This is a genomic window from Shimia aestuarii, from assembly GCF_900114635.1.
GTDB lineage: Bacteria > Pseudomonadota > Alphaproteobacteria > Rhodobacterales > Rhodobacteraceae > Shimia > Shimia aestuarii.
Genome location: NZ_FOTQ01000001.1, coordinates 1,280,514 through 1,393,433, shown reverse-complemented (window position 1 = coordinate 1,393,433; position 112,920 = coordinate 1,280,514). Strand labels below are relative to the sequence as shown.

The window sequence follows — 112,920 nt, the reverse complement described above, 5'->3', positions numbered from 1 at the left end:
CTGATGATCAACATGTTCGGCGGGGATTGCTGCAGCCCCAAAGCTTGCCTGAGGATGGACAAAACAGTCACGATGAAGGGGAAACACGTGACCATGATGGCGATGCCCGGAGCCAGGCTGAGCACCGTGATGAGCAGGAAAATCTGTATGCTGCGTGCCGTCAGAGAACCAGAATCGCCCAAGGCCACGGTCACATCCTGCGCAAGCGCGAGATCAGGAAGGACGCCGACGCCCAAACCCGCAACAAAGCAGATGCCAATCTGGGTCCGGGTCATCCCAATCCGGTCCCGATCTCTGCGAGTTCCGTCAATCTGACTGCAAGCAGACCTTTCTGTGCACCTTCGAGCTCCTCAAGTTCACCTCGCGCGATCAGGCGGTCCCCGATGTAGAGTTCGACAGGGTCTTCGACGCGTTTGTCGAGTGGCAGAACCGCGTTTTCCGAAAGATCCAGAAGATCGCCGATCAAAGGCCGAGCTTTACCGACCGAAACGATGACTTCGACCGGCACGGATTTGAAAAGGCTTTTCTTCTCTGGGTCAGCCATGAGTGATCTCCTTCTTGGATTGATGAGTGAAACCGGCAAAGGCACGCGATACGATTGAGAGCACCTCGTCCATGTCGATCTGCCGCTCGCTTTGACCGAACTGAAACCGCACCTGGCCTTCGCTCAATCCGGCGTCGCGCACGACATCGACGGGAAAGTCCACCTTGTCCGGCAACAGCTCGGAAACAGCTTCGTAGTTTTCCGGGGACGTGGTGATCAACACCGGCACGCCGCTGTGATCGCGCGTAATCGCGTTCAGTTGCTCCAGCACCTGGAGGCCGATCGCCTGTCGCGACATGTCCGGCAATACCGACATCACCGCCTGCTCCACCACCGGCGCTAGCTCGGCAACGACGGCTTCGCGCGCCTCGTGATAGGTGAAGCCGAGATCCTGCAGATTGCGTGCGAAGTCGGCGGAAATGCCGGCGCGTTCCTCGGATTTGGCGCGAATGGCATCTTCCCACCCGGCCTTGTATCCCTGTTCGAAACTGTCGAGCAGGTCGGCATCATTGGCAGGTACCGATTGTCCAGATGGCATGCCGGAGGAAGTCACGACGCCAAAGTCTTCCAGGAGATGAGCAATCGACATCACGCGCGCTCCTCTTTGTCTTCGAGCCAATTTCTCAGGATTTCAACGGTTTCCGCCTGTCGGTCGCTGATCAGGGCGCGCAGCCGCTCCACCGCGTCAGTCTGGCTCGTTTCGGCCCCCGGCAGCGAAAGCGACTTATCGGCACCGAGAGCATCTCCTCCCAACGGTTCGTCAATTTCACCTGTGAGCACCTGAGCGTCTGTCGGCATTTCACCGGGGCGTGCCTCGACAAGACGCGCGGGCGGCATGGGTGCCGGTAGCTCCCCGGTCGACCGCGTCAGGATCGGACGTACGACAAACATGCCCAGCACAATCGCTACAACGGCAAGGATGGCCATCTGCAGCAACGACATGGCATCAAGGGTCAAACCGCCAATCAGAGAGGTACTTGCGGCGGAACCCATCGGTTCGATTGGTTGAAACAGCATGGATTTGAGCGTGATGACGTCGCCCCGGGCTTCATCGAATCCGACGGCGGATGCGACCAGCTCTTTCAACGCGCCCAGCTCTTCGTCGGACCGGGGCGACAGGGCGGTTTCGCCGTTTTCCTGCGCCACAGCGCTCCCGTTAACAAGAACGGCAACGGTCAGGCGACGGATGGCGCCGGGTTCACGCGTGACCTCTCGTTGGGTTTCGGACACCTCATAGTTCACGCGCTCACGCGTTTCACTGTTCTTGTTGGACGAGCCGGGATTCTGGGCTGCATCCCCGTCTGGCAGGTTCGACGCCACCGTGACCTGACCTGACGTAGCGTTCGTAGAATCGGTATTGCGTTCCTCGGTGTCTGTACTGATGGCAACCCGGCCCGTTGGATCAAAGATGCGTTCCTTGATCGATTCACTTTCATTGACTGTTTCCACGCTCACTTCGACCACGGCATTTCCCATACCTACGCGCGCCTCCAAAAGACGTTGCACGGACTGCCGCAAGTTTTCCGCGCGATTATCCTGGGCATGGGGGGCGGCGTCATCCGTGGCACCGACCAGACCGTTTGCACCGTCGATGACGGCGACATCATCCGGAGAAAGACCCGCAACGGCCGATGCCACCAGAAACTTCAATGCTTGAGCCTGACGAGGGGGCAGGCCACCGCCGGTCGACGTGATGGTTACGGATGCTGTGGGTTGCAGCCGTCTTTGAAACGGGTTGGACCCGGCATGGGCGATGTGAACCCGTGCCGAGCTGATCAAGGGGCTTCCAACGATCGTGCGGGCCAACTCACCTTCTTTTGCACGCCAATAGGCGGCGTCGAACATCTGGGACGTGGTGCCAAACCCGGACAACGAATCGAGCAGCTCATAGCCCTGTGTTGTATTGGCGGGCAAACCTTCGCTGGCCAGCGTCATGCGAAGCTCGTCACGGGCGGACGATTCGACATAAATGGCGCCACCGCGCACGTCGAAAACGGCGCCTCTTTGCTCCAGCGAACGCACGACCTCGCCCGCGGCACCGCTTTCCAGGCCGCTATACAAAAGAGACATGCCGGGGCGAGTCGCCATGCGCCCGAGCGCGAGAACGGTTGCAAACATGGCAAGGGTCGCCACGATCACAATGGCTTTGCGGCGCGTGTCCATCGCGGACCAGATGCTCAGAAGCTGTTGCAAGACATTCCTCCGTCACGCCAGACGTTCTGCCTGGCTGCATGGGCATCTTTCTCCGATCAGCCTTAACAATCGGTTAGTTTCTGTGGGGTTATAGAAAAGGGGACCAAGAAACCGGACCCTGAGATGACCGACACGACTGAAATCGAGGAACCGCCTGCGGCAAAGTCTTCGCGACTGCCCATGATCATCGGGCTTGTACTTGCACTTGCCGGCGGCGGCGGCGGGTTCTACGCGGCGCAATCCGGATTGCTGTTCGGAGCTGCTTCTCACCCCCAAGAAGAGATGCATCAAACCGCATCCGAAGAACCCTTGCCCGACGTCGTCTTTGTGCCACTCGACCCGATCGTGGTGTCACTTGTTGATGGGGGAAGCAGCCACCTGCGGTTTCGAGCGCAACTGGAAGTGCCGGGTGAATACGCAAGCGATGTCGAACACATTCTGCCCCGCATCGTTGATGTCTTGAACAGTTATCTGCGCGCGTTGTCACCTGCGGACATTGAGGCTCCTGACGCGCTGGTTCGTTTGCGGGCACAGATGCTCCGCAGGGCGCAGATCGTGACCGGTCAGGGCAGGGTGCGCGATCTCTTGATCATGGAATTTGTGCTGAACTGAGAGGATGTGAGATGGATTTGATTGCGGATATCCTGCTGGTGGCCGGCGCATTGGGGGCAGGCCTTTATTGCTTTGTTCTTGCCCGGCGTCTGTCTCGGTTCAATGACCTTGAGACCGGGGTCGGTGGGGCCGTGGCGGTGCTGTCTGCACAGGTCGACGATCTGACCCGCACGTTGCAGGCGGCGCAGAAAACGGCGGGCGAATCGACGGAAACTCTCGATGATCTGACCGGGCGCGCCGAGGATGTTGCGAAACGTCTCGAACTGTTGGTCGCGTCGATGCACGATCTGCCGGAATCGCCGCCCGCGCAAGAACCGGTGGAGCCGGTTTTCCGACGCCACCCCGCTGAACAGAGCGCTGCATCATGAGCGGTGGTCGAAGCCGAAAACGTCCCGCAAAGGGAAGTCTAATGTTGATCGCCGGCTTCCTGATCGGCTCGGCCGTACTGCGTATCGGCAGCGAGGCCGGGCAAGCCTTTGCGAAGGTCGATCCAGGTACGAAATCGCATTCGATCATCGAAACCACGCCCCTGGCGCCCGAGCAGGTGTGCGAACCGCCCGAAGACTTGCGTCGTCTGATGGAGGCGTTCGATGCGCGTGAAGAACGGATTGCCCGGCAGGAGTCTGATATTCGCAACAGGATGCAGGCGCTCGCTGTCGCCGATGATCAGGTGTCGCAAAAGCTTGATGCACTTGTGCAGGCAGAGGAGCGGCTAAGGGCAACGATTGCTTTGGCTGAAACCGCATCCGAAGACGATCTGACTCGTCTCACAACTGTGTACGAAACGATGAAGCCCAAAGATGCTGCGGCCTTGTTCGAGGAAATGGATCCGGAATTTGCAGCCGGTTTCATTGGGCGCATGCGCCCGGAAATCGCGGCCGGCGTGATGACGGGCATGAGCCCGTCTGCAGCCTATACGATCAGCGTCATTATTGCCGGGCGGAATGCGGAAGTCCCCCGGGAGTGAGGGCTTTCTTTACCACTTGCGGGTCAGACTGGACCAAAGCTGAGTCAGGAGTTGCACCGTGATCGGAATCATCGGAATCGCCATCATTTTCGTCATGGTTTTTGGCGGCTACATTGCGGCGGGCGGCAAGCTTGCGATCATTCTCAAGGCTCTGCCGTTCGAGTTGGCCATGATTGGAGGGGCTGCCGTGGGAGCGTTCCTTCTGAGCAATGACATGTCGGCGGTCAAACACACGATGAAGGATATCGGAAAGGTTTTTAAAGGCCCCAAGTGGAAACCCGAGGATTACCGTGATCTGTTGTGTCTGCTCTATGAACTTATCCGTCTTGCGCGGCAGAACCCGGTTGCCATCGAAGAGCACATCGAGGCACCCGCGGACTCGGCAATCTTTTCCCGATATCCGCGTATTCAGGCCGACAAGGAAGCCGTCGAACTGATCGCGGACACAATGCGCTCGGCGTCGATGAATTATGATGACCCGCATCAGGTGGAGGAAGTTCTCGAAAAGCGGATGGAGGCGAATTTTCACCACGCCATGCATTCCAGTCACGCACTTCAGACAGTTGCGGACGGCCTTCCCGCCCTTGGGATCGTTGCTGCCGTGCTCGGGGTGATCAAGACCATGGGTTCGATTGATCAGCCGCCCGAAATCCTCGGAAAAATGATTGGCGGGGCCTTGGTTGGCACCTTTCTGGGCGTTTTTTTGGCTTATGGTCTGGTGGGCCCCTTCGCATCCAAGGTCAAGGCCGTGATTGAAGAGGACAGCCATTTCTATCAACTGATCCGTGAGGTTCTGGTCGCCAATCTTCACAATCATTCGGCCAATATCTGCATCGAGGTTGGCCGCCAGAACACACCTGCCCATTGCCGCCCGGATTTTGCGGATCTGGAAGAGGCGCTGAAATCCGTCAAGAAAGAAGCGGCATGAGGTGGCTTTCGACTCTTTTCCTCTATGTCCTGTCTGCCGTCGTCGCGTGGGCTGGGCAAGTTTCCTTTCAGTCCGGGGAACACGACGGATTCACACGCCTTGTGATGACCCTGCCCGATGCTACGACGGAATGGGCATTGTCCGGGACAGGAGAAACCTATCTTGTCACCGTGGCGGACCCGGCGCTGAAAGTTGATGCTGGGTCTGTGTTCGGCCGTATTCGCCGTGACAGGTTGAAGGAGATCGTCGCCGATGAAGCCAAGGGTCAGATTCGACTGGTTCTGAATTGCAGATGCCAGATCAAAACCCGCATTCTAAAAGACCGCTACGTCGTTTTCGACATTCGTGATCGTGTCGCGAAAACCAACATCAGGCCAGACCGCTTTGTCTTTGAACTGGATCCGATTGAAATGGAGGTTACCCGCAGGTTCCGCTTTGCGGAAACTGGCGGTGGCATGCCCACTTATCCTTCGAAAGTAGAAGCGAAAGAGCGAATATCCGATATCGTGGAGGCTGCGACGGCTCCGGAAAGTGCCGTTGACAAGCAGAAAGCGCTCGCAACTGCACAATCCGAACTGTTTGAACAGATCGGGCGCGCGGCGACGCAATCGCTGTTGGAGCCGGTGCAGGTTTTGCCACAGAGGGCTTCGCAGAAGCCCGAGTCGGCTTCTTTTCTTCAGGAAACAACTGAACGGAATCCCGACAGGACTGGCGGAAAGGGCAACATGGCGGCCCACAATGCCATGGACGAGTTCCTTACTCTGCAAGAGGGTTTGTCCAGGGCGCTGGTGCCGGGTAGCAGATGTCTCCCGGAAGACGCTTTGGACATCGGAGCATGGGCCGACGACCGTACTATTGACGCGCAGGTCGCAGCGCTGCGGGGCAAACTTTACGGAGAATTTGACGCGATCAACCTTTCCGCCGCCCAAGAGCTGGCGCGTTTGTACGTCCATTTCACGTTCGGTGTGGAGGCCCGGCAAATCCTGAACATGGCGGCAGTTGATGATGCCTTGGTATTGCTGGAAATGTCCTATCTGGTTGAAGGATTGCCGCCGCAGACCAAGGTTTTTCAAGAGCAGGCTGAGTGCGCCGGGCCTTCCGCCTTGTGGGCGCTTTTGTCTGGCGCGCGCCTCAGCGAGGAACATGTCGTGACCAGTGTCGTGAACACTTTCAACAACATGCCTCGGCATCTGCGCGAACACCTTGGCGGGCGTCTGAGTGCCGCGCTTAATCGACAGGGACATATCGAAGCGGCAGAACTTGTTCTCAATGCTGTTGAACGTCTCAACGGCCCCAAGCCACCTGATTTTGGTGTTGCACAGGCGAAATTGGCGAGTGCCAAAGGCGATCACGACACAGCCAACGAAAAATTGAGGGAGGTTGTTGATAACAACTCGGAAATGTCATTGGACGCAATTGTTGATTTGATAGACCTCCACGTTAGGCAAGATCTGGCGCCGACCAGTGATACCATTGCCCTCGTTGGCGCGTTCGCTGTTGAGCACAAGCATACGCCCTATGGTCCAAAGCTGAGGCGCGCGCATTATCTGGCACGGTTGCAAGCGCGGGAACACGGCTCGGCATTGGATCTGCTGGAAGAAATTGAGAAACTGGATGATGCAAATACCGTTTCTGATTTGCGTGATATGTTGGGCCGGAGCCTGGTAGCACATGCGGATGACTTTGAATTTCTAGAACTGAGTGTTGGTCGTGGGCTGGTTGCGCCGGGTATGTTCTCCGAGCCGGTCGCGGTTTTGGTCGCGGAAAGACTGGTGGATCGCGGGTTCCTGCGGGAGGCTCGGCAACAGCTGCAAGCCGCTTTGCCAGGCATGAAATCTGATCGCCGGCGCCTGATAATGGCACGTATTGCCTTGGACGAAGGTTTGCCGCGCCGGGCCGAGGCAGAAATCCTCGGACTCAGCGGTCGGGACGCTGATGAACTTCGCGCGGCGGCGCGGGCCGCGGCGGGAGATCATTCCAAAGCGGCTGCCTTGCTCCAGGCGATTGGTGACATTCCTGCCGCAACGGAACAGGCGTGGCTTGGAGGCGATTGGCAGGCGCTGGCAGAGACAGAGTCTTATCAAAAACTGGCGCTCTTGAATGGTGAACCGATCGAGCCAGTCGTTTCGCATGACGGCGTCGAGCCATTGACAAATGGAATTCTTTCAAGAAATCGCGCTCTGCTTGACGAAAGTGTCGATGTCCGAAGCGTGATTGGAGAGCTGCTGGAAATGCACCCCGCTTCTCAGGCCGAAGGCAGCTGACGCTTACCGAATCTCAAGACATTCCCACTAGCCTTTCCATTGATATGCAAAAGGCGATCATGAAATTGGCAGGAAGAATGTGTCGGTCCACCCGTTCCATAGTTGGAACCAGAATCCGGTTGTTGGCATACTTCTGGATCTTTTTGGGTAGCTTTTGGTCCATGGAAGCCGCTGCACAAGAGGCATCAGACTCTGCTTTGTGTGACCGGGCCGCGCGCCTTGCTGCCATGGAAATGGGTGTTCCAGAGAACGTGATGCTCGCGATTACCCGTACGGAAACGGGGCGCAAAAGTGATGGCCGACTTTCGCCCTGGCCGTGGACCGTCAACATGGAAGGTAAGGGTATTTGGTTCGACACCCGCCAAAAGGCGCGCGCATATGCCGAACTGCGTTTTGAGCAGGGTGCTCGCAGCTTTGACATCGGTTGTTTCCAGATCAACCACCGTTGGCATGGCGAACACTTCACTTCGATCACCGCCATGTTCGACCCGATTGAGAATGCACGTTACGCCGCTGGATTCCTGTCCCGCCTCCACCTTGAAACGGGCGATTGGTCCAAGGCAGCTGCGGCTTATCACTCCCGCACGCCGGAATATGCGACGAAGTATGAAACGCGGTTCAATCGCATTTTTGCCGGACTCTCTGAAGGCGGAGCCGGTGAACAGCATGCGCTGCGATCAAAGGCCAATCTGCCGAAGACGACTTCAAGCGAAAATCATTTTCCGTTTCTGGTAAAGGGCAACAACCGCACCACGCCAGGGTCGCTTGTGCCTTTGAGGCAAGCCAGCACACGTCCGTTCATCCAGAGAGGCGGATAACATGAGTCGTGAAAACCTGCGCCTTCTGTTCAGTCCAACCATTTTGCTGGCCCTGGCATTGATGGCAATCATCGTGATGATGATCTTGCCCGTGCCGGCCTGGGTGCTTGACGTTGGTCTTGCCGGGTCCTTTGCCTTGGCAATTCTCATTTTCACGGTGACGCTTTTCATCGAGCGACCCTTGGATTTCTCGGCTTTCCCAACGGTGCTACTGGCCTCATTGATGCTGCGCCTGTCGCTTAATGTGTCGTCAACAAAGCTGATTATCGGTCAGGGTCATACCGGAACGCGCGCTGCAGGTGACGTGATCGAAGGGTTTGCAAACTTCGTCATGGGGGGAAGCGTCTTTCTCGGACTGGTGGTCTTCGGGGTGTTGCTGATCGTCAATTTCATGGTGATCACCAAGGGTGCGGCCCGAATGGCCGAAGTTGGGGCAAGGTTTGCCTTGGACGGCATGCCGGGCAAACAGCTGGCGATTGACAGTGACATGTCGGCGGGGGCCATCGACCATGGAGAAGCCAAGGCCAGGCGAGAACGCGAGCAACAGGAAACCACGTTTTTCGGTTCGCTTGATGGTGCCTCGAAATTCGTCAAAGGCGATGCCATTGCCGGTCTTCTGATCACCATGATGAATTTGGTAATGGGGCTTATCATGGGTGTCGCGGTGCATGGCATGCCAATGGGCCAGGCATTTGAAACATATGCAATTTTGACGGTTGGCGACGGGCTCGTCACACAGATTCCTGCCGTGATCATTTCGATCGCGTCTGCATTGCTTTTGGCCCGGGGCGGGGCCACTGGATCGACCGACCTGACTCTTGTGCGCCAACTGGGCAATTATCCCCCGGCACTGGTCGCGGTTTCCGTTTTGATGGTGTTGTTCGCCCTTGTTCCCGGGCTGCCGTTCTTGCCATTCATCTTCGGGGCGGCGATCCTGGGAGGAGCGGCATTCTATCTGCACCGCAACAAGACGTCTGACGACACAAGCGACAACGTCCCCTCACTGCCCGAAGGTCCACGGGAAAAGCCCATTGGGGATATTCTTGATCTTGATGACATTCACGTCGAATTCTCCCCTGATCTTGTCAACCTTGTTCTGGATACAGGAACGGGGCTCGACGCCCGCATCGCGAATATGCGGACCCACATTGCTGCGACCTATGGGCTGATAATGCCCGAAATTCGTTTGACCGACGCGCCTTCTTTGCCTCCGGGAACCTACGTTATTCGGGTGCAGGGTGTCGTCCAGGCCCGGGCGGAGCTTAAACCGGCCAAGGCCTTGGTTCTGATTTCGGAAGCGCCGGATGAATTGCCGGACGGACAGGATGTTAGCGAGCCGGTCTATGGCGCGCCTGCACGATGGATCGATTTGCGGGATCAGGAAAAGGCGGCCCTGTCCGGTGCGACGATCGTGGCCCCAGGAGAAGTGCTGGCAACGCATCTTCTCGAGACAACCAAGGATAATCTAAACCGGCTTCTGACCCTGAAATCTCTGCGGCGTATCCTGGATGAGATGGTTAATCTGAGCGATCCTGCACGTGCCGAAGCAAACCGGAAGATGTTGGATCAACTCATTCCGGAGAAGGTGCCGCTGGATTTGCTGCACCGGGTATTGCGCTTGCTTCTGGAAGAACAGGTATCCATCCGCAACATGCCCCTGATTCTGGAGGCCGTGGCCGAGGCGCGGCAGGTGCATGTTCTACCCGAGGCGATTTGCGAACACGTGCGGCAAAGGCTAGGTTTTCAGTTGGTTTCCGAGATGAAACGTGAAGACGGCACGATCCCGCTCGTTCAACTGGCTCCGGAATGGGAAGACACGTTCGCAAATTACCAGATCGACCGTGAAGGCGGCGGGTTGGACGTGGCGTTGCCCCCCGACATCTTCAACAAGCTGGCGCAGTCCATTTCCGACCGCATCACGGATGCAGGGGAACAGGGTCTGATTCCCGCCGTTGTTACCTCAACGCGCCGACGACGGTTCCTGCGAACCGTGTTGTTCGCAAAAGGTATTAGAAACCCGGTTCTGTCTTTTGAGGAAATTGGCCTTGAGGCACGGCCATCCCTGGTTGGGTTGGTTGCCGCATGATTGGGCAGGCACAGGCGTTTCTGAACCTCTCTCAGGACCTAGCCATTCACGGCTTTCTCGTGTTCTTGAGACTGGCAGCAGCGGTTTCCATTTTGCCTGCTTTTGGAGAAATGTCTGTGCCGGCGCGCGTGAAACTGGGCATCTCCGTCGCGTTCACCGGGATCGTGGCGCCGACCGTGCCAATCAGCGTCGAGTTCCTCGATTTGTCCGCTTTGATTGTGCTGATTGTGGCGGAAACCCTGAACGGGCTGTTGCTCGGCGTTGCAGTACGCATGTTTGTTTTTGTTCTGCAGACAGCGGGCGCCATTGCCGCCCAGTCCACTTCTTTGTCGCAGCTGCTCGGCAACACTGGAGGGGAGCCATTGCCGGCGATTGGACATGTCTTGGTGGTGTCCGGCCTGGCGCTGGCTGTCACGACGGGACTGCACGTACGGATTGCCGCCTATTTTGTAGCGTCCTATGACGTGTTGGCATTCGGGAAAATGCCGCCTGCGACGGTCCTGTCTCAGTGGGGGCTAGCGCAGGTGTCCAGCGCCTTCGCTATGGCGTTTCGTCTCGCGGCTCCATTCGTGATTGTCTCGGTTCTCTACAACATCACGTTGGGCGTCATAAACCGGGCCATGCCCCAACTGATGGTGGCGTTCATCGGGGCGCCCGCGATCACGGCGGGTGGCCTGGCGTTGCTGGCCCTTTTGTCGCCGGTTCTCCTGTCCGTGTGGCTGGCGGCGCTCGAAGACTTTCTTGCCACTCCGGGGATGGCGCCATGAGCGGACAGGACGACGACAGCGAAAAGTCTTTTGAACCGACGCCGCGCAAGCTTGAGGAGGCCCGCAGGAAGGGCGAGATCGCCAAATCTGCTGATTTTTCCGTGGCTGCAGGATATGCGGGCATGTTTTTCACCCTGTCAGTCCTTGGTGTTGCCGCAGTCGCACATACGGGCGAGGCTTTGACCGTGCTTTTGGATCAGGCTCACAATATTGCGCCGCTTGTCTTCGAAGGCCACCCCGCGACGGTCTTTGGCGGGATCCTGAAGAATCTGCTCTGGTCGCTTTCGCCGCTGTTCGTTTTGCCTGCAACTGCTGTTTTGCTCAGCCTGTTCGCGCAGCGCGCTATTCTTTTCACCCCGTCAAAACTCGCCATGAAACCAAACCGCATCAGTCTTGTGCAGAACGCACGGAACAAATTTGGCAGGGGCGGACTCTTCGAGTTCGCAAAAGGGTTTGCCAAGCTTCTGATTTATTCGATTTGCCTTGGTTTTTTCCTGCGTGCCAACCTCGACAAGATGGCGAGCACGGTTCTGGCCGACCCGGCAATGGCGGCAGCGATGCTGGCAGAGTTGCTGATAAGCCTTCTTCTGGTGGTTACGCTGGTGGCGTCCGTTTTGGGCGTGATCGATTATCTCTGGCAACGCCAGGAGCACATCCGCAAGAACATGATGACGCGCAAGGAAATGATGGACGAAAGCAAGGAGGCTGAGGGGGATCCCTACATCAAACAGAGCCGTCGGCAGAAGGCACAGGCAATCGCAAGCAACCAGATGTTGGCAGATGTCCCGAGTGCGGACGTGGTGATCGTGAACCCGACCCACTACGCTGTGGCGCTGAAATGGAGTCGAAAACCCGGCGAAGCGCCAATTTGCGTGGCCAAGGGAACCGATGAAATCGCGCGCCGTATCCGTGACGCAGCACAGGCGGCGGCCGTTCCGATCAGAAGCGATCCCCCGACAGCGCGCGCCCTTTTTGCCACGGTGGATATTGGTCAGGAAATTCCGGGTGAACTCTATCGGCCGGTGGCCACGGCGATCCGGTTTGCCGAAGCGATGCGCATGAAGATGAGGTCGCAGCTATGAAGGAAGAACAACTCGCGCAACTGCATGAAGTGGCTCAGGCGAAGTACGACGCTTCACAGGCAAAACTGGCGGCGATCACGGCCGAAGAAAGGCGCCTGCGGGACCTGCTCGCCAATTTGACGCGCGATCAGGAAATCGGGCGTGGCGCATTGATCGCCGACAGCGCGTTCAGGGCGGTTCGCGGCGATCAGGCTTGGAATAGCTGGGTTGGGAATAGACGGGCGGTGCTCAATCTTCAATTGGCGCGGCTACTCGTGGTCAGAGAAACCGCCATGACAGAGGTGCAGGGGGCCTTTGGCAAGGCGGACGTTTTGGGGAAACTCTTGTCAGAACAGAGACTGTCACGGCGCAAAAGCCGAGAGGCCGCCGCATTGGAGGCAGCCATGCAGGTGAGGTTACTCGGCTGAGGTTTGGTCACACATCCTGGCGCGCTATATCAACAATCAACACGCTGGACACACGGTTGCCCGAGACGGACCGGGCGACATCGCTGAGCGTGTTGCGCAGAATGTCAAGCTTGCTCGAATTGGTGAAAGCCCCCTTGAACCCGCCCGCGTTGGCGTGATCGAACATGACCTGCAAAAGCGCGTCTCGCAGTTTTGGCTCCTGCGCGAAAATCGCCTCGCGGTCGCCCGCGCCGACCTCCAATGACAGGGAAACAAGAACAAGCGACGTAACCATTTCGTCGACAACCACCGGCACGACGAACTGGTTGGTCAGTTTGACATATTCCCTTGTCGACGCCTCGACCGGTTCGGGAACGCTCTCGGTGGTCACGGGTGTCGCATGATCGGCAACGCATGGCACAGCGGCCTCTTCGGTGGCAGGTTCGGGGCGCAGGAAAAGGCCGGCGCCAATCCCGGCGCCAATCCCGATAAGTGCCAGCAGCACAGGAAGGAGCTTTTTCATTCGCGCCTCCTCAGAACGGCATGATCACGTCAAGAATCTGTTGGCCGTACCGCGGTTGTTGCACGTCCGTGATCTGACCTCTTCCACCATAGGACACACGCGCCGAGGCGATCTTGTCATAGGTGATTTCGTTCTGTCTCGAGATATCCTCGGGCCGCACGAAACCGGAAACCAGCAGTTCCCGAAGTTCGAAATTCACGCGCAGTTCCTGGCTGCCCTCGATCGCCAAAATCCCGTTTGGCAGAACATCCACCACCGTGGCCGCGACCCGTAAGGTGAGCTCCTCGCTCCGGCGCACGGACCCGTCGCCGGTGCTGTTGCTGGTCGAATCCAGCGAAACGGCGGGGTTGGTTGAGGCGCCGGCAGGGAGTTCCGGCGTTAGCCTTTGAGGTAATCCAAGCAGGTGCGGTACACCAAGGTGTTCTGACCCGCTTCTGCTGCGAGAGGTTTCGTTGTTGATTTTGGCCTCTTCGTCGATCTCGATGACGACCGTCATGATGTCCCCGCGGCGCATGGCGCGACGGTCTCCGAGCAGGGATTGCCGGTTCCGGCTCCAAAGTGACGCTTCTTCGGTTCGCCGCTTCTGCAAAAGCGTTGGCGGAAGCGGTGGGTTCATCATCGCATAGTGTTCCTGGTTGTTGACGGTCGGTGTGAAACTCGGAGCCTTGCCGACATGATCAAGGCGGGCACATGCGGCAAGCGTGAGGCCGGCCACGAGCGTCAGATAAATCTGGGCTTTCATGAAGTTTCCTTTCAATTTGAAACGCTTACCGAGCCATCTGGCATCACTGTGCCGCTCACAGTATTTCGCGAAGATAGGTTCATGACGCGGGCGCGTTCGCCTACGCCCGCACGAGACAGCGACCGCCCCTCGGCCCGGATGGTCAGGCCGTGCGTGACGAAAGTCACCACGACGATCTGGTTGCGTTCGATCAGGGCGGGTGTTCCCACATCTGCCAGACGCACAGGGCGCCCGGCATAGATGGTCGTTCGGGCTTCGAAGCCGATGACTTCGGAAAGGTTTGAGTGCACGCCCGGTGTTGTTCCATCCCTGAGGGCAACTGCTTTGGCCGGGATGATCGACGTGGCGCGGATGGTTTGCGTGGCCACAACCATGTCCGCTTGCGCCATTTGAGCCAACAGCAACGCCAGTGTCATGCAGAGAAAACGCATCACCGCACCTGGGTTGTGGCAGCCATCATCTGATCCGCGGCGGAAATGACCTTGGCGTTGAGTTCGTATCCACGCTGGGCTTCGATCAGCTCGGTGACTTCCCGCACGGCATCAACCGAGCTGTCCTCAAGATACCCCTGGCGCAGAACGCCGAGTCCATCCTCGCCCGGGTTGCCCAGAATTGGCGCGCCAGAGGCCTCAGTTTCAAGAAACATGTTGCTTCCAATCGCTTCGAGTCCCTTGGCGTTGGCGAAACTGGTCAGGGTGAATTGACCGAGAAGCTGTGCTTCGGCGGATTCGTCGAAATAGGCATAGACCTCTCCGTCGGGATTGATCGAGATGCTGCGCGCGTCGGCAGGGATGGTGATTTCCGGCGAAACGCCGAAGCCATCGGATGTGACGATCAACCCGTCGGCACTTCGCTTGAGCGCCCCGTCACGTGTATAGCCCGATTGTCCGGATGGCAGCTCAACCTCAAGATACCCGAGTCCTTCGATCGCAAGATCAAGATCGCCGCCCGTTTGCGACAGCGACCCTTGGGAAAGATGGACATTGATGGCGGCGGGGCGGACACCCAGCCCGACCTGAACCCCGGTCGGCAAAACCGAACCGTCCGACGCGCTGATCGCACCTGCCCGCGACACCTGTTGATAGTGCAGGTCAGCGAATTCCGCGCGCCGCGCGTTGTATCCGGTGGTCGACATGTTGGCGAGGTTGTTCGAGATGGTTTCGACCCGCAATTGCTGGGCGCTCATACCGGTGGCGGCGATTTTCAGGGCACGCATCGGCGTTCTCCTTGATGTTAGCGAATGAAAGTTTTGAGAGCCGAGCGAATGCGTTCGTTCTCTGCGTCAAGAAAGCTCTGACCCATTTCATAGGCGCGCTGCACTTCGATCATGCGGGACAGCTGACCAATGGTGTCCACGTTCGAGCTTTCCAGAAAACCCTGCACGACACGGCTGGTTTCAACGGGCTCGACGTCCCCAGAGGCGTCAAACATCACGCCGCCCACGCGCTTGAGTGAAAGCGGGTCAACAGGCGAAAACACCCCGATCTGGGCGATTGGCTGACCGCCGACCGACAGGGTACCGTCGGAGGCCATGTCAATTCCCTTGGCATCGGGTGGGATGAAAATCGGGGTTTCGCCGGAATCCAGCACCTTGAAGCCATCCGGCGTCACGAGATCCCCATCGCCATTTGCGGCGAAACTCCCGGCCCTCGTAAGCCGTTCTCCATCAGGCGTTTCCACCATGAAAAACCCGTCACCTTCGATTGCGAAATCAAACGTGCCGCTGGTGCGGGTCAATGTGCCCTGTGCCATCGACATGCTGGGCAGGTTGGCGACCGCCATCGACAGGCTTTCGGTGTTTGGCGCGGTCTTGATGTATTCGGTGAACGTCACGCCAGCCTGACGAAACCCGGTTGTGGAGGCATTGGCGATGTTGTTGGCTAGAACGGACATCTCGCGTGTCAGCCCGGCCTGGCGTGTCAGCGTGGTATAAACGGCATTGTCCATTGTCAGCCTCCTATGATCAGGGGGATCAGGTGATCCTGAAAGAATGAGACGAGGGTCTGGCTCATGAACCCCATCGACGCCCAGAACACGATCACGATGGCCAGCAGCTTGGGCACGAAGGTGAGGGTCATTTCCTGGATCGACGTCAGCGCCTGCAACAGGCCGACCGTCACACCGGCCAGAAGCGCCACGGCGAGGATAGGGACCGAGATGATCACCGCGATCCACAGCCCTTGCCGCAGGGTGTCAAAGAAAAGGGCTTCGTCCAGCATCAGACCGGCATTCGCAGGATTTCCTGGTAGGCTTCGACAACCTTGTTGCGCACTGTTATCGCCGTTTCGACGGCCAGTTCGGTCTGCGCCAGCGCTTGGACGAGCGCGTGCGGGTCAGCGTCCCCTGTCATGGATTGCATGGCAACTTGCTCGCCTTCCCGCAGCGTCGCGGCAAAATCTTTCCCAAGGCTTGCAAGCGTCCCCCCGCCTTCTCCGGGGCGTGGTTCCGTGGCAGGTTTGGAGGCCGTGTATTTCTGGGCGGCCGTGACGGATCGGATATCCATTCTGGTTCTCCTTTATCTGCGCAAAAGATCCATCAGAGAGGCGGACATCTGCCGCGTCTGATCGAACATTTTCAGGTTGGCTTCATAGCTGCGCTGCGCCTCTCGGGCGTCTGCAATCTCGAGGATCAGGTCCACGTTGGACCCCTGGTAATGGCCGCTTTCGTCGGCCATCGGGTGCGCGGGATCAAAGATGCGCTTGGGATCTTTCTGATCCAGCTGAACCCGCCCGACGCTGACACCGGGCGCGTTCGGGTTGATTTCGAAGGCTACGGTCTTGCGACGGTAGCCCGGCGTGTCGGCATTTGCGATATTTTCCGAAACGTGCCGCAAGCGCGCGGCCTGGGCGCGGAGCCCGCTGCTGGTCACAGAGAGTGCGGATGAAAAATCACTCATGGGTCAACCTTTCTGGTTCAGATCACTGGCGGCCAAGCGACGTGCGCAGGACCTTCAGCGACGACTTGTAGATCGCCAGCGCGCGGTCATGCTGCCGTTTGACGTTCACGGCCTTGATCATCTCTTCTTCTAGGGAAACACCGTTGCCATTCGGAGAGGTATGCCCTTTTGCATCCTCAGGGCGTATGGCGGCTGGTTCCAGCGTGCTGCCGAAATGCCCGGGCCGCGTGGTGTGCATGCGGGCAGTGGATCGATGGTGCCCGACGATGTCCTCGAATTCGGGCAGGACGCGCGCGGCATAACCGGGGGTGTCGGCATTGGCGATATTGCGGGCCACGACGGCCTGCTGCCTGGCGGCATGTGACGCCATGGCATGTGAGATCTTGAAAACCTCAAGCGATTTGAACATCGGGGCTTCTCCCTCGAACAGCTTAAATCAAGGCTTAACCCTGATTCCTTTAGAAATTGTTTTCAGGAATGAATTGGAGGACCGCATGACTGCTTTGGATATCGCCTCGCTCGGAGCAGAGCTTCGTTTTGCGCGCCCAGTGCGGGAGATCGGTCGGGTTTGTGCGGTTGAGGGCAACTTGTTGCGCGTTCGTGGCCTTGGCGCGACGTGCAGCATCGGAGATGTTCTGCGTGTCTGGCTGCGAGATGGCACTCTGCTCACCGGTGAAGTCATCCAGCTTCACGGGGAAGAATTGACCGTTCTGCCCAATGCCGCACCGGACGGGGTTTCGATCGGCGATCGGGTTGCTTTGCGCCACCAAACCGGAATCGCGCCAACTGATGCGTGGATCGGGCGCATTGTAGATCCCTATGGCGTGCCCCTGGATGGTGCGCCTCTCTTGCGCGGGCCGGATCCCCGCCCGCTCAAGGCCAGCCCGCCGCCGCCGGCGGCGCGGCGGGCCATGGGCAGGCGACTTGAAACCGGAATGGCGGTGTTCAACACGCTTCTTCCCATCGTGCAGGGACAACGGCTGGGGCTTTTTGCCGGTTCGGGGGTTGGAAAATCCAGCCTGATGGGGCGGTTTGCACAACAGATGCAGGCCGACGTCGTGGTGATCGCCCTGATTGGGGAACGCGGGCGCGAATTGCGCGATTTTGTCGAAAATGTCCTTGGCAAAGAGGGGCTGGCCCATTCTGTCGTGATCGCCGCGACCTCGGATCAGTCTCCGCTTGTGCGGCGGCGCTGTGCATGGGCGGCCATGGCGGTGGCGGAACATTTTCGAGATCAGGGGCGACACGTGCTTTTTTTGGCGGACTCGATCACCCGTTTTGCCGAAGCCCACCGCGAGGTTGCCGTTGCTGCGGGCGAGATGCCGGCATTGCGGGGGTACCCACCTTCCACCTCGCACCTGATCATGTCCTTATGTGAACGCGCCGGCCCCGGACAGATGGGGCAGGGGGATATCACCGGTATCTTCAGCGTTCTGGTCGCCGGGTCGGATATGGAAGAGCCGATTGCCGACATTCTCCGGGGTGTTCTGGACGGGCATGTGGTACTCGACCGAAAGATTGCCGAACGCGGGCGTTTCCCGGCGATCGATCTTCTGCGCTCTGTCTCAAGAAGCCTGCCTGCTGCAGCGACGGAAAAAGAAAATGATCTGATCTCCGGAGCGCGGAGACTTCTGGGGGCCTACGATCAATCGGCGACCATGATTCGCGCAGGGCTCTACAGCGAAGGTACTGATCCATTGTTAGACAACGCCATTCGGGCCTGGCCAGAGCTGGACGCCTTTCTCGGCGAAAAGCGGGGCATGACCACGACAGATTCTTTTGCAAAATTGGGTCTGATCATACGGCGTGCCGGGGCGGGAATGCCGCAAGGCACCTGATGTCTAGAACTGCAGCAGGGTCAGAGCAATCTGCCCGCCATTCATGCTCTGCCCGGTGTCCAGCTGTGACATGACCAGATACCGTTCCACGAGTTTTTCCCTTGCGGCTTCCGATGTGAACTGGCTTATCTCACCGTCCCCGAAGGCGCTGTTCAACCGGTCCCGGAATTCCTCCTTCTGCTTGTCGAGGTCCAGCTGCGCGAAGGAGGCTGGAAGACCAAGCGCGGTTTCCATAACCTTGCGCAGCGGGGGCGAGCCCATGACCGAATACCACTTGGCATCGTCGCTGCGTCCTGTTGAAGAAACCTCCTCGAGTTCGCGGATCGCGTTCATGGCGAGGCGCATCGTGTCCTCTTGGTTTCCAACCGCGATTTCGAATTGGCGCGCACGATAGGCCGAGACGATTTTCTCCCCGAAATCGGAGATCTTGGTCGAAGGTGTCGCGAAATCGCCGAAGCCGAACGCCTTGGAAAGCTTGGAGTAACGCGAGTCGGCAAGCTTGTTGGCCAGCGCATCACTCTTGAGGGTGCCTTCCTCCAGGATCTTCTGAATGAAAAACCGGTTGTCGATATCTGCATCCAGACCAAAGGCGCCAAGCGCAACCCGCAGCAACCGCCGGTCCGCGACCAACTGTTCTGCGCTCTCGATTTTTCTAATGTTTTCAGAAAAATACGCCGTGTCGCGCTGAAGCATTGGCGATGTGTTGAACGTATCGGTCTGGGCCGGCAGAGTTCGCTTCAGAAACGCCCACCCCGCCAAACCGCTCCCCGCGACAACCGGCTGAAAACTCATGACCTGCGCGCGGCGGCAAGCAGCCGCTCCTCTCTTGGCAGCAGTGCCCGCAAGGCTTTCAGGCCCTGATAATGTTGCCCCTCAAGAATGGCCGTGGTGGTCAGCGTCAGTTGCTGACGGCTGTCGATATCCGTCAGGACCTGGCTCAGTTCCTCGATACGCCGCAGCAGGTTGAGCTCGACCTCCTTGGGATCGGAATCGCCTGACAGAACCAGTTGCAGTGCATAACAGGCGCGCTTCACGGGGGTATCTGCTTCATAGGGGTGGATGGCGTCACGCAACCGCAGGATATGGGCGTTTGGCGTCATAATGGACAACCGGCTGCGTCGATCACCGTTCTCGATAACGGCGCCGTTCACGAGAACCCGCTCTTTCGGGCTGAGTTTGAGGACAAGACCGCTCATGCCGCTTTCTCCCCGCTGCGAAGGCCGCGCAAGATGGCGGTGTTGATTTCGAGCAATGGCCGTACCGAGGCGCGCCCAGCAAGCACTTTGCCACTATGATGATTGGTGAATTCCGCAAGATAAAACAACTGCGCGCGCAAGGATTCTGGCAGCCCATTGTCTGAATCCGCCACGTCGGTGGCCAGCAGCGTCCAGAGTTGCCGGTTTTCATGCACCGCCTCGGCAAGAGCGGCAAAGCCGGGTTTCCCCTTCTGAGCGGCGGATTTGAGGCGGTGGGTGATCCTTGCGATCACGTCATATTCAAGTTTGCGGGGTGTTCTTGTCGGCGCGGAAGCGCGGGAATAGCCCCGCTGCGCAAGCGTATTCGGAGTCACATTCTGTCCTTCCTGTGGTCACACGGGTTCAGCGTGTCATGGAGCGCGCGATGGCGCGCTCCATGGTTCCCTTAGCGGAACAGGGACAGGATCGACTGTGGAGCCTGGTTGGCAATCGACAGGGACTGCGTTGCCAGCTGCTGCTGGACCTGCAGCGCCTGCAGACGCGCAGAGGTCTCTTCCATATTGGCGTCGACCATCGACCCGATGCCGGATTTCAGCGAGTCGGTCAGCTTGGATACAAAATCCATTTGGGTATCCACCCGGCCTTGCGCCGAACCGAATGTCGCGGCGGCGTCAATGGCCGTGTCGATCAGCGTTTCGACCGTTCCCAGTGCGGTTGCCGCGCCGCCCGACGTGCTCACGTCGATCGAGGCCAGTGCACCAAGACCGCCCGAACCTGCATTGCTGAACTGGCCGCTCACGGACAGGTCGATCGAGCCATTGTTGGTAAAGACGAGTTCGCCGGAGTTGCCCGGATCGTAGTCGACTTCCAATCCGCTTATTCCCAATGCGTCGATCGAGTTCTTCATGCCAACGGCGATCATGTCCACTGTCGTGGTCCCGCCAAGGAGATCGTTTGCCGTTACGGTATAGGACGCAGTTTGCTCACCAATTCGCATGGTGATCTTGTCCCCGGCAGCCCAAGCGGTGGTACCGTCGGCAATGGCGATGTCATCCGAACCACCGCCCTGGTCGAGCGACAGGACAAAGGTATCGGCATCCGTCGAAACCGTAGCGTTACCGACCGTGCCGCCGGCCGCGAACACGTCATTCGCGGCATATGCGCCAGTCGACAGGTCCTGTGCTGTCACGGTGATCGACGAGGCGGTCACATTGCCCGCGTTGTCCCGGTCAAGCGAGGCGAGGATGTCGGCGCTCGCGGTGGAGCCGTCCACCAGGTTCAACCCATTGAACTGGGCCGCGCCGACCACAGAGGCGATCTGATCCTTGAGCGCGGTCACGTCGGTGTTCAGCTTGGCCCGGTCGACGTTGTCTTCCTGGGCGGCGACGATCTTGCCCTTCATCTGGGTCAGCAGATCGGTCACGGTTTCGGCGGCCTGGCGGGCCACTGCAACCGTCGACTGGCCCAGAGACAGGCTCTCCGAGATCGCCTTGAAGCCCTTGACGTCGGATTCCATGACCTTGGAGATCGCCCAGATCGCCGAATTGTCACGCGCGCTGTCCACGCGTTTGCCGGTCGAGATCTGCGACTGCGTGGACGCGAGATTCTTGTTGACCGATTGCAGAGTTTGCAGCGCAACCATTGCACTGTTGTTTGTCAGAATGCTGGACATGGCATTTCCCTTGAAGTGTTCGGCGCTTTGCGCCGGTTGCTAGAGTGCGCCCCGAAGGGCGCTCACGACCCGTCTTTCTGACGAATACCGTCCCGAGCCGGGATCGGTGCCACCCTTTCGGATGCGGGACTACCATGTCGTTCGATGTGCTAACGGAGTGCTAAGCCCGCCAATTCGTTTTCCGGGCATTTGAAACAAATCCGTTTCTAGGCCCTTTTCTCGATCTTGCTGCGGACTGTCGAAACAGACAGGCGCCGCCCGTTTTCATCGTAGGTATCCAGCGACTGCCGGACCCGTCCGAGTTTCTGGATGCGATCCGCGACCGACCTGATACCGGCAAGCGCCGCGTCCAGCAGCGCCTGGTTCCGCAACGTCTTTTCCCGCAGCGCTGCCAGTTCGGATTCCGGCTTGCCGTCCAACTTGGACAACTTGTCGAACAAAAGCTCCTTGCGCTTTACCAGATGCTGCAGTGCTTCAAGGTTTCCTTCGATCAGGGCGGTGCGCTCTTCTTCCAGAAGCGCATCCAGGGTCTCAAAGATCTTCCGTGTTGCCGACATGCTCATCTGCCCTCTCCACCAGTGCCTGATAAAACGATTCGGTGAGGCCGATGCCCCCGGCTTGAACCATTGCGCGCGCGTGTTCCCTGCGCAGGAAAGAGGCGAACTGGTCTTCACCAGCGCCGCCGCCAAAGCTTTCCCGTGGTTTGCCAAACCCGGCAGATTTCAACATTTCTGCAAGGAAAGAGACCTCCAGTTCCTGTGCGGCCTGCCGCAATGCACCTTCATTTGTACCGGTCGGGTGCGGGGGAGGGCTGTGTGAAAAAGCCGTGATCATGATTGACTCCATATTGATCTGAATTTTCCAGATCAGATCGTAAAGCGGTAAAGAATTGGTAAGGAAAGCAAGGGCATGATGCGGTTCCCAGAGGAAGAAATCCCGGAGAGTCCATGCAGACGCCGCCCGTCTTATTACTGCAATCAAGTGTTGGAACCGGGAGAGGAGACTGTGTCCGGATCGAACCGGGTCCCGGTTCCGGTCAATTCATGGCCATCTTTGATGAGATGGCATCGGAAGTGTTGCCTGCCGATTCAGAAGCGGACCTGACCACTGCGGAGACCTCTGAAACTGATGAGGCTGCGTCCGAGCTGCAACCGCACACCCCGGAATCGACACACAAAATAATTGCGGGCGAGTCCGCAGATGACCGTGAAGAGGGTTTCATTGCAGGCGTTCTGTCCAAGCCGGTCAAAGATGTCGCGACGCTCCCTGATGATTTGAGGGAGGGCGGCGCCATAGGCCCGGAGACCTCCGGTCGTACGAAACCCGCGCCATTTGTGGCACAGCAGAACACCTCTGATGGCGTCGAATTATCTCCGCAGGAGACACCTCTCCCCATCCGCGTGGCCGCAACAGATCGGAAAGGTCTGGGGGGGACTCCCCGCCCCGAATCTACAACTTCGGTGGCCGGAGCGGGCATGCCGCCCCGTGTACCTTCGCAACTCGTCGATTTCCGGTCCGCAGAAACTGCGCTGATATCGACGCCCGAGCCGGGTGAGATGGTGCCAGATCCGCAAACGACAAAAGCGCAGCGCCACGATCAGGTGGCGCAGGGCGGCCAAGACATCAAGCGACGGGATGCTGGCACGCGCCCTGAGGAGTACGCCGCTCCGACAGAAGGGAACAAGGATATCGAAGTTCGCGCAGAGCCACACATGCCGAGTGGAGCCGCCAAGAGCCGGGGCGATGTTCCGGCAGGGTCGCAAACCGTCGCCGCGCCGCAGCTTTTGACCTCGACCATGTCGGCGCTTGGCGATAGCGGGGCGTCGACAAAAATGACCCGTTTTGAGACCATATCGCCCTCTGCCACGGCCCATACTGTGATTTCTGCGACCATTCCAAGCGAACAAGCAGCAGCGCCAGGCGTTGTCACACGCACTGAATTGCCCCCCTTGCGCCAAGCCCTTGTCCGATCGACAGGGCCGTCTGAGGCGCATTCGCTTGCGATTGCTTTCGGATCAGAAGAGGCACCGCCCCCTCTCGCACAGTCTGTGTCGGCACTCGCGCCTGAGACCGTGGCCCAGTCCCAGTTTCGCGCCTCGGGCGTGGCTCTGCCAACGCCGCAGGTGATCGTGCGCCAGGTACTAGAGGCGCTCGGTTCGTCCGGGCGGGACTTGATAGAAATCACGCTCGATCCGCCCGAGCTTGGTCGGATCAGGATGGCGATGGCGGAAACCGCCGGGTCGATTTCTGTGACCATTCAAGCCGACGCATCCGCCACATCCGATTTGCTGCGGCGTCATCAGGACATGCTGCGGCAGGATTTGTTGGCGCAGGGGTACAAGGATGTTTCCTTCACCTTTGAACAGAATGCATTCGGCGGGCAGGGACAGGATTCTCCAGAAATAAACGACGCCCCGACCGGCGAGGCTCCCGAGATGCGGACCGTTTCGGAAACCCGTCTCACCCTCTCATCAGCGGGCGTCGACATTCGCCTTTAGGAGGTTTTCATGACCATTTCACCCGTCGCCACGTCTCAGCCGTCCGGTGCGCCGACCGCGGCCCAATCGGCACAGACCCAATCGGCCCAAGGCGCATCGGCGCTCAGTTCGGATTTCGAAACCTTCCTGCACATGTTGTCGGTCCAGATGCGCAACCAGGACCCGCTCAACCCCACGGATTCGAGCGAATATGCCGTGCAGCTGGCGACTTTCTCATCGGTTGAGCAGCAGGTGTTCACCAACGATCTCCTCACGCTCATGTCCTCGCAAATGGGTGCTATGGGCATGAGCAGCCTGGCCAGTTGGATCGGGATGGAAGCGCGCATTACTGGCCCGGCCAGTTTCACCGGAAACCCTGTCGAGGTGGTACCCTACGTTGAATCCCTGGCGGATGAAGCACACCTGATTGTACGTGATGCCGACGGGGCCGAGGTTCAGAGATACGCGATCGACACGACCGGCGATCCCCTGCATTGGAAGGGTGTTGATGACACTGGCAAGCCGTTCGATCCCGGCCTCTACCGGTTCGAGGTCGAAAGCCGATCAAATGGCAAGGTCCTGCAAACCCATCCGGCCGATGTCTATACCCGCATTTCCGAGGCGCGTGGTGGCCTCTACGGCACGACTCTGATCGCTTCGGGCGGGGTCGAGTTCCTGTCTTCGGACGTGATCTCCCTGCGCGAACCGCGCTGACGCTTGCCTCGCGGTTTGGACTGGACTAGCGTGCGCGGCGCTTTTACTCGGGAGCGTCATGACCGCCAGTTTTCCCCAATCGCCGCCGTCCGACCTGTGCCGCGCATTGCCCACGCTCCTGTCGGGCGAAACCCCTGTTCGGTGGGAAAAGCTGTCGGGCGGGCGTACGAACGCGGCGTGGCGCGGCCACCTGCAGGATCGCGACATCGTGCTCAAACTATACCGGGACCGATCGCAAAACCCGCTGTTTCCCAACCTCCCCGAAGCCGAGGCCAACCTTCTGGAATATCTCCGGGGGACCGGACTGGCGCCCGCGTTGCTCGGAACGCTGAACACGCCGGACGCGCGGTGCAATGTGTATTCCCATATCCCCGGAACCGTCTGGCGGCAGGGAACAGGTGATGTGGCCCGGATGATGCGGCGCCTGCACGGTTTGGCTGTTCCGGCTGGGTTGCGCGCCTGTGCGAACGGCAGCCGCGCGCTTCTGCAACAGGCCGAGGCGATTCTCGACGCCTGTAACCACACCCCTTTGCCCGCGTCCCTGCGGCCCGCCTGCGACATTGCTCCAATCGGGGACACCGTGCTTCTGCATGGGGATATCGTTCCTGGAAACCTGATTTCCAACGACAACGGGTTGCACCTGATCGACTGGCAATGCCCGGCTATCGGCGACCCGTGCGAGGATATCGCGATCTTCCTGTCACCGGCCATGCAGCAGGTCTATCGCGGGGGGCCGCTCACCGGGCAGGAAATCGACACATTCCTGGCGGCCTATGGCGCGCCGGAAATCACTGCCCGCTATCGCGCCCTTGCCCCGGTTTATCATTGGCGCATGGCGGCCTATTGCCAGTGGAAGATGGAACACGGATCCCCCGAATATGCCAGGGGGCTCGAACTCGAACGTGCCGCATTATACGACGCGACATGAAAAAGCCCCGCGCAACGCCATTGCGCGGGGCTTCTCCGGGATACGTCAGATCAGGTGCCCGATTTGACCTTGGTCCACATCCGGGTCACGACCCGTTGGGTCTTCGGCGGATAAGGCGTGGTGGTGTAGAGGTTGTTCAAAGTGGCCTCATCCGGATAGATCGCCGGGTCGCCGATCACATCTTCTTCCAGCATCGGCTGCGATGCCTTGTTGCCGTTGGCATAGTAGACATAGTTCGAAGCCGCCGCCATGTTGCCGGCATCCATGATGAAATTCAGGAACTTGTGCGCCGCGTCCGGGTTCGGTGCGTCGACCGGAATGGCCATCTGGTCAAACCACATCAGGGCGCCTTCGCTGGGTGCGTTATAGGCGATCTCGACGCCGTTTTCTGCTTCCCATGCGCGGTCACGCGCCTGCAGGATGTCACCCGACCAGCCCATGGCCACGCAGATATCGCCATTGGCCAGCGCGTTGATGTATTCCGAGCTGTGGAATTTCTGGATATAGGGGCGCACGGCTTCCAGCACCGGTTCCGCCTTGGCGATCACGTCCTTGTCGTGGCTGTTGGGGTCTTCGCCCAGATAGGCCAGCGCCGCCGGGATCATCTCGTCCGGGGCATCCAGGAAATGCACGCCGCACGAAGCCAGTTTTTCCATGTTGGCCGGGTCGAACACCAAGGCCAGCGAGCCGATCGGGGCGTCTTCGCCCAGCACTTCCTGAACCTTGCCGACATTCACGCCAAGTCCGGTGGTGCCCCACATGTAGTTGATCGAGTATTCATTGTTGGGGTCGTACTTGGCCGTGCGGTCCAAGATGACGTCCCACATGTTCCCCATGTTGCTCAGCTTCGACTTGTCCAGTTTCTGGAATGCGCCCGCCTGGATCTGGCGTTGTAGGAAGGTGCCCGAGGGAACCACAACATCATAGCCCGACTTGCCCGCCAGCATTTTCGTCTCGAGAACGTCGTTGCTGTCGAACACGTCATAGATCAGCTTGATGCCGGTTTCTTCTTCGAACTTGGTCAGCAGTTCTTCGTCGATATAGTCCGACCAGTTGTAGACGTGAACTTCTTCCGCATGCGCGGCCATGGCCCCCAGCGCCACGGTGGCCGTGAGTGTGATCAGGGTCTTCTTCATTTGGGTCTCCCGTTGGTGGGTCGGCCTGAAACCGACCATTCTGTTGTGGGATTAATTTGATCAAGTTTTTGCAATATGGCAATATGGTAATGCAAACTGACACCCGATATGATGTGCGGGCGATCAGATCAGGAGGTACGGACGCACAAATGGAAGGCAGTTTTTCTTCGGGGCCAAAAACCTCCTATGGCGATGAAAACGCACAGCGTATTCCGGTTCACCAGCAAGTCTACCAGCAACTGCGCGAGGCCGTTCTGTTCGGAGAGCTGGCGCCGGGCGAAGCGGTGACAATTCAGGGCCTGATCGAACGGACAGGCGCGGGAATGACGCCGATCCGCGAGGCGATTCGCCGTTTGACAAGTGAAGGCGCGCTCGAATTTCGCGGCAACCGGCGGGTCTGTGTCCCGATGCCGACCGTTGAAGGCATTGATGAACTTATCTTTTTGCGCGAGATGCTCGAACCCCAGCTGGCGGCGCGTGCCGCTGCTCGCGCGAGCGAGGCCGATATCAACGCGCTCGAAGCCATTGATGACGGGCTGGATGATGCCATTGCCCAGGGCGATGTCGGTGCCTACCTGCGACGCAATTATGCCTTTCATGACAAGCTCTACTCCATCGCGGCGGCACCGATCCTGACAGAAGTGGCGGTTGGTCTGTGGTTGCGGTTTGGCCCCTCCATGCGCGTGGTGTGTGGGCGGATGGGCACCCAGAATCTGCCGGACAATCACAAGAAGGCGCTGGATGCGCTGCGGGCCGGCGATACCGATGCGACGGCGGACGCCATTCGCGAGGACGTGCTTCAGGGGATGGAGCAAATGCGCGCCGCTTTGGAAAGTTCGGGTCTGGATGGCGAACTGATTGACAGATAAAAATTTGATCATATTCTGAGTCGCAACGGTCTGCCCCTGTTCGGGCGGCCCTGATTCCGGCTTTATGAGGTTCGCCATGAACATGATCACCAACCATCTGCCCACCGCAGAACTCCAGGCGCTGGATGCCGCGCATCACATGCATCCCTTTTCCAACCAGAAGGAACTGGCTGATCGCGGGGCCCGTGTCATCACGCGCGCCAGCGGCGTGACCCTGACCGACAGCGAGGGCAACGAGATCCTCGATGCCATGGCGGGCCTGTGGTGCGTGAATATCGGCTACGGGCGCGACGAACTCGCCGACGTGGCCGCGCGCCAGATGCGCGAGCTGCCCTATTACAACACCTTCTTCATGACCACCCATGCACCGGTGATCGCGCTGTCGGCCAAGCTGGCGGAACTGGCACCGGGCGATCTGAACCACGTGTTTTATGCCGGGTCGGGGTCCGAGGCGAACGACACCAATATCCGCATGGTGCGCCACTACTGGTCGGCCAAGGGCAAGCCGGAAAAGAAGATCATCATCTCGCGCCAGAACGCCTATCACGGCTCGACCCTTGGCGGAGCGAGCCTCGGTGGCATGATTCCCATGCATCAGCAGGGCGGCCTGCCGATTCCGGATGTTCATCACATCCCCCAGCCCAACTGGTGGGCTGAAGGCGGCGACATGTCCCCCGAGGAATTCGGGCTCGCCCGCGCGCAAGAGCTTGAAAAAGCCATCGAGGAGCTGGGCGAAGACCGTGTAGCGGCCTTTATCGCCGAGCCGATCCAGGGGGCAGGCGGCGTGATCGTCCCGCCCGAGACCTACTTCCCGGAAATCCAACGTATTTGTGACAAGTACGACATCCTGCTGATCGCGGACGAGGTGATCTGTGGCTTCGGGCGCACGGGCAACTGGTTCGGTTCGCAGACCGTCGGGTGGAAGCCGCACATCATGACCATCGCCAAGGGGCTCAGCTCGGGCTATGCGCCGATTGGGGGGTCGATCGTATGCGACGAAGTGGCCGAGGTCGTGGGCGCGACCGAGTTCAACCATGGCTACACCTACTCGGGCCATCCCGTTGCGGCGGCTGTCGCGCTTGAAAACCTGCGTATCCTGGAAGAGGAAAACATCATCGGCCATGTCCGCGACGTCGCCGCGCCGTACCTCAAGAAGAAATGGGAATCGCTGACCGATCATCCGCTTGTGGGCGAAGCCAAGATCGTGGGCATGATGGGGTCGATTGCCCTCACCCCGAACAAGGAGGCGCGTGCGCCCTTTGCCGCTGATGCGGGCACTGTGGGCCTGATCTGTCGCGAGAACTGTTTTGCCAACAACCTGGTGATGCGCCACGTCGGGGACCGCATGATCATTTCGCCGCCGCTGGTCATGCAGCCGGACGAGATCGACACGCTGATCGAACGCGCCACACGCGCGCTGGATCAGACTTACGAGCGCATCAAATCCGAGGGACTCTACAAGTAAGACTGGCTTTCCAGCGTCAGAAACACCTTTGCGGCCCGCTGGAATGCCCGGCGGGTCTGCTCATTTTCAGGGCGAATTTTCAGCAGTTATTGCCCCAAAACCCTTGCCTCGACGCCAACCTGCCAATTCCGGGCGGTGTCCTCAGAGCTTTCAGAAATTCAATGGTTTCAATGGATTATGGTGAGTGCTTTGAGAGGGATGCCCATTGGCGTCGAGCGTTCAGCGACGCTTCGGGCAAAAAAGTGTCGTTTCTGACGCCTTGTGTCGTTTCCGTAGGGTTAACATCTCTTTTTAACCGATTGGTTGCACACCAACACCCGAGTGTGGTTACATTTGGGTAATAGCGCGGGGTAAATCCGCCAGTTAAAAACGGGGAGCCGGTTTTGGCCGATGCTGACACATCCAACGCGTTCGTAGAGTTCGAACGTGTCCAGAAGAGCTATGATGGCGAGACTCTCGTTGTCAAAGACCTCAATCTCACCATGCCGAAAGGCGAGTTTCTGACCATGCTTGGCCCGTCCGGGTCTGGCAAGACGACCTGCCTGATGATGTTGGCCGGGTTTGAAACAGCCACACATGGCGACATTCGCCTTGGCGGGACGTCGATCAACAATATTCCGCCGCACAAACGCGGGATCGGAATGGTGTTCCAGAACTACGCCCTGTTTCCGCACATGACGATTGCCGAGAACCTCAGCTTCCCGCTCGAAGTGCGCAAGCTGGGCAAGTCGGAACGCGAGGCAAAGGTGAAGCGCGCGCTCGACATGGTCGAAATGGGTGCCTTTGGTGGCCGTCGTCCGGCCCAGCTTTCCGGCGGTCAACAGCAGCGGGTCGCCCTGGCCCGCGCATTGGTGTTTGAACCCGAACTGGTTCTTATGGACGAACCGCTCGGCGCGCTCGACAAACAGCTGCGCGAAAAAATGCAGTTCGAGATCACCAATCTGGCGCATGAACTGGGCATCACAACCGTCTACGTGACCCACGATCAGACCGAGGCGCTCACGATGTCGGACCGCGTCGCCGTGTTCGACGATGGCCGCATTCAGCAGCTCGATCCGCCCGACACACTCTATGAAGAGCCGAAAAACAGCTTCGTCGCGCAGTTCATCGGCGAAAACAACACGCTGGAAGGCGTGGTGAAAGAGATCAACAATGGTCTGGCGCTGGTTCAGCTCGACGATGGCGAATTGATCGATTGCCAGCCGGTACACGAGTCGGTGAAACCCGGCGCGCGCACCCGTGTGTCGATCCGCCCCGAGCGGGTTGAATACAACAAGGACCGCTTGAAAGAAGGCGTCCACACGCTGAAGGCGGAAGTGAAAGAGTTCATCTACATGGGCGACATCTTCCGCACACGGCTCAACGTGGCTGGCAATGATGAGTTCATCATCAAGACCCGGAACGCGCCGGACGTGGATCGCCTGCAACCCGGACAGCAGATCGAAATCGGTTGGCTGCCCGAAGACTGTCGCGCGCTCGACGCCTGAACACCGTCGGCGCGCCGGTCCGCGCCATCGCGCGGATCAAATTAATAAGTTCAACAAGGAGAGTACCCAAATGAAAGCCAAACTCACAGCATTTGCCGTGACGACAGCTTTGGTGGCCCCGGCCGCCATAGCCGAAGAGATGACCATCGTGTCTTGGGGTGGCGCCTACTCCAAGTCACAGCAGCTGGCCTATCACGAGCCCTACACTGCCAAAACCGGCATCACCATCATCAACGATGACAGCTCGGCCGAAGCCGTGGCCAAGATCCGCGCGATGAATGAAGCCGGCAACGTGACCTGGGATGTGGTCGACGTGGTGGCATCGGACGCGATGCGTCTGTGCGACGAAGGTCTGGCCGAAGAGCTTGACCATGATGCCGTTCTGGCCGCAGCGCCTGACGGCACCCCGGCCTCGGAAGACTTCGGTGACCTGATCGTCAGCGACTGCTTCGTGCCGCAGATCGTCTACTCGACCACCTTCGGCTACCGCACCGACATGGTGGGTGACACGCCGCCGACCAGCGTTTGCGACATCTTTGACCTCGAGAAATATCCGGGCAAGCGTTCGCTGCAGAAGCGTCCGATCGACAACATGGAGTGGGCTCTGTACTGCGACGGCGTTGCCAAGGAAGACATCTATGATGTTCTGGGCACCCCCGAGGGCGTAGAGCGCGGCCTGGCCAAGCTCGACACCATCAAGGACAGCGTTGTCTGGTGGACTGCCGGCGCAGAAACCCCGCAGCTTCTGGCAGACGGCGAAGTCGTCATGGGCTCGACCTTCAACGGTCGTCTGTTCTCGGCCATTGCCGAACAGAACCAGCCGATCGGTATGCTCTGGGACATGCAGTCCTTTGACCTTGATGGCTGGATCATCCCCGCCGGTCTGAGCGAAGAGCGCAAGCAGCGCGCGCTGGACTATCTCTACTTCGCAACCGACACGCAGCGTCTCGCAGACCAGGCCAAGTACATCTCGTACGGTCCGGCCCGCAAATCGTCGGCTCCCCTGGTGGGCAAGCACGCCTCTCTCGGTATCGACATGGCGCCGCACATGCCGACCGACCCGGCCAACGCTGGCAACGTGCACATCTATGACTACGAATGGTGGGCCGACAACCGCGATGATCTGGACGCAAAATTCCAGGCATGGCTGGCCAAGTAATTCCATAAACGACACCCAGAGAGGCGGCCTCCGCCTCTCTGACTTCCCGCAATAATGCCATCCAAAATGGCACAACGGGACCACTGCAACGGGGACTGCAATGAGCGACACAACCCAATCCGGCCCGGTTTTGGCCGCCGATGGCACGCCGCTGAAACGAAGCTTGCACCGTGCTTTGCGGATACAGAAGCTTCGCGCATTGATGCTGATTGCGCCTTTGTTGGCCTTCGTGCTGCTGACATTCATTGTCCCGATCGGTCAGATGCTGTTCCGTTCGGTTGAAAATGACATCGTCGCCAACACATTGCCCAAAACCGTCATCGCCCTTCAGGATTGGGATGCGGCTTCGGGACAAGCACCTGACGAGGCTGTTTTTGCCGCCTTGGCAGCCGATTTGTACGTCGCCTCGAACGAAAAGACCCACACGCGGGTTGGCAGCCGTTTGAACTATGAAACGCCAGGGATCAGTTCCCTGTTCCGCAAGGCGGGCCGCAAGGCCAAGAAGTGGGACGTCGAGAATGACGGTCCGTTCAAGGAACAGTTCATCAAGATCGACGACGGTTGGGCCGATCCCGACGTGTGGCGTACGATTCAGACCTACAGCCCGAAATATACAAACGGCTACTTCCTGAACGCCGCCGACATGCAGAAAGGCGCCGACGGGGCCGAAATCCGCCCTGAATCCGAGCGCATCTACATCACTCTTTTCAAACGCACATTGATCATGTCGCTGATCATCACGGGGGCCTGTATCGTGCTGGCCTATCCCGTGGCATGGATCCTGGCCAACCTGCCGTCGGCCAAGGCGAACCTTTTGATGATTCTCGTGCTCCTGCCGTTCTGGACCTCGCTTCTGGTGCGGACCTCTGCCTGGAAGGTCATGTTGCAACAGCAGGGCGTGATCAACGATACGCTCGTCTGGCTGGGCCTTGTGGCCGATGATGCGCGGCTTGTGATGATCAACAACCAGCTGGGTACGATCATCGCCATGACGCATATCCTGCTGCCCTTCATGATCCTGCCGATGTATTCGGTGATGCAGACGATCAACCCGTCCTATCTGCGCGCTGCGAAATCCATGGGCGCGACCAACTGGACCGCCTTCTGGCGGGTCTATTTCCCGCTTTCGGTGCCGGGCATTGGCGCGGGCTCGATCCTCGTCTTCATTCTCGCCATCGGCTACTACATCACGCCGGAACTGGTCGGCGGCACCAAGGGTGTCTTCATCTCGAACCGGATTGCCTTCCACATCTCGACATCGCTCAACTGGGGCCTCGCGGCCGCGCTGGGGACGATCCTGCTGGCGGTCGTGCTGATCCTCTACTGGGCCTATGACAAGATCGTGGGCATCGACAACGTGAAACTGGGGTAAGGAACAATGGCTGCACTCACACCCATCTCCCGCAAGCCCCTCTCGCTCGTCATTCCCTGCATCGCAGGGGCGGGCGGCCTGTTGGGCCTGTTCGTCGGCACCGCCAATGGCTCGGGTTTGCTCGGCATCGTCATCGGCGCGGCACTGGTCTCGCTCATGGGGTTGTTCTTCATCTTCGTGTTGAAAAACGAAACCACGGCCAAGTGGATATCCATCCTCTTCGTGGCCGGGCTCGGCTTCCTGTTTGGCGGCGTTCCGGGGGTCATCCTCGGCGCGATCTTTGGCTGGCTGTTTCACTGGTTCATCTACTGGACCTACGAAGGCCGCTACCGCGCGCGCCTGCTGCCCTATCTCACACCGGGACAGGTGCTCTGGCACTACACGTTCCTGTTCATCTGTGGTGCGATCTTCGTCTTTCTGATCACGCCCATCCTTGTCGTGATGCCGCTGTCCTTCAATGCGCAGGACTTTTTCACCTTCACGCCGGAAATGCTGCGCCTTGACCCCGAGGGCTATTCGCTCAAGCATTACCGCGACTTCTTCACCAACAACGAATGGCAGCGCAGTTTCAAGAACTCGCTGATCATCGCGCCCATCGCGACCATTATCTCGGTGAGCCTTGGCACACTGGCCGCCATCGGCCTGAGCCAGAGCCACGTACCGGGGCGCCGCGCGATCATGGCGATCCTGATCTCGCCGATGATCGTGCCGCTGATCATCTCGGCCACCGGCATGTTTTTCTTCTACAGCCAAATCGGCAACTGGCTCGAAGGCACGCTCGGCTTTAACAAGACGTTCGTTGGCTATGTCAAAGTTGTTCTGGCCCACGCCGTTCTGGGGATTCCCTTCGTGATCATCACCGTGACGGCCACGCTCGTGGGCTTTGACCGCTCACTGACCCGCGCTGCGGCCAACATGGGGGCCAACCCGGTCACGACCTTCTTCCGGGTTCAGATGCCACTAATCCTGCCCGGTGTGATCTCGGGCGGCCTCTTTGCCTTCATCACCTCGTTTGACGAAGTGGTTGTCGTGCTCTTTGTCGGCTCGGCCAGCCAGAAGACCCTGCCCTGGCAGATGTTCACCGGCCTGCGCGAGCAGATCAGCCCGACCATCCTCGCTGTTGCGACGATCCTTGTGGTGATCTCGATTGGCCTGCTGACGGTCGTGGAAATGCTGCGCCGTCGCTCTGAACGTCTGCGTGGCATGTCGCCGAGCTGACGTCAGGGATAACCGAATGAAAAAAGGGGCGCCCCGAAACGGGCGCCCCTTTTGTTTTACGAGATACCGTTGGCACGCTGAACTTCGCGGATATACGAGATGATCGCTGCGACATCCCCCCGCGTCAGTCCCTCGACCGGCGCCATGTCCCCGAACGACCAGTGATGGGACCGCACGCCAAGCTGAACGGCGCGCTGGAACGCCTCGTCGCCGTGGTGCGACGGCTCATAAATCTTGTGAATGAGCGGCGGCCCCGCGCCATCCACCCCCACGGCATTAACCCCGTGACAGTCGCTGCACTTGGCGGTGAAGATCTGTTCACCGATCTTTCCCATGTCGCTCAGGCTTGCGGGTAGTGTCACCCGCGCAAGCGCGTCGCTTGACCCCGCGGCGGCTGGCGCCTCGGTCTCGCGATCGCTCATAACCGCAAGCGAAATGGCCCCGGCAACGCCGACAACTCCGGCAATGGCCAATATCTTCCAGTTCATGTGATCCCCATGTTTTCTTTCCAACTCCGCCCTACAGGCTTCCAGTGGGGTAGGGTCAACGGCCATTCCAGTCACGAACTGGTGAGGACAATGGTGTGCACTCTTTGCAGAATACCATTGCTCATGGCATGCTGAATCCAGAGCAGGAGAGACCTTCATGAAACGACGTACATTCCTCACCGCCGCAACCGCCGCACTGGCCACGCCGCAGATTCTGCGTGCGTCTGCCGGAGTGCCCTTCGAGCTGATGGAACACCTGCGCCCCCGCGAAGTGCGCGTGCAAAAAAAGTACGGGTTCGAACCGGGCCAGCTCGTGGTGACGCTCCAGGCGCATTACCTCTACCACATGCATGATGAGCGCACCGCGACACGCTATGGCGTGGCAACGGGTAAAGAGGGTCTGAATTTCCGTGGCAATGCCGTGATCGGCCGCAAGGTCGAATGGCCAAGCTGGCGCCCGACGCAAGAGATGATCGAACGTAATCCCGGCTATGCGCGCTACGCCAACGGCATGCCCGGCGGCCCCAACAACCCCCTCGGTTCGCGCGCGCTCTACCTCTATCAGGACGGTCGCGATACCTTGTTCCGCATCCACGGCACCAATACGCCCCAGTCGATTGGCACGCCGTCTTCAAACGGTTGCATCCGTATGCTGAATGAGCACGTGGAGCACCTGTACACGCGCATCCCGCTTGGGACCAAAGTCACGGTGATGTAACGCCTCGCTCGGCCCCTAGCGCAGCTTCTTGAGGATATGCAGCGAGGCATAGCCATCCGGCTTCATGCCATTCGCTTTCTGAAACTGCCGCACCGCCTCGATGGTCAGCGGTCCGATCTTGCCGTCGATCTTCTTCGTGTCAAAGCCTTGGCCAGTCAGCCGCTCCTGCAGCTCGATCCGCTCGTCATAGGTCAGCGCCCGATCCTCGCGCGGCCATTCGCCCCGGATCTTCGCACCCCCAAGGATGCGATCCCCAAGATGCCCGACACCAATTACATAGGCATCGGCGGTATTATAGCTTTCCAGCACTTCGAAATTGTCAAAGATCAGAAATGCTGCACCATCGGCCCCCGCAGGCAGCAACACCGACGCCTTGCCGTGATTGGGCACCGCACGACCATCCATGTCCAGAACCCCGAGCCGCGCCCATTCGCTCGGCATCTTCATGTTGTCGCGGTTGGCCTCGGCGTAATCGAACCCCTTGGGCAATTGCACCTCGACCCCCCAGGGCTGCCCCTTGGTCCAGCCATTCGCCTTGAGATAGGCCGCCGTTGACGCCAGCGCGTCGCGTGGATCATCGCTCCAGATGTCACGTTTGCCGTCGCCGGTGAAATCGACCGCATGCTGCAGGAACGAGGTCGGCATGAACTGGGTATGCCCCATCGCCCCGGCCCAGCTGCCTTTCATCTGTGCCGCCGTCACGTCCCCGCTCTGAAGAATTCTGAGCGCCGCTGCAAGCTGTTCTTCAAAGAACGCGCCGCGCCGTCCGTCATGGGCCAGCGTCGCCATGGCCTCAATGATCGGGATCGACCCGCGAAACGTGCCATAGGCGCTTTCCAGCCCCCAGATCGCCACCACGATCTGCTTGTCCACGCCGTACTTGGCCTCGATCTCCTCCAGCACGCCCCGCTGCGCAGCAAGCGCGGCCTGCCCGTTCTTGACCCGCAAGTCCGACGTGGCGCTGTCAAGATACTCCCACACCGTCTTGGTGAATTCCGACTGGTTGCGATCCTTCTGGATCACGCTTGTGTTGTAACGCAAATCGGCCATGGCCCGGTCGAATACGTCCGCGCGTATCCCGGCGGCCAATGCGCGGTCCCGGTAGCCCTCGATCCACCGGTGAAACGCCGCGTTTCCGCTTTCGCTCACCTGCAAAGCCACCGGCCTGATCGTCGGGCGCAGCGATTTGCCCGGCGCATTTGCCTCTGCAACGCCCACGCCCACTATCACCCCAAGGGTGGCCGCCATCAAAGCTGAACCAGGATACCGCATATGTGCCTCATGCTCTTTTGTACCAGAGACTAGCGCGATTGCGCGCCCCGTCAAAGCGAGTCGACGTGGCACACGCAGGGATTTGCCGATCAACGGCCTACTGTCGCCGTCGCGACACCTTGCGTTTGATCTTGTCCGCCTTGCGCTTGGCCTTGGTCGCTTTGCGCCGGACCGGGCGGCCTTTGCCACGCCCCCCCGAGCCGCGTTTGACCACCTCGCCTTCCAGCGAAATCAGTTCCAGCGCAACACCGCCCGTCACTGGGGCGGCTTCGGCCAATCGCACGGTCACGCGTTGCCCCAGCCCGATCACCAACCCGGTGTCCGCCCCGACCAAGGTGTTGGTATCACGGTCAAAATGGAAATATTCACGCCCCAGTTCGCGCATCGGGACAAGCCCGTCCGCCCCGGTTTCATCCAGCTTCACAAAGACGCCAAACCGGGCAATTCCGCTGATCCGGCCTCCGAATTCCTCCCCGATCCGTTCGGACAGATAGGACGCCAGATAACGATCTGTCGTGTCCCGTTCGGCCAGCATCGACCGCCGTTCCGTTTCGGAAATATGGGTGGCCGTGTTTTCAAGGAGCTCCACACCCTCGGGTGACAAACCATCATCGCCCCATCGATGCGCCGAGATCAGCGCCCGATGCACGATCAGGTCGGCATAACGCCGGATCGGTGAGGTGAAATGGGCATAGGCCTGAAGGGCAAGGCCGAAATGCCCGAAATTCGACGGGCTGTAATAGGCCTGCGTCATCGACCGCAGGGTCGACAGGTTGATCAACTCGGCCTCGTCCGTGCCTGCGGCGGCATCCAGAAGCGCGTTCAGGTGCCGCGTCTGCAACACCTGCCCCTTGGCCAGCGTAAATCCCGAGGCCGCGGCGGTTTCCCGCAGCGCGTCGAGTTTTTCGGGGCTGGGTTCTTCATGCACCCGGAACAACAGCGGCGACTTTGCCGCGATCAGGGTCTCGGCGGCACAGACATTGGCCAGCACCATGAATTCCTCGATCAGCTTGTGCGCATCGAACCGGTCGCGGAAGGCCACGGACTCTACCTCGCCGGCATCGCTCAGCACGATTTTGCGTTCCGGCAGATCGAGGTGCAGTGGCTGACGCGCCGCCCGCGCCTTGGTCAGCGCGTCATAGGCGGCATAAAGCGGGGTGATCACCTCGTCCATCAACGGCGCGCAGATCTCGTTGGGGGCGCCATCGCGGGCTTGCTGCACTTCGGCATAATTCAGCGAGGCCACCGACCGGATCATGGCACGGGTAAAGCGGTGGCCGATTTTGCGGCCCTTGGCATCCACCTGGATGCGCAGCGCCAGCGTGGCGCGCGGCACCCCTTCGTGCAACGAGCACAGGTCGCCCGAAAGGCGATCCGGCAGCATCGGCACCACCCGGTCAGGGAAGTAGCTCGAATTGCCCCGCTTGCGCGCCTCGCGGTCAAGCGCCGTTCCGGGGCGCACGTATTGCGCCACGTCGGCAATCGCGACCCAGATCACATGCCCGCCTTCATTCTTGGGGTCGTCATCCTCATGCGCCCAGCAGGCATCGTCATGATCCCGCGCATCCGCCGGGTCGATGGTAACAAAAGGTAGGTCGCGCAGGTCTTCGCGGTCTCCCAAAGGCGCGGGCTTGGCGGCGTCGGCTTCCTTGATCACGTCATCGGGGAAGGTGTCGGGAATGCCGTGCTGGTGTATCGCGATCAGCGACACCGCCTTGGGCGCGCTCGGGTCGCCCAGCCGCGACACCACCTTCGCGCGCGGCAGGCCCAGCCGCCCCTTGGGGCCGGTCTGTTCGGCCTCGACCAGTTCGCCGTCCTTGGCGCCGCCAACGTGGTCGCTCAGAACCATCCATTCCTTGCCATCGCCTTTGTCGACCGGAACGATGCGCCCGCCTTCGTCGGTCTTGCGGAACACGCCCAGAACCCGGCGCGGGTTGGTGCCGATGCGCCGGATCAGGCGCGCCTCATAGGCATGCTCTTCGCCGGTGATCTCGGTCAGCCGTCCAAGGATGCGGTCGCCTTCGCCCAACGCGGGATCGCTGGCGCGCGGGATCACGAGGATACGCGGTTCTTCGGCCTCGCCATGCCACTCCAGGGGGCGCGCGAACAGGTCGCCGTCGCTATCTGTGCCCGTGATTTGCAGGACAGACACAGGCGGCAGCTTGTCCGGATCGCGATAGGTTTTGTGGCGCTTTTGCAAGTGTCCCTCGGCCTCAAGCTCCTTGAGAATCCGCTTGAGATCAATCCGGGCCGCGCCCTTGATGCCAAAGGCCTTGGCGATGTCGCGTTTCGAGGTGAGGGTCGGGTTCTCGGAAATCCATTCAAGGATTTCCTCTTTTGTGGGTATGCGCATGGAAATGGCCTAGCACGGGTCGCGCGTGGCGTCACGCGGGATTAGGGGGCGCTGCCCCCTCGTTCGAAAATCGAAAGATTTTCGAACTTCACCCCCGGGGTATTTCCGGAAAAAGAAAGAAGCAGGTCGGCGGCCGTGTCGATGTCGCGCAGGGTCGCCACGGTTGCAATGCGGTGATGGGGCAGGGTGGCGATGCTATCGGCCAGTGCATGTTCGCTTGACCAGCGCACGCCCTGAAACAGGGTGGCAGGCGCGCGCGCGTGTTTCAGGCCAACCAGCCAGTAACCGCCGTCCATGGCCGGGCCGAACACGGCATCATGGTCGCCGAGCGCGCGGAACGCCTCTGCGATGTGGTGTTTGCGGATGCAGGGAATATCGGCCCCGATGACCAGCGTCGGCCCCGGCAGCCCATGACATAACTGGCGTTTCATCCGCGCGCCCAGATCGCCCCGGCCTTGTGGTGCACGTCTGAACTCTGCCGGCCAGACGCGCGAGGCCATTCCTTCCCGATCCGGTGCAACTGCGAGGATGATCTCCCAGCGTGGATCATGCAGGCGGTGCAGAAGCGACAGGCTTTGCTGGCGGAACCAATGCGCTGCCGCCCCCATGCCGATATCGCGCCCAAGACGGGTTTTGACGCGGCCTGGGCGCGGTTCCTTGGCCATGACCACGAGCCGTTGACGCCAGCGATATTCAGCCGAAATAGTCACGCAATATCCGCGAATAGATCGCTTTGAGCTGATGGATCTGGTCGACAGGTACGTTCTCGTCGACCTTGTGCATGGTCTTGCCCACCAGCCCGAATTCCACCACCGGGCAGTGATGCTGAACGAACCGCGCATCCGAGGTGCCCCCCGACGTGCTCAGCTCCGGGTCGCGCCCGGTTTCGGCCTTGACGCTGGCCGCCACCAGATCCGAAAGCGGCCCCGGCGGCGTGATGAAGCTTTCACCGGAAATCTTGACCTGCATGTTGATTTCGACCCCGGTGTCAGCGCCAACCGCGTCCACCAAACCTTGCATCCAGTTGGTCAGTGATGCGCCCGAATGGGCATCGTTGAAGCGGATATTGACCGTGGCGCGGCACTCTGCCGGAATCACGTTGGTTGCGGGATTCCCTGTATCCATTGTCACCACCGCCAGCGTCGAAGCATCGAAATGCGCGGTGCCTTCGTCAAGCACATGCGACGCCATCCGGTCCATCAGTCGCGCCATGGCAGGCAGCGGGTTCTTGGCACGATGCGGATAGGCGGAATGGCCCTGCACCCCGGTAAAGGTGAAATAGGCGGTCAGCGATCCGCGCCGCCCGATCTTCATCATGTCGCCCATTTCGTTGGGGCAGGTGGGTTCCCCGACAAGGCAGACCGACATCTTTTCCTGTTCGCGGTCCATGTAGTCGAGAAGTGCCGTGGTGCCGTCGATCGCGTCGCCTTCCTCGTCCCCGGTGATGGTCAGGATCACGGCGCCGTCCGGTGGCGTATCGGTCACGAAATCCACCGCCGCGGCGGCAAAGGCGGCGACACCCGATTTCATGTCCGTGGCCCCGCGTCCAAACATGATCCCGTCCCGGATTTCCGCGCCGAACGGGTCGACTGTCCAAGCCGCCGCGTCGCCCACGGGCACCACGTCGGTATGGCCGTTGAAGCCGAATGTGCGCGGGTGCCCCTTGTCGCCCCAACGCGCGAACAGGTTGGACACGCCACCCCGATCCACGCGCTTGCAGGCAAAGCCGGCATCGCTCAGGACATTTTCGAGCAACACGAGCGCGCCGCCCTCTTCCGGCGTAACAGAGGGGCAGCGGATCAATTGCGCGGTCAACAGGGCGGCGTCGGTATCGGGCATTGCGGGGTCCTTCTTTTGCTGGCGTTCTGGACTTGGGGCAGTTGTCGCACAGCCCGCCATTGCCGGAAAGCCACAAAACACCCCGGCTCCCGTCACATTCTCGGCCAAGCCCCTTAACAGGCGTCCTTTTTTCGTGTTTAGATAGAGCCAATAACAAGACCGAGGCAGGTCACACGAGCAGTCAGGCCAACAAAAAGGCCCTTCGCGGCATCCCGGCGTTTCTGACGCCGGTTTGATTGTTGCATACACCCGACCGGGATAACCCCGGCGCTGCTGGTGGAATCCGCTTAGGTGCGATGGGCGCAGGCAGCAGGCCGTTTGTGATAGAGGCTTTCAACGCCAACGCGTCCGACATGGCAAGGGACCAAAAGCATGAGCTGGATCGCATTATGTGATACCACCCGCGCGCATTTCCGCGCCGATGGTCTCGCGCGACATGCTCAGCCCTTGCCCAAGAACGGTCCCGATCTGCACCGGCCAATGGTCTCAGGCAGCTTTGTTCTTGAAACACAGGTTTCGCCCTATGACCGCCCCCAGCTCCTGATCGGCTACCGATCGCCTCGCCAGGCAAGCACCGCCCTGACGCTTCAGGCCGTGCCGGGTGGTGGCATCGTGCTTGTCATGACCCGGGGGGCAGAGACATTCCATGCCGCCGTCAACCTGGATACCGGGGGCCGCACCGACATTCTGCGTGTCACCTATAGCTGGGATCTGCGTGCCCGCCGGGGGCGCCTGACGGTCGAGCGTCCGGGCCGCGCGCGCATCGCCATGCGCGAGCTCACCGACCCGATGCCGCTCAGCCGGGCCGATCTGCGTGATATGGTCATGAAGCGCGAACTCTGTGTGCTGTCGTCCGACATCAGCTATGTCGCGGCCTCGGACCGGATCGAGCCCGTCGGACCGATGCCGTCGCTTTGCCCCAACACGCCGGTCATGACCGGGTCCGGTTATCGCCCGGCGTCAGATATCCGCCGCGGCGATGTCGTGCAGACTCTTGAAGGCAGCCTCGTGCCCGTTCTGGCCACATTCCGCCGGACTGTTCCCGCAGCGGGTCTGTTCGCTCCAGTGCGGCTGCGCTCCCCGTATTTCGGCCTGACTCAGGACATCACCGTTTCCCCGTCCCAGCAGCTTGTCATCGGTGGGTCGCGGGTCGAATACCTGTTCGGTTCCGAGCACGTGCTTGTGCCCTCCGGGCCGCTGACACACGGCAAGGCCGCATCGAAACGAAAGGGGGATCTTCTGATCACCTATTGCCAGTTGATGCTGCCGGATCACGAAGCAGTCCTCTGTGCCGGAACCTATCTTGAAACCCTCAACATCGGGCGCATCCGGCGCAAGCGCGACGCCCTGCGCGCCAGCCTGCTTTGCACCCAGCCGCGCAGCAGCCTGCCCGAACATTCCCGGACGGTGTTCCCGGTGCTGGGTGAGTTCGAGGCCCTGACACTCGCCGCACAACGCGCCGCCGCCTGACGGCGCCCGGCGCTCCGCCTCAGTTCATCGGCGCGTCACTGCTTTCGCTTTCCTCGCCATAGAAGAACGGCGTCAACTGCGCCACCACGACCGAGTTCTCGTCCAGAGCCCGTTGCATAAGCGCGCGTTCGTCCTCGGCAATGTCATGCCCCTGCGCCTCGCGCTCCTCGACAGTGCCATAGCCGGTCACATCCAGCGGATTGAGATCCGCCTGCTTGAGGATGGCCACGGTTTCGCGCACGGCCTCGGCTTCGTCCACGCCGCTGGCATAGATCATCAGCGCGCCCCCGGTGGCCTTGTCGGGAAGCCCGTCGCCCTCCTTGCGCCCAACCTGGACAAGAAGCGTATAGACCTGCTGGCGGGATTTTTTCTTGGGCTTTTCCATGGCGCTGGCCTTATCGCGGGACCGGCTGGCCCGTCAACCTGTGGATGCGGCGTTCCTTTGCTTTCGACTACAATTCGCGTCGATTGCGAGACAGATTGTCCCTTGGCGTAATCCAATTGGCAATGCTCTTGCCCTAGCTCTGAAAACATGGGCTCGCGACCGAGGCAGGTGTTCGCCCCCCGTTTTCAACGCGTCTCGCAAGCATGCGGAACGTCTCCTTTGCACAGGCTCCCGGGCGGCGCAAAGGGGGAATGGGCGTGGCGTTTTCTCCTGATAATTCGGTGCCGATTCCCAAGATAAGAAGGGGCGCCCACACATACGTGCCTTGTGAGTGAAGACGGTTATCAGAAGGGGGAATGGCGATGCCGACGGCTTCGGAACTGCCAATTGACACATCTGCCAGCGCCATGGACATGGCAGAGTCCATGTTCGGTTCGGGAATAGAAATCACGTCGGCCACCTATACCGGCGCCAGCGCTGCGTCGGGCATCTACAGCGATGGCGACACCGTCGCGCCGAATGTCACGCCATCGGATACCGGCGTCATCCTGTCCACCGGCAACGCCAGCGCAATCACCAACAGCTCGGGCGACGCCAACACCTCGGCTGGCACTTCGGGCAATATGCAGACCGCAGGCGATGCCGACCTCAACGCCATCGCCGGGGTCCAGACATACGATGCCGCCATTTTCGAAGCGACCTTCGTGCCCGATGGCAGCACGCTGACCATGCAGGTGGTGTTCTCGTCCGAGGAATATCTCGAATATGTCGGATCGGGTTTCAATGATGCGGTGGGCATCTGGGTCAACGGGGTCAAGGCCGAACTGACTGTCGGGGATGGCGACATCACCATCAACAACATCAACGATGCTTCGAATTCCAACCTTTACGTCGACAACCCGGCCAATGCCGAGGTCGCCAACACAGAGATGGACGGGTTCACCGTCACGCTGACCCTCAAGGCGCCGGTCAATCCGGGCGAGGAGAACACCATCAAGATCGGGATCGCCGATGGTGGCGACCGCAGTTATGATTCCAACCTTCTGATCGCGGGGGACTCGGTCCAATGCGCGCTCGTCGCCGGAGATGATGACATCGCCGTGGGGGCCGAAGGCGAAGACACGTTCGACATCCTTGCCAATGACAGCACCAGCGCGTCGGGCACGCTGACCATTACCCATATCAACGGTCAGTCGGTGACGGCGGGGGATACGATCACCCTTCCGACCGGTGAAATGATCACGCTGAACGCGGATGGAACGATCACCGTCGAAATGGACGAGGATATTGGCACCAACGTCTTCACCTACACGGTCGAGGACGCGGACGGGAACACCGATGTCGGCTTCGTCAATCTTGAAACCACCGAGGCGACCACGCCCTGTTTCGTCGCCGGGACCGAGATTCTGACCCAGACCGGCCTTGTCCCGGTCGAGGCGCTCGAACCCGGCCACATGATCCTGACCCGCGACAATGGCTTTCAGCCGCTGCGCTGGATCGGCAGGACAACCAGGCTTGCCCTTGGCCATGACGCCCCCATCAGTTTTGCGGCAGGGGCGCTGGGCAATCACGAGGCCGTGTCGTTTTCACCCAATCACCGGATCCTGCTCAACTCGCCCAAGGCGGCGCTGCTGTTTGGCGAATCCGAGGTGCTGGTCAAGGCGCGCGATCTGGTCAACGGCACCACCGTCACGGTTCAGGAAACCGGCAGGCCCGTCACCTACGTGCATCTTCTATTTGACCGCCACGAAATCGTGCGTGGCAACGGTATGGACAGCGAAAGCTATCATCCGGGCCGTGAGACCATGGACAGTTTCGATGCCGAAACACGCGAAGAAATCCTGCGCCTGATGCCGAACATGGATGCAATGATGGGCTATGGCTATGGCCCAGCCGCCCGCGTTGCCCTGCGCCGCTACGAAGCCGAGGCGCTGCTCAAGGTCGCCTGACAACGAAAAAGGCGCGCTCGAACCAAGCGCGCCTTCACCATTTCTCGCGATCCGTCGTGGGTCAGGCCCGCAACGGGATCAATCCCGCAGCAGCTCGTTGATCGAGGTTTTCGAGCGGGTCTGTGCATCCACACGTTTCACAATCACGGCACAGTACAGGTTCACACCGTTCTTCGACGGCATCGACCCGGCCACGACAACCGACCCGGCGGGCACTTCGCCATACATCACTTCGCCGGTTTCGCGGTCCACGATCTTGGTCGACTGGCCGATGAACACACCCATGCCCAGAACCGAGCCTTCGCGCACGATACAGCCTTCGACCACTTCCGAGCGCGCGCCGATGAAACAGTTGTCTTCAATGATGGTCGGGCCGGCCTGCATCGGCTCCAGAACGCCGCCAATGCCGACGCCGCCCGACAGGTGCACGTTCTTGCCGATCTGCGCACAAGAGCCAACGGTGGCCCAGGTGTCGACCATGGTGCCTTCGTCGACATAGGCGCCAAGGTTCACGAAGGACGGCATCAGCACCACGCCCGGCGCGACATAGGCCGATTTGCGCACGATACAGTTCGGCACGGCGCGGAACCCGGCTTGGGTCCATTCCGCATCGCCCCAGCCCTTGAACTTGCTGTCGACCTTGTCCCACCAGTGGCCGCCTTGCGGGCCGCCATCCTGCTGTTCCATGTCTTTCAGGCGAAAGCCCAGAAGCACGGCCTTCTTGGCCCACTGGTTCACGTGCCAGTCACCGCTCTCCATCTTCTCGGCAACACGCAGCTTGCCTGAATCCAGCGCATTGAGTGTGGCTTCGATGGCTTCGCGGGTTTCGCCGCCGGTCGACGGGGTGATGGTGTCGCGGGCTTCCCACGCGGCTTCGATGGCTTGTTCCAGTTGGGCGTTCGACATGTCTTTATGGCTCCGATGAAAGAGGATTCGGGCTTTCATAACGGCATCGCGCCTCGACGTCACCCTCGCAATCGCGTGACTGGCCCTACGGCGCCAAACACAGTACCCCTGAAAGGGAAATGCGCATTCAAGGAAATCCAATACATGCCCGAAGATCGTTTGCACCCTCTATCCGATGCCCACAGCGACCGCGACGCCGCAAGCCATGTGCCCGACACGCCGCAAACCCGTTCCAAGGCCTACCGGCTGGCTTTCGCGGATGATGATTTCCTGTGCCGCGAAGAACTGCGCCCGGTCCGCCTTCAACTCGAACTGCTGAAACCTCAGCTGATCCTCGACGAACACGGTATCGAAAGCACCATCGTGCTCTTTGGCGGGGCGCGTATCCCGGAGCCGTCCAAAAAGGACACGGCGCGCACAGCAACCCTCGCGGGGCTGTCAGAGTATTACGAAGAGGCGCGCAAATTCGCCCATCTCATGACCGAGCGCAGCAACGGGCGCGAGAATGTGATCGTTTCAGGGGGCGGTCCCGGTGTGATGGAGGCCGCGAACCGTGGTGCGGTGGATGCCGGGGGGAAATCAATCGGGCTCAACATCGTGCTACCGCATGAACAGGCGCCCAATGAATACGTGACGCCTGAGCTGTGCTTCAATTTCCACTATTTCGCGATTCGCAAGATGCACTTCCTGATGCGTGCCCGCGCGATTTGCGTCTTTCCCGGTGGATTCGGGACCATGGATGAAATGTTCGAATCGCTGACCTTGATCCAGACCGGCCGCATGGAATGCGTGCCGTTCCTGCTGTTCGGGCGCGACTTCTGGGAAAAAATCATCAACTGGGATGCGCTGGCGGATGCCGGCACGATCTCGGCCGAAGATCTGGAGCTGTTCCGCTTTGTCGAAACCGCCGAAGAGGCGATCGACGTGATCGACAATTGGGGCGATTGCGGGCGGCGGGGCGAAATCCCCGGACGTTAAAGCATCCACCGGGCGGGGAGGGCGGCGATAAAACGCCTTGCCCGCTTACTGGATATGGCCCGGCAAAACGCCCAGCTCGGTGCCTTGTGGCAGCTTGGTCACGACCTGTGCGCCCGCAACGTCCTTGATCGCATAGCCATACCCGGCGAGGCGGAATTTCCACTCCCGCACGCTCAGCGCCTTGCTGCGCTCGCGCTTCAGAATGTCCAGTACAGGCGCATCAATGATTGCGCCGCCAATATCTGCATGTGCCATCTGTCAGTCCCTTCCGTGATTGTTCACATTGAAGAAACTGTCTGTTGATCGGGGCTGAATTGGCGCCCAATTGTGGAAAGTTTATGGCGCAGAAACAGATTGTTTACGATTTCGGGACTTTCAGCGAGGGAAACAGGAACTTCGGCACCAGAATTCCGGCAATCAGCGCTCCCAGCCAGACCAGCAATGTCGCCGCCAAAAGATTGGCCGTCCCCCCGATCGTAAAGCCATCCACGAAAGGCTGCGTGATCAGCAGGCCAAGGAAAATCGTGATCAGGGACAATCCCCCCAACAGCGACGGCATGTTTTTTTCCGACAATTTGCGGATGATCGGCGTGATCACCATCAGCACCACGGTAAAGATCACCGTCACGATGATCAGGGCAAGGAACCCAATCGAAAACCCATCAAGCAGGATCGATGCCAGCAATAGGCCGGCAGCATTGGCAATCAGATGTGCCGCAGCGGAAATGACAAATCGGGGCATGCGCGCGTCCCTCCTCAGGAAAACCTGCGCCACAGCCTAAACGGTTTTCGCGATCTGTAAACGCGCGATCTCAGGCGCCGCCCAGCCCGGCTTCGGCCTCGATCTCCTTGCGCGACTTGCGCGCCCGCTCGGTGGCCGACTTCAACTGACCACAGGCGGCCATGATGTCTTCGCCGCGCGGGGTACGGATCGGAGAGGCATAGCCCGCCTTGTAGATGATGTCCGCGAAGGCCTCTATCCGGTCCCAGTCCGAGCGCTGATAAGGCGAACCGGGCCATTCGTTGAACGGGATCAGGTTGATCTTGGCCGGAATGCCGCTGATCAGCTTGACGAGGCGCCGTGCATCCGCGTCGCTGTCATTCACATCCTTCAGCATCACGTATTCAAAGGTGATCCGCTCGGAATTGGACAGGCTCGGATAGGCGCGCAGCGCCGCCAGAAGCTCTTCGATATTCCACCGTTTGTTGATCGGCACCAGCTTGTCGCGCACCTCGTCCGTGGTCGCGTGGAACGACACCGCCAGCATACAGCCGATCTCCTCGGCGGTCTTGGCAATCTCCGGCACCACGCCGCTAGTCGACAACGTGATCCGGCGGCGCGAAAGGGAAATCCCCTCGCCATCCATCGCGATCTTCATCGCGTCACGCACGTTATCGAAATTGTAAAGCGGCTCGCCCATGCCCATCAGCACGATATTCGACACCAGCCTTGGTCCCGCATCGCCCGTGCCGACGCCCGGCTGCGGCCATTCATCCAGATCGTCGCGTGCCATCATGATCTGCCCGACGATTTCCCCAGCGGTCAGGTTGCGCACCAGCTTCTGTGTGCCCGTATGGCAGAAGGAACAGGTCAGCGTGCAGCCCACCTGAGAACTCACACACAGCGTGCCACGGTCGGTCTCAGGGATGTAAACCACCTCAACCTCGTGCCCGCCCGCGATCCGCACAAGGTACTTGCGCGTTCCGTCCGCGCTGATCTGACGGCTCACCATCTCGGGGATCTCGATGCAGAACGTTTCGTCCAGCTGCGCGCGATACGCCTTGGCAAGGTTGGTCATGGCGTGGAAATCCCGCACACCCCACTGGTAAATCCACTGCCAGATCTGGTTCACCCGCATCTTGGCCTGCTTTTCCGGCGTGCCATTCTCGATCAGAACGCTGCGCAGCCCGTCCCGCGTCAACCCGACAAGGTTGATCTTGCCGCCCTCGGGCAGCTTGCGGGGAATGGTCATTACGTCCTGCGTGACGGGGGCGCTGGCGGTCATGGCTTTGGTGTCCGGGCTAGGAAATCAGACGGGTGCATTACACCATTTGGCCGCAAAAGCAAACAAAACAAGGGGCAGAGGGCCGGGTAGGGTGCGTCAGGCCACCCAGGCCGACCGCACCGCCACCTGCGCCTCGTGCGATTTCAAACAGCGCCGCGCCGTTTCGCCATAGGCTGCCAGCTCGATCAGCTCGGGGAACAGGCGCAACAATTCGTCCCGCGCCTCGTGCTCGAACTGGTCAAAGGTCAGTTCTCCGGGGTGGAAACTCTCGGTCTGCATCCCGTCGGAAATGATGATCTGATGCTTGTCGAACAGGATGTGGAAATATTCCGGCGTCGGCACATAGGACACCTGCTTGATACCCTTCCACCCGACAAGCTGCTTGGCCGGGATCAGAACCTCACGTTCCTCGAACAGCATTTCAAAGCTCGGGTCGCGCATCCAGATCCGGTGATTGGGCGAAACATAAAGGTCCCGCGCCGGCACGCCGCGCCCCATCGCCCCGCGCGGAATGCAGATCGGCGCGCATTTCTCATGCCCCGCGCCGCGCGCGTCGGCAACATAGGACCCGATCCAGCGGATCGGCGCAAAGCCGCCATCGCGCACCACGACCATGTCACCGGGGCGCAGGTTTTCCACAGCAACCTCGCCCCGCCGTGTGGCGATCTTGGTCCCGACAAGGAAACACGGGATCGTGCCTTCGTTAATGGCTCCCGTCGTCCAGTTGCCATTCTGATCAAGCTGAACCGATTCATTCTGGTTGTTGCCGGTTGATCCGATCTGGGTCGATGACATCCCCGCCGCCGGACCGCTTGTCGGGGTCACGATATTGTCAAACGACACGAAACTCACCACGACACCGTCCACCACCAGCGCGACGGCCCCGTCCTTGTGCACGGCCGCATCCAGCGAATAGACATCCTGCCCGAACATCGTGTCGTCGTAGTCGCCGATCCCGTTGATTGACCGCACGTTGCCATTGGGATGGTATACGACGATCTGGATGGTCGACACATCCATCCCGGCGGGCACAGAGGTTTCTATGAAATCCTGACTACCTGGCCCGCGATACTTGATCTCGGTAAATTTCGGCTCCGCCATGTCCTGCCTCCACGTTCCGTTCGTCCGACCGGTTGTCCCGATCGGCTTCCCCCGTGTGGCGATGTGGCAGTGTCCGGCCCTGGCAGAGGCCCCGTCCCGCCGCGAAAGGCGGGTGTTACATTACTTGCAGCGTTTCTCGGCGTCTTCCACTGCGGCGGTGAACCCGAGCAGCGAAAACGAATCCTCGGTCTTGGTCCCACGCGAGGACCGCGCCGTCAGCGTGGCCTTGCTGCCCCGCTTCATGGCCGCGATGATCTTGGCATCGTCCCCGGACGACGCAGGCCAAGCCCATTCGCCCTCGGTGATCATCACGAATGAGTTGCCATCTACGGTGACCTCGACATTCGATCCGCTGGCAAAGGGATAGCCGCCGGTAAACCCGACCTGTCCTTCGACCTTCATATGCGGCAGGTAGCTTACCATCAGAAGGATGTCGCTGCGGCGCACGGCGACAACGCGCCCTTCGCGCGTGTTGACGCTCTCCTTGGCGGTGCTGACCGCCCAGCATTCCTTCTTGCCGCTGTCGCTATGTTCGAAAACACTCCAGTCGGTCATGGCCGCGACCTGGTTTTCGCTGACCTGCTGCGCCTGCGCCCCAACGGCCAAAAGCGACAGACCCGCTGCCGCAACCAACGCGCTCACGAAACGTGATCCCATAATCCACAGCCTCCAAGCTGTTCATTTGCCTCAATTGTCCCGGCCCCGGCTTGATGCCTTGTTTTGTTGGGCTGGACATTTCTATCCCGATGGCCACAGTTTAGCCTGATTTATTTACCGGGTGAAAGACCCGTTGGCACAAAATTGCCGGTGAAAAAGCGAGGATTCATGGTTCAACCTGTCCCAATGGTGGAAATCTGGCGTGGTGATTTCCTTGAAAACACCCATCACGGCCATGCCGTGGTCTGCGACCCAAGTGGCGCGATCGTCGAAAGCTGGGGCGATCCAAACGCCGTGATCCTGCCGCGCAGCTCCTCCAAGATGCTCCAGGCATTGCCGCTGATCGAAAGCGGTGCCGCCGATGCGCATGGGCTGACGGACCAGCACCTCGCCCTTGCTTGCGCCTCCCATAACGGCGCCGATATCCACACATCCATGGTGCGTGACTGGCTTTCCGCACTTGGCCTTGGCGAAGACGATCTGCGCTGCGGCCCCCAGGAACCTGCCGACATCCCGGCCCGCAATGCCCTGATCCGCTGCGGTGATCCGGCCTGCCAGGTCCATAACAACTGCTCGGGTAAACACAGTGGTTTCCTGACCCTCTCACGCCATCTCGGCGCCGGCCCGGAATACATCGACCCGGACCACCCTGTGCAAAAAGCCGTGCGCGACGCGGTCGAGGAGACGACAAACGAAACCAGCCCCGGCTATGCCATCGACGGCTGTTCTGCCCCCAACTTTGCCAGCACCATGCACGGCATGGCCCGTGCCATGGCCTTCTTTGCCGCCGCGCGCGAAGGGCAGGGCACTCGCGCCACCGCCGCTGCCCGCCTGCGCGACGCCATGGCCAAACACCCCGAATATGTCGCCGGAGAAGGCCGCGCCTGCACCCGGCTCATGCGCGCCATGGATCACAAGGTCGCCATCAAAACCGGGGCCGAGGCCTATTTCATCGCCATCCTGCCCGAACAGGAACTGGGCATCGCGCTCAAGATCACCGACGGCACCACCCGCGCCGCCGAAGCCGCGATTGCCTCGCTTCTCGTACGCCACGGCGCGCTGGATCCGGACCATCCGACGGCCAAGGACTATATCGACGCCCCGATCACCAACCGGCGCGACATTCTCTGTGGTGTCATGAAACCCGCAGCCGGGTTTCCCTGACCCTGAAAAGCGAAGGGGCCGCAAATACGCGCGGCCCCTCTCTTCATTTTGCCAAAAATACTCCCGCCGGAGGCATCCTTCCGCCCGTCTCGCGCTGCCGGTGCAGATAGACCGCCTACATCTCCATCGCTTCTGCGACTTCCACGGTGCCGCCGACTCCGTCCAGGATCGGACAGCCCTTGGCGATCGCGATGGCTGCATCCATGTCGGCGGCATTGACCAGCGTGTAACCCGACACCGGGTTCGCCCCGCCATTGTCCTCGACACCCGACGCGGTCACGGTCTTGGACATCCCCGCCGGGTTGCCCCCGTCAATCAAGCCCGCGCCGATCCCTTCCATCCACGCGCCCCAGGCTGCCATGACCTTTTCGCCTTCTTCCGGCGTCTCGGGGCGTCCGCCGCCGTGGTAGATGAACATGAATTTGGGCATATCTTTTCTCCTCCTGTTGAAACCCTAGCTGAACAACGCGTCCAGCTTGTTGAGAGAGGATCCCCAACCCATCTCGTGATTCTGTGCGGCCTCGGCATCGGACAAGTCCCGATGGTCGAGGATCAGCGTCGCGCCGCCCTCCGAGGCCGCGACTGTAAACGTCACATGGCTCTCTGCCCCGCGCACATCTGCATCGTCATGCCAGGCCCATGTAAACCCGACCGAGCGCGGCGGATCATAGCTCGTCACCTGCCCCGAGACCTTGAACCGCTGCCCCTCGCCATTGACCATGACCGAAAGCCACGGCCCCAGCCGCGACAGGTCCAGCGCATGTTCGGGTACGTGCAGCCCTTCCGGTCCCCACCATTGCAACAGGTCCGCCTGCTGTGTGACAGCCGCAAAAAGCCGCTCCGGCGAGACCGGATAACTCCGCTCCAGTCGCAAATCGCTCATTCCTTGTCCTCCGCCAAAAGCGCGCCGAGCCGGTCCAACCCCGCCTCCCAGAACGCGCGATGATCCATGGTCCAGTTCGAAATCGCCCTGAGCGCTTCGGGCCGCACGGAATAAAGCCGCCGCGTGCCCTCCGCCCGCTGTCGGATCACCCCCGCCTCGCGCAACACCTTGAGATGCCGCGAAACCGCCGGTCCGCTGATCTCGGCATTCGCAACCAACACACCGGCGGGCAATTCCCCCTCGGCCATCAGCCGCTCCACGAGCGCAAGCCGCGTCTCATCGGACAGCGCGGCAAAAGTGTCTGTAAGCTGTGCCATGACCTTATTTAACATATCCGTTAAATAAAAAGCCAATGCTTTGTCGTCACGGTTTCGTGAGCGTGCAGAAAACCTGCCCCGGACTTGATCCGGGGGCGTGCTCTACGGCTGAAAGGATGAAGGTCCGGCTCAGCCGGGAACCCAGGTTCTTAAGCGGCAAACTCCGCCTTGGCATAGCCCTGAATGTAAAGCAGCGCGCTCAGGTCGCCGAAGTTGATGCGGATATCGCATTCCGCGGCTACCGACGGTTTCGCATGAAGCGCCACCCCGGCCCCGGCCAGCCCCAGCATCCCAAGGTCATTGGCCCCGTCGCCCACGGCCATCACGTCGTCATGGGTCAGCCCAAGGCGCTCAGAAATCTCTTTCAACGCCTGCACCTTGGCCTCGCGCCCAAGGATCGGCCGCCCCACATCGCCAGTCAGAACGCCGTCTTCGACCAACAGCATATTGGCCCGGTTCTCGTCAAACCCAAGCTCGGCAGCAACCTTGGCGGTAAACGCCGTGAACCCGCCCGATACCAGCGCGGCATAGGCGCCGTTCGCCTTCATCGTCGCCAAGAGAGCCTTCCCCCCCGGCATCAGCGTGATCCGTTCGGCCAACACCTTGCCAATCACGCCCTCGTTCAACCCCTTGAGCAACCCAACTCGTTCAGTGAGCGCGCCTTCAAAGTCCAGCTCGCCATTCATCGCCCGTGCCGTGATGTCCTTGACCCGCTCACCCACGCCGGCCTCGTCGGCCAGCTCATCAATGCATTCCTGCTGGATCATGGTGCTGTCCATATCGGCCAAGAGCATCTTCTTGCGGCGCCTCGCGGCGGGCAGGATCACGAGGTCGACACCCATCTTCTGCAAGTCCGCCCAAACGTCCCAGCGATTGTCCGGCATCATCTCCAGTGTGAACTCGGCGGCCTCATCCACGGCGAGCCAATTGGCGTCCCCACCCCCCCAGGCATTGCGCAGCGATTCGACCAGCGCAGGGTCAAGCGAAGGAGAGGAGGGGGCCGTAAGCATAATGGCGACGAACATGAGGTTTCTCCGATATTGGGCTGCCTAATTCTGCAGTGCGGCTATCATCTGAGCGCGCGCCCTGTCCAGCCTCGCCACGAAACGAGGGTTGTCCTCCCGAAATCGCTGCGCGAAATCATCGCTTTTTTGACCACCCAGTTTTTGATGTCGGTTCTGAGCTGTCACATCGACGCCCAGTTCAACACCGACATGCAAGGCGACTTGCCTGATCAGCGCAGTTTCATCCATCGCAATGGTCCGTTCATAGCTGAGCCGCAAGGGCTGCAGACCATTTCGAGAAAAGAGGCGTTCGGTGCGCTGTTCCATCCATCTGATGCGCCAGATGGCAAGCCTGATGGTCATGGCATCATACCGGAACGCCGCATCATCCGTGTCACCGCTCGCACTCTCGCGCCCAATGGCGTGCGCCTGCCGGGTCTGTAACATACGCAGTACCGAAACCGCCTGCGCGACGATATCTTCGCGTACCAACCACAGGCAGGCCTTAGGTTGCAACGCCTTGAGAAACCGAGCGCCGGTCCCAAACGCGCGCATGATGTGCAGAAAGGTGACCTCGCATCCAAAGACGCCGCCCAATTGATGTCCGCGCAACAAGAGTGGCGTGTAAGTCCGCATGCTCGTAGCCCCATAGAACTGCGCGATGGCTGGCATGAAGGCGGGATTGAAAACCTCATCGGGCTTGCCCAGCGCCCCGGTATGCGTCAACAGATCGGTCAGCCTCGACGATCCGCTGCGTGGCGTGAAGAAAATGACATAACGCGGATCGGCCAACGCCATTTCCTGCACTTGCTCGGCGCGTGCCGGATTGGCTTCTACCTCCCGAAACGGGTTTTGGAGAAACCCCAGACCTCTTGCGATCAGGTTCTTTTTTGCATCAGCCATTTTGTGACACCTGTTCACATCTCAAGTCATCCACCTTTGCCAAGTTTCCTATCATGAACAATCGAGACGCAAAATTGGTGCAATTGGTCGCTTTGGGGTCATTTATCAGGTTGCCGACCGAAGATTCGCCGACTATGTCCGTCCGTGGGACACCCCTCCCCAACGAGGGGCGCTTATCTGGAAGGGTAGCATTGATGGCTATTTCACAACCGGCAACGCGGCCGGCCAACCCGCGTTTTTCCTCTGGCCCCTGCGCCAAACCCCCCACATTCGATGTCACCAAACTCGCCGACGCCGCTCTGGGCCGTTCGCACCGTGCCGCCATTGGCAAGGACAAGCTGAAGGCCGCGATCGAAGGTACGCGCGAAGTTCTGGGCATCCCCGCTGATTACAAGATCGGCATCGTTCCCGCATCGGACACCGGCGCGGTCGAAATGGCCCTGTGGTCGCTTCTGGGCGCACGCAAGGTCGAGATGCTGGCATGGGAGAGCTTCGGCTCCGGCTGGGTCACCGACGTGGTGAAACAGCTCAAGATCGACGCCGAAGTGAAAACCGCCGACTACGGCCAGATCGTCGATCTCGCCTCGGTCGATTGCAACAACGACGTTGTCTTCACATGGAACGGCACCACCGCCGGTGTGCGCGTTCCCAATGCCGACTGGATCGCGGATGACCGCGAGGGCCTCACAATCTGCGACGCCACCTCGGCGGCCTTCGCGATGGACCTGCCCTGGGACAAGCTCGATGTGACCACCTTCTCCTGGCAGAAAGTGCTGGGTGGCGAAGCCGCGCATGGCATGCTGATCCTCAGCCCCCGCGCCGTTGAACGTCTGGAAAGCTACACCCCCGCATGGCCCCTGCCGAAAATCTTCCGCCTGACCAAAGGCGGCAAGCTGATCGACGGCATCTTCACCGGCGCCACCATCAACACGCCCTCGATGCTGGCCGTCGAAGACTATCTCTTTGCACTGGACTGGGCGCGCTCGGTGGGTGGCCTCAAGGGCCTGATCGCCCGCGCCGATGCCAACGCACAGGCCGTGTTCGATTTCTGCGACGCAAATGACTGGATCGCCAACCTCGCCGAAGATGACGCGACCCGTTCGAACACCAGCGTTTGCCTGAAGTTCACCGACGACCGCATCAAGGACGGCGCCGCCTTTGCCAAGGCCGTGGCCAAGCGCCTTGAGAACGAGAACATCGCTCTAGATATCGGTGCCTACCGCGACGCCCCTGCCGGTCTTCGCATCTGGTGCGGCGGCACGGTGGAAACCTCGGATATCGAGGCCATGCTGCCCTGGCTCGCATGGGCCTTTGAAGCCGAAATCGAAGCACAAGCTTAAGTTCCGGGCGCGGGGGAAACCCCGCCCCTTTCTCCCTGACATTCATCTTTGAAGGAGCGCCACCATGGCCCCCAAAGTTCTCGTATCCGACAAACTGTCCGAAACCGCCGTGCAGATCTTCCGCGATCGCGGCATTGACGTCGACTTCATGCCCGACCTTGGCAAGGACAAGGACAAGCTTGCCGAAGTGATCGGCCAGTATGACGGCCTCGCCATCCGCTCGGCAACCAAGGTCACCCCGACCATCCTCGAAGCAGCCACCAACCTCAAAGTGGTTGGTCGCGCCGGCATCGGCACCGACAACGTCGACAAGGAAGCCGCATCGAAAAAGGGTGTGATCGTCATGAACACGCCCTTCGGCAACATGATCACCACCGCCGAACACGCCATCGCGATGATGTTCGCCGTCGCCCGCCAGATCCCCGAGGCCTCCGCCTCGACCCACGCGGGCAAATGGGAAAAATCCAAGTTCATGGGTGTCGAACTCACCAACAAGACCCTCGGCGTCATCGGTGCCGGCAACATCGGCGGCATCGTCTGCGACCGTGCCCGTGGCCTCAAGATGAAGGTCATCGCCTATGACCCCTTCCTCTCGGAAGAGAAGGCCAACAAGATGGGCGTCGAAAAGGTCGAACTCGACGATCTCCTCGCCCGCGCCGATTTCATCACCCTGCACGTGCCCTTCACCCCGGCAACCGCCAACATCCTGTCGGCGGAAAACCTCGCCAAGACCAAGAAAGGCGTGCGCATCATCAACTGTGCCCGCGGTGGTCTGGTGGACGAAGAAGCCCTCGCAGAGCTGCTGAAATCCGGCCACGTGGCTGGTGCGGCCTTTGACGTGTTCTCCGAAGAACCCGCCAAGGAAAACCCGCTCTTCAACCTGCCCAACGTGGTCTGCACCCCGCACCTCGGCGCGGCAACCACTGAAGCCCAGGAAAACGTCGCCCTGCAGGTTGCCGATCAGATGGCGAACTACCTGCTGACCGGCGCTGTCGAAAACGCGCTCAACATGCCGTCCGTGACTGCCGAAGAAGCCAAGATCATGGGCCCGTGGATCAAGCTCGCCGATCACCTTGGCGCCTTCGCAGGTCAGCTCACCGACGAGCCGATCAAGGCGATCAACATCCTTTACGACGGTGTCGCCGCCGACATGAACCTCGAGGCCCTGAACTGCTCGGTCATCGCAGGTATCATGAAGCGCGTGAACCCCGACGTGAACATGGTCTCGGCCCCGGTTGTGGCCAAGGAACGTGGCATCAAGATCTCGACCACCAATCAGGACAAGGCAGGCGCCTTTGACGGTTATGTCAAGGTCACCGTCGTCACCGACGCACGCGAACGCTCGGTTGCGGGCACGGTATTCTCGGATGGCAAGCCGCGCTTCATCCAGATCAAGGGCATCAACATCGACGCCGAGGTCGGCGCCAACATGCTCTACACCACCAACGAAGACGTGCCGGGCATCATCGGTATGCTGGGTCAGACCATGGGCGAAAACGGCGTCAACATCGCCAACTTTACCCTTGGCCGCGCTGACGTCGGTGGCGAAGCCATCGCTCTGCTCTACGTCGATGATCAAGTCCCTGCACCGATCATCGAGAAACTGTGCAAGACCGGCATGTTCCGTCAGGTGAAACCGCTCGCCTTTGACGTGGCGTGATCCTGAAACGCACTGCAAAATCGACGCCGTCCCACACCGGGGCGGCGTTTTGCTTTTCCCGCGCGGCCTCCCGGTCTACAAAGCTCCTGCAGACGCAGGAGACACCCCATGACCGCCCCCATCTATGCTGTCGGAGACATTCACGGACACCTCGACAAGCTTGACGCGGCGCTTGAGCGGATCACGCGAGACGGCGGTGCGGATGCCAAGGTGGTGTTCCTAGGCGATCTCGTGGACCGTGGCCCCGACAGCCGGGGTGTGATCGACCGGCTTATGACCGGAGTCCAAGAGGGCCGGGACTGGACCGTCCTGCGTGGCAACCATGACCGGATGATGTCCTACTGGCTCTCCGAGGACATCAAGCCTGATCCCCAGCTTCTGCTTGGCTATCACTGGCTCGACGACCGAATCGGCGGGCTGGATACCCTCGCGTCCTACGGCGTGACCGTGCCGGACGGCGCGCGCTACTACCAGGTCCATCCCGAGGCACAGCAGGCCGTTCCAACGGCCCACCGCGATTTCCTCGACGGGTTGCCCTACCACCATCTCCATGGCGATTTGCTCTTCGTGCATGCAGGGGTCCGCCCCGGCCTGGCTTTGGCGGACCAGTCCAATGACGATCTGTGCTGGATTCGCCGCGAGTTCCTCGATTATTCCGACCCGCACCCGTGGCTTGTCGTGCATGGCCACACACACCGCCCGGCACCGGAGCATCGCGGCAACCGTGTCAATCTCGACAGCGGAGCAGGCCATGGCCGCGCCCTGACGGCTGCGGTGTTCGAAGGCCGCGATTGCTGGGTGCTGGACGAAGACGGGCGCCGGGTGCTGCAGCCCTGAGGCGACGGGGCCAACCCTTACGCAAAGGTAAAGGCCGCTGCGGTAACACACGCCGATTTCGGGCGCGACTCACATCAATACCGACGCAATACCGACGTGTTACCGACGCGATACCGATCACCAAACCCTTGTAAAACAGGGCCATTAACCATTTGCTGTTGCGTAAGCCCGGATCAGGCCCACAAATCGGTGCTGAGATATTTCAATCCACTGTCGCAGATCACGATCCCGACCACACCGCCACGCTCCGGTCCGGCCAGCAAATCCAGCGCCGCCGCCGCATTGGCCCCGGCTGAAAACCCGCCAAAAATACCTTCCTCCCGCGCCAGGGCCCGCGCCGTTTCCCGCGCGGCCTCCCCGGTGACAGACAGGTAGCCATCCACCTGACAGCCCTGAAGGAATTCCAGATCGGCCATCGCATAGCCACCGCCTTGAATCGGATGATCCGGACGTGTCACCACACCCCCGGCAAGAGCCTCGGCGCCCTCGGGTTCCACGACATAGCCGCGCAGGCCCGGGTTGCAATCCTTCAGCGCGCGGATGGTCCCGGCAAAGGTACCCCCAGACCCGGCGAAATCCACAAAGGCGGTCAGGCTGCCATCACTATCGGCCCACATCTCCGGCCCCGTGGTCTCAAAATGCGCCCGCGCATTCCCGGCGTGATGAAACTGATCCGCCCTAAAGGCCTGTCGTTTTTCAACAATTTCCCGCGTTACCCGATCCACCTCGGCAAGATCGCCGCCTGAAACCTGCCCCGGCACCGAACCCGGCAGCTGGTCCACCAACACCACCTCGGCCCCCAAAGCCGCCATCATCCGCGCCCGCTCAACCGAATTCCCTCGGCTCATCACCGCCACGAACGGATAGCCCTTCAGCCCGCAGACAATCGCCAACCCGGTCCCCATATTGCCGCTGGTCAGCTCGACCACCGTCTGCCCGGGACGCAACGCGCCACTGGCTTCCGCCATCTCGATAATGCCCTTGGCGGCCCTGTCTTTCTTGGAAAATCCGGGGTTCAGGTAATCCAGCTTGGCAAGCATACGCCCCTCCAGCCCCCGCGCCTGCACCAGCCGGTCCAGCCACACCGAAGGCGTCCCGCCAATCACGTCCATAAGGGAATTCGCGGCCATGCCCTCTTCCTTTTGCCCAAAATATCCTGGGGTGAATGGGCCAGCGGCCCAGAGGGGCAACGCCCCTTACCGCCAGTTCAATACCACTTTCCCAGAAGTTCCTGACTTCATTGCCAAAAATCCATCGCGAAACTCATCCACACCAAATTGGTGCGTGATCACGCGGCTCACATCAAGCCCGTTCTGCAACATGGCGATCATCTTGTACCAGGTCTCGAACATCTCGCGCCCATAGACGCCCTTGATCGTGATCGCCTTGAACACGATCCGGCTCCAGTCCACCGGCGACTTGCCTGGCGGTATTCCCAAAAGCGCGATCTTGCCCCCCATCACCAGCGCCTCGACCATCTGGTCCAGCGCCGCCTGGCTGCCGGACATCTCGAGCCCCACGTCAAAGCCCTGTTTCATCTTCAATTCGGCAATCACGTCCTGCAAATCTTCGCGCGCCACATCCACCGTGCGCACTGTCGGCACCACATGTTCAGCAAGTTTTAACCTGTCCGGATTAATATCCGTGATCACCACGTTACGCGCCCCTGCATGACGCGCCACCGCAGCCGCCATGATCCCGATCGGTCCGGCGCCAGTGATCAGCACGTCTTCGCCCAATAAATCAAAGCTCAAAGCCGTGTGCACGGCATTGCCCAACGGGTCGAGAATGGCCCCGATCTCATCCGGAATATCGTCCGGCAAAGGGACCACATTGAATGCTGGCAGGCGCAGATATTGTGCAAACGCGCCCTGTTCATTCACCCCGATCCCGCGCGTGCCCGGATCAAGGTGGAACTTCCCTGCGCGGCTCTGGCGGCTTTCCGTGCCGATCAGATGTCCTTCGCCCGACACCCGCTGACCGATCTCCAGCCCAGTCACATCCCGACCCAGTTCAACGATTTCACCAGCAAACTCATGCCCGGTGATCAGCGGCACCGGCACCGTATGTGCGGCCCACTCATCCCAATTCCAGATATGGATATCCGTGCCACAGATCCCGGTCTTGTTTACTCGGATTAGAACGTCATCCGGTCCGATCTCGGGCACGGGCGCCTGCACCATCCAAAGGCCTTCGCGCGGTTCGGATTTTTCCAGTGCTTTCATTGTGTTGGGCCGGGTCATTGGATCACCCCCAGGTCGCGCCCGACCTTGCCAAATGCGGCCAGAGCCCGATCCAGTTCGTCTTTTGTCAGGGCCGCGTTCATTTGCGTACGAATGCGCGCCTGGCCGCGCGGCACCACCGGGAAAAAGAACCCGCTCACATAGACGCCTTCCTCGAACAGACGTGCGGCCATGTCCTGCGCCAACTGCGCCTCGCCCAGCATCACGGGAATGATCGGGTGCTCGCCCGGCAGAATGTCAAATCCCAGCTTTTCAAGACCCGCACGCCAATAGGCGGCGTTTTCGAACAACCGTGCGCGCATGTCGGCGCCTTCTTCGACCAGTCGGATCGCCTCGATCCCGGCGGCCACGATGCTGGGCGGCAGCGAGTTGGAAAACAGATAGGGCCGCGCGCGCTGCCGCAAGAGATCAATCACTGGCTGCGGCCCCGCGATATAACCGCCGATGGCCCCCCCAAGTGCTTTGCCCAGCGTCCCCGTGAGGATGTCCACATCCACCCCAAAATGATCCGGCGTGCCCGCCCCGTTCGGCCCCATGAACCCGGTCGCGTGACAATCATCCACCATCACCAGCGCCTCGTATTCGCGCGCCAAACGGGTGATCTCGGGCAGGTTGGCAAGGTAGCCATCCATCGAGAAAACGCCATCCGTGGCAATCATGATATGCCGCGCGCCTTCTTCGCGGGCATGTTTCAGCATCGCCTCGAGATCGGCCATATCGTTATTCATGTAGCGATACCGTTTCGCCTTGCAGAGCCGCACCCCGTCAATGATCGACGCGTGGTTGAGACTGTCGGAAATGATGGCATCCTCGGGGCCCAGCAGCGGTTCGAACAGGCCCCCATTGGCATCGAAACAGGCAGCAAAAAGGATGGCGTCATCCTTGTTCAGGAACGCCGCCAGCTTTTGCTCCAACTCTCGGTGGATATCTTGCGTTCCGCAAATGAATCGCACCGACGCCATACCGAAACCGCGTGGCTCCATCGCATCCTGCGCCGCCTTGATGAGCGCGGGGTGATCGGCCAGCCCGAGATAGTTGTTGGCACACAGATTGATGACCTCGCGTTCCCCCACCATGATCTCGCCGCCCTGGGGCGAGGTGATCATGCGTTCACGCTTCATGAGCCCCTCGGCCTCAATGGTGTTCAGCGTTTCGCGAATGTGGGTCAGGAATGCTTCGGACATTGGTTCCTCCATGATTCTGGAAGGCAATCTATCATAGCGGATGCGCCTCCGAAATAGAAGAATTTCACTATTTAGGAAAAAATCCAAAATAACGGAATCAGGCGACGCAACGCATCGCCCGCCAAACTTGAGTGCAAAAAAGAAGAGGGGACTCAGGCGTCCCGTACCACCAGGAACACGCGTGCTGGGCCGCCGACCGCGCGGATGCAGTGCGTCACGTCTGCGGCGTAGCGGGCCGTATCTCCGGCGCCAAGCCGTTGTGTCGCCTCGCCAGAGGTGATGTCCACGCAGCCGTCGATCACGCTCAACTGTTCACGGGCACCGCGCGTGTGGGGGTTGCTGTCCAACTCACCGTCAGGGGCAAAATGGATGTCGTAGATCTCGTGCTTCCCGGCATCTTCGGGAGGCGACAGGATACGGATCGAGCAACCTTCGCCGCGATTCTCGATCGTCGGCACCTGTCCGTCCCGCAGCACTTCGATCCGGTCCGCCGTTGTGCTTTCCTCCAGCAGCCCGGCGAAATCCACCTGCAGCGCCTTGGTCAGGTTCCACAGCGTCGCGATGGTCGGACTCGATTCGCCCCTTTCGATCTGGCTCACCATCGAACGGGACACGCCCGACAGTTTGGCGACCGCATCAAGCGACAATCCCTGTTGGCGCCGGGCCTCTTTCAGACGGCTCGGCAGCAGGCCGAGGATATGGGAATCGTTGGACATTCTTCCTTCCTGCCCATGACGCGGCGTCGCTGTCAATGCACGCTGCGTCGCAGCGACCATTCGCGCCTTAACAGCAATGGACCAAATCAGTAGGGTACGCGTGCTTGAGAGTAACTATCACCACAAAGGACATCCATATGTCGGATATCGTAATTCTGGGCGGCGCCCGTACCGCCATCGGCACTTTTGGCGGCGCGCTTGCCAACACCACCCCCATTGAACTGGCCAAGATCGCCTCGGAAGCCGCCATGCAGCGCGCCGGTGTCGAGCCGGGCCAGATCGGCAATGTCGTGTTCGGCCACGTCATCAACACCGATCCCCGTGACGCCTACCTGTCGCGCGCGGCAGCAATCGAAGCTGGTGTGACCAACACGACCCCGGCGATGAACGTGAACCGTCTTTGCGGTTCGGGCGCACAGGCGATCGCCTCTGCCACGCAATCGCTGATGCTGGGCGACGCCGATTTCGCCCTGGCGGGCGGCGCCGAAAGCATGAGCCGCGCCCCATATATCGTTCCCTCCCAGCGCTTTGGGGCCAAGATGGGTGACGTCAAGACGCTCGACATGATGCTCGGCGCGCTGACCTGCCCGTTCGGCACCGGCCATATGGGTGTGACCGCCGAAAACGTCGCGGATGAGCACGACGTCACTCGGGAAGACATGGACGCCTTTGCCGTGACCAGCCAGGAACGTGCGCTGGCCGCCATCGAGGCGGGCTATTTCAAGGACCAGATCGTGCCGGTTCCGGTCAAGGTCAAGCGCGACATGGTCGATTTCGTCACCGACGAGCACCCCAAGGCATCGACCATGGAGTCGCTGGCCAAGCTGCGCCCGGTCTTCCGCAAGGACGGTCGTGTGACCGCAGGCAACGCTTCGGGCATCAATGACGGCGCCGCTGCTGTCGTCCTTGCCCGCGCCGATGCTGCCGAAAAAGCGGGCCTGACGCCGAAATTCCGCGTTCTGGGCTATGCGCTGGCAGGTGTCCGCCCCGAAGTGATGGGCATCGGCCCGATCCCGGCGGTTGAGAACCTGATGGCGCGCACCGGCCTGTCGATTGCCGATTTCGACGTGATCGAGTCCAACGAAGCCTTCGCTGCGCAGGCCATTGCCGTGAACAAGGGCCTCGGCCTCGACACCGCCAAGGTCAACCCGAACGGCGGCGCCATTGCGCTGGGCCACCCGGTTGGTGCCACCGGCGCGATCATCACCGTCAAGGCGATGTATGAACTCGAGCGTATCGGCGGCTCCAAGGCGCTGATCACCATGTGCATCGGCGGCGGTCAGGGCATCGCGCTTGCGATCGAGCGCATCTGATAACATGGCCCGGCGCACAATGCGCCGGGCCTTTTTCTATCTCATTCGCGCCCGTGAAACCTGAAAGTGGTTCGCTGCGAAGGGGCGTGGTAGGCGTCCGGGCACCCTTGGTACCGACGTAATACCGACACGATACCGACGTTTTACCGACGCGGTGATTTCGGGACTATTCCAACCAGATTTCCACCCGGTCGGACCGCCCCAGCGCATCAATCACAGTGATGGTCGAGGCCCCGCTTTCCGACAATGGAAGCTGGATATCGCGCCGCCGCACACCCGTCGCCAAGGGCGCCCCATTGGCCAGCACTGAAAACGGTTCTTGACCATTCTTGACCTTAATCGTCAGCCCTGCACCGGTTTTTGACAAACGCGCGCCATTGGGCGGAAAGGCCAGCTTCACGGCATCCTCCGCCGCCGAAAACACCGCGTTCCGACTCCGAAATTTCCGTAAAGGTTCAGGGAGTTGTGCGTTTCCAAGCAGGATGGTTTCAGGCGGCGGAGGCCCCAGCGGCTCCAGCGTTGGTTTCAGCCTTTGGAACATATCAAACAGCACTGGTGCGGCCACCTTGGCGCCGAAGGCGCCGGGAACGGGCGTGCCGTCGGGGCGTCCGATCCAAACCCCGGCCACATGACGCCCGTCATACCCGATCGCCCAGGTATCCCGGTGACCATAGCTTGTGCCGGTTTTGTAGGCGAGCCGGTTGTGCGGGGCTCCGGGGGGCGGCACGATGCCCGACAGGATATGCCCAAGATGCCAGGCCGCTGACCGGCTTATAACTCGCTGACCGGAAAGGGGTTTTTCACCTAAACGCCAAGTCAGTACCCGCGTGATGCCGCCGTTGGCCTGCATCGCGAACAGCTGCACCAACTCTTCCAATGATACGCCGACCCCCCCAAGCGCCATCGCCAATCCTGGCTTTGCTCCCGGAAGTTGCGGATCCAATCCGGCTTTGCGCATCGCGGCCATCAGGTTGGCGGGACCGAGTTCATCCATGAGCAAGATGACAGGGATATTCAGCGAATTTCGCAGAGCTTCTGAAACCTTCAACTCTCCCCGAAAAGTCCCGTCGAAGTTCTGTGGCGCGTATTTGCCAAACCGAACCGGGCGGTCGTTGATCATGGTCTCGGGATGGATCAAACCCTGGTCGAACGCCAGTCCATAAACCAGCGGCTTGAGCGTTGATCCGGGCGATCGGCGCGCGCGGGTCATGTCCACGAAACCCTGTCGATGATCGTTCTGCCCATAGCGGGCCGATCCGACCGATGCGAGAATTTCGCCCGTTTCGTGGTCGGCCACCACCATCGCAATCGAAAGGCGTTCTCCCAAGCCAAGAAGCGCATTCTTTGCAAGGGTTTCAAGAGACAGCTGCAGGGGTTTGGCTATGCTGAGGTGATGAACCCGTGCGTCGCTTTGAGTTTGTGCAGCACGGTCGGAAAGATGGGCCGCAACTGTCGGAAAATCGTGTCGCGAAGCAGGAATAGGTTCGCTCTGAGCCGCTTGAAGATCTCCTTGTGAAAGCACACCAGCGCGAGTCGCGCGCTTCAGAACCCGCGTCCGCGCGGTCTGTGCGGCGCGGCTGTGTCGATCGGGGCGCCTTGCGTTGGGGTTTTGTGGCAAGGCAACCAGAAGCGCGGCCTGTGCAGGCGTGAGGCGCGAAGGTTCCTTGTTGAACCATGCCAATGAAGCCGCACGAATGCCCTCGATATTCCCGCCAAAAGGCGCATGCGTGAGATAAAGAGCAAGGATGTCATCCTTGGACAGTCTCTGTTCCAACGCGAGTGCCACACGAATCTGGCGCAGTTTCCCTGGCCATCTACCTGTACCTGAGTCCTCCATCAGGCGTGCGACCTGCATGGTCAGCGTGGAGCCGCCTGACACGATACGCCCACTAATCAGACCGTGCCACGCCGCCCGCAACGCGGCGCGCGGGTCGACGCCGGAATGCTGAAAGAACCGTTTGTCTTCATAGGTGATCAGCATCCGCAGATAGGTTTGGTCTACCTGTTCCGGACGCGCGCCCAGGCGCCAGATACCGCCATCAACCGTATAGGCGCGCAGCAGATCGCCATGCCTGTCGCGAACCTCAACAGAAGTGTCTGCGAGAAGCGGAGGCAGGTCGGTTTCGTGTACCCACTGGTCAAACCCATCCCGCAGACCTGCTCCCAAAAGAAGCAGGCCCACAAGAACAATGGGTAGAGACCGGCGCATCACTCCTGAACGGTCAACTGGCCGGCGGCGGTGCGGGCGCGGTATTGGGGACGGTACATGTCTTCGACTGAAGCTGCCGGGTGATGGAAGGTGCCGGGTGACACTGCGCGCACGATATAGGCCAGTTGGAACGCGTTGTCCGACCGCCAGTCAACCGCCGCAAGGAAGCGATCCGAGCGGAACTCGCTATGTTCGGCATACGCCGGATCGAGCCAGTCGAGTTCCCGTACATCACCGCTGGACAGAAGGTTTGGATTGTCGATTTCAAACCCGGCCGGCAACGGGTCGTTGACCATCAATCGCGCACCGCCCTTTTCAAACGGATCCACTGTCAGCACAACAACAAAGCGATCCCCCGACCTGACATTGCTCGGGTCCATCGGGGTGCCGTCTGTTGCAAAATACTGGCGGTCAAGCGTGTAGCCATAACCGCCTTTTTCCACCGGGTAACTCGGCACTCCGAGCGTGGTCAGGGTAATGTCCGTGCTCGTGTCGCCATCGTTTCGGATTTGCATCGGGCTGGACAGCATATCCTGTTCCAGCGCACGCAGCAGTGGGCCCTCGATTGGCGCGCCGTTAAGGCTCAGGCTGTTCAGGCTGTCGTCGTCGATCAACGCATGTGCCGCCATCAGGGACCAAACCGATTCCTGTGTCGACAGGGTTCGTCCCGGCGCCGACACGCGGCTGGCAAGCGCCCCCCGATCAAGGGCGGTGCTACCGGATTCCACGGCCAGTGTCAGGACTCCTGCTGCATCACGCAGGCGCGTACCATAGTCCGCCCGCCAAAGCTGTGACGGGGTTTCGGACCAGAGCTGTTCAACCTGTCGCGCCGCCTGACGGAACATGTGATCGGCGCGCGTCTGATCGCCATAATAGGCAAGTGCCGCACCAAGCTGGGCGGCCGCCAGAGGGGTTGAAAAGGCCTCGGCCTTTACATCCGCATAGTAGCGCAGATCTCCCATCGCGGCCGCACCCTCACGCGCCAGAACCAGAAGCGCATAGGCAATGTCTTCCCCGCCTTCATCAAAATCGGGCGCATAGTTGATACGGTTGCGCAGGTTGTCCAGCGCCTGGCGGAAGGCAAGATCGGGCACGTTGTACCCCTTACCACGCGCCCGCGAGAGGAAATCGCTGACATAGGCGTCAAGCCAGAAATCCCCGCTTTCCGCCCGCCAAAGCCCAAAGGCGCCGTTACTTGCCTGACGGGTCAGAACGCGCTCAACCGACTGGTCGATCCGTTCCTGCACCTTGTCGCGACTTGCCAGACCCAGCGCGCTTGTCACCGTGTCGAAGTAGAGCAAGGGCAAGGCGCGCGAGGTGACCTGTTCTGTGCAGCCATACGGATAACGGTCCAATGCCTGCAACAGCCCCGGCGCGTCAAACCGCGCCAGCGCCCCCGAAGAGATCACGGCAGAGCCGGTGCCAGGTCGCAGGTTGGCGAACAGGTTGGCATCCACGGTCATCGTGTCGCCCGCCGCCAACTCAATACGCTGAGTGCTGCTGACCTCGGGGTCATTGGCCCGGACGGGCATGACAAGAGATTTGACCAAATGCTTGCCGTCTGGCGTGGTCAATGCCACGCGAATGCTGTGATCGCCCACGTCCAGCGCCGTGACCGGGATGCTTAGGCGCTCTGTTGCCTGATCGGCAACAGAGATACCCGAAGGAATGCTTGCTGCATCCAGAGCAATACCTTCGGCAACCACATCCAGACCCATGCGCCCTGTTGGACCCTCGGCATGTACGATTTCGAGCAAAAGCCGGCTGGTGTCGCCAGGGGCAAGGAATCGCGGCAGGCTGGCTGTGACAACGACCGGGTTGCGCACGAGCACGTCCGCTTCGGCCTGACCGACTGCAGTCGGACTCCAGGCAACCGCCATCAGGCGCACCGTGCCGTTGAACTCGGGAAGGTCAAACGAGACGGTTGCCTTCCCGTCGGCGCTGACCTCGACCGGGCCAGCGAAATAGGCCACGAGTTCTTCGGTTGGCGGTGGCGAGTCGAATTGTGTGCCCGAAGTGGCATCGCCCCCGGATCGCAAGGCGCCCATGTTGCCGTTCATGCCATCAATCAGGCGGCCATAGATGTCGCGCACTTCCATGCCCAGTCGACGCTGGCCAAAATAGTGCCCCGACGGGTCCGGGCTTTGAAAGCCGGTCAGGTTGAGGATACCAAGGTCAACCGCCGCAAGCGTGACATAGGCTGTTTCTCCGGGGCGGATTCCCGCGACGCTGATACCGACATCCAAAGGTCCGTTCGGTGCGGTTTTCTCGGGTGCCTCCAGCGTGACCGCAAGCTGTTTTGCGCCGGGGTCGATCTTGGCATAGCTCAGTCCCAGCGCGCGCGCCGGATTCTGCCCGGCAGGAACGTCGGCGGCGCGGATCACCGACGCCGTCACATAAGCCCCGGCCCCCCATTCATCGGTGACATCCAGCGGGATCAGGTTTTCCCCTTCGCTCACCTCAACGGCTTTCATCGCGATCAGGCGGTTGGACATGACGGTCACAAGCGCTGTTCCGGCAAAACGGGGCACCACGCGCAAGGTTGCCGTTTCTCCGCTGCGATAACCCGGTTTGTCGAGTGAAAGCTCAAGCGTGTCCGGCGTGTCCGAGGCATCAGCTGGTGCATACCAGCCCGCGTAGAAATCGGTGGAACTGGCCACGAAATCGCCATCGAGCTGTTCAACCACGATTTCGTAGTGGCCCCACTCGACCGGTGCGCTGACGTCGATCGGCTGCCCGGTCATTGCCACCTCGCCGCCCGCCACGCGGGTGCGCGTCGTCGTCGGTTCCCACTCCCAGCTGCCATAGAGTTGATACCACTGGTAGGTGGTGCGCACGCGATTTACGCTCCAGCGCAGTTTCATCGACTGTTGCGACAGGTCCGCGCCCAGAGCGACAAGCCTGAAACCAGCCTCGGTGCCTTCGGCCACGATATTGTCTTCAAACGCGGGCTTAATTCCGATCATGGGGCCGGTGGGGGCCACGGCATGCGAAATCTTCCGCTCTACAGGTCGTCCCGAACCTTCCATGACGCGCACGGTAATATCAGCCTTAAGCGGGCGGCCGTTGGCTTCGACAGTCGGGAAGGGCAGGAACACTTCTGCTGTTCCATCCGCGCCGGTTTCGTCCCCGCCGAAATACTCGGTGCGCCGGTCAAAGCGTTCGTCATGGCGGCCAAAGTGATAGCCCTTGAATCCTTCCACCTCGTCGCGTGCGCTCAGGGTCAGGTTGCCTTCGATCGCCAGCCCCGCGCCGGGCGCACCAAACAGGTAGCGCGCCTCAACCGAGAGGGGGGCCGGGTCTTCCATGTCCAGCGGTGCATCGGGCAAGGTCAGTTCAAAGTCGATCCGTTCGGGCAAGAAGTCTTCGACCAGCACCTTTGTCGCTGCCAAAGGGGCCGCGTCGAGATCGGATTTGAACGCGATCTTCCAAGAGCCGCGCGGGACAGTTGACCCGGTCGGCATGGCAAAGACATGCCCACCTGCGGAGTCTTGTGTCGAAACATGACGCGCATACTCCACGCCATCGGGTCGCGTGAGGATTGCGGTCAGAGGCAATCCGGGCAGGGCCTCGGCCACATCGCCACGAACGAGCGCGGTGGCGTGGATCGTTTCACCGGCCCGATAAGCGCCACGGTCGGTTGCGACAAATACATCGACAGGGGGTGCGGGTGGTCGGCCTTCGACTCCTCGATCGGAGAGGTCGAAAGCGGGATCGGTCAGCGATAGGAACGACATGTCGTCACCGTCTTCCAGCAGCACCAATGCAGGCGCAGCCCCATCCGTACCGCGCGTCAAACCGGCCTCGAACTGCGCATAACCGTTTTCATCGGTCGTGACGTTGCCCAAGACCCGGTTGGCGCGGGACAGGAGCGTGACGCTTGCACCGCTGCGCGCCTCGGCCCGAGCAAGTCCACGCACAAAGACATGCAGCCCATCCGCCCCGCTGAGCGTCGTGACACCCAGGTCAGACAGCACGAACCATTGTGTGCTTGAGGTCTCGTCATAGGTGTCCGCGCCGGGCAGATCAGCCGTCAGCGCGTAAACACCCGGCGGCAGGTCCGCGATGGCCTCGCCCACAGGCAGGCGTGTTGTCATCGTCTGGTTCAGGGTGTTCTGAACCTGTCCGGTTCCGGTCCAGACGGTTTCAGCGACATCGCGGCTGAAATCCTCGATCTGCCAGTAGGACAGCGGCTTGCCGAAATAGCTGTCCTGAATGGTGCGCAACAGGTTGCGGTCACTGACCCGTTGCAAAGTAAGATCCACCTTGTCCAGATTCACAGTTTCAATCGGCAAACCGGCGTCTGCACTTCGGGGCAAGACATAAGCGCGCCCCGGAAAGGCCACGCGTGGGCTGCGGTCGCGCACATAGACCGAAAGGTCGATATCCTTGATCAACGCCTCGCCGCTTTCCGCAGGAAGCCCCTCGCGGAAAGTGAAAGTGTAACGTTGTCCATGTTCGACACCGCTCAGGCAGATTTTGCGGTCGCTGGCCTGAACCGCGATCCGCTGATCCGGGCGCTTGACGTAGTCGGCATAGTCGATCCCCGACTTGGCCAGCGCCTCATTGAATTCGGCACAAATGCGCGGGTCTTCCGGGTCACTTTCGACGCTGTGTTCGGTGATGCGGAACCCGTATTTTCCGATGGCGGTCTCCAACAAGCTCACGACATCGTCGCGCGGCTGGATCGACTCGGCCAGACGGAGCGTGCGCAGCATGGATTGTCCACGTTTGCGTTCTTCGAGGAGCGTCGCCATCTGGACCAGGATGCTCACACGCGATGCGTCGGAGGATGCGCGCAGATATGCGTTGATTGACGCCGACAGGGCGCGCGCGCGGTACTTGCGTGTCGTCGAGCTGTTCGCGCCGTTGGCAACGTTGTTCAGTCGCGCATAATCCATCCACAGGTCAGCCGCATCGGATTTGCTGACCGCGCCGCCCATCCAGCGCATTGCACTTTCCGTATTGCCTTCCTGTTCCCGAGCCCGGGCCGTTTGCACCATTTCCTGAATGTCCCAAGGACCGGCTGCATGAATGCGACCAATGTTCAGCGCAAGGTCGGCGGCCTGCGCCAGGTCAGAGGAATTGAGGAACCCGAGCTCTTTTGCGCGGGTTTCGGCGCGCAATTTGAGACCGGCATCGGCTTCGTAAACTGTTGCTGAAATGGCCCCTTCATAGGGCTGCCTGTCATTGATGGCGCTTTTGGGAAAACAGGCGTTCGAGCGAGAATTGAATGTGAAAGCAACGCATCGCGTATCGGAAAGACAGGCCTGAACGCAGGCGTCATAGGTCGTGTCGAACAGGTTTTCGAGATCCGATCCAAAAAAATCGACATCGCGGCTGACCACCACCCGCCGGTCGGGTACAAAGCTTTGCTGTGCGTGCGCAGTTTGAACGATGAACAGGCTTGTCAGTGCCGCAATGAGCCAACGCATGAATATCTCCCTTGTCGAATGAGGCCATCGTGCCACGCGGTTTCCCGATCACGCAACGATTCAAATGCTTTGCCCAAGTTTAAGCGGATGTTCACCCGCATTGCGGATGCTGCGGAGAATCAAATATGCGAGTCCGGGGAAGGGCACATGTCGCTAACAAAAAAACTTGCGGATGAACGCAGGGCCCGCCTGGCGGCAGAGCGTTTGCTGGAATTGAAGCAGGCGGAACTGTTCGCCGCCAATCGCAAACTTGGAAAGCACGCGGCCGAACTTTCCAATGAAATCGTGGAAACCCGGGCAGAGGTCGCAAACGTCATCAACGAGAACAAGAAGGTGAAATCCGACCTTCAGGTCGCGAACGAAAAAATCGAAATTGCCGAGCGGCGGCTTTGGCTGTCGATCGCGTCGATCCGGGACGGTTTTGCCTTTTTTGATGTGGAAAGCCGGATGATCGCAGCGAACCCGTCCTATCTTTCTGTTTTTGACGGTTTGGAAGACGTCCGCCCCGGCATCACCTATTCAGAAATTTTGCAGACCATCACGGATGAAGGCATTTTCAATATTGGCGATACGCCCGCGTCTGAATGGCGCCAGATGATGCAGGAACGCTGGCACCAACCGACCCCTGAACCGATCGTGCTGCGCCTGTGGAACGGGGAATACATCAAGCTGATTGACCAACGCGGGCATGGCGGCGACATCGTCAGCCTTGCCCTGAATATCACCGATACTGTGCGCTACGAAGCCAAGCTCAAGCGAGAGCAGCAAAAAGCTGAGGCCGCCAGCCGGGCCAAATCGGCCTTTCTTGCCAACATGAGCCACGAAATACGCACCCCCATGAACGGTGTTGTCGGCATGGCGGACCTGTTGATGGACACGTCGCTCAGCGAAGAACAGCGACTTTTTGTGTCTACGATCAAGAATTCTGGCGAGGCGTTGCTGGTGATCATCAATGATGTGCTGGATTATTCGAAGATCGAGGCCGACAAACTCGACCTGCGCCCGGAACCCTTTGATCTTGAGCGGTGTATTCACGAAGTCATGACGCTTTTGCAATTGTCGGCACGACAGAAGGGCGTCGACCTCATCGTGGACTACGACCTTTTCCTACCGACTATCTTCGTGGGCGATCCGGGCCGGATGCGACAGGTTCTGACGAACCTGATTGGCAATGCCGTCAAGTTTACATCGCACGGGCACGTCATGGTGCGGGTCGTTGGCGTAGTGCGCAACAAGGGGACCGAGGCCGAGTTGCATATTACCGTGCAGGACACTGGGATTGGCATTCCCTCGGACAAGGTCGATCATATTTTCGGGGAATTCAACCAGGTCGATGAGGCACAAAATCGCGCCTTTGAAGGGACCGGGTTGGGGTTGGCGATCACCCGGCGGCTTATCGCCCTTATGTCGGGCGAAATCTGGGTGGATTCCGTTGAGGGCGAGGGATCGAATTTCGGGCTGCGGTTGACCCTGCCGGTGGACGAGAATTGCGATGGCTTGCCGACGCCTTTGCCCAGCAGTATTCGCCATGTGCTGATTGCGGACGAAGCCGAGATCAATGGCCAGTTGCTCAAGCGGCAGCTGGAACAGATGGGCGCGCGGGTGTCGCTTTGTGGCGCTGGTGACAAGGCGTTGCGGCTTGCCGAACAGGTTGATCTGGTGCTGATCGATCAGGACCTGCCGGAAATGGCCGCGCTTGAGATTGCAGAATCCTTGCGCGCGCGTGCATTGGATGTTCCGATTATCGTGCTGGGATCGGATCTTGCGTCAATTGCAGGTGATGAGCGTATGATGCTGGTGCAGGGAAGTTTGAACAAGCCGGTTTCTCGCGGAGACCTGTTCGCGCGGATCGCGCAGGCCGTTCAGCAGCAACAATTGGTGGACAAGCCGTCCGAGCCCCCGGCCGCGCCGAACTTGTTGCGCCCAATGCGGTTGTTGGCGGCCGAGGACAACAAAACGAACCGGCTGGTGTTCAGCAAGCTAATGAATTCGCTGGAAATGGAGATCGAATTCGCCACAAACGGGGAAGAAGCGGTTGCCTTGTATCAATCGTTTTCTCCAGACATCGTGTTCATGGACATCTCGATGCCGAAAATGGACGGCAAGGAGGCGACCCGCCACATTCGCGAAATGGAACTTGCCACCGACAAGCAAACGCCGATCGTGGCGTTGACCGCGCATGCGGTCGATGGTGACAAAGAGGGTATCCTGTCGGCCGGACTGGACCATTACTTGACCAAGCCGCTGCGCAAAGCTGCGATTTTTGAAATGATTACGCGGTACCGGCCTGACGATGTGATCGACCCGTTTGTCGAAGACTTGGCCGTCGCCGACTCTCCAATCGACACGATGGCTCAGGCTTCGGGGTAGTCGCGCAGGAATATCAAACGATCGCCTTCTGACATTTCGGGCTGATAAGCGTAGCCGCCAAGGTCGAAATCCTTGAGACCCTCGGGATCGGTCAAGCGGCGCTGGATTACATAGCGTGCCATCGAACCGCGGGCCTTCTTGGCAAAGAAGGACACGATCTTGGCGGTTCCGTTACGCTCTTCCATGAAAACGGGGGTAATAATGCGCAGGCCCAAGGCTTTTGGATCAACTGCGCCGAAATACTCCTGGCTGGCACAGTTGACCAACGTGTCCGTGCCAAGTGCTTTTGCCTGCTCACGCAGGACCTTGGCAGGCGCGTCGCGCCAGTAGTCATAGAGGTTTTTGCCGCGCCGGGTCTTCAATCGGCTGCCCATCTCCAGGCGATAGGGCTGAATGGCGTCCATCGGGCGCAACACCCCATAGAGGCCCGACAAAATGCGTAAATGCTCCTGCGCCCAGGACATTTCCTCTGCGTCGAGGCTGCTGGCCTCAAGGCCGACATACGTGTCGCCTGCAAATGCATGAACCGCCGGTCGTGTCGTGAATGTGTCGGGGTCGGCTTCGAAAACCTTAAACCGATCGCGGTTCAACCGCGCCAGATCGGGGCTTAGGTCCATCAGTTTCTGTAGATCGCCCAACGTGAGATTACGCGCAGTCTTGGCCAGACGCAGCGCGTCTTCTTGAAACGCAGGACGGGTTGTCTCTCCATCAACAGGATCCCAGTTCAGCCGTTTTGCCGGGGAAACCACGATCAGCATGCGCACCTCCAGTTGTGTTGCGCCCAAGACCTAGCCCGCTTCGGTCAGGACGTCCAGAAAGGCCGACGCAAACCGCGCGGCACGTTTTTCACCCAACAATCGCGCCATGTCGTCTTCGTCGCGAGGTTTGGTGTTGGCGACTTTTGCCAAGAGTGACGCGGAACAGGTCATCGGTTTGTCGATCCCGTCCGGACCACGCACCAATGCGGCCTGTGCTTCGAGCAGACGATCGTAGAGCGCGGCTTCGTTGCGACCCGCTATCTTGCGGCGGCTGGGGTGCATCTCGGCGGCTTCGCCATTGATCACGGCGAGGAAGGCGTCGCCGTAATTGGCCAGTTTCTTGGCGCCAACCCCGTTGACATGGGCCATCTCGTCCAGAGACGCTGGGCGTTTCTCTGCCATTTCGATCAGCGTGCGGTCGTTGAAGATGACATAGGCGGGCACCTTCGCCGCCTCGGCCAGGGCGCGGCGTTTGGCTTTGAGCGCCGAGAGCAACGGCGCGTCTTCTTCGTTCACCAGCATCTTGGCCGCGGGGCGACGTGCTGCTGTCTTGATCGTGTCTCGGCGTAAGGAAACGCTGTCTTCGCCGCGCAGGACTGGCAGGGCGGTATCGGTCATGCGCAGCGCTCCATGGCGTTCAGGATCGGGGCGGATCAGGTCATGGCCCATCATCTGCCGGAACACGGCCTGCCACTGACGTTTGTCGAACTCGCGCCCGACGCCAAATGTCGGCAAAGCATCATGTCCACGCTGGCGCACCTTGTCTGTGTCGTTGCCCAAAAGGATATCGATCAGATGCCCCGAACCGAACCACTCCCCGGTGCGTAATATGGCGGAAAGCGCCTTGCGCACGGCCTCGGTGCCGTCAAACACATCTGCCGGGCTGTCGCACAGATCGCATTTCCCGCATTCGACCTCGGTTTCCCCGAAATAGCTGAGCAGGGTCGCGCGTCGACACTTCAGCGCCTCGGCAAGCCCCAGCAGCGCATTCAGGCGGGCGTGATCTGCCGCCCTTCGTTCGGGAGGCGCGAGCCCTTCGTCGATTTGCGAACGGCGCAGGCGGATGTCATCCGGACCAAACAGGGTCAGAGTTTCCGCCGGGGCCCCATCGCGCCCGGAGCGCCCGATTTCCTGGTAATATGCCTCGATCGACTTGGGCAAATCTGCGTGGGCTACCCATCGGATATCCGGCTTGTCGACCCCCATGCCAAAAGCGACGGTCGCCACGACAATCAACCCGTCTTCGCGCTGGAACCGGGCTTCTGTGTCGCGCCGTTCCTCCGGGTCCATGCCGCCATGATAATGCAGCGAAAGATGGCCTTCTTGCCGCAAGGCGGCCGCAAGGGATTCGGTTTTTGCGCGGGTGCCACAGTAGACGATACCGGACTGCCCTTTGCGCGCGGCAGCAAAGTGCAGGATCTGGCGGCGGGGATTGTCCTTGGCCGCAAAAGCCAGGTGAATGTTGGGGCGGTCGAACCCGTGCAGGAAGGTTTCGGGTGGCTGACCGTCAAACAGGCGGGTCACTATCTCGTCGCGGGTTTCGGCATCGGCCGTCGCGGTAAAGGCGGCCAACGGTACGTTCAGCGCGCGTCGCAACTCGCCGATTCGTAGGTAATCGGGGCGGAAATCATGGCCCCACTGGCTGACGCAGTGGGCCTCGTCCACCGCGATTAACCCAACGCCGATCCGACGCAACATGCCGAGCGCCGCCCCCGAGGCCAACCTTTCGGGTGCGATATAAAGCAGTTTGAGCCGTCCGCCCTCCAGCGCATCCCAGACTTCGGCGGTCTCTTCTTCTGTATTGCCGGAGGTAAGCGCGCCGGCCTCGACTCCGGCTTCGCGCAGGGCGCGCACCTGGTCACGCATCAGGGCAATCAGGGGTGAAATCACAACCGTCACGCCGTCCCGCATCAAGGCCGGAAGTTGGAAACAAAGCGATTTGCCACCGCCGGTTGGCATGATCGCCAACACGTTGTCGCCGCGCGTCACGGCGTCGATGATTTCCTGCTGGCCGGGTCGAAAACTGTCGAACCCGAAGACGTCACGCAGAACCGTGGCAGCGGCGCACATGAAAAAACCCGTGTTTGTTGGTTTGTCTGCTCGTTAGAGCCGACAATCCCATAACCGGATTCGCTGAACAAGCCCTGAAGAGGCTCAGAACAGGATGGCGGGCAGGATATAGTCGCGCAGCGAGATGATGATGATGAATGCCACAAGCGGCGCAAGGTCCAGCGGGCGCGTATCGGGAAGGATGCGTCGGATCGGCGAATAGATCGGTTCAAGAAGGCGGTTCAGTCCGGTCCAGATCTGCGCAACGATCGGTTGGTGCAGGTTCAGGACCTGAAAGCTGATCAGCCAACTCATGATGATATGGGCCAGCATGATGAAAAAGGCCACGTCGAGGATCAGCCGCAAGGGGCCGTAGATCGCCATCATGAGGGTATTCCTTCCATTCGTTGCGCCACAGTTAAGCACCTGCAGGCAAAAGCACAAGTCTGCCGCAAGGTTGTGGTTGACCTTTGCGGAAAGCGGGCAAAGAACGAACGCAAAGGAGAACGCGATGTACCCCTATGTTCGAATGGTCAAGGAACTGATCAAAAACCGCAAGGCGGCGCCATTGCCGCTGACCGGGACGCATGTTTCGACCCATCGGTGCTGGCCGTGGGATATCGACATGTGGGCCGAGTTGAACAACGGGCGGACGCTGACGCTTTATGATCTGGGGCGCATTCCGATGGCCCAGAGGATCGGACTCATTGGTGTATTGCGGAAAACCGGGTGGGGTCTCACCATGGCGGGGGTCACGGTACGGTATCGCCGCCGAATCCGGACCTTTGAAAAGGTCGAAATCCGCAGTCGCGCGCTCTGCTGGGGCAAGCGTTTCATCTATATCGAGCAATCCATGTGGAAACAGGATGGCGAATGCGCCAACCACGCGCTTTATCGCGCGGCTGTCACGGACAAGAACGGGATCGTGGCGCCTGCGCGGGTCCTTGAGGCCATGGGGCGCGATGAAGCTTCGCCCGAAGCGCCCGAATGGGTGCGCCGCTGGATTGACGCCGAGGCCGAGCGTCCCTGGCCTCCGATGCAGGATTAACTTGCTATTGTTCCGCCGCGCTTGTCTAAATGGTTAAAAAGACCAGAGGGATGGGGATGACAGACGTTTCGGCGCGCAAGCGTATTTGGGGCTGGTGGTTTTTTGACTGGGCCAGCCAGCCTTACAATACACTGGTTCTGACTTTCATCTTCGGCCCCTATTTTGCATCGGTCGTGACTGAATCGCTCATGGGACAAGGGTTTGAATCGGATGCGGCCAAGGCGCAGGCGCAGGCCTACTGGGGCTATGGGCTGACGATTTCGGGCATATTTATTGCCGTGATGGCGCCTATTCTCGGGGCATTCGCCGACAGCACGGGCAAAAGGATGCGCTGGGTCTGGTTGTTTTCCCTCATGTACGTGCTGGGCGCTTACATGCTCTGGTACACGGAGCCGGGCAATTTCGACATAACGATGACGTTGGTTTTCTTTGGGGTTGGCCTGATCGGTATGGAGTTCGCAACGATCTTTACCAATGCCATGCTGCCGTCATTGGGCAGCAAGGAGCAGATCGGCGAGATATCCGGGACAGGTTGGGCCTGGGGTTATGTCGGGGGCGTTGTTGCGTTGGCAATCATGCTGGTGCTGTTCCAGGCGGGCGCCAATGGAAAGACGATGGTCGGGCTGACGCCCGCTTTGGGGCTGGACCCCGCCACCAAGGCAGACACCCGTGTTGTCGGGCCGTTGACGGCGCTTTGGTACGCGGTCTTCATGATCCCGTTTTTTTTGTGGGTGCGCGAACGCCCGGACCCGAACCATACACCGCACAAGGTGGGCACCGCGCTTTGTGATTTGTGGAAAACCATCGTGAATCTACCCAACCATCCCAGCCTTCTGGCCTATCTGGGTGGGTCGATGTTCTACCGCGATGCGCTCAACGGCATGTATACCTTTGGCGGTATTTACGCGCTTGGCGTTCTTGAGTGGTCGATCATGGAGGTCGGCATCTTTGGGATTGTGGCGGCACTGACCGGAGCGTTGTTCGCTTGGATCGGAGGCAAGGCCGACCGTGCGCTTGGCCCCAAACCGGTGATCGTGACTTGCATCGTGACGCTGCTTTTCACAGCAATTCTGGTCGTCGGTATTTCGCGCGAGGCCATTTTCGGCGTGGTGCTTGAACCGGGATCAGCGCTTCCCGACATCCTGTTTTATGTGGCAGGCGGTTTGATTGGCGCGGCCGGGGGGGCCTTGCAATCGGCAAGCCGGACCATGGTGGTGCTGCAATCCAACCCCGAGCGGATGACAGAAGCCTTTGGCCTTTATGCTCTGTCGGGCAAGGCGACCACCTTCCTTGCTCCGGCGCTGATCGCGCTGGCCTCTGACATAAGCGGAAGTCAGCGCTTTGGAGTGAGCCCGCTGATCGGTCTCTTTCTTCTCGGGTTGATCCTGCTAGTCTGGGTGAAACCGGCAGGAGATCCCACAAAATGGTCCGCCTCTTCCTGATCCTGAGCGCCGCCGCCTTTCTGGTCGGCTGCAAGTCCGAAACAGAAAGCCAGGCTCGTGTGTCGACACAGGCTGCTGTACCAGCGTCCATGAAAGGCGTGGAGGCACGGCAGTTGTTCGGGGCCAAAGCACAGGGGTCACGCCAGTCGGCCGTGCCCTATGGCAGTTATTCCAAGGGCTGTTTGGCTGGTGGGGTGCAATTGCCGGAGTCCGGTCCGACATGGCAGGCCATGCGCCTCTCGCGCAATCGGAACTGGGGATACCCGCAGACAGTTGATTTCATTCGCGACCTGTCCTCCTTTGCTGCGACGCAACCGGGATGGAAGGGGCTCTATATCGGGGATATCAGCCAGCCGCGCGGTGGGCCGATGCTTTCGGGGCACCGCAGTCACCAACTTGGGCTCGATATTGATATCTGGATGCTGCCGCCCCAACGGTTGAACCTTTCGACCAAGGAGCGGGAGAGTATTTCGTCAATCTCGATGCGCAAGAACAAGGGGGCCTATGTCAACAGCAACTGGACCCGGCAGCATCACGAGATACTCAAGGCGGCGGCCAGCGACCCGAGAGTTGCCCGGATTTTCGTCTTTCCCGGTGCAAAGGTGCAGATGTGCAATGACGAAAAAGGTAACCGGGCCTGGTTACGCAAGATCCGGCCTTGGTGGGGGCATCACTATCATTTCCATGTACGCCTGAACTGTCCCAAGGGCGCAAAGGGATGTGTCGATCAGAACCCGCCGCCCGCAGGGGATGGCTGCAAGGATGCGGAGAAGTGGGTGCAAGACATCCTGTTCCCGCCTCCGTCAGACCCGAACGCGCCCAAGCCGAAACCCCGTCGTGAACTCCAGATGGCAGACCTCCCGCGCCAATGTATAAACGTCTTGCAGTCGCCGTAATCGCCGGATTGTTCTTTGTCGGACTGCAAACGGGCCGTGCGAGCGGACCGGCGCAGCATGCGCAGTTGCTCTCCGTGACTCGCTGGCAAATACCTGAAGGCTGGTTTGGGGGGTACTCGGGCCTGGTCCTGTCCGAAGACGGAAAAGAGATGATTGCTCTGTCCGATCGGGGGCACTTCGTGAAGGCGACATTGACGCGCTCGAAGATGACATCGATGCGCGTTGAAAACGTGCATGCGTACAAGGTTTTGAACAGCGGCGGTGAATTTGAGAGAAAGACTGGGCTTCGGGATTCCGAGGGGCTGGCGCGGCAGACTGACGGGCAGCTTGTTGTCTCTTTCGAGGGAAGCCACCGGATCGAGCGCTTTCGTCAACCGGGCGAAAGCGCGCAGCGTATGCCATGGTCCCGTGCGCTGAACGCCATGGTGCTGAATGGCGGTTTCGAAGGCATCGCCAAAGACGCAGAGGGGCGGCTTTACGCCTTTCCCGAGCTTCCTATCGGGGCCGACGACCGGATGCATGGATTTCGACTTGAGGGCAATGTCTGGCGGCAGAGGTTTATTCTGAAACGCGATAAACAGTTTCAACCAGTAGGTATGGATTTCGGCCCTGATGGCCGCCTTTACCTTCTTGAAAGGGGGTTCAACGGGCTTGGTTTTCGGACACGGGTGCGCAGCTTTGCCATGTCCGGCGACAGGTTGCACGACGAAAAGCTGTTGTTTCACAAAGGGGTAGGTGTGCACGATAATCTCGAAGGGCTGTCGGTCTGGCGGGATGAACTGGGCCGCATTCGCCTTACGATGATCTCGGACGACAACTTCCGCCTGCTTCAGCGTACCGAGATCGTCGAATACGTCCTGACCAAAACCCCTTGATTCAAGGCGTTTGGCCCGTTAAACGCCGCCCGTCCCGCATGGTGCGGGGCCAAGTCGCCGCTACCTTGTCAAAACGGGCTCAGAAAACATGCAGCGTATCCACATTCCAGGCATTCTTGCCATGGCCGCGATCGTCGTCGCGTCCAATATCCTTGTTCAGTTTCTCTTTGGTCAATGGCTGACCTGGGGGGCCTTTACCTATCCTCTCGCCTTTCTCGTCACGGATGTGATGAACCGCGTCTACGGCGCTGCCGCCGCACGGCGGGTGGTCTTTGCCGGTTTTATCGTCGGCGTCATCTGTTCGGTCATCGGCACGCAAATCATGCTCGAAGGCGACGGCTATACCTATCCCGCCGTCACCTTGCGGATCGCGCTGGGCTCGGGGCTCGCGTTCCTGACCGCGCAACTGCTGGACGTTGCGATTTTCGACCGCCTGCGCGAAGGGCGCTGGTGGCGTGCGCCGCTGGCTTCGACCTTGATCGGCTCTTCCGTGGATACTGCGATTTTCTTTACGATCGCTTTTTCCGGCGCGCTGAGCTTTCTCGAGCCGGGCAATGATGTGAGCTGGGCGGGTGAAATGCTGCCGCTTCTGGGTGCGGGCCCGGTCGTGCCGCTTTGGGTCAGCCTCGGATTTGCCGATTGGATGGTCAAACTTTCGCTGGCGCTGCTCGCTCTTGTGCCATTCCGCATCATCGTGGGGAATATGGTGCACCGTACCACATGATTTTGTTTGACATATCCTCATCCTGTGGCAGGCTGAGGGTACGCGAAACAATCTGAAAGGAGGTGCCCATTGTCTAGAGAAGCTATGGAGAGCAGTGTCGGAACAGTTCGGAAGGAGACCAGCTGAGGCAGCCCTTGGCTGAGACGAAAACCGAATTGGTGCTCACCTAACCGATGCACCTCCTACAATCTCGAAGGGCTGCTCCCACGCGTGGAGCAGCCCTTTTCGTTGCGTGGACCCCGCCGATTTGCGCTGTCGGTATCGTATCGGTATGACGTCGGTATTGCGTCGGTGTGGTTGCTCGTTTCTGCGATTTCACCGTTTCGAACCGGATTCGGTTCAGGATTTCGTAACCAATTTGAGAAACGGACCATTGAAAGGGCCGACATGCTGGTTGTTGCCGAGGGGATCACCATTCAGGACTGGGAGCTGACCGAACAGTTTGTCCGCGCCAGCGGTCCGGGTGGTCAGAATGTGAACAAGGTGGCGACGGCGGTTGAATTGCGGTTCGAAGCGGCGCGTTCGCCTTCGCTGGACGGGCCGGTCAAGACGCGGCTGCGGCGGCTGGCCGGGCGGAGGTGGACGCGGGATGGGGCAATCGTGATCCAGTGCGATGAAACCCGAAGCCAAGCCCGCAACCGAGAAATTGCCCGCGACCGGTTAGCCGAGCTGATCCGCAAGGCGCTTGTCGCGCCCAAGAAGCGGGTAAAGACCAAGCCGACATGGGGCTCACAGCAGCGACGCCTGAAAGCCAAGAAAGTGCGCGGCGAGGTCAAGGCGATGCGGGGCCGGATCACGGGCGAGGAGTGACCTCGTCAAATATTCCGCCTTTCCAGCGCTGCCCCATCCAGAGATCCAGATCTGCCGAGATGGGCAGGCGCTGCCCACCCACAGGCGCCAGGGTGATTTCCCCCAGATAAATACGAGCTTCGACAAGATAGAGGTCGACACGGGCATATTCGAACGGTTTCGAGATCGCTTCGGCCACCTTCAGGATCAGGTCATAGTTTTCGGGGCGAGGCAGGCCTTCGCCCGTCTGGAAGAACAGCATTTCCGGGACGAAGTTGAAGTCGCGGTCAAAGATCAGTTGGCGATGATCCGTGGCGCGGTCCTGATCCACTTGTGCAGCGAAAACGCGGCCACGGCAGGCGTGGAACTTCCAGTCCACAAGAGACTCGCCGGGCTTGGGAGAGAGGTCCGCCTCGATCAGGTTCTGATTGCGGATCATGCTGTACCACCATTCCCCGGCGCGCACCCCGTGAATGCGTTTGAGCCAGCCGGTCGAGTACTGCTCCAGCCGCTCCAGCTGGTCGTCCTTGGGCGGGATCGAAAAACTATAGTTGGTGGTGCAACCTGTGTTGGATTTCGCGTAATAGGTGCCTGGTGCAAGCGACAGGGTGTCCAGCAAAGCCGGGGTAATCGGGGTATTGCCTGTCCAGACGGGGGGAATGGTGCTTGCCACATCACGCAGGTCCTCGGGAATGTATTCGGCGCAGGCGATCTTGTCCGCCGGAGAGGGCATCGGGACCGGTGCGAAGAACTTGCTGAGGACAAGTTTTTCGAAATAGGTCTGGGGTGCGGTGTAGTTCAGATATCGCCCGCGCGTGGACAATGCGATTTGCAGCGCGCGGGCAAGTTTGTGAACAATGTCGGCTGCGGGCAGCACGTCGATACCGCGCAGAGTACCCGGCGGGGGAGGTTCCGCCGCGCCAAAGAGATTTTCCGCATAAATGCGTTTAACGGATTCGCGCGCCTGTTGGCGCGTCTCGTACATGTCGATGCGTTCAAGTTTCATGGCTGCCCGGCCAGTATGTTTTGCTTTTTCTTCACCCTAGCGGGTGGCCTGCAACGCGGCAATCCATTCTTGCGAATTTCGGGCTTGAACCAGCGTGGCCAAGTCGCCAACAAAGGGGCGTGAATATCAAGGGGTTGGCGACATGACATCGGATCTGGAACGGCGCGCACGGTTGTTGGGGCCGCATATGACCACGTTTTACCGCGAGCCGGTGCATGTGGTGCGGGGACAGGGTGTCTGGCTTTGGGACAAGGACGGGCGTCAGTATCTGGATTGCTACAATAACGTGCCGCATGTCGGTCATTGCCATCCCCGCGTGGTCGAGGCGATCTGTCGGCAGGCGGGTGCGTTGAACACGCACACCCGCTATGTGCATGACATGATCCTTGATTACGGCGAGGCGCTCACTGCGAAGTTCGGGCATGATCTGGACAGCCTTGTGATGGTCTGCTCCGGCTCCGAGGCCAATGATGTCGCGCTGCGCATGGCGCAGGCGATGACCGGAAAAACCGGGGTCATCGGGACGGACAACACCTATCACGGCAATACGGCGGCGGTGTCGCAACTCAATTCCTCCAAGGTGCCGGTGGGCGGTTATCAGGATCACGTCCGGCAGGTGCCCGCGCCGGACAACATGGCCCCCGTGGGTGGGAGTCTTGAGGGGCAGGCCGAAGCCTTTGCACGGGGCGTGGAGAAGGCCGTGGCCGAGCTCGACGCGTCGGGGCATGGCGTGTCTGCGCTGATCGTATGCCCGTATTTTGCCAACGAGGGCTTTCCAACGCTTGAGCGCGGCTTTCTGGATCGTGCAATCGCCGCGGTGCGCAAGGCGGGTGGATTGATCATTGCCGACGAGGTGCAGCCCGGTTTCGGGCGGATCGGGTCACATTGGTGGGGACATGAACGGCTCGGGTTTGCGCCCGACATCGTGACATTGGGCAAGCCGATGGGCAACGGGCATCCGGTGGCGGCGGTGGTGACGCGGCCAGAGATTCTGACCTGCTTTCAGGAGGCATTCCGTTACTTCAACACGTTTGGCGGCAACCCGGTGAGCGCGGCTGCGGCAATGGCGGTGTTGCAGGTGATTGAAGATGAAGCGCTGGTGGAGAATGCGTGCGATGTGGGCGCCTATGCGGTGGGCCTGTTGCAGGAGTTGCAGGCGCGGCATGACGTGATCGCGGATGTGCGTGGGGCAGGGTTGTTTTTTGGGGCCGAGCTGTGGCGCGACGGTACGCCCGCGACCGGGCTTTGCGCGGCCATGGTCGACGAAATGCGGGACCGGGGAGTGCTTTTGCATTCAGTCGGGCGGCATTCCAACACGCTCAAGGTGCGCCCGCCCTGCGTGTTCAGCCGGGAGAATGCCGACCAACTGGTTGATGTGATGGACGCGGCACTTGGGGCGGTGACCTGATGGAGCGGGATGTCCATCAGCTTGCTTCGGACGCCTTGCTGGCGTGGGGCGTGACCGCGCCGCCGCGCCTGATCAAGAACCGCGAAAACGTCGTGTTCGAAGCGTGCGGGCCGAATGGTGAACGCGCGGCGCTGCGCCTTCATCGACCGGGTTATCAGAGTGACGATGCAATCCGCTCTGAATTGTGGTGGGCCGAGGCGCTTGGGGCGGCGGGCATGAATGTGCCCTTGCCGATCCGCACGATGGATGGCGATGTGCTGGCAGCCGTGCCGGGGCGGATGGCGTCTCTTGTGACGTGGATGGACGGCGAACCTCTTGGCGAAGGCGGTGTGCCGCTGGCGATGCCAGAGGCCGAACAGGTGGCGTTACATCGGGCGCTTGGCGCGGAATTGGCGCGGCTGCACATCGAAAGTGACAATGCGACACTGCCGGACGGGTTCACGCGTGGGGTGCTGGATGTCGAGGCGCTTGTCGGCGAGACACCCGCGTGGGGCCGATTCTGGGAGAATGCCAGCTTGACGACCGAGGAAACCGCACTGCTTCTGCGTGCGCGGGCACGGTTGCGCACGGTTCTGCTGCAGCATGCAGCGGCGGGCGGTGATTTCGGCCTGATCCATGCCGATGCCTTGCGAGAAAACGTGCTGGTTGCCAGGGGGCGTGTGCGCCTGATTGATTTTGACGACGGTGTTTTCGGGTTTCGCATGTACGAACTGGGCGTTGCCATGTCGCAGAATTGGGATCAGCCCAACCGGGATGCGCTGGGCGTGGCGCTTTTGGATGGGTATGGGCAGGTGCGCGCATTGCCAGATGATGCCGAAACGCTATTGCAGTCCTTCACGGTGATGCGGGGACTGGCCTCATGTGGCTGGGTCATCGGGCGCTACCCCGATGATCACCCGGCGGTGCGGGATTACGCGCAACGCGCGCTCGAAATGGTACGCGCGTGGATCTAATCCTCTGAGCGTTCGGCCCAGACAGACTGATAAGTGATTTCTTCCCCGGTAATGGCGTCCACCACGCGCGGGGCGATCGGTGCCCTGGTGGCGCGCGAGACCATGCGATAGGGCGGCGTTTTGTCAGAAGGGATATGCGCCTCGGCCCAACCGATCAAAACCTGCATGACCGGTACGAAATCGCGCGCGGCCTGCGTTGGACGGTATTCAAAACGAGTTGGCCGTTCCTGGTAGGGGCGTCTTTCCAGAAGGCCGGCTGACTCCAGTTTCTTCAACCGTTCGGCAAGAACATGTCGCGTTATGCCGAGATCGGCCTGAAGCTGATCAAACTTGCGTATACCCAGCAGACAATCGCGCAGCACCAACAACGTCCAGCGATCACCGATCACGGACATGGCGCGCGCCACGGGGCAGGCCTCGTCAGGGAGTTCATTCCATTTCATATGCGTTTCATAGCACGGCTTGACAAAGTTCCAAAATAGAATTTACTAGTGAGTCTAAAAATAGAACTCAATGGGTGCCGATATGACCGATACGACGCAAACCCTCCGATTTCGACATCCATCGCGGGTGCGTGACCGAATGAAAATGATCGGACAGGTGGGCATACGTGCCGGGTTGTGGAGCCTGTCGCACGCCGCCCCCGATCTCATGGCGCGCTGGTACGCAGAGCGTTTCACCACGCCGCGCCGGTTCCCTGTGGCCTGGAGAGAGAAGGATTGGATGCGCCAGGCGCGACCGTCCCGCCTGCCTTTCGACGGGGCGGATTCGCTTGCACTATATGAATGGGGTGAAGGGCCGGTTGTGCTACTTGTGCATGGGTTTGAGGGGCGTGCCGGGCAGCTTGGCGGCTTTGTTGCCCCTTTTGTATCCGCCGGGTACAGGGTGGTGGCGTTCGACGCCCCTGCGCATGGCGCTTCGGATGGAAAGCGGACCGCCATTCAAGAGATGGTGCGGGCATTGGCCAAGGTTGCCGGCCACGTCGGCCCCGTAGAAGCTGTGGTAGCGCATTCGCTGGGTTCCACGGCCTTGGTCGAATGTCTCTATCGGGGAATGGAGGCTGACCGCGCCGTCCTGATTGCACCGCCAGTGCACCCGGAGACCTATCTTCCGCGCATTGCCCGTCATCTCGGGATCAGTCAGAAAGCCGCCGGACGAGCGCAGGCCCTGCTTGAAGCGCGCCACGGTGCGCCTTTCGAAGATTACCGTCCCCTGTCGGCCGCGCGCCATCTCAGCCAACCTGCGCTCATCCTGCATGATGAGGATGACCGGCAAGTGCCTTTGGATGAGGGGGAAAAGCTTGCGCGGTTCTGGCCCGGTGCCACGTTGGAGATGACCCAGAGTCTCGGGCACAACCGCATCCTGCGCGACCCGGGCGTGATTGCGCGTGCGCTGACCTTCGTCCAGACGCGCGGTTAAACAATCACGTCCATCTCGTCCTGTTCCCCAACCCCGAACACGCGCTTGTAGCGATCGATCTGATCCTGCGGACCCATCGCCTTGTTGGGATTGTCCGAAAGCTTGACCGTCGGATTGCCATTGGCCTTGACCGCCTTGCACACCAGAGAGAAGGGGGCCAGCCCATCGCCCCGCGTTAGGCCGCGGAAATCATTGGTGAGCAGAGTGCCCCAACCGAACGAGATCTTGGCGCGCCCGGCAAACTGTTTGTGAAGTTCTTCGATTTTTTCCACGTCGAGTCCGTCGGAAAAGATGATCAGCTTCTGAGTTGGGTCTTCTCCACGCTCTTTCCACCAGCGGATCGCCGTTTCGGCCCCGGTTGCCGGATCGCCGGAATCGATGCGAATGCCGGTCCAGCCCGCAAGCCAGTCCGGTGCATGTTTGAGGAACCCCTCGGTCCCATAGGTATCAGGCAGGATGATGCGCAAGTTGCCTTCGTGCTCTTCGTGCCAGTCGGCCAAAACCTTGTAGGGCGCTTCACGCAGTTCGGCGTCGGTTTCAGCCAACGCAGAAAACACCATGGGCAGCTCATGTGCGTTCGTGCCAATGGCCTCAAGGTCGCGCTTCATTGCTATCAGGCAGTTCGATGTGCCGACGAACTTGTCCCCCAGCCCCTCGACCATGGCCTGAACACACCAGTCCTGCCAGAGATAGGAGTGGCGCCGACGGGTGCCGAAATCGGCGATACGCAGGTTCGGAAGGTCGCGCAGCCGGTCAATTTTTTCCCAGAGCTTGGTCATCGCCCGTGCATAAAGCACCTGAAGCTCGAACCGGCGCATGTCATGCAACACCGCGCGCCCGCGCAGCTCCATCAGTACTGCAAGAGCTGGGATTTCCCAGAGCATGACCTCGTGCCACTTGCCTTCGAAGGTCAACTCGTACTGCCCATTGCGCTTTTCAAGGTGGTAGTCGGGCAGGCGCAGGTTTTCGAACCACTCCATGAAATCCGGGCGGAACATCTGACGCTTGCCGTAAAACGTGTTGCCGCGCAGGAAGGTGCTTTCGCCGCGGGACAGGGATAGCGAACGGATGTGATCCAGCTGTTCGCGCAGCTCACCTTCGTCGATCAGATCGGCAAGGCGGACGGAACTCGTGCGGTTGATCAGGCTGAAGGTCACGGTTGCATCCGGACGGTTCCGGAAAATCGACTGACACATCAGCAGTTTGTAAAAGTCGTTGTCGATCAGGGAGCGCACAATGGGATCAATCTTCCACTTGTGGTTCCAGACTCGCGTGGCGATATCGACCATAGGCTCGGGCCCCCGGATTACGATTGTTTGCCGTTGATACCCATTATTTCACAGGGGTCCAAGCCCTTTCCCCGCAAGGGTTTTCAGGTGCGGCGGACAGGTGCCCGAGCGATCTGGTGCAGGAGCTCTGATTTTCTCACGGGTTTGGTGAGAAAGGCGTCCATTCCGGCCTCGAGACAGGCGTCGCGATCACTTTGGTAGGCATTGGCTGTCAAGGCTATGATGCGGGGCTGCGCGCCGGGCTGCCGGCGAATGACGCGGGTGGCGTCAATGCCGTCCATTTCGGGCATGCTCATGTCCATCAGGATGACATCGGGCCTGTGTGCGCTGGCCAGTTCGACGGCCTCGCGCCCATTATGGGCAGCAATGAGATCCACCTGGGCGTCCCGCAGAAACTTGGCGATCACGAGGCGGTTGGTCTTGTTGTCTTCAGCCAGAAGGATGGTCATTCCGGCAAGCGCTTTTTCAGAGGGGGGGCGCTGGGCATCGTGAGTCTGTTCTACGTCGTCATCCACATGCTGAAGCAGGAGGGTAATGGTGAAGCAGGATCCTTTGCCCGGCGTGGAGAATACAGTGATGTCCCCCCCCATCCTGCGCGCCAGCCCGCGGGAAATTGACAAACCAAGGCCCGTGCCACCGAACTGCCGGGTAGTGGCGGCATCGGCTTGCGCGAATTGTTCAAAAATGCGTTCCATCCGATCATTGGGAATGCCTATTCCCGTGTCAGTCACGTCGATGGAGAGCAACAGGCCGTCTGCCTTGTCCTTGGTGTCCAGATGCACCGCAACCTCACCGTGCGCCGTGAATTTGACCGCATTGCCGATCACATTCACAAGAATCTGACGCAGGCGAACGTCATCACCCATGATGCGGTCAGGAAGCGACTCCTGTCCCGTTAAGGTCAGTTTCACATTCTTGCCCTGGGCCTCAGGGCGCAGCAGGTTCAGGACCCCGTCGATGCAATCGGATGGGTCGAACGGAACCGCATTGATCTGCATCTCGCCGGCGCGCAGTTTGGAAAAGTCGAGGATATCGTTGATGATGGTCAACAGCGCTTCGGCTGAGTGGCGAATGGTGTTGACATAAAGCCGGGATTCTTCGGACAGGTCGGCATCGCACAATAGGTCGGACATGCCGATGATGCCATTCATCGGCGTGCGGATTTCGTGACTCATGCTGGCAAGGAAATCGGCCTTGGCGCGCTCACCCTCCTCGGCGGCGCGCTTGGCCTGTGCGAGCTCCTCATGGTGTTGCTTGGCGAGCGTCACGTCGCGTTCGATCGCGATGACCATTTCCATGTTGCCGGTTTCATCGAACACGGGGGCGAGGTTCGTTTCAATCCAGATGCGGCGCCCGTCCTTGGTATAATTGATGATTTCGGCCCTGTGACTGCGTCCGTCCTGAATGGCTTCGGCAATCTCGCGGCTGGTTTCCTCGGACGTGTCGGGCCCGTTGAGAATATCGGCGGGTCTGCGGCCGACAACTTCGTTTGGTTCGAAGCCGGTGATGCGTGTGAAGGCGTCATTGACCCAGAGTATCCTGCCGCGCACGTCGCTGACGATGACGCTGTCGAGCGCGCGTTCGGCGACAATTGCCAGACGACGCATTTCGCTTTGCTGGGTTTGCAGGGTTGAGTTGGCCTTGGCCAGTTCAAGCCCTTGCTTGAGCAGGTTTAGGCTGTTGCGGGTTTCGCGGCGATGCCCGGCCTGTACGAAGGTGATGAAGACAAACACCATGTAGGCCATCATCACGGCCCCGAAGAGGTTGTAAAAAAAGGCAATTGTAGCGTGGTGCTCGTGCAGCACCTCGATCACGAAAAGCCCAAGCACCGTGAGCACATAGACACTCAACCGACCCAGGGCGGCGGCCTTGTGAAAAGGGAGCACGACGCCGCCATTGATCGCCGCGCCGGTCAGATAGGCGAGGCAGAAGAACATACCGGCATCACCAGGCGCGGAGAACCAAGCAAGGCAGACACAGGCGGCGATGGTGGCGCCTTGAAGAACCGCGGTGCAGGTCGAAAGAACATAGGCGTCCCGGAACGAGGCCCCCCTTGCCATCTGCGCGGGGACGCGGCGCAGGTAGATACAGTCAATCGCCTCGCCAGTCAGGGCAAGCAGCACCGCCAATGCGCCGATCTGGGGTGAAGCGAGGATCACAAGGGAAAGTGCGCCGGTGAGAGTCAGGACCTGGCGTCCGAGAAAGTGTTTCACCCGCCCGACGGCATAGCGTTCCAGCAGGCCCACAGGAGTGTTCCGCCGGTCGAAGTGGGCCAGGCGACGGTCGATCTCGAGAATTTCGGCGCCCATTCCGGGGATCATCCTTCTGCAAAGATGATCCATTTCTATGGGGTAAATCCTTAAGAATTAGGCAATTTATTGATCAGGCCAGCGCGACGCCCTTGTCCGTCATCCCGGCAAGCGCCGCATCAAGAGATCCGTCCAGATCAATCGCGCGGCAGAGATTGCGGCGCACGGTCACGGCAAAGCCCAAGCGCGCGGCGTCCTGGGCCGAGAAGTTGACGCAGAAATCGGTGGCAAGTCCGACCATGGTCAGGTCGGTGATGCCCCGCGTCCTCAAATAACCCTCCAGCCCCGTTGGCGTGCTCTGATCGTTCTCGAAAAAGGCCGAGTAGCTGTCGATGGCCGGGTTGTAACCCTTGCGGATGATGAGATCGGCGCGGGTGGTGTTCAGATCGGCGTGAAAGGCAGCGCCGGTGGTGCCCTGAACGCAGTGATCGGGCCAGAGCACCTGTGGGCCATAGGGCATGTCGACAAGCTCATACGGGCCCTTGCCTTCATGTGAGGATGCAAAGGACGAATGGCCCGCCGGGTGCCAGTCCTGGGTCAGGATCACGGCGTCGAAACCCGGCATCAGCGCGTTGATCCCGGCAACAATGGCATTGCCGTCCGGTACGGCCAGCGCTCCGCCGGGGCAGAAATCATTCTGGACGTCGATCACGATCAGGGCATGGGACATGGCGGGCTCCTCAAAGGTTAGCGAAACCGTAACAGGTCGCACGCGTGGGTCAATGCGCAGGCCGCGCGACTCGGGGTTAATGGCCTTGTTTCATGGGGCTTTGGGGGTTCGGTTTCGCGTCGGTATCACGTCGGTATTGCGTCGGTGCGGGATCGGAAAATCCGCCGGGTTAACGCAGCGGGCTGTGACAAGGGGGCTAGGCCTGCGGAGGTTAACAAGCCCGGTCAGGCCGCCACTTGCCCGAAAACCCCGCCTGATGCAGACTTGTCGTCAAAGGAAGGGTGTCCGTGTTCCGCCAAAACGGGGGGTAAACGGTCCAGCGCGGCGCAACGCATTGGGAGGAGTGTTTCATGACATCCAAGACCGAAGAGTCCACGCAACCGGACGCCCCGACACCGCAGCAAGGGGGCATTCCAGAGGTCAACAAGGTGACCGCCGATGATATCACCGCATCGCTGAAGGCCGGGTTTTCCGATTTCCTCGCCCACCCGTTCATGAGCGGCTTTTTCGGCCTGTTCTACGCGGTTTTCGGCATTCTGCTTGTCTGGTGCCTTGTCTGGCTCGGCAAGATCTGGATGATCATTCCCGCCGTCGTCGGCTTTCCGCTGGTCGCACCCTTTGCCGCCGCCGGGCTTTATGAAATGTCGCGCCGATTGCAGAAGGGGGAAAGCTTTGGCTGGGCGGATATCCTTACCGTCATGGCCGATCAGCGCAAACGCGAGATGGGCTGGATGGCCTTTGTCACGTTGTTCATATTCTGGGTGTGGATGTATCAGGTGCGACTGTGGCTGGCGATCGTCCTGCAGAATGCGTCATTTTCGGATGTCGGTGGCTTTCTGAATACCGTGTTCTTCACGCCCGAAGGGTGGACCTTTCTTGCCATCGGCACCTGTTCAGGGGCTTTGCTTTCTGCCGCCCTGTTCACGGTGACGGTTGTGGCCATGCCGATGCTGCTGGACCGGGAGTGTGATTTCGTGACTGCCATGCTGACCTCGGTCGAGGTGGTCAAACAAAACCCGGTGGTCATGCTTGGCTGGGCGGCGATCATATCGGTCACGGTGCTGTTGTCGATGGTCCCCGCGTTTCTGGGGCTGATCTTCACGTTGCCGATTCTTGGGCACACGACGTGGCATCTTTATCAACGGGCCGTGGCGCCGGTGGAAGGGTGAACCGTCCGACAGAGCAGTTTGCAGTTTGACTCCAAAGAAAAACCCCGCCCGGACATGCCGGACGGGGTTTGGTTTTCGAGATCTGGAGTGGATCAGAGATCCAGTTTCTTGCCTTTGATCGGTGCCCAGAGCTTCTTGTTGGTCAGGTACAGAAGCACGGTCAGCACGGTCAGGAACAGCACGCCGATGAAACCGGCCTGTTTGCGCGCCATCATCTTGGGCTCGGCGGCCCACATCAGGAAGGCGGCAACGTCCTCGGCTTCGTGGTGCAGTTCGTTCGAGTGACCGTCGGCAAATTCCACGTCCTCACCATAGAGCGGGGGCGCCATGGCGATCCAGCCGCCCGGGAAGGCGGTGTTTTCGTAGAAAGTGGTACCCGCTTCCTCTTTCTCCTCACCGGTGTAGCCGGTCAGGATCGAGGCGATGTATTCCGGGCCACCCATGCCTTTGATGAACTGGTTGATACCGGTTCCGGCAGGACCGTGGAAGCCTGCGCGGGCCTTGGCCATCAGCGACAGGTCAGGCGCGTTGGGATCGCCCGACATCGGGAAGTGATCGGTGGGCTTGCGCGGGCGATCATCTTCCAGCTCGGCGTCGTAGATGTCCATCTGCGCGGCATAGGCGCGAACCTGATCTTCGGGCAGGTGCGGACCACCTTCGTCGGCCAGCGTGCGCAGCGGCACATAGCGCAGACCGTGGCAGGCCGAACAGACTTCGGTGTAGACTTGAAGGCCGCGCTGCAGCTGGTTCTGGTCGAACTTGCCGAACGGACCTTCAAAGCTGAAGTCCACGTCGTGGATGTGGCCAGCGCCACCTGCGGCCATCGCGCCACCTGCCGAAAGGGACAGGGCAGCAACTGCGGCGATGCTAAGTTTCTTAAGCATTATCCTGTTTCCTTCTTATTCAGCAGGCTTGCCGTAATGGGCTTCGAAGTCTTCCTCGATCGTGGCCGGCGGGGTTGTCGGCTTTTCGATCACACCCAGGATGGGCAGGATCACGAGGAAATAGGCGAACCAGTAGGCCGACCCGATCAGAGAGATGGTCGAGTAGGGCGGTTCGGCGGGCATTGCGCCGGCCCACATCAGGACGATGAAGTCGATGACCAAGAGGTAGAACCACCACTTGAACTGGGGACGGAAACGACCCGAGCGCACGCGCGAGGTATCCAGCCAGGGCACCAGCGCCATGACGATGATCGCTGCGAACATGGCAAGCACACCGAAGAACTTGGCGTCGATGATGCCACCAGTGATCCAGCTTGCGAACATCACGACCCAGACATCGGCGGTAAAGGCGCGCAGGATCGCGTAGAACGGCAGGAAGTACCATTCCGGAACGATGTGTGCGGGCGTCGCCAGCGGGTTGGCTTCGATGTAGTTGTCGGGGTGACCCAGATAGTTGGGCATGAAGCCGACAATCGCGAAGAACACCACGAGGATCAGCGACAGGGCGAACAGGTCCTTGATCACGAAGTAGGGCCAGAACGGCAGGGTGTCTTTCTTGGCTTCTTCCTTGGAACCGCGACGCACGTCGACACCGGTCGGGTTGTTGTTCCCGGTGGTGTGGAAGGCCCAGATATGCACGATCACCAGTGCGGCAATCACGAAGGGCAGCAGGTAGTGCAGCGAGAAAAAGCGGTTCAGCGTGGCGTTGTCCACGGCCGGGCCGCCCAAAAGGAAGGTCTGCAGCGATTCACCCACGAATGGGATGGCGCCGAACAGGCCGGTGATCACGGTCGCGCCCCAGAAGGACATCTGACCCCAGGGCAGAACATAGCCCATGAAGCCGGTGGCCATCATCAGGAGGTAGATGATCATGCCGACGATCCACGTGATTTCGCGGGGCGCCTTGTAGGAGCCGTAGAACAGGCCGCGGAAGATGTGGATGTAAACGGCAAGGAAGAACAGCGAGGCGCCGTTCATGTGCAGGTAGCGCAGCATGTGGCCACCGTTCACGTCACGCATGATGTGTTCGATCGAGGCAAAAGCCAGGTCGACATGCGGGGTGTAGTGCATCACCAGAACGATACCGGTGACGATCTGCAGCGCCAGGCAGAAGGCCAGGACGATGCCCCAGATCCACCACCAGTTCAGGTTTTTGGGGGTGGGGATCATGATGGTGTCATAGATCAGGCCAATGACGGGCAGGCGGGAGTTGACCCACTTTGCGGCGCCCGACTTGGCTTCGTAATGATCGTGAGGAATTCCGGACATGTGCGCGTTCCTTATCCGAGGACCAGCTCGCTGCCTTCAAAGGCGGCGATCGGAACATGAAGGTTTTCGGGAGCCGGACCTTTGCGGATACGGCCGGATGTGTCGTAGTGCGACCCGTGGCAGGGGCAGAACCAGCCGCCGAAGTCGCCGGCGCCATCGCCCAGCGGCACACAGCCGAGGTGCGTACACACACCCATCATCACCAGCCATTCGCCAGCTTCGTCCATCGAGCGGTTCTCGTCCGAGGCGTCGGAGCCGGGCTTGTTGGCGTTCTGGGACATCTGGTCGATCGGCAGGTCCGACGCCGGGGTGGCGCGGGCTGCGTCGATTTCTTCCTGGGTACGGCGGCGGATGAACACCGGCTTGCCGAGCCATTTTACGGTCAGCTGCGTGCCGGGCTCGATGCCCGACGTATCGACGCGAATCGACGACAGCGCCCGGACATCCGCGGAGGGGTTCATCTGGTTGACCAGCGGCCAGACGGCGGCACCTGCGGTCACGGCACCTGCGCCAGCGGTGGCGTAGTAGAGGAAGTCTCTGCGGGTGCCTTCGTGATCTTCTGCGTGGGACACGAGGTTCTCTCCATTTTTCAGCCGAAATCCGGCCAATATCGTTGGGGCCGCGGTGTCCCGCAGCCTCTCCCCGCCGCTATTTAACGAGAGAGTTGCTACCCGTCCAGCGAACATTCGCCTCTGACAAGCCCTCGCGTCTCTCTGTCGCGCTTGTGCAGCATATGGGCCGCAACTGGGGATGATTTCCGGCAAGGTGGTGGAAATGGGCGCCTGTGGCGCGCAGGATGTCCGCGCCGTTGGCCGCTGGCCACCGTCGCAGAGGGGCGGGGCGTTGCCCCGTCGCGCAGGTCTGCGCGACTCCCCAGGGTATTTCTGGAAAAAGAAAGTGCCGGGGGAATCGTCCGGCAGAGTGAGTCGCCCGGCAGTGACAAAGCTGCTATGGGCAGAGACGGAATGCAGAGGAGGCGGCGCGCCGTGATCAGCCTGAGAGATCTGGAATTTCTGTCCGCCTTGGCGCGGCACCGGCATTTTGCGCGTGCGGCGGAGGAATGTGGCGTGTCCCAACCGGCGTTTTCCATGCGCATCCGCAAGATGGAGGAACGGCTGGGCACGTCCGTGGTGACGCGGCGCAACCGGTTTCGCGGTTTCACCCCGGAGGGTGAGGCGCTGGTGCGCCATGCGCGTAAGATCATGGAGAATGTGCAGCTTCTGGAAGCCGAGTTCCGCTCGGCGCGGGGCGACATCACCGGGCGGCTTTCGCTCGGGGTGGTGCCGACGGCGGTGGCCTTTGCGGCCCAGACCGCGCGTCGGCTCTATGACCGGCATCCCGGTATCACCCTGCGAATTCTCGCGGCCACGTCGCTGGAGATTCAGCAGGGGCTTGAGGACGGTCGGTTCGACGCCGGCATGACCTATGCGGAAGGCGTGTCGCGGGATCTGTTGCGCGTCGAGCGGCTCTATGACGAGCGTTATCTGTTGCTGGCACCCGAAGCGATGGCGCCGCGACGGGAAGGAGTTGCGCGCTGGGAAGAGGCGGCGGAGCTGCCCTTGAGCCTTTTGGAGCCGGGAATGCGCAACCGGCGCATCCTGGATACGTTGTTTGCCGAGCTGGGGCTTGTGCCGCGCGTGGTGGCGGAAACCAACGGGTTCACGGCCTCGATGGCGATGGCCGCGAACGGGATGGCCGCGACCGTGGTGCCCGAGTTACTGGTGCAATCGCTGGGTGGGGGCGCGGGGACGGTTGCGCTGCCGCTGGTGGAGCCGGAAGTCGAAAAGGAAGTTGCGCTGGTCAGTGCGCGGCGCGATCCGGGTTTGCCCGCAGTCGAGGCGCTGCGCCGGTTGCTGGCGCTTTCTTGATAAGCAAAAGTTAATGCGCCTTCATTTCGGGGCGATTGATTATCAGTTTGGCTGATGTCACTGTTGCGCTCTGGCAAGGAGGGCAGCATGGCACCGCTGGACGATCAAAATGGCATCTGGAAGAAGAAGGGCACCGGCAAATCCCGGCGCACACCCAAGGGGCGGCAGGTGGACGATGCTGCGTTGAACGAGGTGCGCGCTCTGTTGGGGGATCAACCCCGGCGGCGGGACCTTCTGATCGAGTTTCTGCATATTATTCAGGATGCTTGCGGACATCTGTCTGCCGCGCATGTGCGTGCGCTTGCGGATGAGATGGGGATCGCGCAGGCCGAGGTTTACGAGGTGGCTACCTTCTATGCTCATTTCGATGTGGTGGCCGAGGGGGACACCCCGCCGCCTTCCCTGACGATCCGGGTATGTGATTCGCTGTCCTGCGAGATGGCGGGGGCCGAGGCGCTGCGATCAGCGTTGCAGGACGGGCTGGACCCGTCAGAGGTGCGGGTGTTGCGCGCACCTTGCATGGGGCGGTGCGATACGGCGCCGGTATTGGAGATCGGGCACAACCATATCGACCATGCCACGCCCGAGAAGGTGGCGGCGGCGCTTGCCGCCGGGGACACCCATGCGCATCTGCCGGAGTATGAGGGTTTCACGGCCTATCGTGATGCGGGGGGGTATGAGACCCTGTTGGCGCTGCGTGAGAGCGGCGATCCGGTGGCCGAGGGGGAGAAAGTGCTCTCCTCGGGCCTGCGCGGTCTGGGCGGGGCCGGGTTCCCGTCGGGCAAGAAATGGGAATTCGTGCGTGCCGAAAAGGGGCCGCGTTATCTGGCCGTGAACGGCGATGAGGGCGAGCCGGGCACGTTCAAGGACCGCTATTACCTTGAGCGCACGCCGCACATGTTCCTTGAGGGCATGCTGATCGCGGCGTGGTCGGTCGAGGCGGAGACCTGTTTCATCTATATGCGCGATGAATATCCGGCGGTGCTGGAGATCCTGCGGCGCGAGATTGCAGAGCTGGAAGGGGCCGGGATCGTGGCGCCGGGCTATATCGACCTGCGGCGCGGGGCCGGGGCCTATATCTGTGGCGAAGAAAGCGCCATGATCGAGTCGATCGAAGGCAAGCGTGGGTTGCCGCGTCATCGCCCGCCATTTGTGGCGCAGGTCGGTGTGTTTGGCCGTCCGACGCTCGTGAACAACGTCGAAACGCTCTATTGGGTGGGGCGGATCTGCCGTGAGGGGCCGGAGGTTTTTGCGGTCGAGAAAAACGGGCGCAAGGGGCTGCGCAGCTATTCGGTGTCGGGACGGGTGAAAAATCCGGGCGTGCACCTGTTGCCTGCGGGGTCGACCATTCTGGATGTGATCGAAGCCGCCGGGGGCATGGCCGAGGGGCATGTGTTCAAGGCGTATCAGCCGGGTGGGCCGTCTTCGGGGCTTCTGCCGGCGTCGATGGATGACATTCCGCTCGATTTTGACACGTTGCAGCCGCACGGAAGCTTTATCGGGTCGGCCGCCGTGGTGGTTCTGAGCGATCAGGATTCGGCGCGCGGCGCGGCGCTCAACATGCTGCGGTTCTTTGAGGATGAAAGCTGCGGGCAGTGTACGCCCTGCCGTGCAGGGTGCGAAAAGGCGGTGAAGCTGATGCAGGCGGAGCGCTGGGATCAGCCTCTGCTGGAAGAGTTGTGCCAGGTGATGGGCGATGCCTCGATCTGTGGTTTGGGGCAGGCGGCGCCAAACCCGATTCGGTTGGTGATGAAGCATTTCGGGGAGGAAGTTTGAGATGGCTGACGGAGCACATATCGAAATGGTAACCTTCTCCCTCAATGGCGAAGACGTCACCGTGCCTGAAGGTACCACGATCTGGGAGGCGGCCCATGGGCGGGGTCTGGTGATTCCGCATCTGTGTCACAAGCCGGCCAAGGGCTATCGCCCCGACGGCAACTGTCGTGCCTGCATGGTCGAGGTGGAAGGCGAGCGCACGCTTGTGGCGTCGTGCATTCGACCGGCCTCGGAGGGCATGGTGGTGAAGTCCGAAAGCGACCGGGCGAAGAAGGCGCGCGAGATGGTCGTCGAGCTGTTGGCCGCCGACCAGCCCGAGGTCAAACATGACGCGTCGAGCCATTTCTGGGAAATGGCGGCGTTGAACGGGGTGGAAGAGAGCCGTTTTCCGGCGAAAGCGCCCGAGAGCATTCCGCTCTTGGATGCGAGCCACGTCGCGATGAGCGTGAACCTTGATGCCTGTATCCATTGCAACCTCTGTGTGCGGGCCTGTCGTGAAGTACAGGTGAATGACGTGATCGGCATGGGCGGGCGGGGCAGTTCGGCCAAGATCGTGTTCGATCAGGACGACCCGATGGGCAATTCCACCTGCGTGGCCTGCGGTGAATGTGTGCAGGCCTGTCCGACGGGGGCGCTGATGCCAGCCAATGTGCTGGATGAGACCGGCGCCGGGGACAGCGCGGATTATGACCGCGAGGTCGACAGTGTTTGCCCCTATTGCGGGGTGGGCTGCCAGATCAAGTTCAAGGTCAAGGACAACAAGATCAAATATGTCGAGGGCATTGACGGCCCGGCCAACGAAAACCGCCTGTGCGTGAAGGGGCGGTTCGGGTTTGACTATATCAACCACCCCCATCGCCTGACCAAGCCCTTGATCCGGCGCGAGGATGCGCCCGCCAAGGGGCTGAACGTTGATCCGGGCAACCTGATGACTCATTTCCGCGAAGCGACGTGGGAAGAGGCTTTGGATGCCGCGGCAGGTGGGCTGGCAAGGTTGCGGGATCAAAAGGGCCCCTATGTGGCCGGGTTCGGCTCGGCCAAGTGCTCGAACGAAGAAGCCTATCTGTTCCAGAAGCTGATCCGGCAGGGGTTTGGGCATAACAATGTCGATCACTGCACGCGGCTTTGTCATGCCTCGTCGGTGTCGGCGCTGATCGAGAATGTGGGGTCCGGTGCTGTGACCGCGACGTTCAACGAGATCAAGAATGCGGATGTGGCCATCGTGATCGGGTGTAATCCGATCGAGAACCATCCTGTCGCCGCGACCTATTTCAAGCAGTTCGCCAAGCGCGGCGGCAAGTTGATCGTGATGGACCCGCGCGGCGTGGGGCTGGGACGGTTCGCAACCCATCGCCTGCAATTCAAGGCGGGCGGTGACGTGTCGATGCTCAACGCGATCATGCATGCGATCGTCGAGGAAGAGCTTTATGACGCCGATTACATCGCGCAGTTCACCGAGAACTGGGAGGCGATGAAAGAGCATCTGAAGGGATTCAGCCCCGAGAAGATGGCGCCGATCTGTGGCATCGAGCCGGACGCGTTGCGCGCGGCGGCGCGGACCTTTGCCGCCGGGAAAGCGGGCATGATCTTTTGGGGGATGGGCGTCAGCCAGCATATCCACGGCACCGACAATGCGCGCTGCCTGATCAACCTTGCCCTGATGACCGGCAATGTCGGCAAACCGGGCGCGGGTCTGCACCCCTTGCGGGGGCAGAACAACGTACAAGGCGCCTCGGATGCCGGTCTGATCCCGATGTTCCTGCCCGATTACCAGAGCGTGATGGATGATGGGGTGCGGTCTGCCTTTACCGAGGTCTGGCAGTCAGAGGATTTCAGCAATGAAAAAGGTCTGACCGTGGTCGAGATCATGCATGCGATCCACGATGGCGATATTCGCGGCATGTATATCCTTGGCGAAAACCCCGCGATGTCGGACCCTGACGTGGATCACGCCCGCGCGGCCTTGGCCAAGCTGGAGCATCTGGTGGTGCAGGACATCTTCCTCACCGAAACGGCGAACTATGCCGATGTGATCCTGCCATCAAGCGCGTGGTACGAGAAATCGGGCACCGTGACCAACACCAACCGGCAAGTGCAGATGGGGCGGCCTGTCTGCACGCCGCCGGGCGAGGCAAAGGAAGATTGGTGGATCGAAGTGGAACTGGCCAAGCGGCTGGGGCTGAACTGGGCGTATGACCACCCAAGCCAGGTGTTTGCCGAGATGAAGCTTAACATGGGCTCGCTCGACAACATCACGTGGGAGCGCCTTGAGCGCACGGCGGTGACCTATCCGTCGCTGTCGCCCGAAGATCCCGGCCAGCCGATCGTGTTTGGCGATGGGTTCCCGCGTGCCGAAGGGCGTGCGAGTTTCCGCCCCGCAGACGTGATCCCGCCCGATGAGACACCGGATGCGGACTATCCAATGGTGCTGATCACCGGGCGGCAGCTCGAACATTGGCACACCGGGTCGATGACCCGGCGGTCCAAGGTGCTTGATGCGGTTGAGCCGGAGGCGAACTGTTCCATGCATCCCAAGACGCTGAGCGCGCTGGGTGTGGCCCCGGGGGAGTATGTGGAGTTGAGCACCCGGCGCGGCACGGTGACGGTGATGGCGCGGGCGGATCGCGCGGTGGCCGAGGACAACGTGTTCCTGCCCTTTGCCTATGTCGAGGCGGCGGCGAACATCCTGACCAACGCGGCGCTGGACCCTTATGGCAAGATCCCCGAGTTCAAATACTCGGCGGTGAAGGTGGCGAAAGCCAGCGCGCCTGTGGCAGCCGAGTAAGAAAAGAGGAGCGGCTCTCGGGCCGCTCCTTGTTTTTTGTGGGTCAGCCTTCGGGGATCGTGGCCTGCATGCTTTCGCGCTGAGCGTAGTCTGCATACCACTGGGCCAGCCCGTCACGGCCCCGGCGCCAGTCGCGGTCGCCGTGGCGGAAATCAAGATAGCCAAGGGCGCAGCCAACGGCGATCTGGGCCATGCTGTCGGGGCCTTTAAGATGGCTCATCCAGCGTTCATTCAGCACGTCGAGCGCGTTTGTGACCTTGCCCCATTGCGCTTCGAGCCACGGCTCGAAGACGATCTCTTCGGGGCGCAGGCGTTTTTCGTAGACCATGAGAACAGCCGCTTCGAGAATGCCGTCGGCGGTGGCCTCAAGCGTGAGCACATCCCAGAGCCGGTCCTCGGGATAGAGATTGGCCCCGGCGCGCGCGGCAAGGTAGCGGCAGATCACCCGGCTGTCATAGATCGCCGGGCCATCGGGGCGGATCAGGGCCGGGATTTTGCCCAGCGGGTTGGCCGCCGCAGCCTCGGGTGCGGTGTTGAGCGCCGTGGTCGCCACGGGAATCAGCTCTACATCGTCCTGTTGTCCGGTTTCGATCAGCGTCACGCGCACCTTGCGCACGAACGGCGACGCCGGGGAATGGATCAGTTGCATCGGATTATCCTTCTTGCTGGTCGGGGTTGGCAACGGGCGAGCGCATCAGCCCCGCCAAAACGCGGGTTTCTGTGCCGACGCCATATGCGCCAAGCTGGTCTGCCGCCGCGTGGCGCGCGGGGGCGGGTTTGTTCTGGCCAAGCTTCCACGTGCCCGCAACATCGTCGATGGTCAGGCGGAAGGGGCGGATCATGCGCAGCATGCGCTCAAAGGCGCCGGGGGTCATCTTGTCCCTTGTCCATGGCGGCTTGGGCAGGAGATGGGCTTCGAATTGCAGGGACAGCTCGTCGAGAAGCCCAGGCAATTGATCGTCGGGCAGCGGGGACAGAGTGCCAGTCAGGTGTACGGCAACATAGTTCCAGGTCGGAACCTGGTCGGGCAGGTTGTACCAGTCCGGCGAGATATAGCTGTCGGGACCGCTGATTGCGATGCGCGCCGGGGTTGGCCCGGAAACTGCGCGGACCATCGGGTTGGAGCGCACGAGGTGCAGGTCGGCATGGGTGCCGTCCGGGTCAAGCACGAAGGGCACATGCGAGATCAACGGTGCCGCGTCGCCCGGCGTGGTCAGGATGCCAAAGCCGCGTTCTCGGGCAAAGGCGAGATTGTCCTCGGAAGGAATGGTGCGAAAGGCGGGGTTCGGGTGCATGTGCCGGTGCGTCTCCTTGGTCGATTGGATGTTGCAGGGGACGTTCCGGATTGGCAAGGTGGTGATGTTCTCAGGGCGGGGTGAAATTCCCCACCGGCGGTATTTGGGGGAGACCTCATGAGCCCGCGAGCGGCCCGACCGATGGTCGGGTGACAAGCAGATCCGGTGCGAGGCCGGAGCCGACGGTGATAGTCCGGATGGAAGAGAACGTGCAACGCGGGCGCCCTGTGCCGGGGCGCGCCGGTGTTGTTCGTGATCGCCTTGGGTGACGTGTCTGTTGCAAAAGGAGAGACCGATATGACACACACCCGATTTGCCTTCATCAAGGCACAATGGCATGCCGATATTGTCGATCAGGCGTTGGCGGGATTCTGCGAGATCATCCCGGCGGCGCAGGTCGACGTGTTCGACGTGCCCGGCGCCTTCGAAATGCCGCTTCTGGCGCGCGATCTTGCCGCCAGCGGGCAGTACGGCGCGGTGGCCTGTGCCGCTTTCGTCGTAGATGGCGGGATTTACCGCCATGATTTCGTCGCGCAGGCGGTGGTCGATGGTCTGATGCGGGCCGGGCTGGATACCGGGGTGCCGGTGCTTTCGGTATCGCTGACGCCGCACCAGTATCAGGAGACCGAACACCACAATGCGATCTACCGCGCGCATTTCGTCGAGAAGGGGCGCGAGGCGGCGCAAGCGGCGCTTGGAGTTCTCAAAACCCGCGCGGGGCTTGTGGCTGCGGCGTAGACCAGCGGCGCGCCTTGCGGCGCACAAGAAAGTTTTGGGGCGGGTCAGGCCCGCCCCGATGCCTGCGGCGCGAGTATTTCCTGCGAAATGAAGGTCGGGGGATCGCCCGCTTTCCAGACCGGAGGCTTTGGCATGATCTTTGCGAACAGGTCCGAGGCGAGGAAGGTATTGAGCCAACGGCCCAACGCAGGGGGCGCTTCGGCATCGAACCGAGGCTTGTCGATAAAGGCGAATTGGCGAACGAAGGGCAGGATGGCCATATCTGACAGGGTTGGGATTGGGCCAAAGAGCCATGGGGTCTCTTCAAGCCGGGTGTTCAGGTCGTTAAGAAAGGTCATCGCCTGCGCGCGCTGGTCTTCAGGGTCCAGATCGGGATAGCGGGTGTGATACTTGGTGCGGTCGAGGACCCGCTTGAAGGGGCCATCGGCACGGGCGATCAGGTCTTGGCCGTCGGCGGGCATCGAGAGCCAGCCTTGCGGATCGCTCTGTTGCAAGGCCCAGATCATGATGTCGAGGCTTTCGTCCAGAACCAGATCGCCAGCTTTGAGACAAGGGACCGTCGCGCTGGGCGAGGTCTTCAGAAACTCCGGCGCCTTGTCGCGCAACAGGATTTCGCGCAGTTCGACCTTCACCCCTGAGATGGCCACGGCCAGCCGCGCCCGCATCGCATAGGGGCAGCGCCGAAAGCTGTAGAGAACAGGATCGGCCATGATGGTCTCTTCCTCCTTCATTTTGCCAGAAATACTCAAAACGCGCGCAGCGCGCCACGCCCAACCTCTGGCAGGGGCCGTCAGGCCCCGAAGAGGGCGGGAGCGCCACGATCAGGCGGTCAGCTGTCCGCCCAGAATACCGGTGATTTTGGTGGTCACCACGGCGCCTTCGATCTGGGGCGAGTCGAAGATCACTTCGGCAAACTGTTCTGTGCGCCCCATCTGCGGGTTTTCCATCAGCACGTGATGCGTGTGCCCGACTTGCGCCTGAAGGTGGCGGGCCACCTGGTCATGTCCGGCGTCGCGCAGGCGTGCGGCGCGGGCCTTGATGGCGTTTCCATTGACCTGTGGCATCCGGGCGGCCGGGGTGCCGGGGCGGGGGGAGTAGGGGAAGACATGCAGCCATGTCAGGTCGCATTCCGCCACCAGCCTGAGCGAATTTTCGAACATCGCCTCGGTTTCAGTCGGGAAGCCGGCGATGATGTCGGCGCCATAGGTCATGTCCGGGCGCAGTTTGCGGGCCTCTTCGCAGAACGCGATGGCGTCGTCGCGCAGGTGGCGGCGTTTCATGCGTTTGAGGATCATGTCGTCCCCGGCCTGCAGTGACAGGTGCAGGTGCGGCATCAGGCGTGGTTCCGTGGCGATGGCCTGCATCAGCGCGTCATCGGCTTCGATGGAATCAATACTGCTGATCCGCAGGCGGGGCAGGTCCGGCACCAGTTTGAGAATGCGCAGCACAAGATCGCCCAGCCGCGGTTCCATCGGCAGGTCCGCTCCCCAAGAGGTCAGGTCGACGCCTGTCAAAACAACCTCGTTGAATCCCTTGTCCACGAGCCGCTTGATCTGGTCCACCACCACGCCCGCAGGCACCGAGCGGGAGTTCCCCCGGCCGAAGGGGATGATGCAGAAGGTACAGCGGTGGTCACAGCCGTTCTGGACCTGCACATAGGCGCGGCTGCGCGTGCCGAACCCGTCGATCAGGTGACCGGCAGTTTCAGTGACGGACATGATGTCATCCACCATGACCTTTTCGGTTTCACCAATGAAATCCGCGGCCATGCCAGCCCAGGTTTCCGGGCGCATCTTCTCGGAGTTGCCGATCACCTTGTCAACTTCGCCCATCGCGGCAAAGGTTTCGGGTTCGGTCTGGGCGGCGCAGCCGGTGACGATGATGCGGGCGGTGGGGTTTTCGCGGCGCAGGCGGCGGATTTCCTGCCGCGCCTTGCGCACCGCTTCCGAAGTTACGGCGCAGGTGTTCACGATCACCGCATCCCCCAGCCCGGCCTCTTGCGACATGGCCTTCATCGCCTCGGTTTCGTAGGCGTTGAGACGACATCCGAGGGTGGTGAACTTGGGTGGCGCGCCAGCCATCAGGCCGACTCCAGAAAGCTGTGGGTAAAGGCGCCGGAGAAGACATGCATTGACGGTCCGGTCATCCAGACACCATCCTCGGCCCAGTTGATCCAGAGCGTGCCGCCATCAAGGTCGATCCGCACCTTGTGTCCCGTCAGGCCTCGTCGCGCAGCGGCCACGGCGGTGGCACAAGACGAGGACCCCGAGGCCATGGTGATGCCGACACCGCGTTCCCAAACCCGCATGCGGATGTGATCCGGCCCGACAACATGGGCGACCTGCACGTTGGTGCGTTCCGGGTAAAGCGGATGGTGTTCGTGTTCGGCACCGAAACGGGCAAGGTCCACGGTCTCGGCATCCTTTACAAAGAAGGTGCAGTGCGGATTGCCCATGCCGGTGGCAGTGGGCGCGCCGTCGATCGGCAGTTCCAGCGTGTCCATTTCGCGGGCCAGCGGAACATCCTGCCAGTCAAGCTGGGGCTGGCCCATGTTGACCGAGGTCAGACCGTCGCCTGCGTCCCGCGCCATCAGGGTGCCGCGATCCGTGGTCAGGCGCAGCGACGTGCGCCCGGTCTCGTCCATGATATGACGCGCGATACAGCGCGTGGCGTTGCCGCAGGCGGCCGAGGTCGATCCGTCGGCATTGTAGAAGGTCAGGTGCCCGTCGTGCCGGTCCGAGCTGATCACGGCAAGCTGGTCAAAGCCGACGCCACAATGCCGATGCGCAATCGCCTTGATCTGGGATTCGCTCAGTTCCACGTCTCGGGTACGCGCGTCGATGACAACGAAATCGTTGCCGAGCCCATGCATTTTCATGAAGGGCAGGGATATGTTCTGGGACCTGATCATGCCGCGCATATACGCCTGTTATTTCGCCGTTTCCAGAGCGATGCATTTTTTCTTGAGAATCGTCTTGACCCCCTTGGACAGTCAGCATAGTAACCGCGCCACAGAGTGGGCCGTTAGCTCAGTTGGTAGAGCAACTGACTTTTAATCAGTGGGTCGTAGGTTCGAATCCTACACGGCTCACCACTTTATCTTGATAAGACAGTGTGTTGCACGCGCATCTTTTGGGGCGCGGTGCGCGCGCGATTGGTGTTGGCTAGCGCGGCAAGAAAATCCGACTGCATGCAACCACGTGTCGGCGGCATGCCCCCCTTCACCTGAGCCGAACGCCCTACCCGAAGGCTAGCGCCAGCTTCATGGCCGAGTTTCCGGGCGCGTATCCGCATGTCCGAAAAGATCGGATTCGAAAGCAAGGCCGCGCCGGGGCCATGCCGTTGCAATCGTGGCGCGGGTTATTCGAATGCTTCGAAGATCTCTTTCACGGCATCGTCCACGGCGCCGGCCAATAGCTTTCCGCCATCATCGTCGCAGGCGTCCTTGAGCTCTTCGACAAACTCGTCCTTGAGGCTGCCAAGGCTGCTTTCCGGGACGGTTGCCACAACGTCGATCTGGCGGTTGTAAAGCGAGACCATGGCCATCAGGCGCACGATCTGGATCACCTGTTCCGGGTCGTTCTCGAATTCAGTCAGAACGCTTTCGCAGCTGTGATGCATGAACGGGGCTGCGGACGAGATGATTTCGTCCATTTGTTCGTCGGCGGACGCGGGCCCGGAAATTGCCATCAGGCCAATTGAGGTTGCGGCATAGAGTCTATGTCTGAACATGTGGGTCACCATTGTTATTGGAGGCGTGGTTGCGCGCCGATCACTTTTTCTTCCGGTAGCCGGCGATGGCGCCGACGACGGCACCCGCCTTGGCGCCATCACTTCCCCCGACGAGATACCCGACACCTGCGCCCACAGTGGCGCCCTTCACCGTGTTCTTGGTGCGCTTGGACTGTGCATCGGCGACCGTCGGCATCGCGAGGCTTGTCGCCAAAAGCAGCGCGATGGCCGTCGTCAGCATTGTTCTGGTCTTCAACATGGTCAGGTCTCCTTTGTTGATCGTAATTGTTCGGTGTCGGTTCTAGCTCATGGTTGCGTCACTGCATGGGTCGGGCAGACAGGAACGCCCAGCTCCCATCAAGAATTTCCGGGCTGGGCTGATAGAGACGCACTGTATAGTTCCATCCCTCCATGATTGGCAGGCAGTTCACCCGCCCGTCTTCGCATCCGCCTAGGTGCACCGTCGGCGAGCCGTCATCGTTGCGTTTGCCCATCACCGAATTGACGACGTAGCCATCAAACGCGTTGGGTTCGAAGAAACCGGCCGCATTGTAGAGGCTGATGGACCAAAATGCACCAACGGGCACGACTGCGGAGACGTCGATCCTGTGTTCACCCACCGGTAGTCTGGGTTCGACGCCAAGGTAGAGTGCTTCCTGTTCGGGCAGCCCGCCCCTGCCGACGTTGCTCCGGACAGCATCGTGACAGCCGCAGCAACCTTGACCCCCATTGCGAAACGACAAGTCCTGTTCATATCAATTCTCCAAAAAAATCTTTAAATGTTACGTGCGGCGACCCGGAATGGTCAAACCCTGTTGCTTTGCTGAAGTGCGGGCGCGGTCACTATGCCGCTCCTCGCTAGGTTGTGTCATCGGACATTTCCCGACAGATTGACGGCATGCGTCTCAACATGGTGACAATCCGGGAGTTTTCGCATGTGGTTGACCTGCTTGATCGGTTTGCCGCACCGGAAATTGTGGATGGCGCCCTTCTGTCTGCAGGATTGGATCGCTCCGTCCTGAAAGAGAAAGCGGGTTTTGCCCCCTATGCCGCAGAGGGCGTTGTGGTCGAGGCCGTGGCACGTTCCGTCGGGGATCGTCATCTGGGGGCAAGGGTTGGCCATGCATTCGACTATTCGACATACGGTGCCTACGCGACCTATGTGCTGGGCGCGCCAGATCTGGGATCGGCGCTCGAAAGAGGACGGCGGGCGCTGGTGCTGACGCATCCCGGTTCTTCAATCACATTCCGGCAAACCGGTTCGCATCTCGTGGTCGGAAGGGATTCAAGGGGATTGACGATCACCGGTCACAGGCATCTCGACGAAGGCACGGTGTTCGTCATTGGGGCCGTGGCGCGGCATTTCCTCGGGTCGGGCTGGGTGCCGGACTGGGTCGAAATCCCCGATGAGCCGCGAAATTGCATTGAAACACTCGAGCGTCTTGTCGGGGCGCCGGTGCGCGTCCGCGCGGGTCCCCCTGGCATTGCCATCCGGCTGTCTGAACTGCCGACGCTGAACCCGGACGTGTCGCACCGGCAAGACAAGATCGCGTTGCAGGACCTAGCCGGGCTGATGGGGGTATCCCCTGTACAGACAGTTGCCGATGTCGTCGAACACATTCTCCGCATCACCTTTGCACATGGGGACGTGTCCGAGGAATCCGTGGCACGGCACCTCGCGATCGGGCCAAGAACATTGCAGCGTGCCCTGCGACGGGAAGGGACGTCGTTCAGGGATGTGCGGGCAGGGTTTGCAGAGAAAAACGCACGTCATCTCGTCGCGCGGACGGACAGACCCCTGGAAGAGATCTCCAGCATGCTGGGCTACAAGCATCCCAGAAGCTTTCGGCGCGCTTTCAAAAGCTGGACGGGGGTTTCGCCATCCGGGTATCGCGCCAACCCGCCCGGAGCGTGAAAAGCTCGTTGGGGCACAGGGCCTCCGGGGGGCGCATGCTTTTGGCGGGTATACATGTACGGCCCGGCACAAAGGCGGTTGCAGGAGCGGGCGGGCGCTTTATACCAAAGTGATCCACAGGAATGGAAAATCGCCCCGTGATTGTAAGCTTCAGCAAGAATTTCCTGCTCATCAAGACACGCAAGACTGCCGGGACTTCGGTTGAGCTGGCCTTGTCGCCTTTCCTCGCGGCCGGTGATGTCGCGACGCCGATCAATCCGAAGGAAGAGGAAACGCGCAATGCCGGCGAAGGGGTTCTGATCGGACGACCTGCACGACTGGGCATCAGTCTCAGGGATCATTCGCCGCTGTGGCGGGCGCGTTTTGTCTATGGCCGACGGATCGACGACATGCGCATCGTCACCATCGCGCGCAACCCGTGGGACCGGGCGGTTTCGCAGTTCTTCTGGACCATGCGGCGCACCGACATGCGGGCGCGGGATTTTGGCGACCAGCGCGCGGCGTTTGCCAAATATACCCGCACCTATGGTCCGCGCGGGCCGTTGGACTGGGTCTATGGACGCAAGCGGCAGCGCGCATTGTCCAATCACCATATGTACAGCCGCAATGGTGAAAACCAGGCGGCATTTGTCATCTTCTTTGAACGTCTCGAGGAAGACCTCGCGCGACTGGGTGCGGGGCTTGGCCTTGAAGGGCGCCCGGTGCCGCCGAACGCGAAATCCGGTATCCGCCCCAAGACGGCGCGGCGCTGGCAGGAGTACTACGATGATGACCTCAGGGATTTCGTGGCGAGGCACTGCCGCCGGGAGATCGAGGACTACGGGTATGATTTCGCAGGCGAAGCCGCGCCGGAATACCGCAAGTCGCTCTGGTAGGGGCAGTCTTAGCGCGCCCCGACAACCACGAAAGGTGCCCAGACCGACGGGTGGGCGTGATGCGTGATCTCCCCGCGATCTATCATGTCCAGCATTGCCCGGCGCAGGTGCTGTGCCTTGGCGGCGCCTTCCGCTTCGGGCGGGGCCGAGAGCGTGGCCAGTGTCAACCGGGCGGCGGCATCGTCGCGCACCGGCCAGTGTGACACGAGAAGTGACTGCGCCCCCGCAAAGAGAAATGCGCTCGCCAGCCCCGACAGACCCTCGCCACCGGGCGTGCCATCGGACGCCGCCGTATTGCAGGCTGACAGGATCACCCAATCCGCCACAAGATCCAGCCGGGCCGCTTCGGAGGCGGTCAGTAGCCCGTTGTCGGTTTCGTCCGGTTGATCGGGGGCGGAAAAGGCCAGCGCCGGTTCGCTGAGCCCGCTCAGGTCGCCCGCCACGAGACCATGAGTGGCGAACACCACGATTTCAGCGTCGCGCAGGCGTGTAGATGATTTGACGGCGGCCTCTGTCGCGTCGGCTCCGAGGGCGAGGTGGTCGAGCGGTGTGTCCAGTGCATCGGCCAGCCCCAGCAGCTCGCGCCGTGTGCCGGGCAGGCGGGCCAGTGCGCGCACTTCGTCTGCCGCGTTGGCGCTGCGGGTGAACAGAGTGGCGATCTGTGGCGTCTCGGCATCCGGCGCGCCCTGAAATGCCGGATCAGCAAATCCCGCGAGGGCGACCTTGGGGGGACGTGTCGGCTGAGTTGCGCGCTGGGCGAGGAAGGCGGCGGCAGAAGGGACCGTGGCAAAGCCAAAGCGGCGGATCAGCCACGGGGCGGACTGGAAATCGGCATCGGTTTCAAGGGTGACGGGACGGTCCAGCAACACGGCAAGGGGCAGGCCGGACAGGGCGCCTTCCTTGACGACATAGACTGTCTCGACGCCGTCCAGACTGTCCGAGATCGGCGCGATCAGCGCCTGATAGAGTGTGTGGGCTGTTTCGGTATCAAAGGCGGGGGCCGCATCCCCGGCAAACGCCTCATCCAGCGCCTGCGCGGCGCGCGATGGGCCGGAGGGATCGAGATCGGCTCGCAGCCGTCGGATCGCCTCATCCAGTTCCCGATCTGTCAGGGCCGAACGGGCCCATGTGGCCGTTGTTGCGGTCATGGCAAAAAGATAGGTTTCATCTGGCGTCGACACCGGCATGAAAAACGCTTCGCCCTGGGCCAGAGAAGACTGGATCTCGGAAACGGATACGGTGCGGGGCTGGGTCAGGCGGGCGAAGTCTGGGAACTGGGCCGCCAGCGCGCGGTCGGTTTGAGCGATCTGTTCGGAGAGCTGTTCAAGCTGTTCCCGGAAAGCCGCAAGGCGGGGGTCGCCTTGTTGTGTGTGGGTCAGAAGCGCGATGTATTGCGCGTCTGTCGCGCGCCACAGGTTCACCAGTTCCTGCTTTTGCCGCGCCAGTGCGGCCAGTGCGTCGTCCCCGGCCGCAAAGCGCGCCGCGACGCGCTGGGCGACATGGGCGGCCTTGCTGGCCTGCGCCCACTGCGCCGCCCCGAAGGCCCGGTTCATGCCCGCGTCGCGATCCGTTTCCCATGTTGCAACCACGCTGGAGAGCACCTGTCGACGGGTGTCGCGCAATTCCTCTGCGCCGGTGGTGACCTCAATATCCATCTGCCATCGGTTCGACAGGAAGCCCTGCATCGCGGCATCAGACAGTTTCGCGCCAGTTGCCGCGTCGCCCGCGCCAAGATGCAGCCATGCGCGGTTGAAGGTCGCCTTGATCAGTTCGGGGTGGTTGGGCGGCAGGACGGTGGCCAGCGCGGTCTGCGCCTCGGCGGCGAGTTCGATGGCCCCGGCAAAGTCATTCGCAGCGCCCCGCGCGGCAGAGAGGTTCAGAGCGGCGCGCGCGAACCGCGCCGGATCGTCGCTCTGGCGTTGGATGGCAACGGCCTTTTCAAGCGCCTGCGTTGCCTCCGCGACCTGACCGGACTGCAGCAGGGTCAATCCCAGGTTCGAAAAGGAAACCCCGGTCTTGAGGTGATCCTCGGGGAAGATTGCAAGGCGGATGTCGAGCGATTTGCGTTGTGCCTTGAACGCGCCGTTGAGATCGCCTTCGGCGCGCAGGGCTTCGCCCAGCCCGTCAAGAATGTTGGCGCGCACTTCTGAGGTGGTGATCCCGGCCCCGACCAGCATGGAATCGGCCTGAAGAAACAGGCCGCGCGCCTCGGCAAACCGGCCCTGTCCACGCAGGATTGCGGCAAGGTTGCCGATCACGGTGGCCATATCGCGGGTGGACCAATTTGGGCTGGGTGTCATGTCGCCCTGTTGCAAAAGCGCCTGCCGGTAATAGGTCTCTGCGCTCTGCGGATCGCCATTCAGCGACGAGAGACGCCCCAGTGCATTGAGCACGCGCACGGTGTCGTGCTTGGGCAATTCCGCCAGCATCGGCACCACCTGGTTGAGGATCGCGATGCCGTTCTGAACATAGCCATCCTGTTCCGTGAAATAAGCAAGGTTGGTGACGTTGGTGATCAGGTCTTCCTTGCTGGCCTCGGGGCTGTTCAGGGTGAGTTCAACCGCTTCCTGTTGCAAAAGCCGTGCTTCTTCAAAGCGGTTGAGATCGCCAAGAATGGTGGCCAGAAGCGCCTTGGAGTGGATGATGACATTGTCGATCCCGCCATGATCCAGCCGCATCTGCAGTGCGCGACGCGCGGTTTCCTCGGCCTCGACCAGCCTGCCTTGCTGGGCCTGCGTGGCGGCGATGTTGTGCAGGTCGGACGCCATCGAAAGCTCGTTTTCCGGGATCGAGGCATTGAGCGCGTAGGTTTCGTGATAGAGCGCCTCGGCTTCGGCATACCGGCCTGCGTAATAGAGTTCATTGGCTTTGAGCGCGATG

Annotated in this window: 109 protein-coding genes, 1 tRNA gene and 1 riboswitch (2 of these 111 running past the window's edge); of the genes, 47 read left to right on the top strand and 63 right to left on the bottom strand. The window is 60.6% G+C overall.

Features of this window, described 5'->3' with window-relative positions:
- The 4 genes in view from fliP to fliF are tightly spaced (each overlapping or abutting the next) and all read right to left on the bottom strand, a layout consistent with a single transcriptional unit that may run on beyond the window.
- On the bottom strand, positions 1-275 hold the 5' end (the start) of the coding sequence (gene fliP, locus BMZ35_RS06885) for a flagellar type III secretion system pore protein FliP (protein ID WP_093092103.1). 466 nt of this gene lie to the left of the window's left edge; only the first 275 of its 741 coding nucleotides appear in the window; it begins with the start codon at positions 273-275; the stop codon falls past the left edge of the window.
- Entirely contained in the window at positions 272-544 is a 273-nt protein-coding gene (locus tag BMZ35_RS06880) for a FliM/FliN family flagellar motor switch protein (protein ID WP_093092101.1), read from the bottom strand. Before BMZ35_RS06880 ends, fliP begins: the two co-directional genes overlap by 4 nt.
- Positions 537-1,133: a FliH/SctL family protein gene (locus tag BMZ35_RS06875; protein ID WP_093092100.1), complete on the bottom strand. Its 597-nt coding sequence runs from the start codon at positions 1,131-1,133 to the stop codon at positions 537-539. Before BMZ35_RS06875 ends, BMZ35_RS06880 begins: the two co-directional genes overlap by 8 nt.
- A complete protein-coding gene (fliF, locus tag BMZ35_RS06870) occupies positions 1,133-2,737 on the bottom strand; it encodes a flagellar basal-body MS-ring/collar protein FliF (protein WP_093092098.1) in 1,605 nt (534 codons plus the stop codon). Before fliF ends, BMZ35_RS06875 begins: the two co-directional genes overlap by 1 nt.
- A 123-nt stretch (positions 2,738-2,860) precedes the next feature.
- Between fliF and BMZ35_RS06865 the strand changes: the two genes are divergently transcribed.
- The 10 genes from BMZ35_RS06865 (at position 2,861) to BMZ35_RS06820 (ending at position 12,668) form a co-directional block, all read left to right on the top strand.
- Positions 2,861-3,349, top strand: coding sequence for a flagellar basal body-associated FliL family protein (locus tag BMZ35_RS06865; protein WP_093092096.1), 489 nt, complete (start codon positions 2,861-2,863; stop codon positions 3,347-3,349).
- Between the two features lie 11 nt (positions 3,350-3,360).
- Positions 3,361-3,717 carry a hypothetical protein gene (locus BMZ35_RS06860; RefSeq protein ID WP_093092094.1) on the top strand — a complete coding sequence of 119 codons (357 nt, stop codon included), beginning with the start codon at positions 3,361-3,363 and terminating at the stop codon, positions 3,715-3,717.
- Positions 3,718-3,758: 41 nt separating this feature from the next.
- The gene (locus BMZ35_RS06855; RefSeq protein ID WP_242654710.1) at positions 3,759-4,316 is read left to right on the top strand and encodes a MotE family protein; all 558 of its coding nucleotides are present in this window, start codon (positions 3,759-3,761) and stop codon (positions 4,314-4,316) included.
- A 58-nt stretch (positions 4,317-4,374) separates the two neighbouring features.
- A complete protein-coding gene (motA, locus tag BMZ35_RS06850; protein ID WP_093092090.1) occupies positions 4,375-5,244 on the top strand; it encodes a flagellar motor stator protein MotA in 870 nt (289 codons plus the stop codon).
- A 104-nt stretch (positions 5,245-5,348) separates the two neighbouring features.
- Positions 5,349-7,508, top strand: a complete 2,160-nt coding sequence (locus tag BMZ35_RS06845) for a hypothetical protein (protein ID WP_131814339.1) — start codon at positions 5,349-5,351, stop codon at positions 7,506-7,508.
- Between the two features lie 44 nt (positions 7,509-7,552).
- Positions 7,553-8,326, top strand: coding sequence for a transglycosylase SLT domain-containing protein (locus tag BMZ35_RS06840; RefSeq protein ID WP_341350625.1), 774 nt, complete (start codon positions 7,553-7,555; stop codon positions 8,324-8,326).
- Between the two features lies 1 nt (position 8,327).
- Positions 8,328-10,412, top strand: coding sequence for a flagellar biosynthesis protein FlhA (gene flhA / locus BMZ35_RS06835; protein ID WP_093092085.1), 2,085 nt, complete (start codon positions 8,328-8,330; stop codon positions 10,410-10,412).
- Positions 10,409-11,179 (top strand): flagellar biosynthetic protein FliR, encoded by a 771-nt coding sequence (locus BMZ35_RS06830; RefSeq protein WP_093092083.1) that lies wholly within the window; start codon positions 10,409-10,411, stop codon positions 11,177-11,179. The genes flhA and BMZ35_RS06830 overlap by 4 nt, the downstream gene beginning before the upstream one ends.
- The gene (locus tag BMZ35_RS06825) at positions 11,176-12,261 is read left to right on the top strand and encodes an EscU/YscU/HrcU family type III secretion system export apparatus switch protein (RefSeq protein ID WP_093092081.1); all 1,086 of its coding nucleotides are present in this window, start codon (positions 11,176-11,178) and stop codon (positions 12,259-12,261) included. Before BMZ35_RS06830 ends, BMZ35_RS06825 begins: the two co-directional genes overlap by 4 nt.
- Complete coding sequence (locus BMZ35_RS06820) at positions 12,258-12,668, top strand: hypothetical protein (RefSeq protein WP_093092079.1); 411 nt, start codon at positions 12,258-12,260, stop codon at positions 12,666-12,668. The genes BMZ35_RS06825 and BMZ35_RS06820 overlap by 4 nt, the downstream gene beginning before the upstream one ends.
- A gap of 7 nt (positions 12,669-12,675) precedes the next feature.
- Here the strand turns inward: BMZ35_RS06820 and BMZ35_RS06815 are convergent, their stop codons facing one another.
- Genes BMZ35_RS06815 through BMZ35_RS06775 form a run of 9 tightly spaced genes read right to left on the bottom strand, consistent with a single transcriptional unit; the run spans position 12,676 to position 17,217 of the window.
- The gene (locus BMZ35_RS06815; RefSeq protein WP_093092077.1) at positions 12,676-13,170 is read right to left on the bottom strand and encodes a flagellar basal body-associated protein FliL; all 495 of its coding nucleotides are present in this window, start codon (positions 13,168-13,170) and stop codon (positions 12,676-12,678) included.
- 10 nt (positions 13,171-13,180) lie between these two features.
- On the bottom strand, positions 13,181-13,912 hold the full coding sequence (gene flgH, locus BMZ35_RS06810) for a flagellar basal body L-ring protein FlgH (RefSeq protein ID WP_093092075.1): 732 nt from the start codon (positions 13,910-13,912) through the stop codon (positions 13,181-13,183).
- A gap of 11 nt (positions 13,913-13,923) precedes the next feature.
- Entirely contained in the window at positions 13,924-14,343 is a 420-nt protein-coding gene (gene flgA / locus BMZ35_RS06805; RefSeq protein WP_165610024.1) for a flagellar basal body P-ring formation chaperone FlgA, read from the bottom strand.
- Positions 14,343-15,128: a flagellar basal-body rod protein FlgG gene (flgG, locus tag BMZ35_RS06800; protein WP_093092073.1), complete on the bottom strand. Its 786-nt coding sequence runs from the start codon at positions 15,126-15,128 to the stop codon at positions 14,343-14,345. The genes flgA and flgG overlap by 1 nt, the downstream gene beginning before the upstream one ends.
- Positions 15,129-15,145: 17 nt before the next feature.
- On the bottom strand, positions 15,146-15,859 hold the full coding sequence (locus tag BMZ35_RS06795) for a flagellar hook-basal body complex protein (protein WP_093092071.1): 714 nt from the start codon (positions 15,857-15,859) through the stop codon (positions 15,146-15,148).
- Between the two features lie 2 nt (positions 15,860-15,861).
- Positions 15,862-16,131 carry a flagellar biosynthetic protein FliQ gene (locus BMZ35_RS06790; RefSeq protein ID WP_093092069.1) on the bottom strand — a complete coding sequence of 90 codons (270 nt, stop codon included), beginning with the start codon at positions 16,129-16,131 and terminating at the stop codon, positions 15,862-15,864.
- The gene (gene fliE, locus BMZ35_RS06785) at positions 16,131-16,415 is read right to left on the bottom strand and encodes a flagellar hook-basal body complex protein FliE (protein WP_093092067.1); all 285 of its coding nucleotides are present in this window, start codon (positions 16,413-16,415) and stop codon (positions 16,131-16,133) included. The genes BMZ35_RS06790 and fliE overlap by 1 nt, the downstream gene beginning before the upstream one ends.
- 12 nt (positions 16,416-16,427) lie before the next feature.
- Positions 16,428-16,808, bottom strand: a complete 381-nt coding sequence (flgC, locus tag BMZ35_RS06780; RefSeq protein WP_093092065.1) for a flagellar basal body rod protein FlgC — start codon at positions 16,806-16,808, stop codon at positions 16,428-16,430.
- Between the two features lie 22 nt (positions 16,809-16,830).
- Positions 16,831-17,217: a FlgB family protein gene (locus tag BMZ35_RS06775; protein ID WP_093092064.1), complete on the bottom strand. Its 387-nt coding sequence runs from the start codon at positions 17,215-17,217 to the stop codon at positions 16,831-16,833.
- 85 nt (positions 17,218-17,302) lie between these two features.
- On the opposite strand from BMZ35_RS06775, the gene BMZ35_RS06770 reads away from it, so the two are divergent.
- Positions 17,303-18,646: a FliI/YscN family ATPase gene (locus BMZ35_RS06770; protein WP_093092062.1), complete on the top strand. Its 1,344-nt coding sequence runs from the start codon at positions 17,303-17,305 to the stop codon at positions 18,644-18,646.
- Between the two features lie 3 nt (positions 18,647-18,649).
- Here BMZ35_RS06770 and BMZ35_RS06765 read toward each other — a convergent pair whose 3' ends face one another.
- The 6 genes from BMZ35_RS06765 to BMZ35_RS06740 all read right to left on the bottom strand — a co-directional run bounded on the left by BMZ35_RS06765 (position 18,650) and on the right by BMZ35_RS06740 (position 22,495).
- The gene (locus tag BMZ35_RS06765; RefSeq protein WP_093092060.1) at positions 18,650-19,438 is read right to left on the bottom strand and encodes a DUF1217 domain-containing protein; all 789 of its coding nucleotides are present in this window, start codon (positions 19,436-19,438) and stop codon (positions 18,650-18,652) included.
- Positions 19,435-19,842 (bottom strand): flagellar biosynthesis repressor FlbT, encoded by a 408-nt coding sequence (flbT, locus tag BMZ35_RS06760; RefSeq protein WP_093092059.1) that lies wholly within the window; start codon positions 19,840-19,842, stop codon positions 19,435-19,437. Before flbT ends, BMZ35_RS06765 begins: the two co-directional genes overlap by 4 nt.
- Positions 19,839-20,216: a flagellar biosynthesis regulator FlaF gene (flaF, locus tag BMZ35_RS06755; protein WP_093092057.1), complete on the bottom strand. Its 378-nt coding sequence runs from the start codon at positions 20,214-20,216 to the stop codon at positions 19,839-19,841. The genes flbT and flaF overlap by 4 nt, the downstream gene beginning before the upstream one ends.
- Positions 20,217-20,287: 71 nt before the next feature.
- Positions 20,288-21,514 carry a flagellin gene (locus tag BMZ35_RS06750; RefSeq protein ID WP_093092055.1) on the bottom strand — a complete coding sequence of 409 codons (1,227 nt, stop codon included), beginning with the start codon at positions 21,512-21,514 and terminating at the stop codon, positions 20,288-20,290.
- A 206-nt stretch (positions 21,515-21,720) separates the two neighbouring features.
- Positions 21,721-22,077, bottom strand: coding sequence for a flagellar export chaperone FlgN (gene flgN, locus BMZ35_RS06745; protein ID WP_093092053.1), 357 nt, complete (start codon positions 22,075-22,077; stop codon positions 21,721-21,723).
- On the bottom strand, positions 22,046-22,495 hold the full coding sequence (locus BMZ35_RS06740) for a rod-binding protein (protein WP_423227748.1): 450 nt from the start codon (positions 22,493-22,495) through the stop codon (positions 22,046-22,048). Before BMZ35_RS06740 ends, flgN begins: the two co-directional genes overlap by 32 nt.
- Before the next feature lie 62 nt (positions 22,496-22,557).
- Here BMZ35_RS06740 and BMZ35_RS06735 point away from each other — a divergent pair, with 62 nt between their 5' ends.
- Genes BMZ35_RS06735 through BMZ35_RS06725 form a run of 3 tightly spaced genes read left to right on the top strand, consistent with a single transcriptional unit; the run spans position 22,558 to position 25,633 of the window.
- On the top strand, positions 22,558-24,012 hold the full coding sequence (locus BMZ35_RS06735) for a flagellar hook-length control protein FliK (protein WP_165610023.1): 1,455 nt from the start codon (positions 22,558-22,560) through the stop codon (positions 24,010-24,012).
- Positions 24,013-24,021: 9 nt separating this feature from the next.
- Positions 24,022-24,705 (top strand): flagellar hook capping FlgD N-terminal domain-containing protein, encoded by a 684-nt coding sequence (locus tag BMZ35_RS06730; protein ID WP_093092049.1) that lies wholly within the window; start codon positions 24,022-24,024, stop codon positions 24,703-24,705.
- 58 nt (positions 24,706-24,763) lie between these two features.
- Positions 24,764-25,633: an aminoglycoside phosphotransferase family protein gene (locus tag BMZ35_RS06725; protein ID WP_093092047.1), complete on the top strand. Its 870-nt coding sequence runs from the start codon at positions 24,764-24,766 to the stop codon at positions 25,631-25,633.
- 50 nt (positions 25,634-25,683) lie between these two features.
- On the opposite strand, the gene BMZ35_RS06720 is transcribed toward BMZ35_RS06725, so the two are convergent.
- The gene (locus BMZ35_RS06720) at positions 25,684-26,769 is read right to left on the bottom strand and encodes a polyamine ABC transporter substrate-binding protein (protein WP_093092045.1); all 1,086 of its coding nucleotides are present in this window, start codon (positions 26,767-26,769) and stop codon (positions 25,684-25,686) included.
- Between the two features lie 149 nt (positions 26,770-26,918).
- On the opposite strand from BMZ35_RS06720, the gene BMZ35_RS06715 reads away from it, so the two are divergent.
- The 6 genes from BMZ35_RS06715 to BMZ35_RS06690 all read left to right on the top strand — a co-directional run bounded on the left by BMZ35_RS06715 (position 26,919) and on the right by BMZ35_RS06690 (position 34,339).
- On the top strand, positions 26,919-27,638 hold the full coding sequence (locus BMZ35_RS06715; RefSeq protein WP_093092043.1) for a GntR family transcriptional regulator: 720 nt from the start codon (positions 26,919-26,921) through the stop codon (positions 27,636-27,638).
- 76 nt (positions 27,639-27,714) lie between these two features.
- Positions 27,715-29,103: an aspartate aminotransferase family protein gene (locus BMZ35_RS06710; RefSeq protein WP_093092041.1), complete on the top strand. Its 1,389-nt coding sequence runs from the start codon at positions 27,715-27,717 to the stop codon at positions 29,101-29,103.
- Positions 29,104-29,486: 383 nt separating this feature from the next.
- Positions 29,487-30,590 (top strand): ABC transporter ATP-binding protein, encoded by a 1,104-nt coding sequence (locus BMZ35_RS06705; RefSeq protein WP_093092039.1) that lies wholly within the window; start codon positions 29,487-29,489, stop codon positions 30,588-30,590.
- Between the two features lie 70 nt (positions 30,591-30,660).
- Positions 30,661-31,749, top strand: a complete 1,089-nt coding sequence (locus BMZ35_RS06700) for an extracellular solute-binding protein (protein ID WP_093092037.1) — start codon at positions 30,661-30,663, stop codon at positions 31,747-31,749.
- A 100-nt stretch (positions 31,750-31,849) separates the two neighbouring features.
- A complete protein-coding gene (locus BMZ35_RS06695) occupies positions 31,850-33,121 on the top strand; it encodes an ABC transporter permease (RefSeq protein WP_093092035.1) in 1,272 nt (423 codons plus the stop codon).
- A 6-nt stretch (positions 33,122-33,127) separates the two neighbouring features.
- Positions 33,128-34,339: an ABC transporter permease gene (locus BMZ35_RS06690; RefSeq protein WP_093092033.1), complete on the top strand. Its 1,212-nt coding sequence runs from the start codon at positions 33,128-33,130 to the stop codon at positions 34,337-34,339.
- A gap of 56 nt (positions 34,340-34,395) precedes the next feature.
- Here the strand turns inward: BMZ35_RS06690 and BMZ35_RS06685 are convergent, their stop codons facing one another.
- Positions 34,396-34,827 carry a c-type cytochrome gene (locus tag BMZ35_RS06685; protein ID WP_093092031.1) on the bottom strand — a complete coding sequence of 144 codons (432 nt, stop codon included), beginning with the start codon at positions 34,825-34,827 and terminating at the stop codon, positions 34,396-34,398.
- A gap of 157 nt (positions 34,828-34,984) precedes the next feature.
- Here BMZ35_RS06685 and BMZ35_RS06680 point away from each other — a divergent pair, with 157 nt between their 5' ends.
- Positions 34,985-35,545, top strand: coding sequence for a L,D-transpeptidase (locus BMZ35_RS06680; protein ID WP_093092029.1), 561 nt, complete (start codon positions 34,985-34,987; stop codon positions 35,543-35,545).
- A 15-nt stretch (positions 35,546-35,560) separates the two neighbouring features.
- Here the strand turns inward: BMZ35_RS06680 and BMZ35_RS06675 are convergent, their stop codons facing one another.
- From BMZ35_RS06675 to dapE, 4 genes are all read right to left on the bottom strand, one after another.
- Positions 35,561-36,793: a lytic murein transglycosylase gene (locus BMZ35_RS06675; protein ID WP_093092652.1), complete on the bottom strand. Its 1,233-nt coding sequence runs from the start codon at positions 36,791-36,793 to the stop codon at positions 35,561-35,563.
- A 121-nt stretch (positions 36,794-36,914) separates the two neighbouring features.
- Positions 36,915-39,170 carry a ribonuclease R gene (gene rnr / locus BMZ35_RS06670; protein ID WP_093092027.1) on the bottom strand — a complete coding sequence of 752 codons (2,256 nt, stop codon included), beginning with the start codon at positions 39,168-39,170 and terminating at the stop codon, positions 36,915-36,917.
- Between the two features lie 41 nt (positions 39,171-39,211).
- Positions 39,212-39,835: a TIGR04282 family arsenosugar biosynthesis glycosyltransferase gene (locus BMZ35_RS06665; RefSeq protein ID WP_093092025.1), complete on the bottom strand. Its 624-nt coding sequence runs from the start codon at positions 39,833-39,835 to the stop codon at positions 39,212-39,214.
- 28 nt (positions 39,836-39,863) lie between these two features.
- Positions 39,864-41,009 (bottom strand): succinyl-diaminopimelate desuccinylase, encoded by a 1,146-nt coding sequence (dapE, locus tag BMZ35_RS06660; protein ID WP_093092023.1) that lies wholly within the window; start codon positions 41,007-41,009, stop codon positions 39,864-39,866.
- A gap of 372 nt (positions 41,010-41,381) precedes the next feature.
- Between dapE and BMZ35_RS06655 the strand changes: the two genes are divergently transcribed.
- Positions 41,382-42,479 (top strand): Hint domain-containing protein, encoded by a 1,098-nt coding sequence (locus BMZ35_RS06655; protein ID WP_093092019.1) that lies wholly within the window; start codon positions 41,382-41,384, stop codon positions 42,477-42,479.
- Between the two features lie 19 nt (positions 42,480-42,498).
- Here BMZ35_RS06655 and BMZ35_RS06650 read toward each other — a convergent pair whose 3' ends face one another.
- Entirely contained in the window at positions 42,499-42,864 is a 366-nt protein-coding gene (locus BMZ35_RS06650; RefSeq protein WP_093092017.1) for a hypothetical protein, read from the bottom strand.
- A 356-nt stretch (positions 42,865-43,220) separates the two neighbouring features.
- On the opposite strand from BMZ35_RS06650, the gene BMZ35_RS06645 reads away from it, so the two are divergent.
- Positions 43,221-44,813, top strand: a complete 1,593-nt coding sequence (locus BMZ35_RS06645; protein WP_423227747.1) for a choice-of-anchor L domain-containing protein — start codon at positions 43,221-43,223, stop codon at positions 44,811-44,813.
- Between the two features lie 78 nt (positions 44,814-44,891).
- Here the strand turns inward: BMZ35_RS06645 and dapD are convergent, their stop codons facing one another.
- A complete protein-coding gene (gene dapD, locus BMZ35_RS06640; protein WP_093092015.1) occupies positions 44,892-45,719 on the bottom strand; it encodes a 2,3,4,5-tetrahydropyridine-2,6-dicarboxylate N-succinyltransferase in 828 nt (275 codons plus the stop codon).
- Between the two features lie 144 nt (positions 45,720-45,863).
- On the opposite strand from dapD, the gene BMZ35_RS06635 reads away from it, so the two are divergent.
- Entirely contained in the window at positions 45,864-46,697 is an 834-nt protein-coding gene (locus BMZ35_RS06635; protein WP_093092013.1) for an LOG family protein, read from the top strand.
- Positions 46,698-46,742: 45 nt separating this feature from the next.
- On the opposite strand, the gene BMZ35_RS06630 is transcribed toward BMZ35_RS06635, so the two are convergent.
- From BMZ35_RS06630 to BMZ35_RS06610, 5 genes are all read right to left on the bottom strand, one after another.
- A complete protein-coding gene (locus BMZ35_RS06630; protein WP_093092011.1) occupies positions 46,743-46,952 on the bottom strand; it encodes a hypothetical protein in 210 nt (69 codons plus the stop codon).
- Between the two features lie 103 nt (positions 46,953-47,055).
- Positions 47,056-47,439 carry a phage holin family protein gene (locus BMZ35_RS06625; RefSeq protein WP_093092009.1) on the bottom strand — a complete coding sequence of 128 codons (384 nt, stop codon included), beginning with the start codon at positions 47,437-47,439 and terminating at the stop codon, positions 47,056-47,058.
- Between the two features lie 70 nt (positions 47,440-47,509).
- Positions 47,510-48,703, bottom strand: a complete 1,194-nt coding sequence (rlmN, locus tag BMZ35_RS06620; protein ID WP_093092008.1) for a dual-specificity RNA methyltransferase RlmN — start codon at positions 48,701-48,703, stop codon at positions 47,510-47,512.
- Between the two features lie 96 nt (positions 48,704-48,799).
- Complete coding sequence (locus BMZ35_RS06615) at positions 48,800-49,804, bottom strand: Hint domain-containing protein (RefSeq protein WP_093092006.1); 1,005 nt, start codon at positions 49,802-49,804, stop codon at positions 48,800-48,802.
- A gap of 120 nt (positions 49,805-49,924) precedes the next feature.
- Complete coding sequence (locus BMZ35_RS06610) at positions 49,925-50,461, bottom strand: invasion associated locus B family protein (protein WP_093092004.1); 537 nt, start codon at positions 50,459-50,461, stop codon at positions 49,925-49,927.
- A 168-nt stretch (positions 50,462-50,629) separates the two neighbouring features.
- On the opposite strand from BMZ35_RS06610, the gene BMZ35_RS06605 reads away from it, so the two are divergent.
- The gene (locus BMZ35_RS06605; RefSeq protein WP_093092002.1) at positions 50,630-51,625 is read left to right on the top strand and encodes an asparaginase; all 996 of its coding nucleotides are present in this window, start codon (positions 50,630-50,632) and stop codon (positions 51,623-51,625) included.
- Positions 51,626-51,740: 115 nt separating this feature from the next.
- Here the strand turns inward: BMZ35_RS06605 and BMZ35_RS06600 are convergent, their stop codons facing one another.
- The 5 genes from BMZ35_RS06600 to BMZ35_RS06580 form a co-directional block, all read right to left on the bottom strand.
- Positions 51,741-52,055 carry a YciI family protein gene (locus BMZ35_RS06600; RefSeq protein ID WP_093092000.1) on the bottom strand — a complete coding sequence of 105 codons (315 nt, stop codon included), beginning with the start codon at positions 52,053-52,055 and terminating at the stop codon, positions 51,741-51,743.
- A 24-nt stretch (positions 52,056-52,079) separates the two neighbouring features.
- Positions 52,080-52,508: an SRPBCC family protein gene (locus tag BMZ35_RS06595; protein ID WP_093091999.1), complete on the bottom strand. Its 429-nt coding sequence runs from the start codon at positions 52,506-52,508 to the stop codon at positions 52,080-52,082.
- Positions 52,505-52,825: an ArsR/SmtB family transcription factor gene (locus BMZ35_RS06590; protein WP_093092649.1), complete on the bottom strand. Its 321-nt coding sequence runs from the start codon at positions 52,823-52,825 to the stop codon at positions 52,505-52,507. The genes BMZ35_RS06595 and BMZ35_RS06590 overlap by 4 nt, the downstream gene beginning before the upstream one ends.
- A 149-nt stretch (positions 52,826-52,974) precedes the next feature.
- Positions 52,975-53,850, bottom strand: a complete 876-nt coding sequence (gene serB / locus BMZ35_RS06585; protein ID WP_093091997.1) for a phosphoserine phosphatase SerB — start codon at positions 53,848-53,850, stop codon at positions 52,975-52,977.
- 24 nt (positions 53,851-53,874) lie between these two features.
- Entirely contained in the window at positions 53,875-54,732 is an 858-nt protein-coding gene (locus BMZ35_RS06580; protein ID WP_093091996.1) for a Stf0 family sulfotransferase, read from the bottom strand.
- Positions 54,733-54,926: 194 nt separating this feature from the next.
- On the opposite strand from BMZ35_RS06580, the gene BMZ35_RS06575 reads away from it, so the two are divergent.
- The 3 genes from BMZ35_RS06575 to BMZ35_RS06565 all read left to right on the top strand — a co-directional run bounded on the left by BMZ35_RS06575 (position 54,927) and on the right by BMZ35_RS06565 (position 58,569).
- Positions 54,927-56,072, top strand: a complete 1,146-nt coding sequence (locus BMZ35_RS06575) for a phosphoserine transaminase (protein ID WP_093091994.1) — start codon at positions 54,927-54,929, stop codon at positions 56,070-56,072.
- A 64-nt stretch (positions 56,073-56,136) separates the two neighbouring features.
- Positions 56,137-57,732, top strand: coding sequence for a phosphoglycerate dehydrogenase (gene serA / locus BMZ35_RS06570; RefSeq protein ID WP_093091992.1), 1,596 nt, complete (start codon positions 56,137-56,139; stop codon positions 57,730-57,732).
- Positions 57,733-57,840: 108 nt separating this feature from the next.
- On the top strand, positions 57,841-58,569 hold the full coding sequence (locus BMZ35_RS06565; protein WP_093091991.1) for a metallophosphoesterase family protein: 729 nt from the start codon (positions 57,841-57,843) through the stop codon (positions 58,567-58,569).
- Between the two features lie 173 nt (positions 58,570-58,742).
- Here the strand turns inward: BMZ35_RS06565 and BMZ35_RS06560 are convergent, their stop codons facing one another.
- The 4 genes from BMZ35_RS06560 to BMZ35_RS06545 all read right to left on the bottom strand — a co-directional run bounded on the left by BMZ35_RS06560 (position 58,743) and on the right by BMZ35_RS06545 (position 62,712).
- Positions 58,743-59,699, bottom strand: coding sequence for a PLP-dependent cysteine synthase family protein (locus BMZ35_RS06560; protein WP_093091989.1), 957 nt, complete (start codon positions 59,697-59,699; stop codon positions 58,743-58,745).
- A gap of 66 nt (positions 59,700-59,765) precedes the next feature.
- Entirely contained in the window at positions 59,766-60,794 is a 1,029-nt protein-coding gene (gene tdh / locus BMZ35_RS06555; protein WP_093092647.1) for an L-threonine 3-dehydrogenase, read from the bottom strand.
- Between the two features lie 14 nt (positions 60,795-60,808).
- Positions 60,809-61,996, bottom strand: coding sequence for a glycine C-acetyltransferase (locus BMZ35_RS06550; protein WP_093091987.1), 1,188 nt, complete (start codon positions 61,994-61,996; stop codon positions 60,809-60,811).
- Positions 61,997-62,148: 152 nt separating this feature from the next.
- The gene (locus BMZ35_RS06545) at positions 62,149-62,712 is read right to left on the bottom strand and encodes a helix-turn-helix domain-containing protein (RefSeq protein WP_093091985.1); all 564 of its coding nucleotides are present in this window, start codon (positions 62,710-62,712) and stop codon (positions 62,149-62,151) included.
- Between the two features lie 137 nt (positions 62,713-62,849).
- Here BMZ35_RS06545 and BMZ35_RS06540 point away from each other — a divergent pair, with 137 nt between their 5' ends.
- Positions 62,850-64,025, top strand: coding sequence for an acetyl-CoA C-acyltransferase family protein (locus BMZ35_RS06540; protein ID WP_093091983.1), 1,176 nt, complete (start codon positions 62,850-62,852; stop codon positions 64,023-64,025).
- Positions 64,026-64,191: 166 nt separating this feature from the next.
- Here the strand turns inward: BMZ35_RS06540 and pbpC are convergent, their stop codons facing one another.
- Positions 64,192-66,234, bottom strand: coding sequence for a penicillin-binding protein 1C (gene pbpC, locus BMZ35_RS06535; RefSeq protein WP_093091981.1), 2,043 nt, complete (start codon positions 66,232-66,234; stop codon positions 64,192-64,194).
- Positions 66,234-71,669 carry an alpha-2-macroglobulin family protein gene (locus tag BMZ35_RS06530; RefSeq protein ID WP_093091980.1) on the bottom strand — a complete coding sequence of 1,812 codons (5,436 nt, stop codon included), beginning with the start codon at positions 71,667-71,669 and terminating at the stop codon, positions 66,234-66,236. Before BMZ35_RS06530 ends, pbpC begins: the two co-directional genes overlap by 1 nt.
- 147 nt (positions 71,670-71,816) lie before the next feature.
- Here BMZ35_RS06530 and BMZ35_RS06525 point away from each other — a divergent pair, with 147 nt between their 5' ends.
- A complete protein-coding gene (locus BMZ35_RS06525; protein WP_093091978.1) occupies positions 71,817-74,039 on the top strand; it encodes a response regulator in 2,223 nt (740 codons plus the stop codon).
- Here BMZ35_RS06525 and yaaA read toward each other — a convergent pair.
- The 3 genes from yaaA to BMZ35_RS06510 all read right to left on the bottom strand — a co-directional run bounded on the left by yaaA (position 74,024) and on the right by BMZ35_RS06510 (position 77,233).
- The gene (yaaA, locus tag BMZ35_RS06520) at positions 74,024-74,797 is read right to left on the bottom strand and encodes a peroxide stress protein YaaA (RefSeq protein WP_093091976.1); all 774 of its coding nucleotides are present in this window, start codon (positions 74,795-74,797) and stop codon (positions 74,024-74,026) included. The two genes, BMZ35_RS06525 and yaaA, sit on opposite strands and share 16 nt — an antisense overlap.
- Positions 74,798-74,827: 30 nt before the next feature.
- Complete coding sequence (gene recQ, locus BMZ35_RS06515) at positions 74,828-76,867, bottom strand: DNA helicase RecQ (protein ID WP_093091974.1); 2,040 nt, start codon at positions 76,865-76,867, stop codon at positions 74,828-74,830.
- An 84-nt stretch (positions 76,868-76,951) separates the two neighbouring features.
- A complete protein-coding gene (locus BMZ35_RS06510; RefSeq protein WP_093091972.1) occupies positions 76,952-77,233 on the bottom strand; it encodes a YggT family protein in 282 nt (93 codons plus the stop codon).
- A gap of 124 nt (positions 77,234-77,357) precedes the next feature.
- On the opposite strand from BMZ35_RS06510, the gene BMZ35_RS06505 reads away from it, so the two are divergent.
- The 6 genes from BMZ35_RS06505 to arfB all read left to right on the top strand — a co-directional run bounded on the left by BMZ35_RS06505 (position 77,358) and on the right by arfB (position 82,641).
- On the top strand, positions 77,358-77,894 hold the full coding sequence (locus tag BMZ35_RS06505; RefSeq protein WP_093092645.1) for an acyl-CoA thioesterase: 537 nt from the start codon (positions 77,358-77,360) through the stop codon (positions 77,892-77,894).
- Between the two features lie 56 nt (positions 77,895-77,950).
- Entirely contained in the window at positions 77,951-79,336 is a 1,386-nt protein-coding gene (locus BMZ35_RS06500) for an MFS transporter (protein WP_093092643.1), read from the top strand.
- Between the two features lie 89 nt (positions 79,337-79,425).
- Entirely contained in the window at positions 79,426-80,232 is an 807-nt protein-coding gene (gene mepA / locus BMZ35_RS06495; RefSeq protein ID WP_242654729.1) for a penicillin-insensitive murein endopeptidase, read from the top strand.
- Positions 80,205-81,107 (top strand): esterase-like activity of phytase family protein, encoded by a 903-nt coding sequence (locus BMZ35_RS06490; RefSeq protein ID WP_093091968.1) that lies wholly within the window; start codon positions 80,205-80,207, stop codon positions 81,105-81,107. The genes mepA and BMZ35_RS06490 overlap by 28 nt, the downstream gene beginning before the upstream one ends.
- 88 nt (positions 81,108-81,195) lie before the next feature.
- Entirely contained in the window at positions 81,196-81,831 is a 636-nt protein-coding gene (locus tag BMZ35_RS06485; RefSeq protein WP_093091966.1) for a queuosine precursor transporter, read from the top strand.
- 387 nt (positions 81,832-82,218) lie between these two features.
- A complete protein-coding gene (gene arfB / locus BMZ35_RS06480) occupies positions 82,219-82,641 on the top strand; it encodes an alternative ribosome rescue aminoacyl-tRNA hydrolase ArfB (protein WP_093091964.1) in 423 nt (140 codons plus the stop codon).
- Here the strand turns inward: arfB and BMZ35_RS06475 are convergent.
- Positions 82,625-83,626: an ATP-grasp fold amidoligase family protein gene (locus tag BMZ35_RS06475; protein WP_093091962.1), complete on the bottom strand. Its 1,002-nt coding sequence runs from the start codon at positions 83,624-83,626 to the stop codon at positions 82,625-82,627. The two genes, arfB and BMZ35_RS06475, sit on opposite strands and share 17 nt — an antisense overlap.
- Positions 83,627-83,768: 142 nt before the next feature.
- On the opposite strand from BMZ35_RS06475, the gene BMZ35_RS06470 reads away from it, so the two are divergent.
- On the top strand, positions 83,769-85,034 hold the full coding sequence (locus tag BMZ35_RS06470) for an aspartate aminotransferase family protein (RefSeq protein ID WP_093092641.1): 1,266 nt from the start codon (positions 83,769-83,771) through the stop codon (positions 85,032-85,034).
- Positions 85,034-85,987 (top strand): phosphotransferase enzyme family protein, encoded by a 954-nt coding sequence (locus BMZ35_RS06465; protein WP_093091960.1) that lies wholly within the window; start codon positions 85,034-85,036, stop codon positions 85,985-85,987. Before BMZ35_RS06470 ends, BMZ35_RS06465 begins: the two co-directional genes overlap by 1 nt.
- On the opposite strand, the gene BMZ35_RS06460 is transcribed toward BMZ35_RS06465, so the two are convergent.
- Positions 85,984-86,430, bottom strand: a complete 447-nt coding sequence (locus tag BMZ35_RS06460; RefSeq protein WP_093091958.1) for a winged helix-turn-helix transcriptional regulator — start codon at positions 86,428-86,430, stop codon at positions 85,984-85,986. The genes BMZ35_RS06465 and BMZ35_RS06460 overlap by 4 nt on opposite strands.
- A gap of 145 nt (positions 86,431-86,575) precedes the next feature.
- Between BMZ35_RS06460 and BMZ35_RS06455 the strand changes: the two genes are divergently transcribed.
- A complete protein-coding gene (locus BMZ35_RS06455) occupies positions 86,576-87,406 on the top strand; it encodes an alpha/beta fold hydrolase (protein ID WP_165610022.1) in 831 nt (276 codons plus the stop codon).
- On the opposite strand, the gene pncB is transcribed toward BMZ35_RS06455, so the two are convergent.
- The 3 genes from pncB to pncA all read right to left on the bottom strand — a co-directional run bounded on the left by pncB (position 87,403) and on the right by pncA (position 91,674).
- Positions 87,403-88,695 (bottom strand): nicotinate phosphoribosyltransferase, encoded by a 1,293-nt coding sequence (gene pncB / locus BMZ35_RS06450; RefSeq protein WP_093091954.1) that lies wholly within the window; start codon positions 88,693-88,695, stop codon positions 87,403-87,405. The genes BMZ35_RS06455 and pncB overlap by 4 nt on opposite strands.
- An 83-nt stretch (positions 88,696-88,778) precedes the next feature.
- Positions 88,779-91,016 (bottom strand): ATP-binding protein, encoded by a 2,238-nt coding sequence (locus tag BMZ35_RS06445; protein ID WP_165610021.1) that lies wholly within the window; start codon positions 91,014-91,016, stop codon positions 88,779-88,781.
- A 61-nt stretch (positions 91,017-91,077) separates the two neighbouring features.
- Positions 91,078-91,674: a bifunctional nicotinamidase/pyrazinamidase gene (pncA, locus tag BMZ35_RS06440; RefSeq protein WP_093091950.1), complete on the bottom strand. Its 597-nt coding sequence runs from the start codon at positions 91,672-91,674 to the stop codon at positions 91,078-91,080.
- A gap of 350 nt (positions 91,675-92,024) precedes the next feature.
- Between pncA and BMZ35_RS06435 the strand changes: the two genes are divergently transcribed.
- On the top strand, positions 92,025-92,843 hold the full coding sequence (locus tag BMZ35_RS06435) for a DUF2189 domain-containing protein (RefSeq protein ID WP_093091948.1): 819 nt from the start codon (positions 92,025-92,027) through the stop codon (positions 92,841-92,843).
- 92 nt (positions 92,844-92,935) lie between these two features.
- On the opposite strand, the gene BMZ35_RS06430 is transcribed toward BMZ35_RS06435, so the two are convergent.
- From BMZ35_RS06430 to petA, 3 genes are read right to left on the bottom strand one after another with little or no spacing between them, the layout of a single operon-like run.
- Complete coding sequence (locus BMZ35_RS06430; RefSeq protein ID WP_093091946.1) at positions 92,936-93,727, bottom strand: cytochrome c1; 792 nt, start codon at positions 93,725-93,727, stop codon at positions 92,936-92,938.
- A gap of 15 nt (positions 93,728-93,742) precedes the next feature.
- Positions 93,743-95,056 carry a cytochrome b gene (petB, locus tag BMZ35_RS06425; protein WP_093091944.1) on the bottom strand — a complete coding sequence of 438 codons (1,314 nt, stop codon included), beginning with the start codon at positions 95,054-95,056 and terminating at the stop codon, positions 93,743-93,745.
- 11 nt (positions 95,057-95,067) lie between these two features.
- Positions 95,068-95,628, bottom strand: coding sequence for a ubiquinol-cytochrome c reductase iron-sulfur subunit (gene petA, locus BMZ35_RS06420; RefSeq protein WP_093091942.1), 561 nt, complete (start codon positions 95,626-95,628; stop codon positions 95,068-95,070).
- Positions 95,629-96,042: 414 nt separating this feature from the next.
- On the opposite strand from petA, the gene BMZ35_RS06415 reads away from it, so the two are divergent.
- The 3 genes from BMZ35_RS06415 to fdhF all read left to right on the top strand — a co-directional run bounded on the left by BMZ35_RS06415 (position 96,043) and on the right by fdhF (position 101,485).
- Complete coding sequence (locus BMZ35_RS06415; RefSeq protein ID WP_093092639.1) at positions 96,043-96,924, top strand: LysR family transcriptional regulator; 882 nt, start codon at positions 96,043-96,045, stop codon at positions 96,922-96,924.
- Between the two features lie 87 nt (positions 96,925-97,011).
- Entirely contained in the window at positions 97,012-98,700 is a 1,689-nt protein-coding gene (locus tag BMZ35_RS06410) for an NAD(P)H-dependent oxidoreductase subunit E (RefSeq protein ID WP_093091940.1), read from the top strand.
- Between the two features lies 1 nt (position 98,701).
- Entirely contained in the window at positions 98,702-101,485 is a 2,784-nt protein-coding gene (gene fdhF, locus BMZ35_RS06405) for a formate dehydrogenase subunit alpha (protein ID WP_093091938.1), read from the top strand.
- 43 nt (positions 101,486-101,528) lie between these two features.
- On the opposite strand, the gene BMZ35_RS06400 is transcribed toward fdhF, so the two are convergent.
- Complete coding sequence (locus BMZ35_RS06400; RefSeq protein ID WP_093091936.1) at positions 101,529-102,134, bottom strand: glutathione S-transferase; 606 nt, start codon at positions 102,132-102,134, stop codon at positions 101,529-101,531.
- Positions 102,135-102,138: 4 nt separating this feature from the next.
- Complete coding sequence (locus BMZ35_RS06395; protein ID WP_093091934.1) at positions 102,139-102,780, bottom strand: FMN-binding negative transcriptional regulator; 642 nt, start codon at positions 102,778-102,780, stop codon at positions 102,139-102,141.
- Between the two features lie 62 nt (positions 102,781-102,842).
- Positions 102,843-102,993: riboswitch (FMN riboswitch) on the top strand.
- 84 nt (positions 102,994-103,077) lie between these two features.
- Here BMZ35_RS06395 and BMZ35_RS06390 point away from each other — a divergent pair.
- Entirely contained in the window at positions 103,078-103,518 is a 441-nt protein-coding gene (locus BMZ35_RS06390; protein ID WP_093091932.1) for a 6,7-dimethyl-8-ribityllumazine synthase, read from the top strand.
- Positions 103,519-103,562: 44 nt separating this feature from the next.
- Here BMZ35_RS06390 and BMZ35_RS06385 read toward each other — a convergent pair whose 3' ends face one another.
- From BMZ35_RS06385 to dapF, 3 genes are all read right to left on the bottom strand, one after another.
- A complete protein-coding gene (locus tag BMZ35_RS06385) occupies positions 103,563-104,228 on the bottom strand; it encodes a glutathione S-transferase (protein ID WP_093092637.1) in 666 nt (221 codons plus the stop codon).
- Between the two features lie 111 nt (positions 104,229-104,339).
- Complete coding sequence (mtaB, locus tag BMZ35_RS06380) at positions 104,340-105,599, bottom strand: tRNA (N(6)-L-threonylcarbamoyladenosine(37)-C(2))-methylthiotransferase MtaB (RefSeq protein WP_093091930.1); 1,260 nt, start codon at positions 105,597-105,599, stop codon at positions 104,340-104,342.
- Positions 105,599-106,438, bottom strand: coding sequence for a diaminopimelate epimerase (dapF, locus tag BMZ35_RS06375; protein ID WP_242654709.1), 840 nt, complete (start codon positions 106,436-106,438; stop codon positions 105,599-105,601). The genes mtaB and dapF overlap by 1 nt, the downstream gene beginning before the upstream one ends.
- 98 nt (positions 106,439-106,536) lie before the next feature.
- Here dapF and BMZ35_RS06370 point away from each other — a divergent pair.
- Positions 106,537-106,612, top strand: a tRNA-Lys gene (locus BMZ35_RS06370).
- Positions 106,613-106,878: 266 nt separating this feature from the next.
- On the opposite strand, the gene BMZ35_RS06365 is transcribed toward BMZ35_RS06370, so the two are convergent.
- The 3 genes from BMZ35_RS06365 to BMZ35_RS06355 are packed head-to-tail and all read right to left on the bottom strand — an operon-like array spanning position 106,879 to position 107,870.
- Entirely contained in the window at positions 106,879-107,250 is a 372-nt protein-coding gene (locus BMZ35_RS06365) for a hypothetical protein (protein WP_131814338.1), read from the bottom strand.
- 40 nt (positions 107,251-107,290) lie between these two features.
- The gene (locus tag BMZ35_RS06360) at positions 107,291-107,509 is read right to left on the bottom strand and encodes a glycine zipper domain-containing protein (protein WP_242654708.1); all 219 of its coding nucleotides are present in this window, start codon (positions 107,507-107,509) and stop codon (positions 107,291-107,293) included.
- Between the two features lie 58 nt (positions 107,510-107,567).
- A complete protein-coding gene (locus BMZ35_RS06355; protein ID WP_207502910.1) occupies positions 107,568-107,870 on the bottom strand; it encodes a DUF1214 domain-containing protein in 303 nt (100 codons plus the stop codon).
- 290 nt (positions 107,871-108,160) lie between these two features.
- Between BMZ35_RS06355 and BMZ35_RS06350 the strand changes: the two genes are divergently transcribed.
- Both BMZ35_RS06350 and BMZ35_RS06345 read left to right on the top strand, forming a co-directional pair.
- Entirely contained in the window at positions 108,161-109,165 is a 1,005-nt protein-coding gene (locus BMZ35_RS06350) for a helix-turn-helix transcriptional regulator (protein WP_165610020.1), read from the top strand.
- A gap of 122 nt (positions 109,166-109,287) precedes the next feature.
- Entirely contained in the window at positions 109,288-110,040 is a 753-nt protein-coding gene (locus BMZ35_RS06345; protein ID WP_093091922.1) for a hypothetical protein, read from the top strand.
- A gap of 8 nt (positions 110,041-110,048) precedes the next feature.
- Here the strand turns inward: BMZ35_RS06345 and BMZ35_RS06340 are convergent, their stop codons facing one another.
- Positions 110,049-112,920 carry the 3' portion of a CHAT domain-containing tetratricopeptide repeat protein gene (locus tag BMZ35_RS06340; protein ID WP_093091920.1) on the bottom strand. The gene runs 113 nt beyond the window's last position, so 2,872 of the gene's 2,985 nt are visible here — the last part of the coding sequence; its start codon lies off the right edge, out of view; it ends in the stop codon at positions 110,049-110,051.

Coding starts and splice junctions, on each gene's coding strand:
- BMZ35_RS06710 (WP_093092041.1), top strand. CDS start 27,715: ATGAACATGATCACCAACCATCTGCCCACCGCAGAACTCCAGGCGCTG.
- BMZ35_RS06445 (WP_165610021.1), bottom strand. CDS start 91,016: ATGATCCCCGGAATGGGCGCCGAAATTCTCGAGATCGACCGTCGCCTG.
- tdh (WP_093092647.1), bottom strand. CDS start 60,794: ATGAAAGCACTGGAAAAATCCGAACCGCGCGAAGGCCTTTGGATGGTG.
- dapE (WP_093092023.1), bottom strand. CDS start 41,009: ATGCCCGATACCGACGCCGCCCTGTTGACCGCGCAATTGATCCGCTGC.
- BMZ35_RS06865 (WP_093092096.1), top strand. CDS start 2,861: ATGACCGACACGACTGAAATCGAGGAACCGCCTGCGGCAAAGTCTTCG.
- BMZ35_RS06530 (WP_093091980.1), bottom strand. CDS start 71,669: ATGCGTTGGCTCATTGCGGCACTGACAAGCCTGTTCATCGTTCAAACT.
- BMZ35_RS06855 (WP_242654710.1), top strand. CDS start 3,759: ATGTTGATCGCCGGCTTCCTGATCGGCTCGGCCGTACTGCGTATCGGC.
- BMZ35_RS06470 (WP_093092641.1), top strand. CDS start 83,769: ATGACATCGGATCTGGAACGGCGCGCACGGTTGTTGGGGCCGCATATG.
- fliE (WP_093092067.1), bottom strand. CDS start 16,415: ATGGATATCCGATCCGTCACGGCCGCCCAGAAATACACGGCCTCCAAA.
- BMZ35_RS06725 (WP_093092047.1), top strand. CDS start 24,764: ATGACCGCCAGTTTTCCCCAATCGCCGCCGTCCGACCTGTGCCGCGCA.
- serB (WP_093091997.1), bottom strand. CDS start 53,850: ATGTTCGTCGCCATTATGCTTACGGCCCCCTCCTCTCCTTCGCTTGAC.
- BMZ35_RS06625 (WP_093092009.1), bottom strand. CDS start 47,439: ATGCCCCGATTTGTCATTTCCGCTGCGGCACATCTGATTGCCAATGCT.
- BMZ35_RS06700 (WP_093092037.1), top strand. CDS start 30,661: ATGAAAGCCAAACTCACAGCATTTGCCGTGACGACAGCTTTGGTGGCC.
- BMZ35_RS06435 (WP_093091948.1), top strand. CDS start 92,025: ATGACATCCAAGACCGAAGAGTCCACGCAACCGGACGCCCCGACACCG.
- BMZ35_RS06690 (WP_093092033.1), top strand. CDS start 33,128: ATGGCTGCACTCACACCCATCTCCCGCAAGCCCCTCTCGCTCGTCATT.
- BMZ35_RS06475 (WP_093091962.1), bottom strand. CDS start 83,626: ATGAAACTTGAACGCATCGACATGTACGAGACGCGCCAACAGGCGCGC.
- serA (WP_093091992.1), top strand. CDS start 56,137: ATGGCCCCCAAAGTTCTCGTATCCGACAAACTGTCCGAAACCGCCGTG.
- BMZ35_RS06840 (WP_341350625.1), top strand. CDS start 7,553: ATGCAAAAGGCGATCATGAAATTGGCAGGAAGAATGTGTCGGTCCACC.
- BMZ35_RS06485 (WP_093091966.1), top strand. CDS start 81,196: ATGCAGCGTATCCACATTCCAGGCATTCTTGCCATGGCCGCGATCGTC.
- BMZ35_RS06695 (WP_093092035.1), top strand. CDS start 31,850: ATGAGCGACACAACCCAATCCGGCCCGGTTTTGGCCGCCGATGGCACG.
- BMZ35_RS06395 (WP_093091934.1), bottom strand. CDS start 102,780: ATGCACCCGAACCCCGCCTTTCGCACCATTCCTTCCGAGGACAATCTC.
- BMZ35_RS06385 (WP_093092637.1), bottom strand. CDS start 104,228: ATGGCCGATCCTGTTCTCTACAGCTTTCGGCGCTGCCCCTATGCGATG.
- BMZ35_RS06430 (WP_093091946.1), bottom strand. CDS start 93,727: ATGCTTAAGAAACTTAGCATCGCCGCAGTTGCTGCCCTGTCCCTTTCG.
- BMZ35_RS06775 (WP_093092064.1), bottom strand. CDS start 17,217: ATGTTCAAATCGCTTGAGGTTTTCAAGATCTCACATGCCATGGCGTCA.
- BMZ35_RS06655 (WP_093092019.1), top strand. CDS start 41,382: ATGAGCTGGATCGCATTATGTGATACCACCCGCGCGCATTTCCGCGCC.
- arfB (WP_093091964.1), top strand. CDS start 82,219: ATGCTGGTTGTTGCCGAGGGGATCACCATTCAGGACTGGGAGCTGACC.
- BMZ35_RS06685 (WP_093092031.1), bottom strand. CDS start 34,827: ATGAACTGGAAGATATTGGCCATTGCCGGAGTTGTCGGCGTTGCCGGG.
- BMZ35_RS06590 (WP_093092649.1), bottom strand. CDS start 52,825: ATGGCACAGCTTACAGACACTTTTGCCGCGCTGTCCGATGAGACGCGG.
- BMZ35_RS06595 (WP_093091999.1), bottom strand. CDS start 52,508: ATGAGCGATTTGCGACTGGAGCGGAGTTATCCGGTCTCGCCGGAGCGG.
- petB (WP_093091944.1), bottom strand. CDS start 95,056: ATGTCCGGAATTCCTCACGATCATTACGAAGCCAAGTCGGGCGCCGCA.
- BMZ35_RS06490 (WP_093091968.1), top strand. CDS start 80,205: ATGTATAAACGTCTTGCAGTCGCCGTAATCGCCGGATTGTTCTTTGTC.
- dapF (WP_242654709.1), bottom strand. CDS start 106,438: ATGCGCGGCATGATCAGGTCCCAGAACATATCCCTGCCCTTCATGAAA.
- BMZ35_RS06860 (WP_093092094.1), top strand. CDS start 3,361: ATGGATTTGATTGCGGATATCCTGCTGGTGGCCGGCGCATTGGGGGCA.
- BMZ35_RS06365 (WP_131814338.1), bottom strand. CDS start 107,250: ATGTTCAGACATAGACTCTATGCCGCAACCTCAATTGGCCTGATGGCA.
- BMZ35_RS06880 (WP_093092101.1), bottom strand. CDS start 544: ATGGCTGACCCAGAGAAGAAAAGCCTTTTCAAATCCGTGCCGGTCGAA.
- BMZ35_RS06565 (WP_093091991.1), top strand. CDS start 57,841: ATGACCGCCCCCATCTATGCTGTCGGAGACATTCACGGACACCTCGAC.
- BMZ35_RS06825 (WP_093092081.1), top strand. CDS start 11,176: ATGAGCGGACAGGACGACGACAGCGAAAAGTCTTTTGAACCGACGCCG.
- BMZ35_RS06410 (WP_093091940.1), top strand. CDS start 97,012: ATGGCACCGCTGGACGATCAAAATGGCATCTGGAAGAAGAAGGGCACC.
- BMZ35_RS06345 (WP_093091922.1), top strand. CDS start 109,288: ATGGAAAATCGCCCCGTGATTGTAAGCTTCAGCAAGAATTTCCTGCTC.
- BMZ35_RS06350 (WP_165610020.1), top strand. CDS start 108,161: ATGGTGACAATCCGGGAGTTTTCGCATGTGGTTGACCTGCTTGATCGG.
- BMZ35_RS06830 (WP_093092083.1), top strand. CDS start 10,409: ATGATTGGGCAGGCACAGGCGTTTCTGAACCTCTCTCAGGACCTAGCC.
- BMZ35_RS06560 (WP_093091989.1), bottom strand. CDS start 59,699: ATGGCCGCGAATTCCCTTATGGACGTGATTGGCGGGACGCCTTCGGTG.
- BMZ35_RS06575 (WP_093091994.1), top strand. CDS start 54,927: ATGGCTATTTCACAACCGGCAACGCGGCCGGCCAACCCGCGTTTTTCC.
- fdhF (WP_093091938.1), top strand. CDS start 98,702: ATGGCTGACGGAGCACATATCGAAATGGTAACCTTCTCCCTCAATGGC.
- BMZ35_RS06790 (WP_093092069.1), bottom strand. CDS start 16,131: ATGCTGGACGAAGCCCTTTTCTTTGACACCCTGCGGCAAGGGCTGTGG.
- BMZ35_RS06795 (WP_093092071.1), bottom strand. CDS start 15,859: ATGGACAATGCCGTTTATACCACGCTGACACGCCAGGCCGGGCTGACA.
- BMZ35_RS06720 (WP_093092045.1), bottom strand. CDS start 26,769: ATGAAGAAGACCCTGATCACACTCACGGCCACCGTGGCGCTGGGGGCC.
- flgN (WP_093092053.1), bottom strand. CDS start 22,077: ATGAGCATGTCGGCAACACGGAAGATCTTTGAGACCCTGGATGCGCTT.
- flbT (WP_093092059.1), bottom strand. CDS start 19,842: ATGAGCGGTCTTGTCCTCAAACTCAGCCCGAAAGAGCGGGTTCTCGTG.
- BMZ35_RS06605 (WP_093092002.1), top strand. CDS start 50,630: ATGGTTCAACCTGTCCCAATGGTGGAAATCTGGCGTGGTGATTTCCTT.
- BMZ35_RS06455 (WP_165610022.1), top strand. CDS start 86,576: ATGATCGGACAGGTGGGCATACGTGCCGGGTTGTGGAGCCTGTCGCAC.
- pncB (WP_093091954.1), bottom strand. CDS start 88,695: ATGGTCGATATCGCCACGCGAGTCTGGAACCACAAGTGGAAGATTGAT.
- recQ (WP_093091974.1), bottom strand. CDS start 76,867: ATGTGCGCCGCTGCCACGGTTCTGCGTGACGTCTTCGGGTTCGACAGT.
- BMZ35_RS06390 (WP_093091932.1), top strand. CDS start 103,078: ATGACACACACCCGATTTGCCTTCATCAAGGCACAATGGCATGCCGAT.
- BMZ35_RS06730 (WP_093092049.1), top strand. CDS start 24,022: ATGACCATTTCACCCGTCGCCACGTCTCAGCCGTCCGGTGCGCCGACC.
- pncA (WP_093091950.1), bottom strand. CDS start 91,674: ATGTCCCATGCCCTGATCGTGATCGACGTCCAGAATGATTTCTGCCCC.
- mtaB (WP_093091930.1), bottom strand. CDS start 105,599: ATGGCTGGCGCGCCACCCAAGTTCACCACCCTCGGATGTCGTCTCAAC.
- BMZ35_RS06465 (WP_093091960.1), top strand. CDS start 85,034: ATGGAGCGGGATGTCCATCAGCTTGCTTCGGACGCCTTGCTGGCGTGG.
- BMZ35_RS06540 (WP_093091983.1), top strand. CDS start 62,850: ATGTCGGATATCGTAATTCTGGGCGGCGCCCGTACCGCCATCGGCACT.
- BMZ35_RS06875 (WP_093092100.1), bottom strand. CDS start 1,133: ATGTCGATTGCTCATCTCCTGGAAGACTTTGGCGTCGTGACTTCCTCC.
- BMZ35_RS06750 (WP_093092055.1), bottom strand. CDS start 21,514: ATGTCCAGCATTCTGACAAACAACAGTGCAATGGTTGCGCTGCAAACT.
- BMZ35_RS06580 (WP_093091996.1), bottom strand. CDS start 54,732: ATGGCTGATGCAAAAAAGAACCTGATCGCAAGAGGTCTGGGGTTTCTC.
- BMZ35_RS06505 (WP_093092645.1), top strand. CDS start 77,358: ATGTACCCCTATGTTCGAATGGTCAAGGAACTGATCAAAAACCGCAAG.
- BMZ35_RS06680 (WP_093092029.1), top strand. CDS start 34,985: ATGAAACGACGTACATTCCTCACCGCCGCAACCGCCGCACTGGCCACG.
- BMZ35_RS06715 (WP_093092043.1), top strand. CDS start 26,919: ATGGAAGGCAGTTTTTCTTCGGGGCCAAAAACCTCCTATGGCGATGAA.
- BMZ35_RS06630 (WP_093092011.1), bottom strand. CDS start 46,952: ATGGCACATGCAGATATTGGCGGCGCAATCATTGATGCGCCTGTACTG.
- BMZ35_RS06600 (WP_093092000.1), bottom strand. CDS start 52,055: ATGCCCAAATTCATGTTCATCTACCACGGCGGCGGACGCCCCGAGACG.
- BMZ35_RS06615 (WP_093092006.1), bottom strand. CDS start 49,804: ATGGCGGAGCCGAAATTTACCGAGATCAAGTATCGCGGGCCAGGTAGT.
- BMZ35_RS06525 (WP_093091978.1), top strand. CDS start 71,817: ATGTCGCTAACAAAAAAACTTGCGGATGAACGCAGGGCCCGCCTGGCG.
- mepA (WP_242654729.1), top strand. CDS start 79,426: ATGAAAGGCGTGGAGGCACGGCAGTTGTTCGGGGCCAAAGCACAGGGG.
- flhA (WP_093092085.1), top strand. CDS start 8,328: ATGAGTCGTGAAAACCTGCGCCTTCTGTTCAGTCCAACCATTTTGCTG.
- pbpC (WP_093091981.1), bottom strand. CDS start 66,234: ATGCGCCGGTCTCTACCCATTGTTCTTGTGGGCCTGCTTCTTTTGGGA.
- BMZ35_RS06770 (WP_093092062.1), top strand. CDS start 17,303: ATGACTGCTTTGGATATCGCCTCGCTCGGAGCAGAGCTTCGTTTTGCG.
- flgH (WP_093092075.1), bottom strand. CDS start 13,912: ATGAAAGCCCAGATTTATCTGACGCTCGTGGCCGGCCTCACGCTTGCC.
- BMZ35_RS06460 (WP_093091958.1), bottom strand. CDS start 86,430: ATGAAATGGAATGAACTCCCTGACGAGGCCTGCCCCGTGGCGCGCGCC.
- flgC (WP_093092065.1), bottom strand. CDS start 16,808: ATGAGTGATTTTTCATCCGCACTCTCTGTGACCAGCAGCGGGCTCCGC.
- yaaA (WP_093091976.1), bottom strand. CDS start 74,797: ATGCTGATCGTGGTTTCCCCGGCAAAACGGCTGAACTGGGATCCTGTT.
- BMZ35_RS06765 (WP_093092060.1), bottom strand. CDS start 19,438: ATGAGTTTTCAGCCGGTTGTCGCGGGGAGCGGTTTGGCGGGGTGGGCG.
- BMZ35_RS06645 (WP_423227747.1), top strand. CDS start 43,221: ATGGCGATGCCGACGGCTTCGGAACTGCCAATTGACACATCTGCCAGC.
- flgA (WP_165610024.1), bottom strand. CDS start 14,343: ATGCGTTTTCTCTGCATGACACTGGCGTTGCTGTTGGCTCAAATGGCG.
- BMZ35_RS06650 (WP_093092017.1), bottom strand. CDS start 42,864: ATGGAAAAGCCCAAGAAAAAATCCCGCCAGCAGGTCTATACGCTTCTT.
- rlmN (WP_093092008.1), bottom strand. CDS start 48,703: ATGACCGCCAGCGCCCCCGTCACGCAGGACGTAATGACCATTCCCCGC.
- BMZ35_RS06500 (WP_093092643.1), top strand. CDS start 77,951: ATGACAGACGTTTCGGCGCGCAAGCGTATTTGGGGCTGGTGGTTTTTT.
- BMZ35_RS06360 (WP_242654708.1), bottom strand. CDS start 107,509: ATGTTGAAGACCAGAACAATGCTGACGACGGCCATCGCGCTGCTTTTG.
- BMZ35_RS06550 (WP_093091987.1), bottom strand. CDS start 61,996: ATGTCCGAAGCATTCCTGACCCACATTCGCGAAACGCTGAACACCATT.
- BMZ35_RS06820 (WP_093092079.1), top strand. CDS start 12,258: ATGAAGGAAGAACAACTCGCGCAACTGCATGAAGTGGCTCAGGCGAAG.
- BMZ35_RS06510 (WP_093091972.1), bottom strand. CDS start 77,233: ATGATGGCGATCTACGGCCCCTTGCGGCTGATCCTCGACGTGGCCTTT.
- BMZ35_RS06845 (WP_131814339.1), top strand. CDS start 5,349: ATGACCCTGCCCGATGCTACGACGGAATGGGCATTGTCCGGGACAGGA.
- BMZ35_RS06400 (WP_093091936.1), bottom strand. CDS start 102,134: ATGCAACTGATCCATTCCCCGGCGTCGCCGTTCGTGCGCAAGGTGCGC.
- BMZ35_RS06665 (WP_093092025.1), bottom strand. CDS start 39,835: ATGGCCAAGGAACCGCGCCCAGGCCGCGTCAAAACCCGTCTTGGGCGC.
- BMZ35_RS06610 (WP_093092004.1), bottom strand. CDS start 50,461: ATGGGATCACGTTTCGTGAGCGCGTTGGTTGCGGCAGCGGGTCTGTCG.
- BMZ35_RS06635 (WP_093092013.1), top strand. CDS start 45,864: ATGCCCGAAGATCGTTTGCACCCTCTATCCGATGCCCACAGCGACCGC.
- rnr (WP_093092027.1), bottom strand. CDS start 39,170: ATGCGCATACCCACAAAAGAGGAAATCCTTGAATGGATTTCCGAGAAC.
- flgG (WP_093092073.1), bottom strand. CDS start 15,128: ATGCGTGCCCTGAAAATCGCCGCCACCGGTATGAGCGCCCAGCAATTG.
- BMZ35_RS06815 (WP_093092077.1), bottom strand. CDS start 13,170: ATGAAAAAGCTCCTTCCTGTGCTGCTGGCACTTATCGGGATTGGCGCC.
- BMZ35_RS06675 (WP_093092652.1), bottom strand. CDS start 36,793: ATGGCGGCCACCCTTGGGGTGATAGTGGGCGTGGGCGTTGCAGAGGCA.
- dapD (WP_093092015.1), bottom strand. CDS start 45,719: ATGTCGAACGCCCAACTGGAACAAGCCATCGAAGCCGCGTGGGAAGCC.
- BMZ35_RS06735 (WP_165610023.1), top strand. CDS start 22,558: ATGGCCATCTTTGATGAGATGGCATCGGAAGTGTTGCCTGCCGATTCA.
- BMZ35_RS06545 (WP_093091985.1), bottom strand. CDS start 62,712: ATGTCCAACGATTCCCATATCCTCGGCCTGCTGCCGAGCCGTCTGAAA.